The sequence below is a fragment of the Mycobacterium sp. ML4 genome (assembly GCF_054515735.1).
The window spans coordinates 1-115,343 of record NZ_JBTNSY010000016.1; the positions used below are offsets into that span (position 1 = coordinate 1).

The 115,343-nt window shown below is 65.3% G+C and carries 95 protein-coding genes and 5 pseudogenes (1 of these 100 running past the window's edge); 46 read left to right on the forward strand and 54 right to left on the reverse strand.

All coding sequences use genetic code 11. The annotated features are described in order from the left end of the window. Positions 1-102: 102 nt before the first annotated feature. Complete coding sequence (locus ACX9NE_RS18500; protein WP_459362655.1) at positions 103-714, reverse strand: hypothetical protein; 612 nt, start codon at positions 712-714, stop codon at positions 103-105. A gap of 130 nt (positions 715-844) precedes the next feature. After that, the gene (locus ACX9NE_RS18505; RefSeq protein ID WP_459362654.1) at positions 845-1,216 is read right to left on the reverse strand and encodes a hypothetical protein; all 372 of its coding nucleotides are present in this window, start codon (positions 1,214-1,216) and stop codon (positions 845-847) included. 708 nt (positions 1,217-1,924) lie between these two features. Here ACX9NE_RS18505 and ACX9NE_RS18510 point away from each other — a divergent pair. The 3 genes from ACX9NE_RS18510 to ACX9NE_RS18520 all read left to right on the forward strand — a co-directional run bounded on the left by ACX9NE_RS18510 (position 1,925) and on the right by ACX9NE_RS18520 (position 4,447). Next, positions 1,925-2,230, forward strand: a complete 306-nt coding sequence (locus tag ACX9NE_RS18510; RefSeq protein WP_459362653.1) for a hypothetical protein — start codon at positions 1,925-1,927, stop codon at positions 2,228-2,230. Between the two features lie 3 nt (positions 2,231-2,233). Then, entirely contained in the window at positions 2,234-2,932 is a 699-nt protein-coding gene (locus ACX9NE_RS18515; RefSeq protein ID WP_459377739.1) for a hypothetical protein, read from the forward strand. Between the two features lie 801 nt (positions 2,933-3,733). Next, positions 3,734-4,447 carry an LmeA family phospholipid-binding protein gene (locus tag ACX9NE_RS18520; protein ID WP_459362651.1) on the forward strand — a complete coding sequence of 238 codons (714 nt, stop codon included), beginning with the start codon at positions 3,734-3,736 and terminating at the stop codon, positions 4,445-4,447. A 37-nt stretch (positions 4,448-4,484) separates the two neighbouring features. On the opposite strand, the gene ACX9NE_RS18525 is transcribed toward ACX9NE_RS18520, so the two are convergent. From ACX9NE_RS18525 to ACX9NE_RS18540, 4 genes are all read right to left on the reverse strand, one after another. Then, a complete protein-coding gene (locus tag ACX9NE_RS18525; RefSeq protein ID WP_459362666.1) occupies positions 4,485-5,621 on the reverse strand; it encodes a 4-hydroxybenzoate 3-monooxygenase in 1,137 nt (378 codons plus the stop codon). A 138-nt stretch (positions 5,622-5,759) separates the two neighbouring features. Then, positions 5,760-6,317 (reverse strand): chorismate--pyruvate lyase family protein, encoded by a 558-nt coding sequence (locus tag ACX9NE_RS18530; protein WP_459362650.1) that lies wholly within the window; start codon positions 6,315-6,317, stop codon positions 5,760-5,762. Between the two features lie 393 nt (positions 6,318-6,710). Further along, a complete protein-coding gene (locus ACX9NE_RS18535) occupies positions 6,711-6,962 on the reverse strand; it encodes a hypothetical protein (protein ID WP_459362649.1) in 252 nt (83 codons plus the stop codon). A gap of 66 nt (positions 6,963-7,028) precedes the next feature. Beyond that, complete coding sequence (locus tag ACX9NE_RS18540) at positions 7,029-8,183, reverse strand: GGDEF domain-containing protein (protein ID WP_459362648.1); 1,155 nt, start codon at positions 8,181-8,183, stop codon at positions 7,029-7,031. Between the two features lie 175 nt (positions 8,184-8,358). Here ACX9NE_RS18540 and ACX9NE_RS18545 point away from each other — a divergent pair, with 175 nt between their 5' ends. The 8 genes from ACX9NE_RS18545 (at position 8,359) to ACX9NE_RS18580 (ending at position 15,672) form a co-directional block, all read left to right on the forward strand. Then, positions 8,359-9,537 carry a cation:proton antiporter gene (locus ACX9NE_RS18545; RefSeq protein ID WP_459362647.1) on the forward strand — a complete coding sequence of 393 codons (1,179 nt, stop codon included), beginning with the start codon at positions 8,359-8,361 and terminating at the stop codon, positions 9,535-9,537. 169 nt (positions 9,538-9,706) lie between these two features. Further along, entirely contained in the window at positions 9,707-9,991 is a 285-nt protein-coding gene (locus ACX9NE_RS18550; RefSeq protein WP_459362646.1) for a hypothetical protein, read from the forward strand. Positions 9,992-10,119: 128 nt separating this feature from the next. Continuing rightward, positions 10,120-11,121, forward strand: coding sequence for an Acg family FMN-binding oxidoreductase (locus tag ACX9NE_RS18555; protein ID WP_459362645.1), 1,002 nt, complete (start codon positions 10,120-10,122; stop codon positions 11,119-11,121). Between the two features lie 64 nt (positions 11,122-11,185). Continuing rightward, positions 11,186-12,310, forward strand: a complete 1,125-nt coding sequence (locus tag ACX9NE_RS18560; protein ID WP_459362644.1) for a 4Fe-4S dicluster domain-containing protein — start codon at positions 11,186-11,188, stop codon at positions 12,308-12,310. Then, positions 12,303-13,154 (forward strand): FAD/NAD(P)-binding protein, encoded by an 852-nt coding sequence (locus ACX9NE_RS18565; RefSeq protein WP_459362642.1) that lies wholly within the window; start codon positions 12,303-12,305, stop codon positions 13,152-13,154. The genes ACX9NE_RS18560 and ACX9NE_RS18565 overlap by 8 nt, the downstream gene beginning before the upstream one ends. After that, positions 13,155-13,913 carry an NADH-quinone oxidoreductase subunit B family protein gene (locus ACX9NE_RS18570; RefSeq protein ID WP_459362640.1) on the forward strand — a complete coding sequence of 253 codons (759 nt, stop codon included), beginning with the start codon at positions 13,155-13,157 and terminating at the stop codon, positions 13,911-13,913. It abuts the gene before it with no gap. Then, positions 13,910-15,202, forward strand: coding sequence for a Ni/Fe hydrogenase subunit alpha (locus ACX9NE_RS18575; RefSeq protein ID WP_459362638.1), 1,293 nt, complete (start codon positions 13,910-13,912; stop codon positions 15,200-15,202). The genes ACX9NE_RS18570 and ACX9NE_RS18575 overlap by 4 nt, the downstream gene beginning before the upstream one ends. Then, the gene (locus tag ACX9NE_RS18580) at positions 15,199-15,672 is read left to right on the forward strand and encodes a hydrogenase maturation protease (protein WP_459362637.1); all 474 of its coding nucleotides are present in this window, start codon (positions 15,199-15,201) and stop codon (positions 15,670-15,672) included. The genes ACX9NE_RS18575 and ACX9NE_RS18580 overlap by 4 nt, the downstream gene beginning before the upstream one ends. Here ACX9NE_RS18580 and ACX9NE_RS18585 read toward each other — a convergent pair. The 3 genes and pseudogenes from ACX9NE_RS18585 to ACX9NE_RS18595 all read right to left on the reverse strand — a co-directional run. Next, positions 15,641-16,306, reverse strand: a pseudogene (locus ACX9NE_RS18585) (dienelactone hydrolase family protein); the annotation flags it as partial. The gene ACX9NE_RS18580 and the pseudogene ACX9NE_RS18585 overlap by 32 nt on opposite strands. 89 nt (positions 16,307-16,395) lie before the next feature. Further along, complete coding sequence (locus tag ACX9NE_RS18590) at positions 16,396-17,523, reverse strand: Rv2629 family ribosome hibernation factor (protein WP_459362635.1); 1,128 nt, start codon at positions 17,521-17,523, stop codon at positions 16,396-16,398. Positions 17,524-17,622: 99 nt separating this feature from the next. Next, positions 17,623-19,497, reverse strand: coding sequence for an AMP-dependent synthetase/ligase (locus tag ACX9NE_RS18595; protein WP_459362633.1), 1,875 nt, complete (start codon positions 19,495-19,497; stop codon positions 17,623-17,625). A gap of 208 nt (positions 19,498-19,705) precedes the next feature. Here ACX9NE_RS18595 and ACX9NE_RS18600 point away from each other — a divergent pair, with 208 nt between their 5' ends. Beyond that, positions 19,706-20,956 carry an alpha/beta hydrolase family protein gene (locus ACX9NE_RS18600; RefSeq protein ID WP_459362632.1) on the forward strand — a complete coding sequence of 417 codons (1,251 nt, stop codon included), beginning with the start codon at positions 19,706-19,708 and terminating at the stop codon, positions 20,954-20,956. A 173-nt stretch (positions 20,957-21,129) separates the two neighbouring features. On the opposite strand, the gene ACX9NE_RS18605 is transcribed toward ACX9NE_RS18600, so the two are convergent. Both ACX9NE_RS18605 and ACX9NE_RS18610 read right to left on the reverse strand, forming a co-directional pair. Further along, on the reverse strand, positions 21,130-22,809 hold the full coding sequence (locus ACX9NE_RS18605) for an HAD hydrolase family protein (protein WP_459362631.1): 1,680 nt from the start codon (positions 22,807-22,809) through the stop codon (positions 21,130-21,132). Beyond that, on the reverse strand, positions 22,806-24,224 hold the full coding sequence (locus tag ACX9NE_RS18610; protein WP_459362630.1) for a wax ester/triacylglycerol synthase domain-containing protein: 1,419 nt from the start codon (positions 24,222-24,224) through the stop codon (positions 22,806-22,808). The genes ACX9NE_RS18605 and ACX9NE_RS18610 overlap by 4 nt, the downstream gene beginning before the upstream one ends. A gap of 202 nt (positions 24,225-24,426) precedes the next feature. Between ACX9NE_RS18610 and ACX9NE_RS18615 the strand changes: the two genes are divergently transcribed. From ACX9NE_RS18615 to ACX9NE_RS18645, 7 genes are all read left to right on the forward strand, one after another. Continuing rightward, on the forward strand, positions 24,427-25,047 hold the full coding sequence (locus tag ACX9NE_RS18615) for an SRPBCC family protein (RefSeq protein ID WP_459362629.1): 621 nt from the start codon (positions 24,427-24,429) through the stop codon (positions 25,045-25,047). Between the two features lie 39 nt (positions 25,048-25,086). Further along, entirely contained in the window at positions 25,087-26,250 is a 1,164-nt protein-coding gene (locus ACX9NE_RS18620) for a site-2 protease family protein (protein ID WP_459362628.1), read from the forward strand. 1 nt (position 26,251) lies between these two features. Continuing rightward, positions 26,252-27,034, forward strand: a complete 783-nt coding sequence (locus tag ACX9NE_RS18625) for a universal stress protein (protein WP_459362627.1) — start codon at positions 26,252-26,254, stop codon at positions 27,032-27,034. Positions 27,035-27,038: 4 nt separating this feature from the next. Next, complete coding sequence (locus ACX9NE_RS18630) at positions 27,039-27,893, forward strand: universal stress protein (RefSeq protein WP_459362626.1); 855 nt, start codon at positions 27,039-27,041, stop codon at positions 27,891-27,893. 177 nt (positions 27,894-28,070) lie between these two features. After that, positions 28,071-28,346 (forward strand): hypothetical protein, encoded by a 276-nt coding sequence (locus ACX9NE_RS18635; protein WP_459362625.1) that lies wholly within the window; start codon positions 28,071-28,073, stop codon positions 28,344-28,346. 154 nt (positions 28,347-28,500) lie between these two features. Next, entirely contained in the window at positions 28,501-29,157 is a 657-nt protein-coding gene (gene dosR, locus ACX9NE_RS18640) for a hypoxia response regulator transcription factor DosR/DevR (protein WP_459362624.1), read from the forward strand. A 251-nt stretch (positions 29,158-29,408) separates the two neighbouring features. After that, on the forward strand, positions 29,409-31,058 hold the full coding sequence (locus ACX9NE_RS18645) for a sensor histidine kinase (protein WP_459362665.1): 1,650 nt from the start codon (positions 29,409-29,411) through the stop codon (positions 31,056-31,058). Positions 31,059-31,071: 13 nt separating this feature from the next. Here ACX9NE_RS18645 and ACX9NE_RS18650 read toward each other — a convergent pair whose 3' ends face one another. Next, positions 31,072-31,884: a universal stress protein gene (locus ACX9NE_RS18650; protein ID WP_459362623.1), complete on the reverse strand. Its 813-nt coding sequence runs from the start codon at positions 31,882-31,884 to the stop codon at positions 31,072-31,074. 186 nt (positions 31,885-32,070) lie between these two features. Between ACX9NE_RS18650 and ACX9NE_RS18655 the strand changes: the two genes are divergently transcribed. Next, positions 32,071-32,949: a universal stress protein gene (locus ACX9NE_RS18655; RefSeq protein ID WP_459362622.1), complete on the forward strand. Its 879-nt coding sequence runs from the start codon at positions 32,071-32,073 to the stop codon at positions 32,947-32,949. Between the two features lie 15 nt (positions 32,950-32,964). On the opposite strand, the gene ACX9NE_RS18660 is transcribed toward ACX9NE_RS18655, so the two are convergent. Both ACX9NE_RS18660 and ACX9NE_RS18665 read right to left on the reverse strand, forming a co-directional pair. After that, complete coding sequence (locus ACX9NE_RS18660) at positions 32,965-33,513, reverse strand: thioredoxin family protein (protein ID WP_459362621.1); 549 nt, start codon at positions 33,511-33,513, stop codon at positions 32,965-32,967. A gap of 42 nt (positions 33,514-33,555) precedes the next feature. Further along, positions 33,556-33,897 carry a DUF3253 domain-containing protein gene (locus ACX9NE_RS18665; protein ID WP_459362620.1) on the reverse strand — a complete coding sequence of 114 codons (342 nt, stop codon included), beginning with the start codon at positions 33,895-33,897 and terminating at the stop codon, positions 33,556-33,558. A 243-nt stretch (positions 33,898-34,140) separates the two neighbouring features. Between ACX9NE_RS18665 and ACX9NE_RS18670 the strand changes: the two genes are divergently transcribed. Next, positions 34,141-34,923, forward strand: a complete 783-nt coding sequence (locus tag ACX9NE_RS18670; RefSeq protein ID WP_459362664.1) for a ParA family protein — start codon at positions 34,141-34,143, stop codon at positions 34,921-34,923. Positions 34,924-34,998: 75 nt separating this feature from the next. Here the strand turns inward: ACX9NE_RS18670 and ACX9NE_RS18675 are convergent, their stop codons facing one another. The 4 genes from ACX9NE_RS18675 to ACX9NE_RS18690 form a co-directional block, all read right to left on the reverse strand. Next, positions 34,999-35,682, reverse strand: coding sequence for a glycoside hydrolase (locus ACX9NE_RS18675; protein ID WP_459362619.1), 684 nt, complete (start codon positions 35,680-35,682; stop codon positions 34,999-35,001). Between the two features lie 66 nt (positions 35,683-35,748). Then, positions 35,749-37,305: a succinic semialdehyde dehydrogenase gene (locus ACX9NE_RS18680; protein WP_459362618.1), complete on the reverse strand. Its 1,557-nt coding sequence runs from the start codon at positions 37,303-37,305 to the stop codon at positions 35,749-35,751. A gap of 72 nt (positions 37,306-37,377) precedes the next feature. Then, positions 37,378-38,400: a TIGR03617 family F420-dependent LLM class oxidoreductase gene (locus tag ACX9NE_RS18685; RefSeq protein ID WP_459362617.1), complete on the reverse strand. Its 1,023-nt coding sequence runs from the start codon at positions 38,398-38,400 to the stop codon at positions 37,378-37,380. A gap of 183 nt (positions 38,401-38,583) precedes the next feature. Continuing rightward, positions 38,584-38,904, reverse strand: coding sequence for a transposase (locus tag ACX9NE_RS18690; RefSeq protein WP_459362616.1), 321 nt, complete (start codon positions 38,902-38,904; stop codon positions 38,584-38,586). A 338-nt stretch (positions 38,905-39,242) separates the two neighbouring features. On the opposite strand from ACX9NE_RS18690, the gene ACX9NE_RS18695 reads away from it, so the two are divergent. The 3 genes from ACX9NE_RS18695 to ACX9NE_RS18705 all read left to right on the forward strand — a co-directional run bounded on the left by ACX9NE_RS18695 (position 39,243) and on the right by ACX9NE_RS18705 (position 40,536). After that, positions 39,243-39,467 (forward strand): MbtH family protein, encoded by a 225-nt coding sequence (locus tag ACX9NE_RS18695; protein ID WP_459362615.1) that lies wholly within the window; start codon positions 39,243-39,245, stop codon positions 39,465-39,467. 137 nt (positions 39,468-39,604) lie between these two features. Then, on the forward strand, positions 39,605-40,012 hold the full coding sequence (locus tag ACX9NE_RS18700) for a hypothetical protein (RefSeq protein WP_459362614.1): 408 nt from the start codon (positions 39,605-39,607) through the stop codon (positions 40,010-40,012). Positions 40,013-40,158: 146 nt separating this feature from the next. Continuing rightward, positions 40,159-40,536 (forward strand): hypothetical protein, encoded by a 378-nt coding sequence (locus tag ACX9NE_RS18705; protein ID WP_459362613.1) that lies wholly within the window; start codon positions 40,159-40,161, stop codon positions 40,534-40,536. Positions 40,537-40,548: 12 nt separating this feature from the next. Here ACX9NE_RS18705 and ACX9NE_RS18710 read toward each other — a convergent pair whose 3' ends face one another. The 4 genes from ACX9NE_RS18710 to ACX9NE_RS18725 form a co-directional block, all read right to left on the reverse strand. After that, complete coding sequence (locus tag ACX9NE_RS18710) at positions 40,549-41,004, reverse strand: pyridoxamine 5'-phosphate oxidase family protein (RefSeq protein WP_459362612.1); 456 nt, start codon at positions 41,002-41,004, stop codon at positions 40,549-40,551. A gap of 76 nt (positions 41,005-41,080) precedes the next feature. Next, on the reverse strand, positions 41,081-41,740 hold the full coding sequence (locus ACX9NE_RS18715) for a VIT1/CCC1 transporter family protein (RefSeq protein WP_459362611.1): 660 nt from the start codon (positions 41,738-41,740) through the stop codon (positions 41,081-41,083). Between the two features lie 120 nt (positions 41,741-41,860). Further along, positions 41,861-43,126, reverse strand: coding sequence for an APC family permease (locus ACX9NE_RS18720; RefSeq protein ID WP_459362610.1), 1,266 nt, complete (start codon positions 43,124-43,126; stop codon positions 41,861-41,863). A 4-nt stretch (positions 43,127-43,130) separates the two neighbouring features. After that, positions 43,131-43,283 carry a WS/DGAT domain-containing protein gene (locus ACX9NE_RS18725; RefSeq protein WP_459362609.1) on the reverse strand — a complete coding sequence of 51 codons (153 nt, stop codon included), beginning with the start codon at positions 43,281-43,283 and terminating at the stop codon, positions 43,131-43,133. Positions 43,284-43,513: 230 nt separating this feature from the next. Here ACX9NE_RS18725 and ACX9NE_RS18730 point away from each other — a divergent pair, with 230 nt between their 5' ends. Beyond that, positions 43,514-45,691 carry a glutamine synthetase III family protein gene (locus tag ACX9NE_RS18730; RefSeq protein WP_459362608.1) on the forward strand — a complete coding sequence of 726 codons (2,178 nt, stop codon included), beginning with the start codon at positions 43,514-43,516 and terminating at the stop codon, positions 45,689-45,691. On the opposite strand, the pseudogene ACX9NE_RS18735 reads toward ACX9NE_RS18730, so the two are convergent. Continuing rightward, positions 45,679-45,849, reverse strand: a pseudogene (locus ACX9NE_RS18735) (hypothetical protein); the annotation flags it as partial. The gene ACX9NE_RS18730 and the pseudogene ACX9NE_RS18735 sit on opposite strands and share 13 nt — an antisense overlap. A 213-nt stretch (positions 45,850-46,062) precedes the next feature. Between ACX9NE_RS18735 and ACX9NE_RS18740 the strand changes: the two are divergent. Genes ACX9NE_RS18740 through ACX9NE_RS18755 form a run of 4 tightly spaced genes read left to right on the forward strand, consistent with a single transcriptional unit; the run spans position 46,063 to position 52,203 of the window. Then, the gene (locus ACX9NE_RS18740; RefSeq protein WP_459362607.1) at positions 46,063-47,898 is read left to right on the forward strand and encodes a serine/threonine protein kinase PknE; all 1,836 of its coding nucleotides are present in this window, start codon (positions 46,063-46,065) and stop codon (positions 47,896-47,898) included. Positions 47,899-47,917: 19 nt separating this feature from the next. Next, a complete protein-coding gene (locus ACX9NE_RS18745) occupies positions 47,918-48,403 on the forward strand; it encodes an SRPBCC family protein (RefSeq protein WP_459362606.1) in 486 nt (161 codons plus the stop codon). Between the two features lie 36 nt (positions 48,404-48,439). Further along, the gene (locus ACX9NE_RS18750; protein ID WP_459362605.1) at positions 48,440-50,815 is read left to right on the forward strand and encodes a Tex family protein; all 2,376 of its coding nucleotides are present in this window, start codon (positions 48,440-48,442) and stop codon (positions 50,813-50,815) included. Between the two features lie 56 nt (positions 50,816-50,871). Beyond that, positions 50,872-52,203: an acyltransferase family protein gene (locus tag ACX9NE_RS18755; protein WP_459362604.1), complete on the forward strand. Its 1,332-nt coding sequence runs from the start codon at positions 50,872-50,874 to the stop codon at positions 52,201-52,203. Here the strand turns inward: ACX9NE_RS18755 and ACX9NE_RS18760 are convergent. The 4 genes and pseudogenes from ACX9NE_RS18760 to ACX9NE_RS18775 all read right to left on the reverse strand — a co-directional run. Next, a complete protein-coding gene (locus ACX9NE_RS18760; protein ID WP_459362603.1) occupies positions 52,142-52,621 on the reverse strand; it encodes a nuclear transport factor 2 family protein in 480 nt (159 codons plus the stop codon). The two genes, ACX9NE_RS18755 and ACX9NE_RS18760, sit on opposite strands and share 62 nt — an antisense overlap. Continuing rightward, on the reverse strand, positions 52,599-53,723 hold the full coding sequence (locus ACX9NE_RS18765) for an FAD-dependent oxidoreductase (RefSeq protein ID WP_459362602.1): 1,125 nt from the start codon (positions 53,721-53,723) through the stop codon (positions 52,599-52,601). The genes ACX9NE_RS18760 and ACX9NE_RS18765 overlap by 23 nt, the downstream gene beginning before the upstream one ends. Continuing rightward, a complete protein-coding gene (locus ACX9NE_RS18770; RefSeq protein WP_459362663.1) occupies positions 53,720-54,613 on the reverse strand; it encodes a DUF1295 domain-containing protein in 894 nt (297 codons plus the stop codon). The genes ACX9NE_RS18765 and ACX9NE_RS18770 overlap by 4 nt, the downstream gene beginning before the upstream one ends. A gap of 142 nt (positions 54,614-54,755) precedes the next feature. Next, positions 54,756-54,851 (reverse strand): annotated as a pseudogene (locus ACX9NE_RS18775) (DUF4235 domain-containing protein); the annotation flags it as partial. 471 nt (positions 54,852-55,322) lie between these two features. Between ACX9NE_RS18775 and ACX9NE_RS18780 the strand changes: the two are divergent. Next, positions 55,323-59,321, forward strand: coding sequence for a PPE domain-containing protein (locus tag ACX9NE_RS18780; protein ID WP_459362601.1), 3,999 nt, complete (start codon positions 55,323-55,325; stop codon positions 59,319-59,321). Positions 59,322-59,328: 7 nt separating this feature from the next. On the opposite strand, the gene ACX9NE_RS18785 is transcribed toward ACX9NE_RS18780, so the two are convergent. Together ACX9NE_RS18785 and glgX are read right to left on the reverse strand one after the other, a co-directional pair. Further along, positions 59,329-60,090, reverse strand: coding sequence for a sensor domain-containing protein (locus tag ACX9NE_RS18785; protein ID WP_459362600.1), 762 nt, complete (start codon positions 60,088-60,090; stop codon positions 59,329-59,331). Positions 60,091-60,210: 120 nt separating this feature from the next. After that, positions 60,211-62,493 (reverse strand): glycogen debranching protein GlgX, encoded by a 2,283-nt coding sequence (glgX, locus tag ACX9NE_RS18790; RefSeq protein WP_459362599.1) that lies wholly within the window; start codon positions 62,491-62,493, stop codon positions 60,211-60,213. A gap of 195 nt (positions 62,494-62,688) precedes the next feature. Between glgX and ACX9NE_RS18795 the strand changes: the two genes are divergently transcribed. Beyond that, the gene (locus ACX9NE_RS18795) at positions 62,689-64,185 is read left to right on the forward strand and encodes a DUF4185 domain-containing protein (protein ID WP_459362598.1); all 1,497 of its coding nucleotides are present in this window, start codon (positions 62,689-62,691) and stop codon (positions 64,183-64,185) included. A gap of 1 nt (position 64,186) precedes the next feature. On the opposite strand, the gene ACX9NE_RS18800 is transcribed toward ACX9NE_RS18795, so the two are convergent. Beyond that, on the reverse strand, positions 64,187-65,014 hold the full coding sequence (locus ACX9NE_RS18800; protein WP_459362597.1) for an SDR family NAD(P)-dependent oxidoreductase: 828 nt from the start codon (positions 65,012-65,014) through the stop codon (positions 64,187-64,189). A gap of 37 nt (positions 65,015-65,051) precedes the next feature. Here ACX9NE_RS18800 and ACX9NE_RS18805 point away from each other — a divergent pair, with 37 nt between their 5' ends. Continuing rightward, entirely contained in the window at positions 65,052-66,662 is a 1,611-nt protein-coding gene (locus tag ACX9NE_RS18805; RefSeq protein ID WP_459362596.1) for a sulfatase-like hydrolase/transferase, read from the forward strand. A 4-nt stretch (positions 66,663-66,666) separates the two neighbouring features. On the opposite strand, the gene ACX9NE_RS18810 is transcribed toward ACX9NE_RS18805, so the two are convergent. Together ACX9NE_RS18810 and ACX9NE_RS18815 are read right to left on the reverse strand one after the other, a co-directional pair. Beyond that, entirely contained in the window at positions 66,667-68,070 is a 1,404-nt protein-coding gene (locus ACX9NE_RS18810; protein ID WP_459362594.1) for a fatty acid desaturase family protein, read from the reverse strand. Between the two features lie 15 nt (positions 68,071-68,085). Beyond that, positions 68,086-69,183 (reverse strand): ferredoxin reductase, encoded by a 1,098-nt coding sequence (locus ACX9NE_RS18815; RefSeq protein WP_459362593.1) that lies wholly within the window; start codon positions 69,181-69,183, stop codon positions 68,086-68,088. 317 nt (positions 69,184-69,500) lie between these two features. On the opposite strand from ACX9NE_RS18815, the gene ACX9NE_RS18820 reads away from it, so the two are divergent. The 3 genes from ACX9NE_RS18820 to ACX9NE_RS18830 all read left to right on the forward strand — a co-directional run bounded on the left by ACX9NE_RS18820 (position 69,501) and on the right by ACX9NE_RS18830 (position 71,519). Then, the gene (locus tag ACX9NE_RS18820; RefSeq protein ID WP_459362592.1) at positions 69,501-69,827 is read left to right on the forward strand and encodes an SDR family oxidoreductase; all 327 of its coding nucleotides are present in this window, start codon (positions 69,501-69,503) and stop codon (positions 69,825-69,827) included. Between the two features lie 180 nt (positions 69,828-70,007). Continuing rightward, complete coding sequence (locus ACX9NE_RS18825) at positions 70,008-70,715, forward strand: GAF and ANTAR domain-containing protein (protein ID WP_459362662.1); 708 nt, start codon at positions 70,008-70,010, stop codon at positions 70,713-70,715. 42 nt (positions 70,716-70,757) lie between these two features. Then, positions 70,758-71,519: a GAF and ANTAR domain-containing protein gene (locus ACX9NE_RS18830; RefSeq protein WP_459362591.1), complete on the forward strand. Its 762-nt coding sequence runs from the start codon at positions 70,758-70,760 to the stop codon at positions 71,517-71,519. 5 nt (positions 71,520-71,524) lie between these two features. On the opposite strand, the gene ACX9NE_RS18835 is transcribed toward ACX9NE_RS18830, so the two are convergent. From ACX9NE_RS18835 to ACX9NE_RS18845, 3 genes are all read right to left on the reverse strand, one after another. Beyond that, positions 71,525-72,328, reverse strand: coding sequence for a GAF and ANTAR domain-containing protein (locus ACX9NE_RS18835; RefSeq protein ID WP_459362590.1), 804 nt, complete (start codon positions 72,326-72,328; stop codon positions 71,525-71,527). Between the two features lie 62 nt (positions 72,329-72,390). Further along, positions 72,391-74,025 (reverse strand): fatty acyl-AMP ligase, encoded by a 1,635-nt coding sequence (locus ACX9NE_RS18840; protein ID WP_459362589.1) that lies wholly within the window; start codon positions 74,023-74,025, stop codon positions 72,391-72,393. A gap of 832 nt (positions 74,026-74,857) precedes the next feature. Continuing rightward, positions 74,858-77,833 carry an AMP-binding protein gene (locus ACX9NE_RS18845; protein ID WP_459362588.1) on the reverse strand — a complete coding sequence of 992 codons (2,976 nt, stop codon included), beginning with the start codon at positions 77,831-77,833 and terminating at the stop codon, positions 74,858-74,860. 526 nt (positions 77,834-78,359) lie between these two features. Here ACX9NE_RS18845 and ACX9NE_RS18850 point away from each other — a divergent pair. The 6 genes from ACX9NE_RS18850 to ACX9NE_RS18875 all read left to right on the forward strand — a co-directional run bounded on the left by ACX9NE_RS18850 (position 78,360) and on the right by ACX9NE_RS18875 (position 83,349). Further along, positions 78,360-78,485, forward strand: a complete 126-nt coding sequence (locus ACX9NE_RS18850) for a hypothetical protein (RefSeq protein ID WP_459362587.1) — start codon at positions 78,360-78,362, stop codon at positions 78,483-78,485. A 167-nt stretch (positions 78,486-78,652) separates the two neighbouring features. Further along, the gene (locus ACX9NE_RS18855; RefSeq protein WP_459362661.1) at positions 78,653-79,786 is read left to right on the forward strand and encodes a glycosyltransferase; all 1,134 of its coding nucleotides are present in this window, start codon (positions 78,653-78,655) and stop codon (positions 79,784-79,786) included. After that, positions 79,783-80,805, forward strand: a complete 1,023-nt coding sequence (locus tag ACX9NE_RS18860; RefSeq protein ID WP_459362586.1) for a glycosyltransferase — start codon at positions 79,783-79,785, stop codon at positions 80,803-80,805. The genes ACX9NE_RS18855 and ACX9NE_RS18860 overlap by 4 nt, the downstream gene beginning before the upstream one ends. After that, positions 80,802-82,346: a glycoside hydrolase family 130 protein gene (locus ACX9NE_RS18865; protein ID WP_459362585.1), complete on the forward strand. Its 1,545-nt coding sequence runs from the start codon at positions 80,802-80,804 to the stop codon at positions 82,344-82,346. Before ACX9NE_RS18860 ends, ACX9NE_RS18865 begins: the two co-directional genes overlap by 4 nt. A 179-nt stretch (positions 82,347-82,525) precedes the next feature. After that, positions 82,526-82,903 (forward strand): hypothetical protein, encoded by a 378-nt coding sequence (locus ACX9NE_RS18870; protein ID WP_459362584.1) that lies wholly within the window; start codon positions 82,526-82,528, stop codon positions 82,901-82,903. A 290-nt stretch (positions 82,904-83,193) separates the two neighbouring features. Next, entirely contained in the window at positions 83,194-83,349 is a 156-nt protein-coding gene (locus tag ACX9NE_RS18875) for a hypothetical protein (RefSeq protein ID WP_459362583.1), read from the forward strand. A 107-nt stretch (positions 83,350-83,456) separates the two neighbouring features. Here ACX9NE_RS18875 and ACX9NE_RS18880 read toward each other — a convergent pair whose 3' ends face one another. From ACX9NE_RS18880 to otsB, 10 genes and pseudogenes are all read right to left on the reverse strand, one after another. Further along, positions 83,457-83,948 (reverse strand): hypothetical protein, encoded by a 492-nt coding sequence (locus tag ACX9NE_RS18880; protein ID WP_459362582.1) that lies wholly within the window; start codon positions 83,946-83,948, stop codon positions 83,457-83,459. Positions 83,949-84,137: 189 nt separating this feature from the next. Beyond that, positions 84,138-84,818: a hypothetical protein gene (locus ACX9NE_RS18885; protein ID WP_459362581.1), complete on the reverse strand. Its 681-nt coding sequence runs from the start codon at positions 84,816-84,818 to the stop codon at positions 84,138-84,140. 161 nt (positions 84,819-84,979) lie between these two features. Beyond that, positions 84,980-85,514, reverse strand: a pseudogene (locus ACX9NE_RS18890) (transposase); the annotation flags it as partial. A gap of 164 nt (positions 85,515-85,678) precedes the next feature. Further along, a complete protein-coding gene (locus tag ACX9NE_RS18895) occupies positions 85,679-86,959 on the reverse strand; it encodes a fatty acid desaturase family protein (RefSeq protein ID WP_459362580.1) in 1,281 nt (426 codons plus the stop codon). A 343-nt stretch (positions 86,960-87,302) separates the two neighbouring features. Then, entirely contained in the window at positions 87,303-88,313 is a 1,011-nt protein-coding gene (locus ACX9NE_RS18900) for a dihydroorotate dehydrogenase-like protein (RefSeq protein ID WP_459362579.1), read from the reverse strand. Beyond that, a complete protein-coding gene (nifJ, locus tag ACX9NE_RS18905; RefSeq protein ID WP_459362578.1) occupies positions 88,313-91,885 on the reverse strand; it encodes a pyruvate:ferredoxin (flavodoxin) oxidoreductase in 3,573 nt (1,190 codons plus the stop codon). Before nifJ ends, ACX9NE_RS18900 begins: the two co-directional genes overlap by 1 nt. Beyond that, positions 91,882-93,549 (reverse strand): NAD(P)-binding protein, encoded by a 1,668-nt coding sequence (locus tag ACX9NE_RS18910; RefSeq protein WP_459362577.1) that lies wholly within the window; start codon positions 93,547-93,549, stop codon positions 91,882-91,884. The genes nifJ and ACX9NE_RS18910 overlap by 4 nt, the downstream gene beginning before the upstream one ends. Next, the gene (ppsA, locus tag ACX9NE_RS18915; RefSeq protein ID WP_459362576.1) at positions 93,546-95,942 is read right to left on the reverse strand and encodes a phosphoenolpyruvate synthase; all 2,397 of its coding nucleotides are present in this window, start codon (positions 95,940-95,942) and stop codon (positions 93,546-93,548) included. Before ppsA ends, ACX9NE_RS18910 begins: the two co-directional genes overlap by 4 nt. Before the next feature lie 366 nt (positions 95,943-96,308). Further along, a complete protein-coding gene (locus ACX9NE_RS18920; RefSeq protein WP_459362660.1) occupies positions 96,309-97,514 on the reverse strand; it encodes an MFS transporter in 1,206 nt (401 codons plus the stop codon). 90 nt (positions 97,515-97,604) lie between these two features. After that, positions 97,605-101,252, reverse strand: a complete 3,648-nt coding sequence (gene otsB / locus ACX9NE_RS18925) for a trehalose-phosphatase (protein WP_459362575.1) — start codon at positions 101,250-101,252, stop codon at positions 97,605-97,607. Positions 101,253-101,631: 379 nt separating this feature from the next. On the opposite strand from otsB, the gene gap reads away from it, so the two are divergent. Continuing rightward, positions 101,632-102,648, forward strand: coding sequence for a type I glyceraldehyde-3-phosphate dehydrogenase (gene gap, locus ACX9NE_RS18930; protein WP_459362574.1), 1,017 nt, complete (start codon positions 101,632-101,634; stop codon positions 102,646-102,648). Between the two features lie 96 nt (positions 102,649-102,744). Here the strand turns inward: gap and ACX9NE_RS18935 are convergent. Both ACX9NE_RS18935 and ACX9NE_RS18940 read right to left on the reverse strand, forming a co-directional pair. Beyond that, positions 102,745-103,098 (reverse strand): annotated as a pseudogene (locus ACX9NE_RS18935) (sensor histidine kinase); the annotation flags it as partial. A 781-nt stretch (positions 103,099-103,879) separates the two neighbouring features. Continuing rightward, on the reverse strand, positions 103,880-104,038 hold the full coding sequence (locus tag ACX9NE_RS18940) for a DUF6307 family protein (protein WP_459362659.1): 159 nt from the start codon (positions 104,036-104,038) through the stop codon (positions 103,880-103,882). Positions 104,039-104,491: 453 nt separating this feature from the next. On the opposite strand from ACX9NE_RS18940, the gene ACX9NE_RS18945 reads away from it, so the two are divergent. After that, positions 104,492-106,690, forward strand: a complete 2,199-nt coding sequence (locus ACX9NE_RS18945; protein ID WP_459362573.1) for a molybdopterin-dependent oxidoreductase — start codon at positions 104,492-104,494, stop codon at positions 106,688-106,690. A gap of 14 nt (positions 106,691-106,704) precedes the next feature. On the opposite strand, the gene ACX9NE_RS18950 is transcribed toward ACX9NE_RS18945, so the two are convergent. From ACX9NE_RS18950 to ACX9NE_RS18960, 3 genes are all read right to left on the reverse strand, one after another. Continuing rightward, positions 106,705-106,839, reverse strand: coding sequence for a hypothetical protein (locus ACX9NE_RS18950; RefSeq protein WP_459362572.1), 135 nt, complete (start codon positions 106,837-106,839; stop codon positions 106,705-106,707). A gap of 107 nt (positions 106,840-106,946) precedes the next feature. After that, positions 106,947-107,111, reverse strand: a complete 165-nt coding sequence (locus tag ACX9NE_RS18955) for a hypothetical protein (RefSeq protein ID WP_459362571.1) — start codon at positions 107,109-107,111, stop codon at positions 106,947-106,949. Between the two features lie 207 nt (positions 107,112-107,318). Continuing rightward, a complete protein-coding gene (locus tag ACX9NE_RS18960) occupies positions 107,319-107,537 on the reverse strand; it encodes a hypothetical protein (RefSeq protein WP_459362570.1) in 219 nt (72 codons plus the stop codon). 101 nt (positions 107,538-107,638) lie between these two features. Between ACX9NE_RS18960 and ACX9NE_RS18965 the strand changes: the two genes are divergently transcribed. After that, positions 107,639-109,021 carry a serine/threonine-protein kinase gene (locus ACX9NE_RS18965; RefSeq protein WP_459362569.1) on the forward strand — a complete coding sequence of 461 codons (1,383 nt, stop codon included), beginning with the start codon at positions 107,639-107,641 and terminating at the stop codon, positions 109,019-109,021. Positions 109,022-109,040: 19 nt separating this feature from the next. On the opposite strand, the gene ACX9NE_RS18970 is transcribed toward ACX9NE_RS18965, so the two are convergent. Together ACX9NE_RS18970 and ACX9NE_RS18975 are read right to left on the reverse strand one after the other, a co-directional pair. Further along, positions 109,041-109,346 (reverse strand): hypothetical protein, encoded by a 306-nt coding sequence (locus ACX9NE_RS18970; RefSeq protein ID WP_459362568.1) that lies wholly within the window; start codon positions 109,344-109,346, stop codon positions 109,041-109,043. Then, positions 109,279-110,127 carry a DUF1254 domain-containing protein gene (locus tag ACX9NE_RS18975; protein WP_459362567.1) on the reverse strand — a complete coding sequence of 283 codons (849 nt, stop codon included), beginning with the start codon at positions 110,125-110,127 and terminating at the stop codon, positions 109,279-109,281. Before ACX9NE_RS18975 ends, ACX9NE_RS18970 begins: the two co-directional genes overlap by 68 nt. A 176-nt stretch (positions 110,128-110,303) precedes the next feature. Here ACX9NE_RS18975 and ACX9NE_RS18980 point away from each other — a divergent pair, with 176 nt between their 5' ends. After that, on the forward strand, positions 110,304-112,889 hold the full coding sequence (locus ACX9NE_RS18980; RefSeq protein WP_459362566.1) for an FHA domain-containing protein: 2,586 nt from the start codon (positions 110,304-110,306) through the stop codon (positions 112,887-112,889). A 1-nt stretch (position 112,890) separates the two neighbouring features. On the opposite strand, the gene ACX9NE_RS18985 is transcribed toward ACX9NE_RS18980, so the two are convergent. Beyond that, the gene (locus ACX9NE_RS18985) at positions 112,891-113,133 is read right to left on the reverse strand and encodes a hypothetical protein (RefSeq protein ID WP_459362565.1); all 243 of its coding nucleotides are present in this window, start codon (positions 113,131-113,133) and stop codon (positions 112,891-112,893) included. Between the two features lie 11 nt (positions 113,134-113,144). Then, positions 113,145-114,050, reverse strand: a complete 906-nt coding sequence (locus ACX9NE_RS18990) for a M48 family metallopeptidase (protein WP_459362564.1) — start codon at positions 114,048-114,050, stop codon at positions 113,145-113,147. A gap of 165 nt (positions 114,051-114,215) precedes the next feature. On the opposite strand from ACX9NE_RS18990, the gene ACX9NE_RS18995 reads away from it, so the two are divergent. Continuing rightward, positions 114,216-115,343, forward strand: partial view of a class I adenylate-forming enzyme family protein gene (locus ACX9NE_RS18995; RefSeq protein WP_459362563.1) — the 5' portion only. It continues 492 nt past the right edge of the window; only the first 1,128 of its 1,620 coding nucleotides appear in the window; the start codon lies at positions 114,216-114,218; its stop codon lies beyond the right edge, outside the window.

The window sequence follows — 115,343 nt, forward strand, 5'->3', positions numbered from 1 at the left end:
TTGGTGCCTTGGGGGCTGACTCGTTACAGCGATTTGCTATGCCGTGCTTTGTCGTATCGGACGACATCGGCGGCATCTAGCGGCTCGATCAGGCGTGTGCGACTAGTGAGGGATTTCGTCGAGCCTGTTGGCGGCCAGCGTGGCGGTCATCGCCGCGATGACCCGTTCAGCGGGCCAGTCGTCGGGGGCTGAGATGAGGGTTCCTCTGCCCAGTGACGTCGTTGACAGCCCTTCGGCCACCTGTGTAATAAGTCCGACCTCATGATTCAGCCATAGGCGATAGCCGACACCGATCTTCCAGCCTCCGCGACGCGCGGCTTGGCGTAGGTGGGGGTCAGCCAGTTCCAGCATTGCCGGTTGCCAAGCCTGAACTACAGCCGAACACACTCGGTCACCGACTTCACCGGTCACGCCGCCTTCAGCTACCTCACGGAGCTGGATCGAAAGGTGATGGCGTGGAAGACGTCTGCCTGCGGTGAGCGCCCCAGCTGAGATACGTATGTGCAGTCCGACTCTAGGTCCGGCACCAGAGAGAACAACCGAGTAGCCGTCTTCGGGCAGTTGGTCACCTTCAGGATTGTCCGCGGTTGCCTTATCCCGTACAGCGCAACTGCGAACAATATTCGCCAGCACACCAATCGGGCCTGCCCATCGGTCACCCTTCCAGGTATCCCAGTGCACGATGTCGAACTGCGGACCCAATTGACTCAACATTGAATCCGTCCGTGCCGCAACCCATTCAGGCGATTCCCCGGCTGCAACCCAGAGGGCATACACGGATCCGTTTCGCGCCCAGACCGGCCTAGCTCCCGTCTCAAGATTCATATGCTTTCAGCCTAGTTGGTCAAGGCAACTTCGGCGTGTAGAACACACTCACATCGAAGATGCGGTTGTCGGCGAGCAACTGTCGAATCGCGGCTGCACCAAGAGGACTCGACACGTGAATTTCGAGAATGGCTCCGTCCGGTAATGCGGCAAGTTGGCGCTCCGTCGTGTCAAGAACGCTCCTTGCCTGTCCCTGTCCCCACGGCCTGTCAGCATGCGTCGCGATCGCTTCGTAGCCATCCTTGGCGTCAAGGTAGACAAGCTGCGGCCCGCGTTGCGTGCGTCCGTCGAAGTGGACCGGCGCGCCAGTTTCAGGATTTATCTCAACCCACTCGGGGATGCGGCCATCAGGAGTCATCTCTAATCCAGAGATCTGTCCCTGATAAGGCATGCCTTTTGCTCCACGCCCGATGTGGTCCCAACCGGGCACGGTATCACCGCGTTCCCAAGTCGCTGCGGGGGAGTGTGGAGGATACTCACCCGGAAAATGGGGGTCGCCGGATTGGTAGTGACTACCGATGCTTGGATCAAAAGTGTCTGGTTGCAGAGGCTGGTACAGCCCCGGCTCAGGTGGCAGGGTGTGCGGGAAAGGCTCCCCAGGCGGCGCTGATAAGGCCTCCGGCGGCGTGTGTCTTTGGTCGGGCGGCATCCCCCGGTGATCGCTACCTCCTCCGGGATGGTGTTCCCCTACGCCCGTGGGCGGGTGAACGCTGTTTTCCGAACCTGGATGAACTGGGGGCGTATTCCCGCCTGAGGCGGGCGCGTGCTGGGTTGCCGGAACATCAGTGGGAACGACCGATGGACTTGACCGAGGAAGCTCAGCCTCTGACGCAGGGGTTTGCGCACCAACACCCGTTTGCCGGTGCCCCGCAAGTTCACCTGCAGGCGCGGACGTATGAGCACTTACAACCGGTGGCGGATGCCCTGAGGAGCCATGGTCTACCCCAACCGGCGGCAGGTGTCCGTGACACTACGCAGCAAGGACAGCGGTCGCGAACGGGAAAGGACAAATACGGCGTCGCTTCACGTGTGGAGAAGATCCGGCAACGCGGATCCCGCAAGATCGGCACTGAACTTGCATAGTGAAAGGAAGCACAACATGAAGCGCGAAGTCTGCAAATTCTTCTCCGGATCATTTGCCGCGCTGGCCTACGCCCACGCCGCGTATGCCGTGGCGACAGATCGCGGCATCATCAACGAGCCCGTCTTCCTTGGCAGACGGTGGGGTGTCGGATACATGTGGACCGAGGCCGCCGTTTACTCTGTGGTCAGTCTGGCACTCGGGTACGTCGGGTGGATCTCCGAACCTCAAGAGCAGCAACAAAAGTCGGCAACGTTCGCGATGGATGGGCAAAGCAAGCCAGCGGTGGGCGCAGACAGCGAGTCCCCACTCGTGGTCCGCTGAGTCATGTCGAAAAGCCCGGCGGCAGCTCGGCAACTGCTCGACCAGCTACACGACGAACGCAGTCGCCGCGTCGTTTTCGTATCGCACTGCCTCCTGAATGAGAACACCCGTTACGCGGGCGGAGCTACGCGGCCCGGTGCCGTGGCCGAAATCATCGACGAATTGATGGCTGCAGGCTACGGCATCCATCAGCTGCCGTGCCCCGAGCGGCTGGCGTGGGGCGGCGTGCTCAAACGCCACAGCCTTCGGCTCTACCATTCCAAGGGCAAACCGCTGTATGCGGTGCGCGGGCCACTGCTCAGCGCATTCGTTTGGTGGACCAAGATCGTCTACCGCCTTCTCGCGCGGCAAGTCGCACGCGATGTGGCAGATTACGAGCACGCTGGCATCGCCGTCGTCGGCGTTGTCGGGATCGGCGCGTCTCCGTCCTGCGGGGTCATGACGACACTTGATCTGCGTGCGTCGCTGGAGGTGGTGGCAGCCTGCCCGGCGTCGGCTTTGACCCGAGATGTCATGAACGAGCAGGCCGTTTTGGGCTGCCGTCGTACAGGCGAGGGCTTATTCATCGAGGCACTCGACCGCGAGCTGAAACACCGCCGGATGAGCTTGCCCGCACTGGAGCATGACCTCGCTGCTGAGCTGCGCGGCGACCGCCAGGTGGTGCTTACGACCCCAGCACCCCGAACCTTGGGCACCTCCTGAGGGCACCCGCACAGCCCCATCCGAGCCGTTGCTGAAGCTGCATTGTTCGCACGCTAGACACAGCCCAAGTAAATGAAACTTCCCTCCCGGTTCACGCACGATATTCATGGTCACTTGGGTGGCGTCGGCGGTGGGGCCCACTGACCCAACTCGGTGCGGTGCCCTACAGCGTGACCTGGCATGCCGCCCTCGGGTTCGCCGAATAGCTTGCTATCAACTACGGCGCCAAGCGATTTGGGGTGCCCTATGGGCATGACACTGCACTGCTGCGCGACGTGGCCGACTCGCCGGACGCCGGCATGCGGATGGCCGCTGCCGCCGGTTCCCAGCACCTTCGCTCCGAATCGCCCATCGGCGGACAGCCCCAATAGCTGCGAGTCACCACGTCCGTCGCAGACGCGTTCACTCTGATAGGGCACTATTGCAGTGGTGACAACTCCGCAAGGGCCGTCCCGCGGGAACCCGCCGGAATGGAACCGCCCCACCCAGCCTGGCCCCAACCCCGCCCGCAGGCCGGCACCCCCGCCGCCTGCGCCACCCCCATCGGGATCACCGACCCAGCGGATTCCTCAGGGCGGTCGAGCATATCCGCCCCGGCCTTCGCCGAACCATCCGCAGCCCCCGGGCCGGCCGCCGAGTCCGCAGCCGCAACAGCCGGGCCCGCCTTATCCGCCGGCCCGCCCAACCACACCGGGACAGGATCAGATTGCGCCGCCAGAGCAGCCCACGACGCGCCTGCCCACTCAGCCCCCGCCGGAAACCACGTCGGCGAAAACACCACGCCGGCGGCGGAAGAAGTTTGTGGTTCTGGCTATCGTGCTGGCAGTCATCCTGGGCCTGGTGATCGGGGCTGAGCTACTCGTGCGCCACCTGGCCGGGAACAAGGTGGCAAGCGCGGTGGCGTGTGAGGTGCAGGACAGCGCCACGGTGTCGTTTGCCGCCATGCCGCCCATGCTGTGGCAGTACGTCAGCAGCAACTACCCGGACATCTCCGTACATACCGCCGGTAACCAGGTGCGGAGCGCCAAGGGCATGAAGGTCAGCATTGACATCAAGGATCTCCGGCTGAGCGACGCCGGCAGTTCCAAGGGCACCATCGGCGCATTGAACGGCACCATCACCTGGTCGTCCGATGGCATCAAACAGTCGATCCAGGACGCCGTTCCGGTACTGGGCAGTTTTGTGACCAGCAACGTCACCACCAATCCCGGCGATGGAACCATCGTGTTGAAGGGGATGCTCGACAGCGTCACCGTCAAGCCCCAGATTGCCAACAACGGGCTGTCGCTGCAGGTGGTCAACCTGACCGCGTTGGGCTCCAAGATGTCGACGGACACGGTGCAGAAGAACCTGGACAGTCTCACCTCCAAAGCGACCCAGAACTATCCGCTGGGCATTCACGCCGACACCGTGAAGGTCACCGACAGTGGCGTGGAAGCGACGTTCTCGACCGCTAACGCGACCATTCCGGCATCGTCGCAACAGTCCGGTCAGGACTGCTTCAGCGGATTCTGATTCAGCCCAACGAGCGCGGCCGGCTGGCTGGCTGCAATCAACCGAGGTTGAACGGCAGGCCGGTGTAGTTCTCCGCCAGCCCGATCGCCGCGGCCTCACTTGAGTACAGCCAGCGCAGCTGTGCCAGCTGCAACTGCTCATCGAAGGGATCCCCGCTGGTGTGCAACATGGTGGTCATCCACCAGGAGAAGTGCGTATACCGCCACACCCGGCTCAGGGCGGCGTCGGAGTAGGCGTCCGCCAGCGCGGGCGAATTCCGGTTCAGCCACGCGCCCAGAGCCGTCGCAAGCAGGGCCACATCGGCGATAGCCAGGTTCAGTCCTTTGGCTCCGGTCGGGGGCAGGATGTGCGCCGCATCGCCGGCGAGGAAGAGCCGGCCATATCGCATCGGGGTCTGCACGCGGCTGCGCATCGGCAACACGCTGCGCTCGGTGATGGGACCGCGCTGCAGTGACCAGCCGTCGATTCCGTCGCCCAGCCGACGCGCGAGCGCGTCCCAAATGCGGTCATCAGACCAGCAGTTGATGTCCGAGCCGTTGGGCACCTGAAAATAGAGTCTGCTGACGTCCTGCGAGCGCATGGAATGCAACGCGAATCCCTCAGAGTGTCGGGCGTAGATCAGCTGGTCGGTCGACGGCGTCACATCAGCCAACACGCCCAACCACGAGTAGGGGTACACGCGTTGCCACACCTGCTTGGCGCGATCAGGAATGGCAGCGCGGCTCAGCCCGAACGATCCGTCACACCCGACCACGGCGTCGGCGTCAATCCGATGCGGCGAACCGGCGCGATCGGCAAACGTGAGATGCGTTCTCACACTGTCGATTTCATGCACGGCCACGTCGGAAGCCTGGTAGAAGACGCATTGGAAATCGCCATCGCGGGCCTCGATCAGATCTCGTTGAAGTTCCGTCTGACCGTAGACCCACACGCTGCGACCGACGAGGTCTATGAAGTCCACATAGTGGCGTTCGCCCTCGGACTGCAGGTAGACGCCCCGATGTTGCATCCCGTCTCGCGTCAGACGCTGGCCGAGGCCTACCGACTGTAGAAGCTGGACCGAACAATGCTCCAGGATGCCGGCGCGGATGCGCCCCATAACATGTTCCTGAGACCGGGCCTCGACGATGACCGACTCGACGCCCTCGGCGGCCAGCAGATGCGATAAGAGCATGCCCGCCGGACCGGCTCCTATTATCGCGACCTGCGTGCGCACGCTCAGCTCAACGAGTCGTGCGGAGATACCACGTGACGGCCGTCTGACGAGGTTTTATGCTGCGCACCGATAAAAGAATCCACGGATGGAGGATATTCAGCACGCCGCGTCATGCAAACTCTGCCCGTGCATGACGCCTGGCAGAAAATGCTCGGTGAGAACAATGGCAGACTGCCCGTCGATAATCATGTGATACCGCCGCGAGACGACCGGATTGTGAAACTCGCAATGCGCCTTTGCCGGAACCCAGCCGGGCAGCTCGCCTATCCAGATTTCTGGTGTCTCTTTGAACATCTCGAGACCATGGGCCAGCATTAACTCCCCGAGCGAGTGAGCCGTCTCCGTGAGGGTCCACATGAGGGGGGCGGGGAGGAAATCGATCGCGATCAATGCTTCTGCGGCTAAGAAAGGTTTACCCGAACTGCGGCCGTTGAGGATGGTCTGACGTTGTAAAATTCGGCTCTCGGGCATTCGCTCGCCCTCAGGAATATCCGGCATGGTCTCATGAATCTGCTGATTGACGATCTGCACCACGATGTCGTCGTTCGTGACAATTTTGAGAATGCGCGTCAGCGTTCCGTTTGTTGCCAGAAGTATTTGTAGATCGCGGTTCAACTTACGAATATCCGCTTCCGAAAGAATTGTTCGGGTCATGCCTGCTTCCCTGCGTCCCACCCCGCCTGTTAGGACCACCGACGAACGTGATAAATCGAGTAAGCACAATTTACGACAAGGCCCGCTAATGTCTACATCGGCCACCGCGTTTGGATTTATGCGCAGAGCATACGCTGTTCGGAGCTGAACCTGCAAGGTGCGGGGTCCGCCCATTTATGGTGCGCTGCGAACTACTCGGTGGTCGCTTTAACAACGGCGGAAAATGGGTACGCCACTAACCTAACGTCAAACCTTATTGCTGCCACCGCTCAGATCGACGACGCGAGGCTGAGTTATCCGGCGAGAACGGACCGAGGCCGGCAGAAGCTACCTCCCGAGAAATCAGGGATCCGCCCGACGAACAGCTTTGCGGCGTTGGCGTAGCTGCCGGCGCTAGCAGGGGTCCCCGTTGGGCGTGTAATACGGCACGCCCTCCGCGGTGTAGCACGGTGGCTGGCCGTTGGCGGCCTGGCTGGCGGCCTCCACGTCCCCGGCCGTCGCCACCGTAGCGGCCGGATCAGTGCATCCACCGACGGAAACGTGCCGGCCCCCGACGTCGCCGCACACGTCTGCGTGCGCGGGCGGCGTCGGCGCGAGGGCAACGGATCCAACCGCCAGGAACGCCGCGAACAATAATCTCGTCATCGGACGATCGTACTGAGTGTTCGTCCGCCAATTCGCGTTTAGCCGGAATTGCGGGGAATTGCGTGGCTAGGTGCCCGGCCCGGTGAGCTCCGGCGTCAACAGAGACGTCGCGTCCGGATCGATCAATTCGGCAAGCCGCGCACTTATGCCGGCCTTCTTTTCGGCGTACATCAATTCGTCGGCACGTGCGAGCAGTTCGTCCACCGAGGCGGTATCGGCCGCTGGGGCCTGCACCAGCCCGATACTTGCCGACAGACGGTACGGACGATTGCTTGTCTCGTTGAAACCGCGGAATGCCTCGACGAGCCGCTCTTTGAGTCGTACCGGGTCGCCCTGGTTTTCGATGGTCAATACCAGGAACTCGTCGCCGCCGATTCGGGCCATGATGTCCGACTCGCGCAGGGTGGCGCGCAGCACCCGGGCCACATCCGCGATGAGCATGTCGCCGATGTCGTGGCCTTGTTCGTCGTTGACTCGCTTGAGCCCATCGAGATCGAGAAAGGCGAGCACGCAGTTGCGGCGGTGGCGGCGCGCTGCCCGCAGCGCCTGCGCGGCAAGCAGATAAAAGCCTCGGCGATTGTTCAGCCCGGTCAGTTCGTCGGTCACCGAAAGCCGGCGGATCTCCTCGTTCGCCTTCTCCAACTCAGCGGTTCGGTCGCGTACCCGTTGTTCCAGTTGGGCGGAGACGTGCACATTCTCCATGGCGATCGAGGTCGAGTCGGCCAGGGCCTGCAGCAGCCGGACTTCCTGCTCGGACGGTTGGTGTCGATGAGCCCAGTAATTGCCGATCGCGCCGATGGGGTCGATCCTGCGGATAGGCACCATTACCAGGCTCTTGACGAAGGTGGGTCGGTAGATACCGTGCGGGATCCGCGGATCGGCGTAGATATCGGGAATGACGGCAGCCTGCCGGTTCAGCATTGCCCAACCGCTGATACACGCGTCGATGGGAAATCGGTTGCCTTTCCACAGCGGGGCAATCGCCTCCTCATCGGCGTAATAGCACTTATCGTTTTCCCGCAGTACGAATGTGGCGCCGTCACAGCCCGTGAGCTCACGGGCCGAGGACCGGACGATTCGCTGGATATCCGGCAGGCTGCGGGCCAACGAGAGGTCTTGAACGGCCCGCAACAGGCGCTCCATACCGTCGACGTGGTTGGACACACCGGAGTTGCAGTCAGATAAGGCGGATGGCGCCGGGTCTGACAACTCGGCGTTCATACCCACCTCCGTACGAGCCTGGCCACCATTGACAACTTGGCCGCCAAGTCAGGGCAGTACATTACACCGATCGTCACAATATTGGCTCTCGATTTCGCTGCAGGCCGACTGCGGCTCAGACCGCGAGCCAAAATGACAACGTGCTCCACCGGGGGCAGTGCTGAGAGCAGGTGACGTGCACGGGTTTGGCTTTGCAACGCTGGCGCTGGTGACCGCCATCGGTTTCACCGGTCCATTGCTGGCCGCCGTGCCGCGGCTGAGAATCCCGGTGGTCATCGGCGAGTTGCTCGCGGGCCTTGTCGTGGGCGACTCGGGTTTCGGAGTCATCGAGGTCGACAACGTCACCCTGCAATTTCTGGCCAACACGGGCTTCGCGCTGGTGATGTTCGTGGTCGGAACTCAGATTCCGGTTCGCGGTGTCCAACTGCGCTCGACCCTGCCGATGGCCGGGGCGCGCGCAGGTCTGGTCAGCGTCGTTGCCGCGGTCCTTGGTCTGGTCCTGGCGTCCGACTTTCACAACGGTCATGCGGCGCTGTACGCCGTGCTGATGGCGTCCTCCTCCGCGGCACTGACATTGCCGGTGATCGAGTCCCTTCGCTTGCAAGGGCCGGCGGTGCTGGCCGTGACAGCGCAGATCGCGGTTGCCGATTGTGCGTGTATCCTTCTGTTGCCGTTGGCAATTGAACCAAGTCGCGCGCCGGTGGCGGCCCTGAGCGCCCTCGCGATCGCCGGTTGCGCGGTGGTGATCTTCGTCGTTTTGCGCGGATTCGACCGCAGAGGGTTGCTGCGACGCGTGCACCTCCACTCCAAGAAGGACCGGCTGGCACTGGAATTGCGGACCAGCCTGCTGCTGCTGTTCGCCCTCGCGGCAGTGGCGGCGGCCACTCGGGTTTCGATCATGCTGGCCGGCTTCGCGTTGGGGCTGGCGGTCGCCGCCGTCGGTGAACCGCGCCGGTTGGCGCGACAGCTGTTCGGGATCACCGAGGGATTCTTCAGCCCGCTGTTCTTCGTATGGCTGGGTGCCTCCTTGCAGGTGCGTGATCTCGTCGCGCATCCGAAATTCATGGCGGTCGGCATCGGGCTCGGAGTGGGCGCGGTGCTGGCGCATCTCGCTGCGAGAGCACTGGGCCAGTCCCTCACCCTTGCCGTGCTTTCGGCGGCACAACTCGGCGTGCCCGTCGCCGCAGCCACCATCGGTGCCGAGAAGAACCTTCTTGCGCCAGGAGAGTCCGCGGCGCTGATTCTCGGCGCCCTGGTCACCATCGCCGGCACCTCGATTGCGGCTCGGCTGGCGGCGCGCAGGCTTGCTGCGGCAGACGCGCAACCACCTGGTGACTCAGACAATTCCGGGTAGCTCCCAGGGGCAGTCGGGTCTGCGGTTCGGAGATGACCAAGTGCCCCCGGGTTTGGGACTTAGGCGAGCGAACCTGGTGACCGAAGCACTGCCGGAGGGTTCCGTTGTGCCCTATGTGGCGGTTGCGCCTTCCTGGTCGACTTGAGCAAGGCTGATCGAGGAGGCCACGATGACCAAGTTCTGGGCGTTAGCTGGGGGAGCGACCTCCGGTCGGTCGAGCCGGCCTGCCACGCCGTCCTTCCTGTACCACGTCACCGACCTGCTGCACGACGGACGTGTTGTCGACGTGCCGGGTCACCGGATCGCACCGACAGTGTCAGCATGGCTGGCCGAGCTGGGCGCCGAGAGCCCGTTGGTGGACGACCTGGCGCGGGCCGCGCAAGCGGGCGACTGGGCGGCCGTCCACGCCGTCGGCGAGCACCTCTGCGTCGACGTCCGGCTCGCCGCCGCCTGAGCCGATAAAGCAACGCGGCCGACCCAGGTAATGGCACAAAGTCCCGTCGACTAAGGACGCCGTGCCCTCGTATCGTCGCCGCAGCCGCGCGATTGTGAATCAAGGACTAGGAAAGGAACGCAAGGGAGATGAGCGCACAGTTCCCGGACGAGGGCACCATCCGGACAGTTCTCACGCTGGCGTCCCGCGCGCCATCGGTGCACAACACCCAACCGTGGCGTTGGCGCGTCGGCATGTCCAGTCTTCATCTCTACTCTGATGTCGGTCGGCAATTGCCCCACACCGATCCCGACGGCCGGGACCTCATCCTGAGTTGCGGGGCGGCGTTGAATCATTGCGTGATCGCGCTGGCCGCGATTGGCTGGCAGGCCAAGGTCGCTCGGCTGCCCAACCCGGCCGACCCCACTCACCTGGCCGCGCTGGAGCTGACCCCGCATCTGCCGACTCAACTTGACATCATGCTCGCCGCCGCCATGCCGCGGCGGCGAACAGACCGGCGGCACTACAGCTTCTGGCCGGTCCAGGTAGGCGATGTCGCGTTGATGGCAGCGCGCGCGGCCCGGATCGGCGTTGCCCTGCATCGCGTCGAGTCGATGGATATGTTGAATGCCGTTGTGGCGCAGTCGGTGTCAGAGCACGCGGCCGATCCCGAGTACCTTGCCGAACTCACCGCCTGGAGCGGTCGGCATGCAGCGGCGGCCGGAGTCCCGGCCCGCAATGCGCCGGCACCGGATCCCGCCGCGACGATACCCAGCCGACGATTCGCGGGGGCCGCACTGGCGATGCCACCCGACGTCTCGCCCGAAGACGACAACGCCGTCGTCCTGGCCCTCGGCACCCGCAATGATGACCGGCTGGCCCAGTTGCGCGCCGGCGAAGCCACCAGCGTCGTGCTGCTCACGGCGACGGCGATGGGACTGGCGAGTTGCCCGGTCACCGAACCTCTGGAAGTGGCCCAGACGCGCGCAGCCGTACGGTCCGGCGTCTTCGGCCACAGCAACTATCCCCAGATGCTGCTTCGGGTGGGCTGGGCACCAATCAACGCCGACCCACTGCCGGCCACGCCCCGGCGAGCGCTGGACGACTTCGTGGAGTGGCCCGCGGATGCCGACGTCGGCGGGGTTCGGTAGGTGTCGGTCTTCTGCGGCCGCCGGTGGTTGACATGCAACGCCGAAGTAGACGGATGATGGGGAAATGACCGGATGCGGGGGAGACGGCGAAGTCGGCTTGCTGGACCGGGCCGGACTGCAACGCCTCATCGACGTGCTCGCCGGGCACGGATATCGCGTCGTCGGTCCGACACTGCGCGACAACGCAATCGTGTTGGCCGAAGTGCAGTCGGTGGATGACCTGCCGCGCGGCTGGGGTGTCGACGTGAGTCCCGGACATTACCGGCTGCGCCAACGCGACGACGACGCGGCATTCGGTCATTCGGCCGGACCGCAATCATGGAAACAGTTTTTGCATCCGCCTCGCCAGCGGATATGGGCCGGCGCTCGCGACGGCAGCGTGGTCAGCGAACCCGAGGAGACTCCCCGGTATGCGTTTCTCGGGGTCCGTGGCTGCGACCTGGCCGCCATCGCCACCCTCGACCGGGTATTGGGCCGTGGCGCCTATCCGGACAACTCGTTTGTGACTCGTCGACGACAAACCTTTGTGATCGCGGTGAATTGCACCGAACCCGGGGGAGTGTGCTTCTGTGCGTCGATGGGGACCGGGCCGGCGGCGGGGCCGGGCTACGACCTGGTGCTGACCGAGCGTCTGAACGCCGGCGGCGAGCCCAGTTATGTCGTCGAGGTAGGCACTGCGGACGGCGCCGAGGTGCTGGCGGGGGTGCCGCACCGACCGGCGACCCGGGACGAACGCGATTGCGCGCGGGCAGATGTCGCGAACGCTGCACATAGCATGGGCCGTCAGATGCCCGAAGGCGACCTGCGTAACCTACTGCTCGACGCGCGCGAGTCGCCGCAGTGGGAGGAGGTGGCCGGCCGCTGCCTCACGTGCGGTAACTGCACGATGGTGTGTCCCACCTGCTTTTGCACCAGCACCGAAGACGTCAGCGACCTGACCGGCGACCACGCCGAACGCTGGCGGCAGTGGGCGTCATGTTTCGAGTTCGATTTCACTTTCATTCATGGGGGTGGCAGCGTCCGTCAATCCGGCGCGTCCCGCTACCGGCACTGGCTGACCCACAAGCTGGGCACCTGGCACGACCAGTTCGACATGTCGGGCTGCGTCGGCTGCGGGCGCTGCATTGCCTGGTGTCCCACCGGAATCGACATCACCGCGGAGATGAACAAGATGGCCGGCAATGAGTGAGTGGACGACCACCCCGCCCGCCTCGGCGATGGACCCCTTGCCCTACCGCGTCCGCAGTCGCGTTGTGGAGAGCCCGGATTCGGCCACGTTGTGCCTGGAGCCCGTCGACCGGGCGGTGCGGTCGCCCGAACCGGGCGAGTTCATGATGCTCTACGCGTTCGGCGTCGGTGAAGCGGCGATCTCGATCAGCGGCGACCCGACCGTCGAGGACGGATCCATCACGCACACCGTGCGTGCCGTCGGCGCGGTCAGCCGAGCCCTGCACGACGCCCAACCCGGCAGCGTCGTCGGAGTGCGGGGACCCTTCGGGACCAGTTGGGGATTGGCCGAGGCCGAGGGTCGCGATCTGGTGATGGTCGCCGGCGGGGTGGGACTGTGTCCGCTGCGTCCGGCGATCCTGGGCGCGCTGGCGCGCCGCGATCGGTACGGCAAGGTGATGTTGGTCGTCGGCGCCCGCTCCCGTGCCGATTTCGTCTTCGCGGACCAGCTGAAAACGTGGACCGATGATCCGCGGATCGAGCTGCACCTGATCGTCGACGCACCGGCGCAAGGTTGGGAGGGGGAGGTCGGACTCGTCACCGAACCGCTGCGCGGGTTGACCCTGGATGCCGACCGAACCAGTGCTTTTCTCTGTGGGCCCGAGCCGATGATGCGGTTCGGCGCCGCGGAGTTGATCGCGAAAGGTGTTGCGGCACATAATATTCGGGTGTCTCTGGAACGCAATATGCAGTGTGGGCTCGGCTGGTGCGGTCACTGCCAGCTCGGACCGTTGCTGTTGTGTCGCGACGGGCCCGTCGTCGGCTACGATGTGGCCGGGCCGCTGATGCACGTGAAGGAGCTGTAGGTGAGCCCAACGAAATTGGCGGTGTGGAAGTTCGCTTCCTGCGATGGCTGCCAGCTGACCCTGCTGGACTGCGAGGACGAACTGCTGACGCTCGCGGACCGCGTCGAGTTCGCCAATTTCGCGGAGGCATCGAGCGCGACAACGGCCGGACCCTACGACGTCTCGCTGGTCGAGGGCTCGATCACCACCCGCCACGACGAACAACGCATTCGCCAGATCCGCGAGCAGTCCCGGATATTGGTCACCATCGGCGCGTGCGCCACATCCGGGGGGGTGCAGGCGCTGCGCAACTTCGCCGATGTGGCGGAATTCGCGTCGGTCGTCTACGCCAAACCGGAGTACCTTGACACGCTGGCAACTTCGACGCCGGCAGCCGCCCACGTCAAGGTCGATTTTCAGCTGCAGGGCTGCCCCATCGACCGCGGCCAGTTGCTCGATACCCTGGCGGCGCTGCTGATCGGACGCAAGCCGCGGTTGCCGGACAAGACGGTGTGTACCGAGTGCAAGGTGCGGGGCGTGACCTGCCTCGTCGTCGCCGACGGCGTTCCCTGCCTGGGCCCGGTCACGCACGCGGGCTGCGGTGCGTTGTGTCCTCGCCACCATCGTGGGTGCTACGGCTGTTTCGGTCCGTCGGCCGCACCTCAGACCGCGACACTGATTCCGCTGCTGCGCCGCGACGGGCTGTCGGAGACCGGTGTGGACCAGGTGTTCTCGACGTTCAACGTCGCGCGATTCGCCGTACAGCGGAGCGAGCAGTGACCGCCTCCGACCGCAGCCTGCGGGTGGGAACGCTGACCCGTGTGGAAGGCGAAGGAGCACTGAACGTTACGCTCAAGGGCGGTGCGTTGGACAGCGTGGAGCTCAACATCTACGAGCCGCCAAGATTCTTCGAGGCGTTCCTGCGGGGGAGGGCTCACTACGAGCCACCTGATCTGACGGCGCGGATCTGCGGCATCTGCCCGGTGGCCTATCAGCTCAGCGCCTGCAACGCGATCGAAAATGCCTGCGGCGTGCAGGTCGACGACGAGCTCGTTGCGTTGCGACGGCTGCTGTACTGCGGCGAGTGGATCCACAGTCATGTGCTGCACATCTACCTGCTGCATGCACCGGACTTTCTCGGCTACCCCGACATCGTCTCGATGGCACGCGACCACCGCCAAACCGTCGAACGCGGTCTCAGGCTGAAGAAGGCGGGTAACCGGCTGATGGAGTTCGTCGGAGGGCGGGCAATACATCCGGTGAACCTGAAGCTGGGTGGGTTCTACTCTGTCCCAACGCGTTCAGAGCTCGGACCCATCACCGAGGTACTGCGCAGGGCGCTCGACGATGCGCTGGCGACCGTCCAGTGGGCGTCCGGGTTGGAGTTCCCCGACCTCGAACTCGACCACGAGCTGTTGGCCCTGACCGCCCCCGGCCGGTATGCGATCGAAAACGGCACCATCGCCCGCAGTGCCGGTCAGGCTTTTCCGGTCGCCGATTTCATGCAACACGTCGTCGAGTCGCAGGTGCCGCACTCCACGGCGTTGCACGCGACGCTGGACGGTCGTCGACATCTGACCGGTCCGCTGGCCCGGTATTCGCTGAACTCGGCCGCACTGTCACCGGTCGCAGCACAGGCCGCTCAGCTTGCGGGCCTGTCGGCGCAGTGCCGAAACCCGTTCCGCAGCATCGTCGTCCGCGCCGTCGAGGTGGTCTACGCCGTCGACGAGGCGTTACGGCTCATCGACGAGTACCAGCGTCCGGCACGCCCGTTCGTCGAGGTCCCGGCCCGCGCCGGCGTCGGGCACGGGGTCAGCGAAGCCCCGCGCGGCCTGCTCTATCACCGCTACGAGATCAGCGACGACGGCCGGGTATCTGCAGCGACGATCATCCCGCCCACCTCGCAGAATCAGGCGGCCATTGAAGCCGACCTCGCCCGGGTGATCTCAGCCAATCTGGACCTCGATGACACGGCGCTGACGACGTTGTGCGAAAAGGTGATTCGCAACTACGACCCCTGCATCTCGTGTTCCACCCACTTCCTCACGCTGACGGTTCGGCAGACGTGATCGACCGGGTCGTGGTTATCGGCCTCGGGAATCGCTACCGGCGAGACGACGCGGTGGGTATCGTCGCTGCCCGGGCGGTCGACGAATTGAGTCTTCCCGGCGTGGATGTGGCGGTGGACATCGCGGATCCGCTGGCGCTGCTCGATGTGTGGTCCGGGGCGCGGTTGGCCATCGTCGTCGATGCCGCGGTCGGGACCGACTCCACCGCGGGACGCGTTCGCTGCTGCGGCCTCGAGGATGTGGTAGCCGGCGAGGAGAGATTGAGCTCGCACCGCATCGATATGTGCCGCACTCATGCGCTCGGTCAAGCGCTGGAACGCAATCCCCGGGCGCTGCGAATCTTCACCGTCGACGTCGCCGATACCGGCCACGGGGTCGGCCTGACGCCGCGCGTCGAGCTGGCGGTGCCGCGGGTGGTCGCCCTGGCAGTGAACGAAATCAGTTGCCTAGCGGGGTATTCGACGGATTGAGGCGGCTGGTGAACCAGCCACGGGCAAGCATTGCGACTTGCTCTAGTGCACCGGGCTCCTCGAACAGATGCGTGGCACCGGGGACGATCGCGATCTTGCATTCGGCGGGGATCGCCGCTCGGGCCTGCCGGTTGAGGCTGAGAACCGCCTCGTCGCGGCCACCGACGATCAACAACGTCGGCGCCTGCACATCGCGTAACGACTCGCCCGCAAGGTCGGGGCGGCCGCCGCGGGACACGACAGCCGCGACCTTCACACCCGGGTGCGCGGCGGCGGCCAATGCCGCGCCCGCGCCGGTGCTGGCGCCGAAATAGCCGACGGGAAGTGGGGCGGTCTCGGGTTGCCCGGCCAGCCAGACGGTGATGTCGACCAGGCGGGAAGCGAGCAACGCGATGTCGAAGACGTTGGCGCGGTCACGTTCTTCTTGCGGCGTAAGGAGGTCGAAGAGCACAGTGCCTAAACCCGCATCGTTGAGAACCCGGGCCACGTATTGATTTCGCGGGCTGTGCCTGCTGCTTCCGCTGCCGTGTGCGAACACGACGACACCCGTCGGGTGCTGGGGGATCGTCAAATGGCCTGCCACCGAAACTTGTCCGACGGGCACCAGGATTTCCTCGTCGCGCACCGGAGGATCTTTGAACTGCGTCACACCTTGAGTGTCGATTGCGGGCCGGCTCAGCGGTATGGTCACAAGTCACTTAAGCCGGCGACGAAATCCCTCAATCATTCCGGGCTAGCGACTGCGAGCCGGTCGGCGGCAGCGTAACGCAGCACTGCCGCGACACCCTCGGTAAGCGTGACTCGGGCGTCGGCCCGAATTAGGTTCGCGCCTACCGCGATCGCGGTGTACGGCAATGCCTCATCGGCCCTGGCCACCCGCGCCACCGGTTCGCCGAAATCGGACAGAACGTCAGCGCTGGGCGCCACCGCGGTCAGCGCCGCCCCGGTAACCACCGTCGCGTCACCCATCTCACCGATGATCAGGGTCTCAACGTCGCCGTCACGCAGCGCCGCACACACCGCGGCAACGCCTTCGGCCGCCAACCCTGAGCCACGACCGATTTCGGCCTGCAATCGCCCGGTTATGTCGGTCAGCTCCGCCTCGTGGCGACGAGCGAACTCCGGGGCGGTCAGCCGGTAGATCTCCGCGTAGTTGACATCATCTCGGTGTCCTCCGGCGTGCAACTGTGATACTCGCTGTGCCACCCGCTTCGGTAGTTCGGCAAGCACATCCGCACGGGAACGGACCTCGCCGCTCAGGAAAACCACCGCCGGGTCCGCCTGATCCACCAGGTGAGTCAGGTGGTCAGCGATGGCGCGGCAGTTCATCCGGATGGCTTCCTCGGTGGTGTGCTGCTTGTCTCCGTAGCCGTTCCAGCCTGCGGTGGCAGGCTTGTGCACCGGGTATCCGCCACCCTCGACCGTGGTTGAGCTGGTCCTGGGTCCCTGATACACGGTCACATCGGCCCCGGTGTGATCGACCGCTGCGAACACGAAGGTCGGGCGCTGCATTTCCTGGTCGAGCAGTGGCAGCACATACGGGTACTCCGACAGCCGAACGACCGGGGCCGGTGGCGGGTTGATCAGCTGCTCGTTGACCAGGACCTCGTCGCGGGTGGCGATCAACGCGCGGCCGCGACGTCCCACTGCCGGCTGATGATTGAACACCGCCTTGCGGAGGGTCTCAAGAAGATCCGCGCCTGCACCCTGGTGCTCGAGAGCGGCACGGATGTCCCGCCACTTTGCGTCGAGTTGGTTGGCCGAATCAGCGGCGTCGTGCGAGTCGTCGAAGTACACCGACGCATATGGGCCTGTTGTCTTCGCCAGCCACTTGAGGTGTTCTGATCGCATAAGATCCCCTTCCACTATGACGGCCGCGCTTGGGTTCGCCGCCCACGTTATGAAAGGCGAACGGGCGGTGGCAGAGTCGTAAGCCCTCCGCTGAGGGTCTTAAGTCCCTGCCGTCTGCGATGTCGATGCCGAGACCGGCTCGTACAACTGGGAGAGGCGGTCGGCGGACTTGTCGATGACCACCTTGCGGCGCAGTTTCATGCTCGGCGTCAGGTCGCCGGCCTCAATCGAGAGCTCGCGATCGAGGATGGCGAACTTCTTGATCTGCTCCCAGCGATTCAACTCCGCGTTCAGGGCATCGATGTACCCCGCTATCAGCTCGCGAGTCTGCTCGTCGTGGGCTATCTCGGCAAAAGATTTGCCGGACAAGCCGTGCTTGGCCGCCCAGTCGGTGATCGCCTCACCGTCGAGAGTGACCAGCGCCACGCAGTAGGGCTTGGCTTCCCCGATCACGATAAACTCACCGGCGTAGGGGCACAGACCCTTGAACCTCACTTCAATCGCCGACGGAGCAACATACTTGCCCTGCGAGGTCTTGAACATGTCCTTTTTGCGATCAGTGATCCGCAGGTAGCCGTCGGCGTCGATCTCGCCAATGTCACCGGTGCGGAACCAGCCGTCGTCGTCGAGTGCCTCGGCGGTCGCGTCCGGCAGGTCGTGGTAAGAGGTCATCACGCCGGGTCCGCGCAGCAGTATTTCGCCGTCCGCGGCGATCTTCACCTCGGTGGCCGGGAACGGCCAGCCGACTGTCCCGAATCGATAAGCGTTGGGGCGGTTGATGAACGACGCAGCCGCCGTCTCGGTGAGCCCGTAGCCCTCGAGCACCACGATGCCGACCGCGTCGAACCACTGTGCGACGTTGGGATCGAGTTTGGCCGCAGCCGAGACGAAGAAGCGGACCCGGCCGCCGAACCGCTCCCGGATCGTGGAGAACACCAGCCGGTCGGCGAGCCGGTATGCCAGCGACGCTGTCCATGGGGGTTTCTGCCCGGCCTGCCGGGCCTGCGACACCTTGAGCCCGACGGAGATTGCCCAGTCGAAGATCTTCTTCGTGAGCCCACCCCGCTCGGCGACCATCCCCACGATCCGGGCGTGCGCCTTTTCGAAAATTCGTGGCGCCGCACCCATCACGGTGGGCCGCACCGCGGCGAGGTTGTCGACGATCCGCTCGACTCGGCCATCGATGGCGGTGGGGAAGCCGATCTGCAGCGGCAGGGCCAGCATCACCTTGCCGAACGAGTGCGCCAATGGCAGCCACAGGAAGTTGAGGTCATCGGGACCAAGCACATTCAGTGCATCGATGGCAGCGGCGGTATACGTCCAGGCTTCGTGGGTGAGCCTGACGCCCTTCGGCCGTCCGGTGGTGCCAGAGGTATAGATGAGGCTGGCCAACCGGTCCGGGCCGACGGCCGCGATCCGCTCGTTGACGGCATCGGGGTAGTCGGCGAGCTGCTGCTTGCCCCGCTGCTCGAGTTCGCCGAGAGTGATGATCCAGTCTCCGTCACCCTCGCCGTCGATGATCACGACCCGGCTGACCGCCGGCAGCGAAGTGCGATGCTGCAGCAGCTTGTCGACCTGGTCCTGATTTTCGGCAACCACAATCCGGCTTCCCGAGTTCGCGACGATGTAGGCGACGTCGCCTGCGTTCGTCGTCGGGTACACGGTGGTGGTCGCCGCCCCCGCGCACATCACCGCGAAATCGACGAGCACCCACTCGTAGCGAGTCGCCGAGGCCAGTGCCACGCGATCTTCCTGGCCGATCCCCAGCGAGATCAGCCCGGCTGCGATGCTCTCGACGCGCTCGCCAACTTGCTGCCAGGTCACGCTCTCCCAGCCTTCACCGCGCGGGTAGCGGAAAGCTTCCGCCTGCGGCGACGCGGCGACGCGGTCCCGGAACAGGTGCGCCACCGAGGGTGCACGATTGTCGATCTTGCTCAGGTCAGGCCTCTCCAATGAGGCGAGTGGTGCGTTCATGGTGGTGATCCGTGCTTTCCGAGCCGAATAGCGTCATTCGACGGTACGGTGCGGTCAACCTCGACACGAGTGCCTTAAGTCCTCTACGACCCGGGCAACTGACCCCATTTCAGCACGGATATCTGCGGTCGGGATTCAGGGACTTTGGCTGCCGCGGGCGGGCCATAGGTCCCTACGCACCGGGTTTGGCGGGTGTTAGCGTGCCGCCATGACGATGCCCCGCAGCAGCGACCGGCAGCGGTCGGCAGCTTTCGACTGGAGCGCACCCGCGGTCAACGGGCTGGCCGGGGCGGCCATGCCCTTCATGCATACCGGGCAATACCTGGCGCAGTCATGGCGCGACTATCTCGGGCCGGCGCCGGATGAACTTCCGGTCGCCCGACCGACCATAGCGTTGGCTGCGCAGGCTTTCCGCGACGAGGTCGTCTTGATGGGCTTGAAGGCGCGGCGTCCGGTCAGCCGGCCGGAGGTTTTCGAGCGCATCACCCGTGAGGTGCAGGCTGGACTCGAGTACTACGGAGACCGGGGATGGCTGGACAAGCCCGAGGGGTTTTTCGCGAGGCCGCCGGCGCTATCCGGCGTCGCCGTCCGAAAGGTGAAGGGGCGCAGGCGTTCCTATCACCGCTTGTACTTTGCCAGCGGGTACACGCCGCATCCGGGTGAACCCGGTGCACGACGATGGCAGAGTTACGCCGCCAACAATCGGGAGTACGCGCTGCTGTTGCGTCACCCGGAGCCACGGCCCTGGCTGGTGTGTGTACACGGCACTGAAATGGGCCGCGCTGGTTTGGATCTGGCCTTGTTTCGATCCTGGAAGCTGCACGACGAGTTGGGTCTGAATGTCGTGATGCCCGTGCTACCCATGCACGGGCCTCGGGCCCGCGGACTGCCGAAGGGCGCCGTCTTCCCGGGTGAGGACGTCCTGGACGATGTGCATGCGACCGCACAGGCGGTCTGGGACATCCGTCGCCTGCTGTCCTGGATCCGATCTCAGGAGCCCGAGTCCCGGATCGGATTGAACAGTCTTTCCCTAGGCGGCTACATCGCGTCGCTGGTCGCAAGCCTCGAAGACGGACTCACGTGCGCGATTCTCGGAGTCCCGGTGGCCGACCTGGTCGAGGTGCTGGGCCGGCACTCGGGCCTGAGCCACGACGACCCCCGTCGTCATACGATGAGCCTCGCCGAACCCATCGGCCGGATGATCTCACCCTTGTCGTTGACCCCCCGGGTGCCGATGCACGGGCGCTTCATCTATGCCGGCGTCGCTGACCGCCTGGTCCATCCGCGAGAGCAGGTGAATCGGCTCTGGAAGCACTGGGGTAAACCCGAAATCGTCTGGTACCCGGGCGGTCACACCGGATTCTTTCGCTCCCAACCGGTGCAGCGGTTCGTGTGGGAGGCGCTGCAACAGTCCGGTCTGCTGGAAGGACGCCCGACACTGCGTGCCCGTCCCGCCTGAATAGCGGGTCTCGATGAAGCTGCTCAGCCTGCTGGACACCGCGATGATGACCGCGGAACTGCTCTGCAGCCCGATGCATGTCCGCGTGCTGTTGATCCTGACCGCGCCACCGCACGCCGGTCGGGACTATGTGGACGACAACGGCCGTCGGTGCGTGCCCAAGCTAAACACTCTTACCTGCGCCCGCTTCGAGGTGAGCGAAAGTCGGTTGCCGGCAGATACCGCTCCTCGACGGCCTGGACGAGCTTGGAGCGGATCCGTTCCAGATCGGCGGCGCGGTGTGCCTCCAATTCGTCTTCCCATGCCGCCACCCGCGCGGCGAGATCCTTATCGGTGATCGTGCCACCGAGCCAGCGGGAGAAGTCACCCCGCTCCAGATGGTACTGAAGCGCGCGCTGGTCGAGATGCGCTACCGCAGTGCAGAAGTCGTGCAGCGTTGCGGCCGGCGCGACCTGCGTTCCCGCAATATTGTTGAAGTAGAACTGCCGCTCCCGGGGTAGGCGCACATCGGCGTACTTGTGGCCGTGTCGCACATGGGTGGTCAAGCGATCGGCGATTGTGAACAGACGCGCCGGGCCCGAGCCGAATTGGATGGTGGCTCGCCGACCGGAGTCGACGTCGGCCGGGCTCTGCGGCGGCATCAGCGTCAGCACGACATCGCTGTTGTCGATTTCCTTGGCGGGCAGCGCCGCTGGGGTGAACGACGACAATACGTAGCCGCCGCGCCTAGTCCAGTGCGCCTGTTCCTCCGCGCCCAGCAGATGGGCTTCGTCGTAGATCACCCAGTGCGGGAACCCGTGTTGTTCGCGATGCGCCTCAGCCGTCAGCCGCAGCCGGTGCATGTAGTCACCCTTGGTCGCCTCGGCGAGTCCGGACATGTCGACAACGATGCTCGATTGTGGGCGCAAGGTGTTGACCAGGTCGGCCGGCTCGGGCAGATGCTGGCCGGCATCCACCAGCTGTACCTGACTGAATTGCTGCAGATGTACGTGATCACCTTCGGGGTCGAGGAGCAGCACACAGTAGTCGGTCAGAATCCAGCGCTCGGCCAACAATCCGACCAGGTGGCTCTTTCCCGATGCCGCGGGTCCGGTGATGACCACACGTCCCTGGCTGCCCGGAATCCGCGTCGGTGTTGCGTCATCGAAGGTGCCGATGTCGACCCAGCGCCTCGGGGGGCACCACCGTTGCGCACCAGCCACATACGGGCCGCCCAGCAGTTCGGCAACGCCCGACCCGTTCGACTTGTCCAGAACCACGTCGGCGCGGCGCCGTACCGAGGCCACTGCGTTACTGACCGCGACGCCGATCTCCGCGACACCGAAGAGTGCCAGATCGTTTTCGGCGTCTCCCACCGCAACGGCGTTGTGCGGCGAGAGGTTCATCGCTGCGAGCATGGCGGCCAGCCCGGTGCCCTTGGTGATACCCGCCGGCAGCACCATGAGCGCCGAGCGGTTGCGGATGATCTGGTAGTCCAGCCCCGACTCGCCGATCAGGTCGACGACGACCGACGTGTGCTCGCCGTCGATCGCGAGTATCACCTCGCCACGGCGGCAGGGGACGCCCCGGTCGCTGAGTGCCTGCGCGAGACCGCCGTCCACCGGCGAAGCCAGGGCGTGGGTGTGTCCGTCGAGGACGGTGACCGCGCCGTTTTCCAGCACCATCGCGTCGACATAATCTGCAATCTGCGGGAACTCGCCTCGGAGTTCGGCGAAGATGCGCCCGGAGACGAGTAGCACGGCCAGCCCGTTGCGTCGTGCCTCCTCGATCGCTGTCAACGCTTCGGGCACCAGGTGTCCCGCCGAAGTCAGGGTGCCGTCCAGATCGAGCGCGACCACCTTGAAAAATGTCACGGCCGCCCGCCTGCGTGGCGGCTGCCCGTCGAGGCCGGCCGTCGAACACCCTTGCCGCGCGCGCGCCGGCGCGCCAGGGCGCGGGTGAGCAGGCGTGCGACCCCGAGTTCGATGCCGCGCGCGATGTCCTCGGCGTCGGGGGTCCCCCGGTGACCGTCGGTGATGCCGAGCACCATTTGATCCACATAGCTCAGCGTGCCCACGACCGTACCCAAGTGCGTGGCCGTGGGTGGTATCGGCAACAGCATCTCCACCGGCCGTCCCAGCACCTGCAACCGCTGGCGGGGACCCGGCACGTGCGCGGTGAGCGTAACGACGTCGCGCTGTGGGAGTTGCATTGCGAACCGAGTGCCCCACGCGCTCACCATGAATGGCAGTCGAGTTGCCAGCGCGGTGGGCTTGCGGTCGCCGTCACCGAGGAGCCGATTCTGCCGACTGTGCACAAGGCGCAGACGTTTTACCGGGTCTCGCTGTTCGAGCGGGAGGTAGGGGAGCGTCGCTGAGGCACGAATATCCATGCGGTCCAAAGGCTCCGGTGAACGCAGGGACACCGGAACCAGAGCGCGCAGTGAGTTGCGGCGGCGCTGCCCGCCGCGATGCAACAGCACAGCTCGGAAGCTGTCGGTGATGGCGGCCAGCGCCACGTCGTCGAGCGTCACGCCGAAGACATCGCAGACCGTCTGGACATCCTTGAGCGGCACCCGGACCGCGCTGTAGCCGCGCCGGTCGGCCACCGGGCCGGGCCGTTGCGGACTCAGCGAGGGTCGTAGCACACCGGCCACGAATTCGGTTGCGCGCCTTATTGTTTTTCCGGCCAGTTCACTGCCCATCCTCGACGCTTGCCAGGACGCTCTGGCCAGAGCCAACGGGTTGAACTGCAGCGCTTCCGTGTTGACCGATGGCATGTCACGCGCGATGTTCAGCTCGCCGGTCGCGTGCGCGCCGCCGGGCGAATCGGCGATAGCCGTCAGTATCCGGATCGCGGCGCGCTCGTCGGCCAGGCAGTGGTGAATCTTCAGCAGTGCCGCCCACCGCCGTTCCGCCAGACCTTCGATCACCCAGCACTCCCACAACGGGTGGTCGCGATCAAGCCTGCGCTCCATGAGATCGGCAACCGTCCCGAACAGCGCGGCGTCGTCCGCGGACTGGGGCACGGCGGCCCAGCGCACGTGGTGGGTGATGTCGAAGTTGTTGTCGTTGACCAGTTCCGGAGCGGCGACCTGCAACGGATGCTGCTGTACCAACTGGCTCAGCCGTGGCAGAACAGCCAGTCGCTCCGAAAGTGCCGCGAGGAGTTCGTCGCGGCCCGGGCTGGGTCCGTCGATGACGGCAACGGCCCCGATTGCCATACTGACGCGCCGGTCGGCATCCTCTGCTTCGAGGAAGCTTGCTTCCACGGTCGATAGACGGTCCATTTCCGCGCACCTCCGAGTCCGCTCACCGGGCATCACTATCCGCGGTGGGTGGTCCCGTCGATAGTGCCGTTGGTCCCCAACGGTGTCACCGGACTGCCGGCACCCGCTGGCGCCAGCCACCCGCCGACGCGGAGCATTTCGGCGTCACCGGCGAGGACCAATGACCCTCGCCGAGACCCGGTAACCGGCGCAGACTGACTTCATGACCAAGATCAGGCGGATCACCGAGGCGACCGCCGTGCTCGCCGCGCTCTATTGTGCGCGTCGGTATTACCGCAATTGGGGCTCCACCAAAGCGGAAGCCCAGATGCGGTTGCCCGGCGATGCCTTGGTGGGCGATCCGGTGATCCAGGTGACCGAGGCGGTCTACATCGATGCGACCGCGGCTGCGGTATGGCCACAACTGCAGCGCAATCCGGTCAGCTCCACCCCGGCCCCTGAGGCGCCGGGACGGCAGCTGGCGCCCGGTGACGAGCTGCGCCTCGCCCGCGCGGGGTGGATGGGGCTGCCCGACGGTGTGACGCTGACAGTCGAAGAGGTCCAGCCCGGGGAATACATCGTGTTTCGGGTCAGGCACACTCACCCGGACCTGGATGCGGTGTTGTCGTTCCACCTGCAGCCACACTGGGAGGACCGCGTCCGGCTACTGGCCCGGGCCAGGATCGCGCTGCGCCACCCCGGCGAAGTGTTCGCCGTAGAACTGGCCAGGCCACTGATCGCCCTGGGCGCCAGGGCCTGGCTGCTCGGAATCAAGCGCCGCGCCGAACGTGCTCCCGCAGCACCGGCCAGGGAGTGCCGTTCGCCCTCGGAAACGGGCTTTTGAACCGCTGCCGTTTTCGCGCTCGTCATTGGAGGTTCAACGGTGCGTGACACCATCCCGCTGGGACGTATCGCAGGATTCAAGGTGAACGTCCATTGGAGCGTCATCGTGATCCTGTGGTTGTTCACCTGGAGCCTCGCCACCACGTTGCCGAGCGATATCTCGGGTTATCCGCGGTTCGCGTACTGGGTTGCCGGAGCATGCGGGGCGCTGGTGTTGTCGGGGTCGCTGCTCGCGCATGAACTCGCGCATGCGGTCGTTGCGCGGCGTGTCGGGGTGAGGACCGAGAGCGTGACGCTATGGCTGTTCGGCGGCGTTACGACGCTCAAAGGCGAGGCGTCGAGTCCCAGAGCGGCTTTCCGGATCGCGCTGGCCGGTCCGGCCACCAGCCTGGCCCTGTCGGTGGCGTTTGCAGCACTGGCGGTGGCGCTGGAATGGGCGCACATCGCGGTGATTGCGGTCAGCGTCGTGTGGTGGCTTGCCGCCATCAATATGCTGCTCGGGTTGTTCAACCTGTTGCCGGGTGCCCCGCTAGACGGCGGCCGCCTGGTGCGCGCCTTGCTGTGGCAGCGCCACGGCGACAGAGTGCGTGCGGCTGTAGGCGCAGCGCACGCCGGAAGGATCGTCGCGATCGTGCTGATCGGTCTAGGGTTAGCCGAGTTCGTGTTGGGTGGCCTCATCAGCGGGGTGTGGCTGGCGTTCATCGGGTGGTTCATCCTCGCCGCCGCACGCGAGGAGGAAGTACAGGCGACGACCCAACAGATGTTCGGCGGCTTGACGGTGGCCGACGCCATGACCCCGGAACCGCACACCGCGCCGGACTGGATCTCCGTCGAGGATCTCATTCAGCGTTACGTGCTCGGGGATCGCCACTCCGCGTATCCGGTCGCCGATCACCATGGATCGACCGTCGGTCTGGTTACCCTGCGCCAGTTGCGCGATGTCGCTCCCGACCGGCGTGCGACGACGTTGGTGCGTGAGGTCGCGTTGCCCCTGCAGGCGGTACCGACTGCCGCGGCTGGTGAGCCGCTCAATACGTTGCTGCAGCGGATGACGCCGGTCGGTCCCCGCAGCCGCGCGCTGGTGATGGAGACCGACAAGGTCGTCGGCATCGTCACGTCGAGCGACATCGCACGCTTGATCGATGTCTACCGGCTGGCCGGACCCGGGACCCATTCCCCCAGCACTCGAGTCCAGGAGGTGTGACATGAAGCCTGTCATCGTGGGCATTGACGGTTCGCAGGCAGCGATCGCGGCCGCACTGTGGAGCGTCGACGAGGCGGTCGCCCGTGGGGTGCGCGTGCAGCTCGTCGCGGTGATCAAGCAGACGCACGCCGGCGCGGACGATTACGCCCGCGACCTCGCGCACGCCGAGACGTCGTTGAAGCAAGCACAGCTGGCGATCGAAGCCGGCGGCAAGCCCGTTGAGATCACGACGGACATTCAACGCGGGCCGGCCGCAACGGTTCTGGTGGAGGCGTCGCGCGATGCCGAGTTGGTCTGCGTGGGCTCGGTGGGCATCGGGCGCTACGCCCGGGCACTGTTGGGGTCGACGGCGGCCGATCTTGCCGAAACGGCGTATTGTCCGGTCGCGGTCGTGCGGACCGGCGTGGAGCAACCAATCTTCAATTGGATCGTCGTCCGGATGGCCCCCGGCAATGAGGCGGTCGTCGAATCCGCGGCATGGGAGGCCAAGCTGCGCAACGCACCTCTGCTCGCGCTGGGCGGCCGTCCCGAAGACCTTGCTGAGCACGCCGACGGCGACTTCGAACACCGAGTGCACGACTGGCGGCAGAGCCATCCCGAGGTGCGCGTCTATCCGATCACGACGAAGTCCGCGATCGCGAAGTTTCTGAGCACCAACGACGAGCGGGTGCAGCTTGCCGTGATCGGCGGCGATGAAGCCGACCAGCTCGCCGAACTCGTCGGTCCTTCGGGACACGCGCTGTTCGCGCATCCGCACTGCTCGGTGCTAGTGGTCCGCGGGTGACGGCATGTATGCACCAGCCGGACATCCCTCCGTCGTCGTCGGGATCGACGGTTCGCGGGCGGCGATAGATGCCGCGCTGTGGGCGGTCGATGAAGCGGTCGTGCGCGACATTCCGTTGCGCTTGCTGTACGCCATAGAACCGGATGACGTCACGCAAATGCCGCCCGACAGGGCGGCACGAAAACTGGCCATCGCAGAAAACGCGGTTCGCTACGCCTCCATGACCGCTGAGGCGGCCAAGAGACAGGTCCGCATCGAAGTTGAGATCGCCCAGGAGCTGCCGACCCTCGCATTGACGCGAGCCTCGGCATCGGCCGCCATGGTGTGCCTCGGCGCGGTGGGGCTACGCCATTTCCGCCCTGAGCGAGCGGGCTCGACGGCGACGGCGGTAGCGCTCTCGGCGCACTGTCCCGTGGCGGTGATCCGCCGCCACGGCGATCAGGCACAACGTGACGGGGACTGGATCGCCGTCGACTCGCAGGCGTCCGCCGATTCCGACGTCGTGATGAAGACCGCGATCGAGGAAGCCCGGCTCCGCGACTTGCCGCTTCGCGCCGTCAGCTATCGGCACCGGGTCGGCTGCGACCACCCATCCGACTTCGCCGGCACCGGCACGCTCGCCGGCGCGGACCGGCGCTTGGAGCGCTGGCGGCGGCACTACCCGGACGTCGACGTCTCGGCGATGGAATCGAAGGGCAGTCTGCTCGACTACCTCGCCGGACACGGGCGGAAGGTGCGGATGGTGATTGTCGGTCATCGCAATCACGATGTGGTGCAACAACTTCTGGGTCCGACCGGTAATGCGGTGTTGCACAAAGCAGACTGCTCGCTACTGATCGTCGACCGCCCGAATCTGTGAACGGCGGCTGCGGACGGCGGCCTGGAGTCCGTGTGCGGGGCCCGGGTGCCGGAATCGGCGAACCCAGACCTGTCGCCATGAGGGGACTTCAGACCCTATGCGAACGCTGAGGATTCCGAGACGATGGGGCTCGTCGGTCGCTATCGAGGGTTGTCGGGGCCTTTAAGGGGAGTACAAATGGCTGCCAGAATTGGGGACGCGTCGCTGTGGGCAGAGTCCGACGCGGACGAGCTTGCGCGGCAATTCTTGAAATCGTCGTACGCCGACAGTGCGTACATCGATTGGACCCTGGACCGGCGGCTCGAAGGGTTTCTGCACCGTCGCGGCCTGGATCACCTCATTGAAGACGGCGATGCTTACGACCTGGTTCTGGACCGGGTGATGGTGGAAATCGGTAGGGCGGCCGGCCTGCGTTTGGGTAAATCCCCGGGTCGGCGCAATGGCGCCAATTAGACCCGCCGACCATTGGAACCGGAGATCCTGCCCGATGCCGAACGCGCACCGAGCGCGCCCGGAAACCCGCAGGTAATGCGTTGGATTTAAACTGGCCTTGCGTAAGCCACGATGGGGTAGCTGATCTCATGTGGTCGGCCTGGGAGGAATCGCGATGGTCAAGGTTTTCTTGGTCGATGACCACGAAGTCGTCCGACGCGGTCTGGTCGAGCTGCTCGCCGGCGATCCCGAGCTCGAAGTCATCGGCGAAGCAGGTTCGGTATCCGAAGCGATGGCGAGGATTCCGGCCTCGCAGCCCGACGTCGCCGTCCTTGACGTGCGGCTTCCCGATGGCAACGGCATCGAATTGTGCCGCGATCTACTGTCTGCCGTGCCGGAGCTCCGATGCCTGATGCTGACCTCGTTCACCTCCGATGAGGCGATGCTCGAAGCGATCCTCGCCGGTGCGAGCGGCTACGTCGTCAAGGACATCAAGGGCTTGGAGCTGGCCCATGCCATCAAGGAGGTCGGCGCGGGCAGATCGCTGCTCGACAATCGGGCGGCGGCCGCCTTGATGGCCAGGCTCCGCGGCGGAGGGGAGAAGAAGGATCCCCTGGCCGCGCTCACCGACCAGGAGCGAACCTTGCTCGGACTACTCGGCGAGGGTCTGACCAACCGGCAGATCGCCGACCGAATGTTCCTCGCCGAAAAAACGGTGAAGAACTACGTATCCCGCTTGCTGGCCAAACTCGGCATGGAGCGACGGACGCAAGCAGCCGTTTTCGCCTCGAAACTGGGGACCCAGGCCGACTCGCGACGGATGCCGCGGTAGCGGAAGTTTCCCGGCTGGCAACGCGGATTTTCGGATATAGCTTTGCCGGGCCGTACCTAGCTGCGTCACCGCGAAGGCACAACTGTACGCGTAGTAGCTGTCGGCTTTCGATATGACTATGCTGAACGGCGGCATCGGGGGCGCGTCTTGGCACCTGAAGCCAAGAGGGGACGTGGAGGACAGTTCGGGTGGGTAATCAACAGCACGGTGCGGCCTTTGCTGGCCTCGGGCAACCCGGACTGGTGACGAGGATGCACGAGCAGCTCGACGAGTTGTTGGCCGCTCGCGATCAAATGGAGCAGTTGCTTCGGGTCATCGTCGAAATCGGTTCGGACCTCGACCTCGATGCCACATTGGGACGCATCATCCGGGCGGCCAGAGAACTGACATCGGCACCCTATGGGGCACTCGCGGTCCGTGATCCCGAGGGAACCCTGCTCAGGTTTGTGCACGCCGGAATCGACGACGACACGGCGGGCAGGATCGGGCATCTGCCGGTGGGCAAAGGGGTGCTCGGCGTCTCTCTCGTCGAAACGCCGGCGCTTCGTCTGGAAGACCTGACCACCCACCCGGCCGCCGTCGGATTTCCCGAGCATCACCCCCCGATGCGCGCTTTTCTCGGGGTACCGATCATGATCCGGGGCTCGGTGTTCGGCAGCCTGTACCTGACTCATGTGGAGCCAGATCGGGCGTTTACCGAATCCGATGAATTCGCTGCTCGCGCACTGGCTTTCGCTGCGGCGGTAGCCATCGACAACGCGCGGGTGTTCGAGCGCGAGCGTACATCGGTGAAGTGGATGGAGGCCAGTCGTGAGATCACCACGGCGCTGCTTGCCAGCGCCAAATCGCAGAGAAATCCACTACACCTGATCGCCGAACGCGCCTGCGTGCTGACCGAATCCGAACAGGCGATCGTGCTGGTTCCGATCGACTCGGATCTGCCCTTGGACGAAGCCGACACCCTGGTGGTGTCCGCCGCTGTGGGAAAGCACGCGGACGAGGTGATCGGTCAGCGGGTTCCGGTGGATGGATCCACCACCGGCACCGTTTTCCGTTCCGGCGAACCACTGATCACCGAGTCACTGAGCTATCCGATCCCAGCGTTCACCGATGTGGGGCAGCGCTGTGCGATTGTCATGCCGTTGCGCGCCCACGATCAGACGGCGGGAGTCCTCGCCCTTGCCCGCGATGCCTATCACCAGCCGTTCGACAGCGGGGATCTCGACTTGGTCGGCCAGTTCGCCACGCATGCCGCGATAGCACTGATGCTCGCATCCGCCCGGGAGAATGCCCGACAGCTGACCATCCTGGCCGAGCGGGAGCGGATCGCACACGACCTGCATGACCACGTAATCCAGCGCCTATTCGCCGCCGGGATGGATCTGCAGGGCACTTTGGCTCGTGCCCGCTCTCCGGAGGTCGCCGGCCGGCTCAACCGCACGCTCGATGACCTGCAAACCATCATCGAGGAGATTCGCAGCACGATCTTTCAGCTCAAGCTGCCGGTGGGCGCCGACGGCGGTTTCCGGCAACGCCTGCAGCAGATCGTCGCCGACCTCACCGAGAACCGGGACATCTTCACCACCGTCCACATGGAAGGCCCTATGAGTGCCGTTGACGGCGAGCTTGCCGAGCACGCCGAAGCGGTCGCCACCGAGGCCATCAGTAATGTCATCCGCCATTCCGGAGCCTCGAGGCTGACCGTCGAGGCGAGCGCCGCCGACCTTTTCACGCTCACCATCACCGACGACGGTCACGGCGTTCCGGCCGACAACCGCCGGCGCAGTGGCCTGGCCAACCTGGAGCACCGCGCTCAGCAACTCGGTGGCAGCTGTGAGATCACGAGTTCGCCGCAGGACGGTACCCGGGTGTGCTGGGCGGTGCCGTTACCTGACCAGTGATCAGTCGGTCCGGTCAGCGCGCCACGAGCACCGAGTGTCCGGCGTGCCCGAAGTGGGGATCGATGGATCCGACAATCCTGGCGACTTCGTCTGTGTCGGCATGACCGACCACCGCGAGTTGTACGAGTTCCTGTGTGCCGCTGAGGAATTCGGCGGCGCCATCCCTGGCGGCAGCCGGACGGACGTGCACCGCGGGATGTAACTGGGCCCACCGCCCCAGCCGGTGTTCCAGCTGAGCGTAGGGAATCTCACCGAAGCCCCAGCGCCAAACACCCAGCGCCAGAATCGACGCGGCACGCAGCTCCGCCTCGCGGAACCCATGCTCGAGCACGAGATCATTGTCCGCGGAATCGTCGACCACGACAGCGATCGACCCCGGGTCGGGCGCCGCAGCGCCCCGATTGGTACGGATGATCGCCGCGGGGCATGTCGCCCGCCGAGCAACATCTTCGGCAGTCGAGCCCAGGACTTTGCGGGCAAGGCGTCCGATGCCCACCGATCCGACGCAAACCATTGCCGCACCCCGTGATTCGTCGATCAGTACGCCACCGGGCGAGCCGGGCACCAGGTCGGTTTCGATCTTCACCGGTTGGCCCATCGCATGCACTGCGGCACAGGCCGCACGCAGCGAAGTCTCACCGTATTCCATGTCGAGGTCGGCGTCGCCGGGCGGCTCATCTGCCCGAGGTGGCGTAACGGCGTAGACCAGACGCAACGGGACGTGACGGTCAGCGGCTTCGGAGACCGCCCACCGAGCTGCGTTGATCGCCGCATCCGACCCGTCGATTCCCACCACTATGTGCTTCCGGGAATCTGAATGGTCCATAGCCGAACGCTATTACCTCCCACGGACCCGTCGGGAGAGTCGTTTGACACCGGGTGTCGCGACATTGGTCCCGCCAGATGTGCTTGCCGAACAGAAGGTCTCAGGACTGCGCGGCCGAGGACTTAAGGCCCGTGACGGGGGACCGTCTGCGCAATACCGTCATGGTAGGTACGGAAGGAGAACAAAATGTCTAGCACCGTGACGCGGTACGGCATCGTCGTCGGTGTCGACGGATCGGCCGCATCGAATGCCGCGATCTTCTGGGCAGCGCGCGAGGCGGCGATGCGACATGTCCCGCTGACATTGGTTCACATGCTCAATCCGGTCGTGCCGACGTATCCGCAGCCGCCGACGCCGTCGGGTGTTGCCGTGTGGCAGAAGGACGACGGGCGCCAGCTGCTCGAGCATGCGGTCAAAATCGCCGAGGACGCGCTGTCAGGCGATCGAACCATTCAAATCACCAGCGAAGTCAAGGCCTCAGCCCCGGTGCCGACGCTGGCCGAGATGTCGGCCGACGCGGAGATGGTGGTCGTCGGTTCCACCGGGCGCAGCGCGATCGAGCGCGTGCTGCTGGGGTCGGTGAGTTCGGGACTGTTGCACAACGCGAAATGCCCGGTCGCCGTCATCCGCGACGAAGCGTCGTGGATGCCGCGTTCCCGGAACGCGCCGGTGCTGGTCGGCATCGACTGTTCGCCGACGTCCGAACTCGCGCTGGCGATCGCGTTCGACGAAGCATCGCGGCGCGGCGTCGACCTTACCGCCGTGCACGCGTGGAGCGACATGGCCGTATATCAGCTCCCGTGGCTGGAGTGGCGATCTGAAGCCGAACGGAATCTGGCGGAATACCTGGCGGGCTGGCAGGAGCGCTATCCCGACGTCAAAGTCAACAGGGTGATCGTGCTCGATCACCCCGGTCGCGCCTTGATCGAAGAGTCCAAATCCGCGCAGCTCGTGGTCGTCGGCAGTCACGGCCGCGGCGGCTTGAGTGGCATGCTGCTCGGTTCGGTCAGCAACGGTGTGGTGCACGCGGTGCGGACACCGGTGATCGTGGCGCATTCGTCGTAGTGGCCGCGGGCGCTTTCAGCGCCACTTGATGCCGCATCCGATCGACGGGCGCTGGTTCGGGTCGACCGGGCGGCCCGCCAGAACCGCCGCGACCGCCGCCCGCACGTCGGCAGCGGTCACCGGGAGTCCGTTCTTCGGTCGGGAATCATCGAGCTGTCCCCGATAAACCAGGCGGCGATCGCCGTCGAACACGAAGGTGTCGGGGGTGCAGGCCGCGGAGAACGCGCGTGCGACGTCCTGGGTCTGGTCGTAGAGATACGGGAATGTCCAGCCGTGGCGTTTGGCTTCGGCGACCATCTCTTCCGGACCGTCCTGCGGGTAGGTGGCGACGTCGTTACTGGAAATGGCGACCATCGGCACGCCCTGGTCGGTGAGATCGCGGCCCAGTTCGGCAAGACTGGCCGCGACGTGCTGGACATATGGGCAGTGGTTGCAGATGAATGTGACGACAAGCGCTGGACCGCTGAGGTCGTCGAGGCTCACCGTGGCGCCGCTGGCGGGGTCGGGCAGGGTGAACTGCGGTGCCGAGGTGCCAAGGGCGAGCATTGTCGATTCGATGGCCATGTCCGCCAGCGTACGTCCGACCCTCGGACGGCGTGCGACCCCTCAACCCCCGGCAATTCTGATCCGGACGGGTCCGCGCCAGGCGCCGTCGGGATCGACGACCTCGCCGCGCTGGGTGATCTGGACGCGGCCGGATCTGGCCAGTGTGCGGGCGATCTCGCGAGCCTCATCCATCACCTCGCGCCAGTTCTCGCCACCGACTGCCCGAGCCGCGTCCGAGGGACAAGTGCTGCTCTGCGGCCCCCGGGAGGCGGCCAGAGCGAGGATCGCGGATTCCAGCCGATGCGTGACCGGCCCTTCTCGCAGTGCGATTTCTGCCGCCCGTGCCTGTGGTCCGCCGTGTTCGGCGGCTCGGCTCAGCTCAGCGCGCAGTCGTTCAGCCACGTGTCCAGTCAAGTGCAGTTCGGCCGTGCCGGCCAGTGCCGCATCGGGAAGAGTGTCAGCACGCTGACGGCAGGTCGCACGTTGGCGGGACGTCGCTATGCTTGCTGAACGCCGGCCACGGTCCTTGAGGTGAGGCTGTCACCGCGTTTGCATGCCTCTCGGCCCCCAGGCAGCGGCGGCCGGAATGACTGGCAGACGTTGCTAGCGAGAGACACCAGAAGGTGAGGCGAACAGTTGGCAGCCGTGTCAGCCGTGGTGCTCTCGGGAAAGGGCGGAACAGCCAAGACGTTGTGGCAGATGATGCTGGCGGGGGAGGCCTCACGGCTGGCGATCTCGACCTTGCTGGTCGACGCGGATCCCGAGCGCAACCTGTCCAATCACTTCGGGGTGTCACAGCACTCGACCGGTCTCGGCTCTGTCCTGGAGGAGGCCGGCATCAACTTCTGGGGTGATCCGGGCACCGCTGCCAAGCGGCTCGACGAGGAGATCATCGACACCAAGTGGCCCAACGTTGAGCTCCTACCAGCCGGTGCGTCGTTGAGCCGGGTGGCAGGTATCGGAGTTTCGGACACCGGCCTGTTGCGTGGCATCTTCACGGCAGCCGGCGTATTCGACCGTTATGAACTCGTTCTGATCGACACGGGTGGCCGCACGGGCTCGCTGGAAGCGCTCGCCATGCATCTGGCCGACGTGGCGTATGCGCCGATCGCACCAACCGGCGACGCGGTGCGTAAAGCGATAGAGGCCCGCAACAGGGTCGAGCGCATCCAGCGCACTCATCCGCTGAAGTGGTGCGGCGTCGTTTTGTCCGGCTTCGACAGCCGCAACGGCATCGAGCAGTCGATCCGGGAGACGGTGTACCGGGAGTTCGGCGATCAGGTTCGGGCCGAGGTTCCCCGGCGCGCCATCATCAATGAGGTCTTTCAACTCGGAGACCGGCTCGGCGACCGCCATGAATTGGTCGCCAGGCAGCTTGCCCCCATATTCCGCCGGTTCTTGGAAGAGGACTTATTGGGTCGGCGGTGACTGTTGAGGTCCTGTCGAGTCAGTTCCTTCTCGGCCAGCGTAAACGGCGTCAACTAGGCTGCACGGGAACCGGTTTCAGTTCGAAGGACCAGGCGTCATGGACCCGATGTAGTAGATTTCATGCCCGTTGGGGTAGCCGCCACCGTTGGTGGCGATGTGAACGTGGTCGTAATGGTTGGCGGTTTCGTTGCCCAGGTCGGCGGTCCAGCTTCCCGAGGCGGGTCCCAGGTAGATTTTCTGCCGCCAGATCACGTGGTCGATTCCCCAGCGCTTGGCATTGGCCAGAGCCAGACCGGCGATCTGGTTACCCAGCGCGATGCCTTCAGGGCTTTCGTGATTTGGGATCATCACGTCGATCGCCAGGCCGCTGGGATGCCATCTCAGGGCATCCTGGCGGAACCCGCCGATGGTCTTGATCTCAGGAAACAGCAGTTCGATGACGCGGGCTGCCCAGATGGTCTTCACCTGCAGCCCCTGCTCCGGGGCGATCCCGGCGGGCAGCGCCATCTGGAAGTCCTGGGCCATGGCAGGCGCGCCGCCGGCCAGCATTGCCGCCTCTGCCGCACTGGCGGTCTGCGGGGCGGCGACCGACGGCGTGCCCGTCAGGCTGGTGGGAGGCGCCGCCACCGAGGCGCTGTCAGCGCAACACGGGGCGGGATGTTTAGTGTCCTGGGCGTAGATCATCCCACCGGCGAGCACCAGCGACGCCGCGATTGCCAACCAGCGGCCCCAGCCCCTCGCTTCGGCGTTCGTGCCCACCTACAGCACTCTAGTGTCGGATGGGACGTATGTGACGCTCTTGGCCCGGGTTATCGGCGGTTCATGTCATTTCCGGCCCGGCAGCTTCATCACGGTGCGCACGATGGGCAACAGCGACTTCTGCCACAAGGTTGCCGGAAGGCCGAACGGCGGATCGAGATTGAACACTCGCGCGGTCGCGATCGTCTGCGATTCGGTGTACTTCAACAGGCCTTCGGGCCCGTGCCGGCGGCCTACCCCGGACTGGCCCATGCCGCCCATCGGTGCACTCAGGCTGCCCCAGGCGAACGCGTAACCCTCGTCGACGTTCACTGTCCCCGAGCGCAACCGGGCGGCGATCTGCTGACCCTCGGCGGGCGTGGCGGCCCAGACACTCGCGTTAAGGCCGTACTCGGTGTCGTTGGCCTTCTCGACGGCCTCATCGACATCGGCCACCGGGTAGATCGACACCAACGGCCCGAATGTCTCGTTGGCGGCGCACTCCATCTCGGCAGTGACGTCGGTCAGCACGGTCGGCTCATAGAACAGCGGGCCGATGTCGGGCCTGGCCTTTCCGCCCGCAATCACTTTGGCGCCTTTGGACGTTGCGTCGTTGACGTGCTCTGACACAGTCGTCAGCTGGCCCTCGGAGATCAGACTCCCCATGTCGACGGAGAAGTCGTAGGAGGTGCCGAGCTTCATATTGCGCACTGCTTCGCCGAACTTGCGGGTGAACTCGTCGGCGATGTCCTTTTCGACGTAGATGCGTTCGATGGAGATGCATAGCTGGCCGGCGTTGGAGAAGCATGCGCGGGTCGCCGCCTTAGCTGCCTTGTCCAGGTTGGCTCCGCGAGTGACGATCATGGCGTTCTTGCCACCGAGTTCGGCCGAGAAACCGATCAGCCGGCGGCCGGCCTGTTCGGCCAGATGCCGGCCGGTTTCCGACGACCCGGTGAACATCAGGTAGTCACAGTTGTCGATGATCGCCGTTCCGACCACCGAGCCGGGGCCGGGCACGATCGCATACAGCGCGCGCGGCAGGCCCGCCTGATACAGCAGTTCGGCGCAGGCCAGCGCGCAGTACGGTGTTTGGCTGTCCGGCTTGAGCACCACCGCATTGCCGGCCAGCAGCGCAGGCACGGAATCCGATGCGGTGAGGGTCATCGGGTAGTTCCACGGCGAGATCACCCCGACCACGCCCTTGGGCTGGTAATGCACGGTGGTCTTGCCGATCGCGGGCAGCAGCGCCTGCACTTTCTGCGGCTTGAGCAGCTGGGCGGTCACGCGCACGTAGTAGTTCGCGTTCGCCATCAGGTCGACGATCTCCTCCTGCGCCGCCCACCGGGCCTTGCCGGCTTCGGCCTGCAGCAGGTCCATCAGAAACTCGCGATTCTGGATCACCAGGTCGCGGTAGCGGCGGATGACGTCGATGCGTTCGGCGACGGGGCGCCCCGCCCACTCGACCTGCGCCGCCCGGGCCTCGGCGAACGCGGCAGCAACATCGTCGGCCGTGCCCACCGGGATCGTCGCCAGCGGTTCGCCGGTGAAGACCTCGACGATGGTCCTGGTCGGACGCTCGGCGACGTCCTTGATCGCGGCGAGCTGACGTAGGCGGTCGAAGACCTCGGCTGACGGTGCGGACATAGCACTACCTCTCGGCAAATCACGGCTGTCTATGTCCCCAGCCTATCCGCCTGTTTCCGTGACCTGGCGGCGTCACCCGCGGCCGGTCGAAATACGTTGCGCCACAGCCCCATAGCGTTCGAACCGCACCGGATCGCTGAGGGCGTTGTAGAGCACGATGCGGGTGGCGATTCTTTCGTACTTCTCGACGAGTGCGTCCGCCAAGCCGTCCCACGTCGACTCGGTGGCAAACACGGCGATGTGCTCGTCGGTGATCTGGGCCGCCATTCCTTTGGCGTCACCGGCCTTCTGCTTCTCCCGGATGCGGGCCGTGGTGCCCTCAAACCCGGCTTCGTCCATGATGAATGCGTAATTGGGTGTGCTGGCGTAGAAGCTGAGACCGGCTCGCACGAGTTCGCGTTCGTTGTCGCGCTCTTCATCGGTGTCACCGACGATCGTCATGACCGGCACGATCACCGCGACGTCCGACGCGCTGCGCCCCGCCTTCGACGCGCCGGCCGAGACCTGCGGCACGACGTGCCGCGTGAGGTACCCGGGTTCGCCGAGCGGATGAACGTGCACCCCGTCCGCGACTTCCCCCGCCATGCGCAACATCCAGGGGTTCACGGCCGCGACGTCGACTTTGGGATCGGGCGCGTCGATGGGTCCCGCGCTCCACTGAGGGGTGATGAAGTCCAAGTCGTAGAACTCGCCGTGGTAGTCGAGTTTTCCGGTCCGGAACGCACTGAAGCACGCCTTGACGGCGCGCACGTAGTCCCGCAGCCGCGGACCCGGACGTTCGAAGGGCATCCCGTAGCGCCGCACCACGTGGGTACGCACCTGGGTCCCCAGACCGAGGCGGAAGTTGCCGTTGGTCGCCTCCTGCAATTCCCACGCGGTTGCCGCGGTGACGAACGGGCTGCGTGGAAACGCCACGGCGACGCCGGTCGACAGTTCCAGACCCGGTGCGGCCTGGGACGCCACGGCGGCGTTCAGATAGGCCGTGCGTCCGGTTTCGGTGAACAACAGGCCGGCGAAGCCGGCTGCCTGGGTGCGTCGGGCGATGTCGCCGATCTGGGCAAGCGGCCGGGGAATCGTCATCGCGTCGACATGCACGGATTGACGCTACCTCCGTGCGTGCCGTGTGATGGCGGCGCATGCACACCGTGCTGGTCAGTCCGCTGCGCCGAAGGACAGCTGACCCCGGTCATTCACCGGGTTGTAGCGGATAGTGTGTCAGGTCGGTTGCGGGATAGCGCTGATGCGGGCGAAGACGGCGACGAGGTCATCGACCCAGGGCTAGGTGGCTGGGATGGGCAGGTGGCGGCGTAGGGCGCTGCGGGTCAGTCGGGCTGGGACGTGCAGTAGCCGGTGACGCAGGGCTTTAGGTTCGGCTTTGGCCAGCGGTCCGGTCAACGCGAGCAGCCGCAGCCAGGCGGTCAGGTCCGCGGCGATCGCCACGGCGCTGAGCCGGGCGGTGTTGGTGGCGGAGTCGCGCGACGGGAAGCGGCCCAGGTGAGCGTCTTTGGCGCGACGGATGCGGTCTTCGACGCGGGCATGGGCAACGAAGTCCTGCGCGATTTCATGGAAAACGGCATGGGGTCGTCCACACCCGAACAAGCCGCCGAAGCACAGTCGGAGGTGTTTGCCAGCAGGTAAACAAGCGACAGGTCTTGATCCCCATCGACTCCGCCGGGTCTGAGTCACTGGCCCTGGACGCCCGTTTGATGGGAAAGGATTGCCCGCGCATTGCCGCCTGCGTTCCCCCTTTGCGGCATTCCGCGTTCCCCGTGTTCCCGCGTGGCGTCGAACCCGCAGGTCCGGCACCGCAGCCGCCGGAAAGCCAGGAAAAGAAGGCCACCGGTGCTATGTTGACGACGCTGTCCGCGGCTTGCGCAACGGTTCTGCGCTCGCTGGTCTTGCCCTAGACCCATCTCTACTAGGCGTTAGGAGTACAAGTGAGTACCAACCCATTCGATGATGACAGTGGCCGCTTTTTCGTACTCGTCAACGACGAGGAGCAGCACAGCCTTTGGCCGGAATTCGCCGATGTGCCCGCCGGGTGGCGGGTGGTATACGGCCTGGCGGACCGCGCCGCGTGCCTGGAATACGTCGAACAGAACTGGCCCGATATACGACCGAAAAGCCTGCGCGACAGGCTGGCGCAGGACACGGACCGCTGAGTCCCCAGCCGTCTGGAATTCGGCGGCGCCATGACAACACTCGAGGGCGAACTTCAGCGCAACGATGCCGATGGAACCCCGGTCCCGAGCAACTGCGCTGAGAGCAGGTCGACGGACGCGCCGATCAAAATGTGCTGGTGTGCAGCGCATTTCATCTACCTACCGGCGCACCGCCATTCGACGATTCCAACTCGGCGGTGGTCATCAGCCAGCATGTCAATGCCCCGCCGCCCTCGCTGGAGTCCGCCTACCCGCAAATGGCGGCGCTGGAGTGGGTGTTCGCCAAGGCGATGGCAAAGGACTCGGCCCGGCGCTTCGCCACCTGTTCTCAGTTCGCCGACCAGCTGGCCCGGCCCCCGACCCTGGACTTCGCATACGCAGCCGAGATTTCCGGGGAGGCAGTGCCATACCCGCATACCTCGGTCAGCCGGACGCTGCTGGTCGTCCCGGTCTCCGCTAACCCGCGAGGCGTGCGCGGCCGCATCGTGCTGGGCGCCTTGCTGTGCACTGCGCTGCTGGTCGCCGGCGGTGTCTATGCGGGGTAGAAGCTGGCTACCACTCATCTGCGGTCGCCGCGAGGGCCTCGGGCGACACCGCGCAGAGCACGCCTGTCGCAGCACCCAGCACCGGTCCGTTCACCGGTGATGCCGACATCCGCAGCCTGCCTGATCCGGGCGCGCTGCCCCCGCGGGTGACGTCGCCGGCGGCGGCACTGCATGGCCGCTACCACCAATTGTCAATTCAGCCAAATGGTTTCAAAGACCAGCGCGATTATGCCGTCCGCACCAACTGCCTTCGTACCGGCGCCCGGTGCGCGAGCCTATTTCACACCGCCCCGGCCACCGCGATGGTGCTGCTCTACGCCGACGGAACCTGGAACTACGACCGGGAGTTCGACAGCAGCTGCGGCAAGGGTGGTGCGACACACGTGAGAATCGTTGTGCCTTTTGCCCTCCCGCAGCCGCTGCAAGACCCGATCACGGCGTTGAGCGGAAATGGCCACGAAGAACTCACCGGCGCCTGCCCGAGCACCGACGTCCAGGTGAACTTCACCCGCACCGGCGACTGAGCGACCGCCGGATCAGCGGGTTTCTGCCGACGCCGCGATCCGCTGTTGGCTTTTGGGACTGAACTGGAATCGCCGTCCCGAGACCGCCTCGGGGATCACCCGCACGTAGTGTGATTTCTCTGAGTCCGTCCACGGCAGCAGCTGGGCGCGCTCGGCCTCTGCGATATCTTCATCGCTGCGCACCGAACGTGCGGTGCCTCTGACAATTACGCTCCAGCCTTCGGCGACGTTGTGGTCGTCCACCTCGAATACCACGTTGTTGTTGATCGCGGTACTGACGAGTTTGGTGCCCTCGGCGGTCCGGAACAGGATGGTCTTGCGCTGCACCACGTAATTCACCGGGAAGATCTCCGGGCGTCCGTCGACGGCCGTCACCAGGCGGCCCAACGTCATGCCGGCCAACAGCTGCCAGCATTCAGGTACGGACAGAATGGTGGCGCCGACGTGGTCGTGGCTTTGATACGTCATGGCATCAGACTATTGAACGAGCCGGACGTTCGCGCGTGCCAAAGGTCCTCTGTGGCCGGGACCAAAGCCGTGTGTGTCAGGTGACGGCCGTGCCGAACAGGTGACCTACGCCGTAGGTGAACGCAAGTCCGGCCGCACCGCCGATGGTGACGCGCAACACCGCGCGGCGCACACTGCTACCTCCGATCCGGGCACTGAGCGCACCCGCCAGGCCCAGGGCGATCAGTACCGCGACGAATGTCACCGGCACTCGCCATTCAGCGGGCGGGAGCAGAATCGCCACGAGCGGAAGTAGCGCGCCGGCGATGAAGGAGGCGGCTGAGGCGGCGGCGGCATGCCACGGGTTGGTCAGCTCCTCGGGGTCGATCCTGAGTTCGGCCTCAGCATGCGCGGCGAACGCGTCATGGGCGGTCAGTTCTTTCGCGACCTGCGCGGCGGTCAGCGGCGTCAGACCTTTGGCTTGATAGATGGCGGTGAGCTCCGCCAGTTCGGTCTCTGGAGTGTCCCGCAATTCGTGACGCTCCTTGCGGAGCAGAGCCCGTTCACTGTCGCGCTGACTGGACACCGAGACGTATTCACCCAGTGCCATGGAGACAGCGCCGGCAACGAGACCCGCCAGGCCGGCGGTGAAGATGGGTCCCCGTGCCGCGGTGGCACCGGCAACACCTACGACGACGCCGGCGACCGAGACCACGCCGTCGTTAGCCCCCAGTACCGCCGCTCGCAGCCAGTTCAAGCGGCCGGACGCACCCTCGCGGTGGGGCTCGAAAGGATGAGGCCGGTGCCGGCTCCATTGATCGTCAACCACGAGGCACACCCAACCGCACCGACGGCCTGCGCGCCAGCAAGCGAAGCCTCACCAATCCCTGCGCACCAGGCGCCCTACCCAGAAAACCGATGCACCGATCGCCACGCACGCGGCGCCGGCGATCACCGACGTCGCCGGCAGGGCGAACGCCACGACGACGCAGCCCAACACCCCCAGCACAGGAATTATCTTGGGCGGCGCCCCTTCGTCGGGGCGCAAACTGTACGCGGACGCATTGGCGATTGCGTAGTACACCAGAACCGCGAACGACGAGAACCCGATCGCACCACGCAGGTCGACGGTGGCGGCCAGTACCGCGGCCACCGCTCCGACCGCAACTTCGGCGCGATGCGGCACGGAGAACCTCGGATGCACCGCGTCGAGGTGGCGCGGAAGATGGCGGTCGCGCGCCATCGCCAGCGTGGTCCGTGAGACCCCCAGCAACAGTGACAGCAGCGAACCCAGCGCCGCCAGCGCGGCACCGATCGCCACGATCGGCACCAACCAGCCGGCGTTCGCAACGCGTACCGCCTCCACCAGGGGCCTGCCAGTCGAGGCGGGCCGCTGCGGCCCGAGCACCGACAACACGGCGACCGCGACGGCGGCGTAGACGGCCAGCGTGATCGCCAGTGCAATTGGAATCGCCCGCGGAATCGTGCGGACCGGGTCGCGAACTTCCTCGCCCAGCGTCGCGAGGCGGGCATAGCCGGCGAACGCGAAAAACAGCAAGCCGGCCGCCTGCAATACACCACCCCACGAGATGCCCTGTAAGTCAGTCACATTCGCGACCACATCACCGGCTCCGAACCCAAAGGTGGCCACGATGACTGCGGCGAGCACCAGCAGCACTGTCGTCACGATGATGCGCGCCAGCCACGTTGACTTTTGCACGCCGAGGTAGTCGATAACGGTCAGACTCAGCACGGATGCCACCGCGACGGCGTGCGCGTGAGCAGGCCACGCGTACGCCCCGACGGTGAGGGCCATCGCCGCGCAAGAGGCGGTTTTCCCGATCACGAATCCCCAGCCCGCGAGAAATCCCCAGAACTCACCCAGGCGCTGTCGCCCGTAGACGTACGTGCCTCCGGACGCGGGATAGAGCGCAGCCAGCCGTGCCGAGGACGTGGCGTTGCAGTACGCGAGCACTCCCGCGACCGCCAATCCGATCAGCAGACCAGCCCCGGCCGCTCGCGCCGCCGGTGCCAGCGCCGCGAAGATACCGGCGCCGATCATGGAGCTGAGGCCGATCACCACCGCGTCGCCGGTGCCGAGTCGGCGCCGCAACTGACTTTGAGGCCGCTCCCCGGTCGTCACCCAGTCACGCTATCCGGCCCGCCGCGGCGAGCAAGCCCTGGAACGCGTTCTGCATGCACTGCGCATAACGGGCCGGATCGGGCAGAGCGTCACGATCGGCGGTTGCGCTGATCGACAGAATTCCGTTGTAGCTGGCCACGACATGACACAGGTTCAAGAGCGGTGTTGCCGGCCTTCAGCCCGCAGCATCATGTCGTCGCTCCAACTCAGCTGCTGCACGTCGAGCCCCTCCGTTTCCCTGCGTCGCACGTTTGCAACCAATGCTGCGCCAGCGTTGACGCCGGCGTAACAGGATTGGCATCGGACCTTCCTACGGTGAGGCGGTCTAGCGTCCGTCCGGCCACGAGCCACGGACCCCCCTCAACGAAGATAGCGATAGGAACTCAATTGAGCGGAAACGCGGTCCGTCTGCAGGCGATCAACAATGTCGAGGCATACGTACCCCCGGCGATCAGCTTCGTACCGGGTGAGGCGCCAGGGGAGATCTTCGGCTCGAACGTCTTCACCAAGGCCGAGATGCAGGCGCGGCTGCCGAAGACCGTCTTCAAGTCGATTGTGGCAACCATCGAGAAGGGTGCCCCGCTGGACCCCGCCGTCGCCGATACGGTCGCGGTGGCGATGAAGGACTGGGCGCTGGAGAAGGGCGCCACCCACTACGCCCACGTCTTCTACCCGATGACCGGCCTGACCGCCGAGAAGCACGACAGCTTCCTGGAGCCGGTGTCCGACGGGGCGACGCTTGCCGAGTTCGCGGGCAAGACACTGATCCAGGGCGAACCCGACGCCTCCAGCTTTCCGTCCGGCGGATTGCGCAGCACCTTTGAGGCCCGCGGTTACACGGGCTGGGACGTGACCAGCCCCGCGTACATCCTGGAGAACCCGAACGGCAACACGCTGTGCATCCCCACCGTGTTCGTCTCGATGACCGGGGAGGCGCTGGACTACAAGACCCCGCTGCTTCGTAGCCAGCAGGCCATGGGCATCCATGCCGAGCGCATCCTCAAACTGTTCGGCCACCAGGACCTCAACAAGGTCGTGTCGTTCTGCGGCCCCGAACAGGAGTACTTCCTGGTCGACCGGCACTTCTTCCTCGCGCGGCCGGACCTGATCAACGCCGGGCGTACGGTGTTCGGCGACAAGCCGCCCAAGGGTCAGGAGTTCGACGACCATTACTTCGGCGCGGTGCCCGAGCGTGTCCTGGGCTTCATGATGGACACCGAGCGGGAGCTGTTCAAACTCGGCATTCCGGCCAAGACCCGGCACAACGAGGTGGCCCCGGGCCAGTTCGAGGTGGCGCCCATGTTCGAGCGGGCCAACATCGCCTCCGACCATCAGCAGCTGCTGATGACGATTTTCAAGACCATCGCCAAAAAGCACGGCATGGAGTGCCTCTTCCACGAGAAGCCGTTCGCCGGGGTGAACGGTTCGGGCAAGCACGTCAACTTCTCGGTCGGCAACTCCGAGCTGGGGTCGCTATTAGTGCCGGGTGACACCCCGCACGAGAACGCGCAGTTCCTGGTGTTCTGCGCGGCGGTGATCCGAGCCGTGCACAAGTTCGCCGGTCTGCTGCGGGTGTCGGTCGCCTCCGCCACCAACGATCACCGGCTCGGTGCCAACGAGGCGCCGCCGGCGATCATCTCGATCTTCCTGGGCGAGCAACTCGCCGATGTGTTCGAGCAGATCGCCAAGGGTGCGGCGACGTCGTCAAAAGGCAAGGGCACCATGATCATCGGTGTCGACACCCTGCCGCCGCTGCCCACCGACGCCGGCGACCGCAACCGCACCAGCCCGTTCGCGTTCACCGGCAACCGATTCGAGTTCCGGGCACCGGGCTCCGGACAGACGGTCGCGGTGCCGATGATCATCCTGAACACGATCATGGCCGACTCCTTCGACCACATGGCCACGATTCTCGAGCAGGCCGTCGAGGACGGGGAGGATTTCGATGCCGCGGTGCAAAAACTACTCACCGATGTCATCACCGAGCACGGCGCCGTGGTGTTCAACGGTGACGGGTATTCGGAGAACTGGCAGACCGAGGCGGCCGAGCGCGGATTGCCGAACCTCAAGACGACGTTGGACGCCATCCCAGAGCTGATCAAGCCGGGAGCGGTGGCGGTCTTCGAGAAGTACGGCGTCTTCACCGAGCGTGAGCTGCACAGCCGTTATGAGGTGCGGTTGGAGCAGTACGCCCTGACGATCGCGGTGGAAGCGAAGCTGGCGCTGGAAATGGGTACGACAGTTATTCTGCCGGCGGCCGTCCGCTACCAAACCGAGCTCGCCCAGAACGTGGCGACCTTGAAGGCCGCCGGTATCGAACCCAATACCGTTGCGCTGGAAGCGGTCTCGGCTCCGCTGGCCGATCTCACCGCAGCGCTTTCGACACTGAAAGCCGCGTTGTCGCATCACTCGTCGGCTTCGGCGCTCGAAGAGGCGACCCACGCCCAGAAGGAGCTGCTGCCCGCGATGGAGGCGGTGCGGTCGGCGGCCGACGCGCTGGAAGGCGTTGTGGCCGATGACCTGTGGCCGCTGCCCACCTATCAGGAGATGCTCTACATCCTGTGAGAGACCGTCGTCGGGCGTGGGGGCCGGCCGCAACCGCGGACCTGGTGATTCCCGGCCCTCACGTCCGGCGACCCGGGTCGGTTGCGCCCGCAGGTCGGCATCATCGGGTCGACCGGTGTGCCGGTGAACGAGTCACCGGTGAGCGTCGTCAACCCGGTCGCATCTCCGACGTCGGATTAGGTGACCTGAGTTAAATTTCATCATGTCCCTACGTCCGGGGCCGCCTCGTCGGTAATCCCGCCTCGCGGTTGTCCGACCCATTAGCCTTATGCCTGGCACGCCACCGCGCACTCGTGTCCGGCGCGGGTCATGGCCGCGGGCGCAAGAGCGCTTCGGGTCGGCAGCTGCGGAAGGCGGGTGAAAAGTCGGCGATGGGTGACACGTCCGAGAGTTCGCGGGTCGGCACGCAATTCGGGCCTTACCGATTGCGGCGTCTGGTGGGGCGCGGCGGTATGGGCGACGTCTACGAGGCCGAGGACACGGTGCGGGAGCGGGTCGTCGCGCTGAAGCTGATGTCACCGTCGCTGTCGCAGGACCCGGTCTTCCGCATCCGCATGCAGCGTGAGGCCCGCACCGCCGGACGGTTACAGGAACCGCACGTCGTGCCGATCCACGACTACGGCGAGATCGACGGGCAGCTGTATGTGGACATGCGGCTGATCGACGGCCAGGACCTGGCCGGCATCTTGAAGCGCTACGGGCCGCTCACCCCGCCGCGCGCCGTCGCCATCATCCGGCAGATCGGTGCGGCACTGGATGCGGCACACGCCGCAGGGGTGACACATCGTGACGTCAAGCCGGAGAACATCCTGGTCAGCGCCGACGACTTCGCGTATCTCGTCGATTTCGGCATCGCCAGCGCCGGGTCGGATGAAAAGCTCACCCAGATCGGCAGCACGGTGGGCACGCTGTACTACATGGCGCCCGAGCGCTTCGGCGAGTCCGAGGTGACCTATCGCGCTGACATCTATGCCCTGGCCTGTGTGCTCTACGAATGCCTGGCCGGATCTCCGCCGTACCGGGGTGACCAGCTCAGCGTGATGGGATCACATCTCAACAAGCCGGTTCCGCGGCCCAGCATGGCGCGCCCGGGCATACCGGCGGCATTCGATCAGGTGATCGCCCGCGGTATGGCCAAGGATCCGGCGGACCGCTATCCCACTTGCGGAGATTTGTCCGCGGCAGCGTACGCCGCACTGGCCACGCCCGATCAGGACCGCGCCGCCGACATTCTCGAACGCAGTCAGGTCGGAAAGCTGCCGTCACCGCCGGCTGGGCAGACCCCGGGAACTCTTGCGGCGACGCCGCCGCCTGCGATGCCACAAGCCGGTCCCGGCATGCAGTCCTGGCCGGTACCCGCCCTGCCGGGCACCCAACCGGCGGCAGGGGGCCAGGGCATACCGGCGGCGCCGCAGTGGGCCGGATCGCCCGGCTGGGGAACCGCAACCCCCGGCGCCGGCGGAGCGCAGCCGTGGGGTCAGCCGCCGCCGCGTCCGACGAGCCTGCTGCGTAAGCCCTGGTTGTGGGCGGGGTTTGCAATCGCCGTGATCGTAGCGGTCGCAGGAGGCCTGATCATCGGTTTCTCCCAGCCGAAGCGTTCCACGGGACCGATGAAGGCCCCGACGCCAACGCCGGCCGCGGACGCGGTCAAACTCAACGTTCTCAATGACGGTGTGTTCATCGGCAGCTCTGCGGCAACCGCAACCATCGACGTCTTCAACGAGCCGATCTGCCCGCCGTGCGGCGCGTTCATCAGGTCCTACGCCACCGACATCGATACCGCGGTGAACAACAAGAAGCTTGCGGTGCGGTACCACCTGCTGAACTTCCTCGACGAACAGTCGCATACCAAGAATTACTCGACCCGAGCCGTCGCTGCGTCGTACTGTGTTGCCGCACAGAATGATCCGAGGGTTTACATGAGCTTCTATGCAGCGCTGTTCGGCAGCGATTTCCAGCCGCAGGAGAGCGCCGCCTCCGACCGAACCGACGCCGAGCTGGCGCATCTGGCGCAAACCATCGGGGCCAACAGCACGGCGACCAACTGCATCAAGTCGGGAGCCGACCTCGGTACGGCCCAGACGAAATCCTCCAATGCCAGCGTGTCGCTGGCCGGATTCAACGCCAACGGCACGCCCTTCGTGTGGGACGGCAGCAGCGGCGTGGACCTACAGAACCCGAACTGGCTGACGAAGTTGATCGGCTGACCTGCCAGACTGGGAACCGATGTCAGAACGCATTGAAACCGAACGCACCATCGCGGCGCCCGCGGCCGTGATCTTTGGGCTGCTCTGTGACCCGCGGGGGCACGTCGCGATCGATTCGTCGGGGATGCTGCAGGATGCCGAAGGCGATCCGGTGACGGCGGTCGGTGACAGTTTCGTGGTTCACATGGACCGAGAGTCACTGAACGACTTCCCGCAGTTGGGCAAGTACGACGTCACCGTGCAGATCACCGAGTTCGAGCAGGATAGGTTGATCGCCTGGACCATCCTCGGCCAGATCCGGCCGCAGATCGGCCACGTTTACGGTTATCGCCTGCAACCCACTGACGACGGGACCGCCACCGTGGTGACGTCGTTTTACGACTGGTCGGACATCGACCAGCAGTGGCGCGACGCCGGGATCTTCCCGGTAATCTCCGAAGGCGCGCTGCGGGCGACGCTGGGCATCCTGGACCGGACCGTGCGGGGGCGCGCCGGAACCGGTTGACTCGCGCTGTCGGAGACGTTCGGTAGGGTCCTGCCGGTGACTCCGACCGCCACCACGAAATCCGTAAACGCCCGTCTCGCTGAGGAACTGGCGATCGAGCTACCGCAGGTGACAGCCGCGGTCAAGCTGCTCGACGACGGCGCCACCGTGCCGTTCATCGCCCGCTACCGCAAAGAGGTCACCGGCAGCCTCGACGATGGTCAGCTGCGCAGCCTCGGGGAGCGATTGAGGTACCTGCGTGAGCTCGACGAACGGCGCAACACCGTAGTGGCGTCCATCGCAGAACAGGGCAAGCTGACCGACGCGTTGACGGCGGCTCTGCTGGCCGCGGACACCAAAGCGCGGGTGGAAGACATCTACCTGCCCTATAAACCCAAGCGACGCACCAAGGCGCAGGTTGCGCGCGAAGCCGGTCTCGAGCCGCTGGCGGAGCGCCTGGTTGCCGACCCGACGCTGGTCCCCGAGACCGAAGCGACGGAGTTCGTCGGTGACGACGTTCCTGATGCCGCGGCCGCATTGGAGGGCGCGCGGCACATCCTCATCGAACGGGCGGCCGAGGACGCGGAACTTGTCGGTGGGATTCGTGCGACCTTCTGGGGCAGAGCTGCGCTGCGGACCGCACCGCATTCCGAACAAACCGCCAAAAGTGCTGCAGCACAGAAGTTTCGCGACTACTTCGATTTCACCGAGCCGCTGGATAGCATGCCGTCGCACCGGGTGCTCGCCGTGCTGCGGGGGGAGAAGGAGAAGGCGCTGGCGGTGAACTTCGACGCTGGTCCGGACGAGGTCTACGAAGCGATGATCGCCGGCACCCTCCGCATCGACCTGTCGGTCAAGGCCGCAGGGCGACCGTCCCAGGCGTGGCTGGCCACCACTGTGAGTCTGGCTTGGCGGGCCCGGCTGATGTTCTCCGCGGCGGTCGATGCCCGCATGCGATTGCGGCAGCGAGCGGAAGGGGAAGCGGTGGCGGTGTTCGCCCGTAACCTCAAGGACCTGCTGCTCGCGGCTCCGGCCGGGACCCGCACCACGCTGGGCCTGGATCCTGGTTTCCGCACGGGTGTGAAGGTCGCTGTCGTCGACGGCACCGGCAAGGTGCTCGACACCTGCGCCATCTATCCACACCAACCGCAGCGTCAGTGGGACGTCGCCAAGGCGACCCTGGCCGCGCTGGTCGCCCGCCACGGAGTCGAGTTGATAGCGGTGGGCAATGGCACGGCCTCGCGTGAGACCGACGCCCTGGCAACCGAATTGATCGCCGACATCCGGGCGGCCGGCGGTCCCTTGGTCCGCGTCCCGGCGAAAGCGATGGTGAGTGAAGCCGGCGCGTCGGTGTACTCCGCTTCGGCGTATGCCGCGCACGAGTTGCCCGATCTGGACGTGACTCTGCGCGGCGCGGTGTCGATAGCCCGCCGCCTGCAGGACCCGCTCGCCGAACTGGTCAAGATCGACCCGAAATCCATCGGAGTGGGCCAATACCAGCATGACGTGACACCCGGGATCCTCGCCCGGAGTTTGGATGCGGTGGTCGAGGACGCGGTGAATGCGGTGGGAGTCGACCTGAACACCGCGTCGGTCCCGTTGCTGGCTCGCGTTTCGGGTATCACCGAATCGCTGGCTGAAGCCATCGTCGCCCACCGGGACAATGCCGGTCCATTCCACAACCGCCGTGCCCTGCTGGATGTTCCGCGGCTGGGCCCTAAAGCCTTCGAACAATGCGCTGGTTTCCTGCGCATCCGTGACGGTGACAACCCGCTCGATGCGTCCGGCGTCCACCCGGAAGCATATCCGGTGGTGCGGCGAATCCTGCACCGTGCGGGTGTCACGCTCGCCGAGATCATCGGTGACGAACGTGCGTTACGGAAGCTGCGCCCCGCCGACTTCGCTGACGACAGGTTCGGCATTCCCACCGTGACCGACATTCTCGCCGAACTGGAAAAGCCGGGGCGCGACCCGCGGCCGGCCTTCACCTCCGCGACGTTCGCAGCCGGAGTGGAAAAGGTCGCGGACCTCAAACCGGGCATGGTCCTGGAAGGTGTGGTCACCAACGTGGCCGCATTCGGGGCCTTCGTCGACGTCGGAGTGCACCAGGACGGCTTGGTGCACATCTCCGCAATGGCTGAGCGGTATGTATCGGATCCGCACGAGATCGTCAGTTCCGGTCAGGTGGTGCACGTCAAGGTCATGGAGGTCGACGTCGAGCGCCAGCGCATCGCGCTGAGCCTGCGCCTTGATGACCAGCCCCAGCGCGACAAGAGATCGGATCGCCCGCCGGTGGCCCGAGCCGGTCGTCAGCCCAAAGCCGATGCCGGGCAGGGCAATCCGCAACGTGCCGGTAATGCCGGCCGCCGAGAACCCCGTCCGGGCGGAAATTCGATGGCGCAGGCGTTGCGCGATGCGGGCTTCGGGCGGTGAGCGAGGACGGTAGTACTACTCATCCGCCAATTCACCCGGGTGGGCATGCTGGACGAATGCCTCTCGCTACTTTCATGCACGACCCGTCGGTGCTTGCCCGCGACCGCCGCCGCGACCGTGCCGTCGACGTCGCGCGACTGGCTGCGCTGATCGTGGTGATGTTCGGCCACTGCGCGCTGCTGCTCGCCACGATCGACGCGAGCGGCGTGCGGATCGGCAATCTCCTGGGTGAAATTCCCGTCCTCGCGCCGGTGACCTGGGTGGTGCAGGTGATGCCGCTGTTCTTCCTCGCCGGCGGCGCCGCCGGTGCGTACGGCTGGCATCCAGGCAACGGCTGGGGTTCCTGGCTGTTCGTCAGGGCGCAGCGGCTGTGCCGGCCGGTGTTCTGGTATCTCGCTGCGTGGACGGCGGCTCTGCTGGTGGTACGCGCGACGTTGGGCGCGGAATCCGCGGACGGTCTCGGTCGCGAATGTGTGGCGCTGCTGTGGTTTCTCGGCGTCTACCTGTTGGCGCTGGCCTTTGTGCCCGCGATGGCCCGGCTGCGCAGCGGGCGTGCGGTCGCCCTGACGGTCGGGGGTCTGCTCGCCGCCGCCGCCGCCGTCGACGGGATACGTTTTGCGGCGGGGACGCCCGAATCGGGTGTGGCGAACTTCGTGATCGTGTGGTTGATCCCGGTGGCGATCGGCGTTGCCTATGCCCGCCGACTGGTCAGTGGGCGCGCCGCGCTGATTGCCGCGGCGGCGGCGTTCGCCGCGCAGGTGGCGCTCGCGCTGGGCGGAATTTACGAGATATCGCTCGTGGTCACCGGGGCGGAACGGATGTCGAACGTCTCGCCGCCCACGCTGTTGCTGGCGCTGCACTGCGCGTGGATGTCGTGCGCGTTCGTGGCCGCTGCTGGCCCCATCCGGCGCTGGGCCCGACGTCCGCGAGTCTGGCGTGTGGTGGCGGTGGGCAACGGGGGAGCGATGACGTTGTACCTCTGGCACATTCCGGCGATCGCCCTTGCCGCATTCGGTCTCAATGCCGTCGGTCTGGACGCCTACGACGTGCGTGCGCCGGGATTCTGGGCCTTGCTGGCGCTGCGGGCGGTCGTATTCGCCGCCGTCATGGCGGTGATGTTCCGGCTGCTTTCGCCGCTCGAGCACCGGCGGCTACCGTGGTGGGACGGGCCGGTATCCGGCGCGGGAGCCTGGTCCACCACGGCCGGTGCGCTGATCTGCCTCGCGGGTGTGGCGCTGGTTCTGATGGCCAAGAACGGCCTGTCCGGTATCGACGGATGGGCGGCGCTCAGCGGGTTCCTTGCCGCGGCGGCGGCAGCGCGGCTGTTCAGCCGTGGGCCAGCTGTGAATCCGGGGCTATCCAATCGGTCGACACGGTCCGGTGCTTGATCAGCCACCGGCCGTTGTCATCGGGAACCAGAACGTCGCGGTAGCGACCGAAGTGGTCAAGTCCGATGCGGGTGAGCACGGTGAAGTACGACGAGACGTGGGCGCGGTCCGCGGTGACGTCGGTGAACAGCACGTTGGTAACGACGTGGCGCACGACGGGCTTGATGTGCCCGCCGGCGGACGCTGCCAAAACCGGTCGTGATGCCGCCGAGAAAACCCGCGATCTCGGAGCGGCCGCGCAGGTCCGGGTACCGCGTATCTCCAGCTCGCCGTCCGGGCAGAAGGTCGCGGCGAGATCCTCGGTCCGGCCCGCGTCACCCGCCCAGTTGTAGCGGGCCAGCGTGTCGCGAATCTTTTCGCGCGCCACGAGCTCACACGGCTGCATGGCGGTGGGCTCAGCCGAACGGGCAATTTTCACGCACGCCCCCGTACATGCCGCGGCGCACGAGCAACGGCATCACCAGGTGCTCGACCGACCAGAGTGGAAATCGAACGGCGTGCCCGGTGGGGAAGAACACCTCCAACCCGTTGCGCTGGATACCGACCAATGAGCCCCACCGGCGCCGCGGGGCCTTGAAGGTGCTCAACGGCCGGTCAGCGAACGCGGCACGAATATTGCGCGCCACCAGCACATATCCCCGATTGCGGGCCGAGCTGCGCAGCGGGTCCGTCGCCGCTACATCTCCGACGGCGAACACCTCCGGGTGGCCGGGCACCTGAAGCTGTTGTGTCACACGGACAAACGCGCGCTCGTCGAGCAGTTCCGGTGGCAGCCAACCGGTGTTGGGGCTGACCCGGCCGATCGCCCACAACACCGCATCCGCCGTCGCCGGAGTTTGCCCGGTGCTCCAGCGCACCGGTTCGCTGGTGATCTCCTCGCCGGTGAAGTCGTCGGTGGTGACGGCTCGATGCCCCGCATGTAACCCCACCCCAAGTTCGGCCAAGCGGTTTGCGACACGCTTCCAGGTCCGCGGGTGGTATTCACTCAACGGTCGTTCGCCGGGAAAGTAGAGGTCGATCTGCCTGCCCGGCCAGGTGGTGGCGACGTTGACGGCGCTGCTCACCGCGGCTGCGCCGCCGCCGATGATGATCACCGATCGGGCCGTTGCGAGTCGTTCGTGAGCGGCGTACAAAGCGGCACCGATTTCGGCGGAGGACTGCAAGTAGGGCTGGCGCCAGAAGCCGTTGCGGACGCCGGTGGAGATGACCAGAGCGTCGTAGTCCTCGGTGAGGGTCGTGCCATCTTCGCGGCGCCCGAAGACCGTCCGCGCGTCAAGGTCGACTCCGGTGAGTTCGGCCTGCAGCGTCTTGACCCCGTCCAACTTGCGGAATCTGTCGAAGGGGATCCAGTAATCCCGTGCCCACTCCTCCGGTCGGGCAAGCCGGACACCCAGTTCCTGGCCACTGACCAATCCGGGCTTCGCGGAGATGCCGACCACGTCGAAGTGTTGGGCCAGGTGAATCGCAACCAGCACGCCGACGTCGCCCAGGCCGGCGATCACCACCCGCTTACGGCTCATGCCGAGATTTTCCGGGGTGGCCGCGGCACGAAGCGCGACACCCGGTCGATGACGCCCTGGTACTCCGGGCGGCGTTGCAGGCTGCGGGTTTCCATCATCGGAATGCTGGCGCCAAGGAACATCGCCAGCATCGCCGCCGCGCCGATGAACATCCACCACGCATCCCCCGGCGCGGCAGCCACGCCGAACAACGCGAGCGCGAACCAGAAACCGAACTCACCGAAATAATTCGGGTGCCGCGACCAACTCCACAACCCCAGGTCCATCGCCGCACCGGTAGGGGCATTCCGGGCGAACCGGTGCATCTGCACGTCAGCGATGAGCTCGACGGTGACCGCGGCCAACCCGACAGCGAACGCGAGGACCGCCAGCCAGCGCAGTCCGGCTCCGGGACGGGTCAGGCAGACGTACACCGGCAGCATGCCGGCGAAGACCTGCAAGGTCGGGATGAGGTGGATGGCGAAGAAGTCGACCACGAATTCCCAGCGCCCGGCACGCTCCTTGAACATCGGGTAGCGCCAGTCCTCGTGGTGCAGGCCGGGAAAACCGTACACCCAGTTCGCGGTCAACCGAATCGCCCACACCGTGATCAGCAACGCGACCAGCCGGCAACGCAGCGGATCGACGCCCGGCCCGGCCTGACTCCACCAATAGAACGCCAGCAGTGGTGGAATGACGCTCCAGTACGCGTCGTAGAAGCTGGAGTTGCGATATACGCGGCTGAACACGAACACCACCAGGGTGGCCAGCACGTCGGCGATGAAGGTATCCAGCCACAGCCAGCCGGTATCGGGACCCCAGACCAGCCAGAGAGCGGCGACACCGATCGCGACCAGGTACGCGAGGGTGACGAGCGCCAATGATCGCGCTTTGCTGACCGCTGCCGTCATGACGACGAATTCAATTCCGCCACTGCGCTTGACGGCGGGCACTGGTCATCCGGCTCTCCTTCAGCGCATCGGCCGGTTCGCCCGGAGCCTCGGCCGCGGTGGGCAGACTGTAACACGTTCTACCCAGCGGCCGTCGACTGCGTCAGGGGGACTCGTGGGTCACGCCTCGGCAACCGCGGGCGCCGGCCCGGTCGACCGCGGCCTTGACCACGCCGAATATCAGCCCCTGCAATCCCGCCCCCGGGGTTCCCGGATTCGTCGGATCTTCAACGCGTGGGTTGGGGACGTTTACCCGGTGCGCCGGCCATGCAGTGCGCACCCTCGATGTAGGGGGCTCGGCGACGGGGGTCGGGCACGTTCCACAGCAACCATCGTCACTCCCCGGGTCGGCCCGCCCCGGCAGCGGCGTCACGCGCCTGCACGGGGCTGTGTCAACAGGCAGAGCGGGACCGGGCATTTTGCCTGACTTCATTTCGCGAAATACGAACACGATTCCGGTTTGCCAGCTATGTTTTTGCTGCCAGCTGCTCAGTTCTGACCGGTAACTATTCGATCTCGTTGGCGGGAGGCGCGTCGATGGTACATAACGCGCTGGGCGACGGATCAGGTGCACGGGTGCGCGGCTGGTGGGGGGTGTCGTGTTTGGCGGTCGCCGCAACCGGAGGGGCGGTCGACCGGTTGAGCCCACCATCTGAGAGCGGACAGGTTGATGAATTTCTCAGTGCTGCCACCCGAGATCAATTCGCTGCTGATGCATGCCGGTGCCGGCCCAGGGCCGATGTTGGAAGCGGCGACGGCCTGGCAGGGCCTGGCCAGTGAGTTACAGTCCGCCGCATCGTCGTTCAGCTCGGTCACCGAGGGCCTGGCCGGCGGACCCTGGCAGGGCCCGGCATCGGCGGCAATGGCGGCCGCGGCCGCCCCTTACGCAAATTACCTGAGCGCCGCGGCAGTTCAGGCCGCGGGTACGGCCGGACAAGCCGCCGCCGCGGCTGCCATCTTCGAGGCGGCCCAGGCCGCGATCGTGCATCCCGCGCTGATCGCGGCAAATCGCAATGAGCTTGTGGCGCTGATTATTTCGAATCTGTTCGGCCAGAATGCGCCGGCGATCGCCGCCACCGAGGCCGTCTACGAGCAGCTGTGGGCGCAGGACGTGGCGGTGATGGCGGGCTACCATGCCGGGGCTTCCGCGGTCGCCGCAGCGCTCGCACCGTGGCAGCAGGCTTTGGGACTGCCCGGCGCCGGGGCGGATTTCAGCATCTCGATCTTCGGTCTGCAGCTGCTGCAGACGGGCACCGCCCACGCCAACACCACTTTCGGTGGATTGGCGGTTGCGACCGGCGCGAACAGTTCGGCAAGCGCCGATCTGGCCGATATCGCGTTTGCTTTCGGCGGTGGCAGCAATGCGGCGGCGACGGGCGGGATTCTCAACATCGCCGGCGTCATCGGCAGCAACTCGACGGCGAACGCGACCGGCGCGGTGAACATCGGCACCGGGGCCCTGGCGTTCGGCAACAACAACACCGTGTTGGCCAACGCGGTGGGCGTAGGAAACATTGGGACCGTCGCGGCGGCCTTCGGTAACGACAACACGGTCTCGGCCACCGCCGAAGGTGTGGAGAACAATGCGACCGTGGCTGCCGCCTTCGGCAACAACAACACCGGCGTGGCGGCCAGGGTGATCGGCGTCGAGAACACCGGAATCGTCTCCGCGGTGTTCGGCAGTAACAACAGCGGGGCTACGGCCAGCGCGTTCGGCGTCGAGAACAACGCCATCGTCGCCGCGGTCGCGGGCAGCGGCAACACCAACGTGTTGGCCGATGCCGGCGGGGTGGGCGCCAACGAAGGTGTGGTTGCGGCCGCACTCGGCAACAACAACTCCGTCGCGGCGACGGCAACGGGAGTGGGCGGCAACCTCGGCACGGTCGCCGCCTCGGTCATCGGAAACAACAACACGATCAGTGCCGCCGCGACCGGTGGTGGTCACATCGCCACCGCGGCCACCGCCTTATTCGGCTCCAATAACGGCGTCAGGGCCAGCTCGTTCGGTCTGGACAACATCGCCACCCTCGCGACTGTCGGCGGCAGCGGCAACACCACCGTCTCCGCCGACGCGAGCGGTGCCGAGAATATCGGCACGGTGGCTACCGCTTTCGGTGCGAACAATCCCGTCGTCACGGCAAGCGCTCTGGGCGCGGGCAACCTCGGCAACGTGGCCACCTCCTTCGGCAACGGCAGCACTGTCACCTCGAAGGTGATCGGAGCCGGCAACATCGCGACCGTGGCGACCTCAGGCGGGGACAACAACGGCGTGGGAGCCAGTGCCATCGGCGTCGGCGCCAACACCGCCCAGATCGCCACCGCGTTCGGCAACAACAACACCCAGGTGTCCGCGGACGCCGGCGGCGCGGGCGGCAACATCGCCACCGTCGCCACCTCGCTCGGTAACGACAACACCGCCAAGGCCAGCGCGTTCGGTGGCGGCAACATCGCCAGCGTGTCGACCGTCCTATTCAGCAACAACAATAATTCCGGGGCCGAAACCGTGGGCGTCGGGAACATCGCCACGCTGGCCACCTCCTATGGAGACAACAACAACGTCACTGCCGAAGCCAAGGGCCTGGGCGGCAACACCGCCACCATCGCGACGGCGATCGGCCAGGGCAACTCCAAAGTCGATGCCGACGCCGGCATCGCGGGGGGCAATATTGCCTCGCTGGCCACCGTCTTCGGCGACAACAACACCGCCCAGGCCAGCGCGCTGGGCGCGGGCAACATCGCCACCCTGTCCACCGTGCTGTTCAGCAACAACAACACCTCCTCGGCCAGCGCGCTCGGCGTGGAAAACATTGCCACCGTCGCCACCTCGTACGGCGACAACAACAACGTCTCGGCCAGCACCCCGGGTGTAGGCCTCAACACCGCGACATTCGCCACCGCAATCGGACAGGGCAACACCCAGGTGCACGCCGAAGCGGGCGCCGGCGGTGGCAACACCGCGACACTGGCAACCGTGATCGGGGACGGCAATTCGGCGTCGGTGGTTTCGACCGGGCTGGGCAACACCGCCAACATCGGCACCCTGATCGGTGACAAGAACACCCTCAACATCAACGCGTTCGGAGTCGAGAACATCGCCACCGTAGCCACCGCCATCGGTGACAACAACGGCGTCGCTGCCAGCGCGCCGGGCGTGGGCGCCAACATCGCGACGTTCGCCACCGCGATTGGGGACGGCAACAGCCAGGTGTCCGCCGAGGCCGGCGGCGGTGGCAGCAACATCGCCACACTGGCCAGCGTCTTCGGCAATAACAGCACCGCCAAGGTCAGTGCGACGGGTCTGGGAAACATCGCCACCATCGCCACCGGCATCGGCGACAACAGCGGTCTATCCGCCAGCGCGTTCGGCGTGGACAACATCGCCACCGTGGCCACTTCGTACGGCGACGGGAATACCACGGTGGCAGCCGAGGCCGGCGGTGCCGGCGGCAACATCGCCACTCTGGCCACGGTCTTCGGCAGCGGCAACACCACCACCGGCGCACACGCGATCGGTGTCGGCGGCAACATCGTCACGCTGGGCACCGTGATCGGCGACAACAACGAAGCAGTGTCCGCGAGCGCCACCGGGTCGGGCAACATCGTCACGGTCGCCACGGCCATCGGCGACCAGAACACGGCCACGGTGGACCTCACCGGGGTCGGATGCGTGCCGACCGCTTCGACGGTGATCGGTGACGGCAACTCGATGAAGGTGTCGTCTTTCGGGTTGGAGAACATCGCCACCCTGGGCACGGTGTACGGCGACGGAAATACCGGGGGGGTGGTCGAGGCCGGCGGCGCGGGCGGCAACATCGCCACGCTGGCCACGGTGTTCGGCAGCAACAACACCGCGGCCGTGGCAAGGGCTGTCGGAATCGGCGGCAATATCGCCACCCTCAGCACCGCCATCACCGATGGCAACGCCGTATCAGCCACCGCCAACGGGGCGGGCAACATTGCGACCGTCGCCACCGCCTTCATCGGCGGCGAGAACTCTGCGACCGCATCGGCGACCGGTTTGCAGAACTACGCGACCCTGGCCACGGCGGCCGGAGCCGGCAACTCGGTGTCGGCTACCGCGTCCGGCGTCGGTGGCAACATCGCCACTCTCGGCACCGCGATCGGAGATGGGAACGGCGGGGTATTCGCGACTGCGGGCGGTGTCGGCGGCAACATCGCCATCGCCGCCACCGCGGTCGGCGACAACAACACGGTGGCGGCAAGTGTCGCCGGCCTGAGCGTGGGGGGTGTTGCCACCGCCGTCGGTGACGGCAACACCGGCGTCTCGGCCCGCGGCAATCAACCGGCCGCCTTCGGCATCGTGTCGACCGCGGTCGGCGCGGGCAACAATATCGTGGATGCATTCGGCGCCGGCCCGCTCAACTTCGCCAACGTCGCCACGGCCGTCGGCGACGGCAACCACGATGTCATCGCCGGCGCCGCGGGCTTCCTGAATATCGCCGTGACGGCCGGTGGCGACAACTTCGCGCTGGCCGGGGATCAGTCCGGTGGACTGGCGGCCGGCAACTTCGCCATTGTCACCGCCAGCGGCGCCGGTGCCAAAGCATTCAACGGCTTCATCAACGTTGCGGTCGCCGCCAGCGACGGCTTGCAGGCGATTGCCGGCCCCGGCAGCTTCCGCATCTCCATCCGGCCGTTGTTCGGCTAGCGGGTAGTTACTGCTTGTCGACCTTCCCGGCGATCTGATTGGCCAGCTTGACGCCGGCGTCGCCGGGGTCCTTGGGACCGCACCCACTGACGTCGATCACCACGTTGTTGCGCACGGTCAGCGCCCGCTGGCAGGTGCCGCCGATGGTGGTGCTGCCGTCGGTCATGCTCAGGGCAATAGTGGTGGTCAGGACACCATTCGACGAATTAACTTGTCCCACTTTCCAGTTGGCTTCCGGGCTGTTGGCATCACCCGGGGTGACGATGGCGCGATCTGCACACGCCTGCCAGGCCTTCGACGAGGCGTCGAAGAAGGCTTTCGCATCAGTGGCCGACGGGAACAACACCAGATACTGCACGGCCTCGGGATCCATGTCCTTGGATCCAGGGGTGGCCGGCGCCGCGGTGTCGTCCCGCCCCATCGCGGCAGTGAACCCGCTGCCGGCGTAGACCGGGTTCTCGCCCGGTCCGTAGGCATACATGCACTCGGCGGGCCACTTCCAGCCCTGCGGCCATTGTTTGTTGCTGTCGTCCGCCAGCTTGTCGGCCTTGTCCTTGGTCGACATTCCGGTGGTGCCCATGGCGGTGTCGATCTCGGCGGGAGTGAGTAGCAGATTCGCTAATGCCGCTTGCGCGACTGGCGGCTTGGACGCCGTCGAGCTGGCTGACGAACTCGACGACGACGTCGTGCCGGTCTCGTTGTCGCCGCCGCAAGCGGCGACCAACAGTCCGGCGGCGGCAATGGTGAAAGCTGCGGTGAGCGAGCGCATGACATGTCCTCTGTGCTTGTCGTTGATCGGCAAGCAATCCGCGACTCCCCGGCGCGTCTGCTGCATTGGGCGGCATGAGCATACTGCCCGTTCGCGCCGGTGGGAATTGCCGGCCCGCCCCTATTGCTCGCGCTGGGTCTGCTGCAGGAGCACCACAGCTCGGCCTTCGACCGTGACCTTGCCCTCCGGGGGGAGCGCTTCGGCGTGCTCGACGTGTCCGGTGGCGGTGGCGGTGTCCAGCACCGCCACCCAGCCCGGCCCGAATTCATCAGGCGGAAGGACGAATTCGATGGGTTCGTGGTGAGCGTTGAAGCACAACACGAATGAGTCATCGGTGATGCGCTGGCCGCGCGAATCGGTACCCGGAATGCCCAGGCCGTTCAGGAAAACCGCCACTGACTTGCCGAAGCCGGAGTCCCAGTCCTCGTCGTTCATCTCCGAACCGTCCGGCCGGAACCATGAGATGTCCGGCAGACCTTCGGAGCCGCGATGACGCATCGGGGCTCCGGTGAAGAAGCGGCGCCTGCGGAATACAGGGTGTTCTGCCCGGATGGCCACCACCGCACGGGTGAACTCGATGAGGTCCTTGTCGGCGTTGTCCCAGTTGATCCAGGTCAGCTCGCTGTCCTGGCAGAATCCGTTGTTGTTGCCGTTCTGGGTGCGGCCGAGTTCGTCACCGTGGCAGATCATCGGAACCCCTTGCGACAGAACGGTTGTCGCAAGGAAGTTGCGTTGTTGTCGGGCCCGTAGGGCGTTGATCTCCGGGTCGTCGGTCGGGCCTTCGGCACCACAGTTCCAGGATCGGTTGTGCGACTCGCCGTCGTTGTTGTCCTCGCCGTTGGCTTCGTTGTGCTTCTCGTTGTAGGACACCAGGTCCCGCAGCGTGAATCCGTCGTGTGCGGTGACGAAGTTGATCGAGGCCACCGGCCGCCTCGCGGTGTGCTCGTAGAGATCGGCCGATCCGCTGATCCGGGAGGCGAACTCGCTGAGAATGGCGTCCTCGCCGCGCCAGAAGTCGCGGATGGTGTCACGGAACTTTCCGTTCCATTCGGTCCACTGCGGCGGGAAGTTTCCCACTTGGTATCCACCGGGTCCGACGTCCCAGGGTTCGGCGATCAGCTTGACCTGGCTGACAATCGGATCCTGTTGCACGAGTTCGAAAAACGCCGACAGCCGGTCGACGTCGTAGAATTCCCGCGCCAGCGTGGACGCCAGGTCGAAACGGAATCCGTCCACGTGCATCTCGGTGACCCAATAGCGCAGTGAGTCCATGATCAGCTGCAGGGTATGCGGGTGTCCGACATTGAGGCTGTTGCCCGTGCCGGTGTAGTCCATGTAGTACTTCTTGTCGTCGTCGACGAGCCGGTAGTAGGCGGCATTGTCGATGCCGCGCATCGACAACGTGGGGCCCATGTGGTTGCCCTCGGCGGTGTGGTTGTAGACGACGTCGAGGATCACCTCGATGTTTGCCTCGTGCAACGCGCGCACCATTGCTTTGAATTCCTGCACCTGGCCGCCCGGAGTGTTGCTGGCGGTGTACTTGAAATCGGGAGCGAAGAACCCGATTGTGTTGTAGCCCCAGTAATTGGACAACCCTTTGTCGATCAGCGTCGAGTCGTTGGCGAAGTGGTGCACTGGCATCAGTTCGATCGCGGTCACACCCAGAGTGGTCAAATGCTCGATGATCGCCGGATGCGCGATCGCCGAATACGTGCCGCGGATGCGCTCGGGGATGGCCGGATGGGTTTGGGTGAGGCCTTTGACATGGGCCTCGTAGATGACACTGTCGGCGTATTCGTGACCCGGCGGGCGGTCGACGCCCCAGTCGAAGTAGGGATTGATCACCACCGACTTGGGCATGTTGGCCGCGGAGTCGTCGTCATTGCGGCTGTCGGGATCGCCGAAGTTATAGCTGAACAGCGACTGGTCCCACTGGAACGACCCGTCGATGGCCTTCGAGTATGGGTCGACCAGGAGCTTGTTGGGGTTGCACCGCTGGCCGTTGGCCGGATCGTAGGGACCGTAGACGCGAAACCCGTATCGCTGGCCCGGCTGAACGCTGGGCAGGAAGGCATGCCAGACGAACCCGTCGACCTCCGGAAGCGCAATGCGGGTTTCCACACCGTCGTCGTCGAACAGACACAGTTCGACCCGCTCGGCCACTTCGCTGAAGACTGCGAAGTTCGTCCCGGACCCGTCGTAGGTCGACCCCAGCGGGTAGGCCTTGCCGGGCCACACTTCCGGCCGATCAGTCGCCTGCCCGCTACCGGCGGCCACCGGCACTGCGGTCTGCTCTGCGCTGACATTGGTAACCACCGTGCCTCCTGACGTTGACGGACTCGCCCGAACTGTGAACACCGGCGGTCGCGCACTGTATATCCGCTGCCTCGCCGGGTTAAGCATGAGATCGCTGTCAATCTGCGGCGCGCGACCAAAACATCCTCAGGGGAAGCGGCTTTGGGGCTGAGCGAGGGTTGCGACACGGTCACGGACGCATACCTATTAACCGCTCACAGGTCACAGAGACCTCATTGCTCACTATCGTCACATCAACCCATGCGGACGTCAATTGGCGTCCGGCGTATGGAAAGGTGTGACATGCCGGCGATTCCTCGCTTCGTTTCGGTATCGCTGGCAACGACGGCTGCTGTCGGGCTCATTTTTCCGACCGCCCTCGCGCCACAGGCGCATGCGCTGCCGTGCAGCGCCCCCGAAGCGAACGTCCCGCCCCCGGCGAATGCAGTCGTGACCAATCCTGGGGGCAAGGTGCTCGGCCCGATGAACAAGCGGCCCCGCGGTGCTAATGACCGCGCACCCTTACCCAGGTTGGGTCCGTTGCAGCGCGTACCTCAGCAGGGTCAGCGCTACTCCGCGCCGATGCAACAGCAAGCACTTGTCCCGGGCGCCAACCCGGCGCCTCCTGTTCCCGCTCCGCCCGCGGCGGGCCAGCAACCCCAGGCCGCGCAACTTGCCCCGGCTCCCGACGCGGCCGTGGTTCCACCGAACCCGGCTCCTGCGCAGGCACCACCGGCGGGAGCACCGGATGCCGAAGGCGCGCTGGGGGGCTCCAACACCTCACTGGTGGAGTGGGTGACCGGCCCGGACGGTCCGAACAAGACCCTCGAACGCTTCGGCATCTCCGGGACCGACCTCGGAATCCTTTGGGACAACGGCGATCCCGCCAACCACCAGGTGCTCATGGCCTTCGGCGACACCTTCGGCTACTGCGCGGTCAAGGGTGACCAGTGGCGGTACAACGTACTGTTCCGCAGCAACGACCACGACCTGTCCCACGGACTGCACGTGGACGCCGGCGACCCCTCCAACCGGTACGCCGGCTCGCCGACACAGCAACCCGGCTTCTCCCGGCAGGTCATCAACAGCATCAAATACGCCAGGGAAGAGACTGGAATCATCCCGACAGCTGCGATCTCCATCGGCAAGACCCAGTACATCAACTTCATGTCCATCAAGGACTGGGGTCGCGACGGAGAATGGTGGACGAACTATTCGGGCATCGCGATGTCCAACGACAACGGCCAGACCTGGTCGGTATACCCCGGCACCATCCGCGCGAACGGGCCCGACGCCGCGCGGGTCCCGTATGTCGAGGGCAACGAGAACTTCCAGATGGGAGCCTACGTCAAGGGCGGCGACGGCTACCTCTACTCCTTCGGCACTCCGAACGGGCGCGGCGGCGCGGCGCACCTGTCGCGGGTGCAGCCGCGATTCATCCCGGATCTCACCAAATACGAGTACTGGAACGGTGATTCGAACTCCTGGGTGCCGAACAAGCCGTCGGCCGCGACTCCGGTCATCCCCGGCCCGGTGGCCGAGATGTCGGCCCAGTACAACACCTATCTCAAGCAGTATCTGGTGATGTACACCAACGGCGCCAACGACGTCGTGGCCCGCACCGCGCCGACCCCGCAGGGGCCCTACAGCCCGGAGCATCTGCTGGTGTCGAGCTTCTCGATGCCCGGCGGCGTCTACGCGCCGATGATGCACCCGTGGACGACGGGCAAGGACGTCTACTTCAACCTGTCGCTGTGGTCGGCATACGACGTGATGCTGATGCACACCACGCTCGGCTGAGTTACGGAGCGATCGGGCGATTCGTCCATTCCCGGCCGGCCCGGCGCGAGGAGCGGAACCATCCGCCCGCCGCGCCGGTCCCGCCGTCGGTGGGAATGGTGTGGCCGGTGACGAACCCCGAGAGGTCCGACGCCAGGAACAGGATCACCCGGGCCTGGTCCTCGGGCCGGCCCATGCGCCCGACCGGTACCCACTGGGGCCATTGGTCGTGTTCCTCGGGGGAGAGCCATTGCGAGTAGGGCACCTGCAGAGACTCGGTGACGTCGGGTCCGATCGCGTTGACCCTGATCCCGTCGCACCCCACCTGGACCGCCAGGCTGCGGGTGAACTGGATGACCGCCGCTTTGAAGGCGGCATAGACCGGATCCTCGGGGTAGCCGCGCAGCCCTTCGACGGACGAGACGTTGACGATCGCACCGGCCCGCTGCTCGAGCATCATCGGCAGAAAAGCCCGGGTGACGAGGAAGACGTGGTGCAGGTTCACCCGGTACAGCTCGTCCCAGAGGTGGGGGTCCGTGCCGGCGAAGCTGCCGGGATGGCGCACCCAGTGCCCGACGTTGTTCACCAGCACGTCGATCCCGCCGTAACCGTCCCGGACGCTTTCCGTGAGCGCGGCGACCTGATCCGCCTCCCGGACGTCGGTGACGACCGCCAGCGCGGAGTCACCGATCTCGTCGGCGGTCCGGTGCGCGCGCTGGCCGTCGATGTCGACGATGACGACCCGGGCGCCGTGCTCGGCGAACAGCCGCGCGGTTGCGGCGCCGATCCCGCCGCCGCCGCCGGTGATCACCGCAACGCGATCCGTCAGCAACCCGTGTGCGTGCGCCATGCTCGTATCCTCTGCCGAAGCTGACAGGATGCTCCAGGTGAAGCGACCCAACTTTCTGGTGATTGTGGCCGACGATCTCGGCTTCTCCGACATCGGCGCCTTCGGCGGTGAAATCGAGACCCCCAACTTGGACCGGCTGGCCTATCGGGGGGTCCGGTTCACCGACTTCCATTCGGCGCCGGCCTGCTCGCCCACCCGGGCGATGCTGCTGACCGGCACCGACCACCACGTCGCCGGCATCGGCACCATGCTGGAGGTGGCCGTCCCGGGCTTCCAGGGCGCCCCGGGCTACGAGGGCTACTTGAACGACCGGGTGGTCGCGTTGCCGGAGTTGCTGCGCGAGGCCGGTTACCTGACCTTGATGTCGGGCAAATGGCATCTGGGCGCGACCATCGAAAGATCCCCCTGGGCCCGCGGTTTCGACCGCTCGTTCGCGCTGCTACCGGCCGGCGCCAGCCACTACGGCGTCGGCGGTACCGGATTCCTTTCCGTGCCAACGCTTTACACCGAGGACGACCAGTTCGTCTCGGTCGGCGAGGATTTCTACTCGTCGGATTACTATGCCGACACCTTGTTGCGCTATCTGCGCGAACGTTCTCCCGATGATGAGCGGCCGTTCTTCGCCTATCTTCCGTTCCAGGCGCCGCACTGGCCGCTGCAGGCACCCGATGAATCCGTCGCGGCCTATCGAGGCCGCTATGACGAGGGACCGGACGCGTTGCGTGAGGCGCGATTGACCGCGCTGAAGCAGCTTGGCCTGTGCCCGCCGGATGTGCAGGCGCATCCCGTGGTGGCCGACGGCGCCGCGGAGTGGGCCGACATGACGGAGCGCGAGCGGGCGCGATCGGCGCGCAGCATGGAGGTTTACGCCGGGATGGTGGACCGGATGGACTGGAACATCGGCCGGGTGATCGACTACCTGACCGAGACGGGCGAGTTGGACGACACGGTGGTGATCTTCCTGTCCGACAACGGCGCTGAGGGTGCGATCGTGGAGGCGATGCCGCTGCGCGGCCCGCAGATCGCCGCGCAGATCGAGAAGTACTGCGACAACAGTTTGGACAACCTCGGCCGGCCCAGCTCCTACATCTGGTACGGCCCGCGCTGGGCGCAGGCCGCGACCGCGCCGTCGCGGTTGCACAAGGCCTTCACCACCGAGGGCGGGATCCGGGTGGTCGGCTTCCTGACCTGGCCGGGTTTCGAGCGGCAAGCCGAGATCGGCACCGCCTTCACGACGGTGATGGACATCGCGCCTACCGTGCTGGAGCTGGCCGGCGTCGAGCACCCCGGCACCAGCTGGCGCGGTCGCGAGGTGGAGCCGATGCGGGGCCGCTCACTGGTGACGTATTTGTCGGGCGGGGCGGACAGCGTGCACGACGCCGAGACCGGCACCGGGTGGGAGTTGTTCGGCCGCCGTGCGATTCGGCGGGGCGACTGGAAGGCCCTGTACCTGCCCGTGCCGCACGGTAACGGGGCATGGCAACTCTACGACCTGTCCGCCGACCCGGGCGAGATCCACGATCTTGCCGCCGCACATCCTGACACGCTTGCCGAACTCGTCGAGTTGTGGGATCGCTATGTCGAGGACAACGGCGTGATCGTCGAGCCGATATCGGTGTTCGACGCCGACCCGTCGCTGTTCGGCTAAGAGCTCAGTCCTTGCCGCGCGGTGGCGGCTGCACCTCGACCCCGCCGGACGCATGTTCGGGGCCGGCGTCGGGGTGTTCGGCCGGAACCCGCTCGCGGTATTTGTCAGCTTCGCTGGACCGGTTGGTGTCGGTGGACCGCTCCGCGCTCCGGTAGGGACCGGGCTTCGGCCGGGGCTTCCCGCCGGGGAAGGCCAACCGGAATATGGTGCGGTGCACCATGAACCACTGTTGGGAAAAGCGTCCCGAGTTGTACGGCAGCTCGTAGCGCTCGCAGATGTCCTTGATCTTCGGCGCGATCTCGGAGTACCGACTGCTCGGCATATCCGGGTACAAGTGATGCTCGACCTGATAACCGAGGTTGCCGCTGATCACGTGGAACAGGGGGCTGCCCTCGATGTTGGCCGCGCCGACCAACTGACGCAGATACCATTCGCCGCGGGTTTCGTTCTCAACCTCGTCCTGGCTGAAGGTGTAGGTCTGGTCGGGGAAGTGGCCGCAGAAGATGATGGCGTGCGCCCACACGTTGCGGATGACGTTGGCCAGCGCATCGGCGGCCAGAGTGCGCAGGTAGGTGCTTTCCACGCCGGGCAGGAAGCTGTCGAGGAACGTTGCCGTGGCGCCGAGGCGTCCTTTGTTCGAGATCTTGCGAAGCCGCCGTCCGAGGCGGGATTCCGCGGGCTGATCGAGCCGTCCACGTAGGGCCAGCTGTGTCAGCGCAAACGCCCCGGCACTGATCAGCGGCCAACCGAGGTAGTCCTTGTTGATTTGCGAGCGCGCCTTGACGCCAATGTCTTTGAGATCCTTGCGAACATCCGACCACGGCTTCTCGCCGGCCCGGATGGCGTCGATGTCCATGTCGTGCACGGCCACGCCCCATTCGAACAGCACGGTGAGCAGCGCGTTGTAGAAGAACTGCCCCAAGTACCGCGGGCGCCACCTCTGATTAGGGTCGATCCGCATGATCTCGTAGCCGAGATCCTTATCCTTGCCCCTGATGTTGGTGTAGGTGTGGTGGATGAAGTTGTGCGAATGCTTCCACGACTCGGCGGTGGAGGCAGTGTCCCAGTCCCACACCGAGGAATGAATATCGGGATCGTTCATCCAATCCCATTGGCCGTGCATCACGTTGTGGCCGATCTCCATGTTCTCCAGGATTTTGGCCATCCCCAGGCACGCGGTCCCGAGCACCCACGCGGTCCGTGACCTGGACGCGAGCAGCAACACCCGCCCGGCCACGACGATCTGCCGCTGGGTGGCAATGACGGTCTTGATGTAGCGGCGGTCCCGCTCGCCGAGATCGGCGAACACCTCGTCATGGATGGCGTCCAACTCTTTCCCGATTTTCTCCCGTTCTTGTTCCCCCAGGTGGGCGAACGGGTTCTCCGGGCGTTGCAGAGTAGAAGTCACTGTTGTTCCTCTCGGTCAAAGTTCGAGTTCGACGTCGCCTTCGGCGCTGTTGATGCAGATCCGGACGTCCTGTCCCACCGGCTCACTGACGTCGCCCGAGCGCAGATCGCGCAGCTTGCCCGATTTCAGCGTGCCGACACAGGTGTGGCAGATGCCGATCCGGCACCCGAAGGCAAGCTCCAGCCCGGCGTTCTCACCGGCTTCCAAAATGGATGTGCCACCGTCACATTCGGCGGTCTTGTCGCTCTTGAGAAAGCTAACCTCGCCGCCTTCGCCCGCTCCGGCGTCACCGCCGATCTTCGGCTGAAACCGTTCGTAGTGCAGGCGGTCCGGATCGCCGTTGTTCTCCCAGTGCTCGATCAGCGCATCGAGCATTTCCTCCGGCCCCGAGCAGAACGCCTCGCGCTCCCGCCAGTCGGGACACACGTCGTCCAGATCATCCGGCTTGAGCCGGCCGCGATCGGAGGTGAGGCGTAGGTCGAGTCGCATGCCGTCGTGGCGGTTGTCGAGATCCTCCAAGACGTCCAGAAACATGACCTGCTCGCGGGTGCGAGCCGAATGGATCACCAGCACGTCACCCAGCTCGTCGCGACTGTCGAGGCTGCGCAGCATGCTCATGATGGGCGTGATGCCGCTGCCGGCACTGATGAACAGCATCTTGGCGGGCAACGGCTCGGGGAGGGTGAACACACCTTCGATTTCGCCGAGGCGGACCAGCTCTCCGGGCTGAATTTTTTCGACCAGATACGGCGAGACGACGCCGCTGTCGACCTTCTTGGGCGTCACGCTGATCAGGCCGTCGGCGGGTTCGGGATCCGAGGTCAACGAGTAGGCGCGCCAGTGGTACGCGCCGTCGATAACCAAGCCGAGCCGGACATACTGCCCGGGCTTGTGACCAGGCCATTGGTACCCGGGACGAATCAGCACACTCACCGCTTCCGAACCCTGCGGCTCGACGCGCTCGACCTTGCCCCGGAGCTCTTTCGTCGTCCAGAGCGGGTTGATCATCTCGATGTAGTCGTCGGGCTGCAAGGGCTTGAACAACTGTCGCACCGCGCGGAGAAACCATTTGCGGCCACGGGGGACTTGGGGTTGAGCACCACGTTCGGCCATGTCAATTACAGTACACACTTGTACACTGAACTAAACATTGCGTCGCTGAATTGAGCTGCCTAAGCGTGTATTTACGGCTGGCAATAACCACAGGCCGAAATGAACATACGTTCACCGAAAAAGAATCGACTGGACCCCGCCGCGCGGCGACTGTGACGAGGATTACCCGACGGTGGCGGTTTAAACCGCCGAATTGGTGACTCGCCGAGTGTGAACCCTGCGACGTAAGTGCCGCGTGTCGTGTCGTCAGATTCGCATTCGGCGGCTAGAAGCAGCGAATGCTGACGACGCGACCAATCCGGCTCGAAGGTTCTGCCGTGGCGATCACCCGCGGCGCACGCGGCATCGGACTGGCATCCGCAAAAGCGTTCGCAGCGCAGGGATCTCGCGTCTTCAGCGGTGACCTCGACGCTGACCTGGCCGCGGCGGCTGCCACCGGGATCGGTGGGCACGCTATGGCGCTGGACGTCCGCTCCCGGCAATCCTTCGCGACGTTTCTCGATGCCGTCGAGGCGGCCGGTGCCCCACTGGCGGGTTGGTCGACAAATCCGGCATCATGCCGGCCGGCAGATTCGCCGACGAGGACGACGCAATCACCGACGCGATCCTCGACATCAACACCCGGGGGAGTGCTGATCGGCTGAAATCTCGCATTGCCCTGCATGCTTGCCCGCGGTAAAGGCTGATGCATGGTGATTCGTTGCGGCCGCAGTGACTGACGATGGTGATGCGGCCCGCCGCGATCGCGTCGCGCTCGTCAAATCCCCCAACTAGTGAAAGGGTGGAAGTATGACGCCACCGTCGCGACCCCCATCCGGCTAGACGTGGCGATCTACGAGGAACTCCTCGCGGCCGTCGACGGCCGGCAAGGAGTGGCGGCAGCGGACCGCCTGTGTGAGGCATGCGTGATTCTGCTTGATGTTGACGCAGCCGCCATATCACTGGTCTTCGACGGCGCGAGCAGCGCAACACTCGGCTCCAGTGGCGGGCGCGCTCGCACCTACGACGAACTGCAGTTCACCCTTGGCGAGGGGCCGTGCCTGGACTCGGTTGCACGACGTTCGCCGGTTCTGGTCTGCGACCTCGCCGACCCGCAGGAGGCTCGCTGGCCCGCATACGGACCTGCCATGCTGGCTCACCAGATCAGAGGTGTACATGCGTTACCCGTCGTCGTGGCAGGCGAATATGTCGGTGCTCTCGACCTTTTCCGCATGCGACCAGGCCACCTGCTGAGCCACGACTTGGCCGGCGCAACGGCCGCCGCGGAACTCGCCGGCGTCCCCGTGCTGGATTTGCTGGACGGCGACATGCAGGCCAGCGTGGCCGACCCGACCAGCAACGCGTGGGCCGAATTGAACTCCCTGAGCCGCGCAGAGGTCAGCCAGGCCACCGGCATGCTCGTCGCTCAGCTGGGTATCGATCCTGCCGAGGCTCTGGTCCGGCTGCGTGCTCACGCTTATGCCGTCGGCCGCAGCGCTACCGATGTCGCTCGCGACATTCTCGACCGCCGATTGAAGCTCGAGGCCGACTGATGCGGGGAGTGCGGCCACCAAGAATTCAGGAAGAAGGCAATCGTGACTGATCCCCCCACTCGGGAAACAGGTGTGCTGGGCGCCGTCGTCTCGCTAGTCGACAGTTTGCTCGATGACTTCGATGTGGTCGATCTGTTAACCGACCTCACCGAACGCTGTGCCGCGCTGCTCGACGTCGAGGCGGCGGGAATCCTGCTCGCTGACCCTCTGCGTCAGCTTCGCCTATTGGCAGCCACCTCGGAGGAGGCCCGAGAGCTCGAGCTGTTCCAGCTACTGGCCGACGATGGCCCATGCCTGGATTGCTACGCCACCGGTCGACAAGTCTCGGTAGCCGACCTTTCACAGCAAGGCGACCGGTGGCCGCGATTCGTTCCCGCCGCGATCGAGGTTGGCTTCGCCGCGGTGCACGCCGTCCCGATGCATGCGGCTGGAACCATTCTGGGCGCGCTCGGCTTGTTCGGTACTCGACCCGGCGAGCTCACCGAGGCCGACCTGCTCGTCGGCCAGACCCTGACGCACATCGCGTGTGTCGCGATCCTCCAAGAGCATCCGCCCACCCCGGTGACCGTGGCACCGCAGCTGCGCTCTGCGCTGACCAACCGCGTCGTCGTCGAGCAGGCCAAAGGCCTACTCCGGGAGATGCTCGATGTATCCCTGGAAGAGGCGTTCGCACTGTTGCGGACCTACGCGCGGGCCAGCGGTGAGCACCTGACCAGCGTGGCACGCAGGTTGATGACAGATCGGTATTCCCGCATGCTGCTCATCGCGGAGTTAGCCGAACTCCTCTCCGCACCAACGCAGTAACCGGTTCACGTCCGCCGTGCGCGGGCGCGCCGCGCGGCCTCCTCGACCAGCCGCTCGGCCACGGTGTGCAGCTTGACGTTGTGAGATTGGCTCAGCTGGGTGAGTCGGTCGAACGCCTCATCCGTGGTGCCGCCCGACCGGCTGCGGATGATCCCGATCGCCTGATCGATCACCGATCGACTGTCCAACGCGCGTTGCAGTCGCAACGTCCGTTCGTGCGCTTTGGCCAACAATTGAGCGTTGTACACCGACACGGCAGCGGGTACGGCGAACCGCGACCCCAACTCCACGGCGTGCTCGCCGAAGGCATCGCGGCGCCTGGCATAGGCATTGATCGAGCCGATCACCTCGTCGCCGACGATCAATGGCAGCGCCAGCGCGGAATGCACTCGCAGCCGGGCCACCCGGCCACCGAAACGCGGCCAACGGTCATCGCTCCCCAGGGATCCACTGACCACTGGCCGCCGCGACTGCATACAGCTGATGCACGGCCCCTCGTTCAATTCACCGTATTGAATGTTGTCTATTTCGTGGACCAGCATCTCGGTGGCCGCCCAGGTCTGAATCCGGGATAACGCCTGCCGCTGGTCAGCCAGGGCCACGCAGACGCCATCGGCACCTGGAATCGCCTGAGCGGCGAACTCCGCTACCTCCCGGAGAAGTTCGGTCACCCCACGGGCGTTGGCCACAATCCCGGCCACGCCGCGCAGACCGGCATACAGCTCGGCCTCGTCTGCTTCCAATTGGGCAGGGGAGAACTCGGACTGGGGCAGTGTTTCGCGACCGGGCTGGGCGTCGAAGTCGGCCAAAGGTCCCCCCTTTCGTCCGCCTCCGCTCGGCAACGAATTTACTACCGCGGAAATCCGCGATATCAGGTGATGAGCGCCAATGCATTTGCCCGCCGAAGCTTGCCCGAAGGAGTTTTCGGGATGACTCCAGGCGCGAGCACCACCACGTTGCGCGGCCGGACGTCGACCTCGGCAATGACCTCGTGTGCTACCTGCTGCTCGATGCGGCGTACCTGAATCGGGTCCTGCCAGCACTTGGATTCGACAGCTACAGCGAACGTCTCTCGAGTGAGGCCTTTGTCCAGACGCACCGCCACCGCGCACCCCGGTCGCACCCCGGAAACACGACTCGCGGCGCGTTCGATATCGGTGGGGTAGATATTTCGCCCGGCCATGATGATCACATCCTTGACCCGGCCACAGATGACGATGTGTCCGTTTTCGGTGAGATACCCGAGGTCACCGGTGTCGTACCAGCCTTGGTGGTCCTGGGCGGCCTCCATTCCAGCCACCGTCGAATATCCCAGGCTTACCGGCTCGCCTCGCAACTGCAGGACTCCGACAGCCCGGTCGGGAAGAAAATCGCCGAAGTCGTCGACGACGCGCGCCTCAATCCCCGCCAGCGGACGCCCGAGTGTGGCGAACCGTCGAGTGTTGCCCTTGGTTGCCGGAACAGCCAAGTTCAACACCGCGAACAGGTCCGCGTCGACCTCGTCGACCAGCAGCCCGGTGTCGCACTCGGTGAACGACACCGCTACCGTTGCTTCGGCCATCCCATAGGCAGGCAACATGGCCTCCGGCCGCAAACCGAACGGCCTGCCCGCCTCGCAGAAGTCTTCGACGTCGGCCGGCTCGACCTGTTCGGCGCCCGACAGTGCCCATCGCATGCTGGACAGGTCGAGCTGGCCGGGCGTGGCCTGCATGCGAAGCTTCCTGGCGAGCATCTTGTATGCGAAGTTCGGCGCCGCCGTCATCGTGCCCCGGTACTTGTCGATGAGCTTGGCCCACAGCAGGTTGTCGTTGAGAAAGTCCATCGGCGTGAACTTGACCAGTTCGGCACCGAAAAGCATTGGCACGGTTAAGAAACCAACCATGCCCATGTCATGAAACAGTGGCAGCCAGCTCACGATCACGTCGGTGTCGAGGTTCATGCGTGCACCGGTGAACATCGCCTCAGCGTTGGACACGACGTTGCGGTGGCTGATTCGGACGGCCTTGGGTGAGCCGGTGGATCCCGAGGTCAGCTGTAGCAGCGCGAGGTCCTCCTCGCCGGCCTCCACCGGATCGGTCGGGTTACTCTCGAGGAGCTGCGGGATCGCCAGCACCGGCAAACCCAGCTCGGAAAGTAATGGTGCGGCGGCCAGGAACGGGTCAGAGATCACCACCGCTTCGGCACCGATCACTTCGAGGACGGAGGTGGTTTCGGTGGCCCAGCGTCGCAGGTCGGTGCGGGTGGTGGGTTGGTGCAACATGGTCAGACAGGCGCCGCGCATCCAGATGCCCTGCGCGGTCGGCGCAATCTCGGCCGGGGATCCGGCCAGCACCGCGACCGCGTCACCGTGGCCGATTCCTGCGGTGGCCAAGCCACCGGCGATTCGGCGCGCCCGCTCGTGCACCTCGCTCCAGCTATGCCGGACCGGGTTCTCCGGCTCTCCGGTGACTATGCCGTTCGAACTGTATTGCGCGTTGGCATACATCGTTTCGGTGAATCTGCTCATGATCGTTCCTTCAGCTTCGGCGCGACTGCGCCAATCGTTATTCCACCGGTCGGCGGCGCGCTCACCGGCCGAACTGGAGGTGCGTGTGGGTCGTCGAACCCGCGGCGTCGTACTGCATGCCTCGACGAAAGTGTTTCTGCATCAGCGTAATTGGGCTGATCGTCCGGCCAGGACAGCTGACGTGGCGCGCGGCCGGCGGCGTCTGGCGAAGAGCGTCCACCCGTCAGGCGTAACTTAGCCGGGCAGTCGATTTCCCTGAAACGGTGTGTCGGACACCGCAGACGGACCGATGATGCACTTACGCGAGCAATGTGGCACCGGCGCGCGCTGATATCGCCGTCAGATGCGGCGATCATCCTGATGCTCTCAGCACGGGACCTGTCGTGCCGGTCCGGGCCAGTGCGACGGCACAAACCGGTGTTTTCGGCTATCCGGAGAGGGCGGACACGCAACGGCAGGGACCTCTGAAGGTCGCCGCCGGACATCTCCGGGAGGCTGGTGAATCAACCGGTTCGAAGAATACCGCATGGCGAGCCGCCGCCGGGAGCATACCGGAATTTCTGCGCTCTGACACTACGCCTACGAGTGTTTATGCGCGTTCGGCGCAGGGGACTCGGCAAACCAATCAGATTTCGTGAGACATCCTACGTTCCAACATATTTAGGACAAGTCCAGCATTGAGTCAATCTGCCCAAGAGGCGGGTTCATCCAGAATTCGCGGCATGTCCTGTCCACCAACCGAATACGAGGTCGGCCCAGGTCAGCTCGTAGTCGGCGCGGGCAACGGCGTCGTGACGTCCGGGATCGGGCAGGCGTGCAAAAGGCGGAATGGCTAGGGCCGGACTTGGTCGTCTGCGGCGGTGCGGTCGGCCAGTCGGGGAGTTGCCGGCGATTGTTGATATCGGCCAACAGTGGGGTCGTAGTACCAGGTCTTTTCCCCCGCCTTGGGCAGTCCGGACGCGCGCAATGCGTTCGACAGGGGGCGGTACGAAGGCGTCAATGGTATGCGGTCGACAATGTGGACAACGGCGGGACGCTGATCTTGGGGGAGGCCCCTCAGTGCCGTGGTCAGCATCTCGGCGGTGACGATACCGCCGCTGCCGACTGTCACTGCCGCGACGGCCACATCATGTGTATCCGTGGCTACGGGGTATACCACAGCCAGATCGATCACTGTGATGTTGCCGAGCGCGTCGCAGATCGGCTGGCCGAAGACTGGTCCGTACGCCGACCGGATCACGGTGTTCCGATTGTCGACAAACCAGTAGTCGCCGTCGCCGTCGCGGCGAAACAGGTGGTCCGTACTGATCCAGGTGTCTCCGTGACCGAATACCGAGCGCATCGACACGCGTGCGGCATCGAGTCCGGAGCGCGGCTTCGTCAGCAGCACGCCTATCTCATCGTCCCCGCAGGGGCGTACGAAACCGTCGACATCCTGTATGAACAGGCCGCTGGCCGGATCGTAGGCCGCGAGCCGAATCTCGCTGCTACCAGGCAGCGGCCGTCCCTTGGCCCCGACTTTCGTACCGGCGACATTGGCCAACACGGCGTCACCCTCGGTGGAGGCATAGAACTCCAGCACCACCGCCGGGAAGAATCGGTCGGTGACTTTGTGCCACAACCCGATTGGCATTCCGGAGCCGATGAACAGGCGGATCGGGTGATGTGCGGCGAGCTCGGGCGACGCCGCCGCCACCAGTTCGAGCAGGATGGTCCAGGTGTAGGTCACCACCGTGACGCCGTAACGGTGGACTTCGTCAGCGAAGCGCGTCGGGTCGACGCCACGAGTCAAGGCAATGCGCGACCCTCCCGCGACCGCGCCGCCCAGACCAACCATCAGTCCCGAGGGATGGTGCAGCGGGGTCAGACAATAGATCGTGTCGCCGCGGCCGAGCGCGGCGGCAGTAGCTGTGCCGTAGGCCGACAGCGCCCACCGATGATTGGTGACCTCCTTAACCATGGCGCGCCCCCCGGTGGTGCTGAAGAACACGAAGGCGAGATCGCTGGCCTTACCCGGGTTCGGCCGAAACCACTTGGGCAACCCTGCTCCGGGCAGATCGAGACCGTCCAGCTCGATTACCCGCTTCGACTCGTTGCGCCTGAGGTCCGTGGTGCGTGCGCGACCGAGGACCAGCACCCGGGCGCCGGTAGCGACGGCCGTCGCCAGATGGCCCGGGTCCGTCACGATATCCGTCACCTCGCACAAACGGACGGCGGCAGCAAGGTCGTCATCCGGGGGTAGCAGTACCGCCACCGCGCCCAGCCGCGACAGTGCCGCGATCGCGGTCAACGCACTGGGGCTGGTGTCCATCAACACCCCGATGTGGGCTCCCTGGCGGATACCGGCGGCGATGAGGCCCCGGACCGCGTCGTCGATGCGTCGTTGAACCGTGCTGTTGGTGTGGACTCGATCCTCGAACAGGAAGCATTCTTCCTCGGGTGCCTTATTCGCCTGTTCGTCCATTAGGGCGCCCAGCGACACTCGGGTATGGGGTTGGAGCCGGCCTAGGCGCGCGAGCTGGGGCAGTGTACGCACGGCAGCCCCGGCGATTTCGCGGCCGCTGCGTGCCGCCCCTACCACGGCGTCGGCCAAGCCCACGCTCACGCCGATGCCCAGTTCGGCCAGTGCACCCGCCGAGTGACCGATGCGGGACGCAAGACCGGCTGCGCCATCGATTCCAGCACCTGGGTTCGACTCCATCGCGTGCACGCCGTCCGGCTTGGGACCTCGACCGTCCTGCCAGAGCACCCACCCGCCGACGGTCGGCCAGGTCTGGGTGGCGGCGGTCGTTCCGACAACAAGCCCGAAATGACCTGCCCGCAACAGCACCTCGGACACCTCGGCGCGAGGTGCGGCCCGGCGGATTCCCCGCACCGACGCAGGCTGGCCGATGTCGTCGATCTCACCGATGAAAGCAACCACCGGACAGGTGATTTCGGCGAGCGTGATCAAAGTGCCATCGATCACGGCACCGCCGGCCATCATGCGGTTATGGACCACGAACTGTCGCAGCAGCTCGGCGACCGCCGGACCCGACCATGCCACCCAACCCTCCGCCTCGAGGAAGCGACGCTGTTGTTCCCTGGGCAGTAACGCTTCTCGGTCGTGCAGTTGCCGGAGAAAGTCCCACCGCGCACGGACCGTCTTAATGGGGTCCAGAAGTTGAAACCCGGTGCGCGCCATCCAACCGGATACGGAGAGGCGGTTGAAGACGTGGTCGGCAACCAACTGTGCGCCGCGGCCCGCCAGAGCTGCGGGAATTCCGAACGGTAGACCGGTCAACGAATCGACCGCGCTTCCGAAGGTGATGACGCTTGCCAAGCCCTCGGAACGGCGGTAAGCCGCGGTCTGATAACAGAACATGCCGCCCTGCGAGTAGCCTGCCAAGTGCACCGTGCGGCCGGTGTGGGATTGCACCGAGTCGATGATCGCGCTCAGGGCCACCACATGGTCGCTCAGCGTGCGTTCGAGTCCGCCCGTTTCCAGGTCTGGCGAGCCGAAATCCACCACCCACGGGTCCACACCCAGGTCGTGCAGTACTCCGACTGCGCCTTCGTCTCGGGTAACGTCAAACACATTGGCCGACATCATCATCGGTGGCACCAGGACCACCGGCGGTCGTGCCGCGTCGTTCGTGTCTGCGGGAAAGTATCGTCGTAGGCGGTACATGTCGCGGCGTTCCACGATCTCAAACGGTGACGGAACGGCTCCAGTCTTAAAGCCCCCGAACCGCAGTATCTCACTGCCGTTTTGCAGGGTCGCGATCATCCGGTTCGCGGGGGCTGCTATCAGCCTGCTACCCCACATCACCGATACCACGTGTCACACGAGGCTCCGGCGCGGTCGCCAGAGGTCTGTATTGGACTCCGCCGACGGGGGTTTCCAGTGCCGCACGGGCGGTTTTCAGCAGCCGAGATGCGCTTGCGCTCAGGCACCAGTGCCCAATCTATTCCAACGCCGTTGCGGTTCAACGAAATTTTATCCAGCGCGGTGAATCCCGCGGCGCCCACGAATTCCAGGCGGGTCATGTCGCGCTTCCTACGCGACCCGGTGAACATGATGTGGCCGGATAGAACTGAACCTTGTAACAGTTTGTCGGTCATAATGATCCAGTCATATGGGCGATCACCGGTGTGTCGGGTGCGGAGCGAAGGCCCTACGATCGAGCGGCGTGCGGCTGAACCTGTCCCGACCAGCTGAAATTCTCAGGCAATATGAGAGTACACCGGTAATGGCGGTAAGCGCGGTGGTCAGACGTTTTGCGGTTAGGGCGGGCCGGTCGATCCGCCTTCGGATAGGAGTCGACTCGCGCCGGTTGTGCCGGGTTGGATGCATGGTCACCGAGATGCCGGACGCGCAGCAGGACACTAGGCCGGTACCGCCGATGGTGGACTACACCGAGGACCCGCCACCGGGTCGCGCCCAGTCTGCGAGCGCCGCTGATCGGGATCGGGTGTAACGTCGCAAGAGGTTGGTAAGCCAGCCCGTCCGGAATCAAGTCAGGCGCCCGCCGCTGACCTGTCAGAGCGTCCGCTCACGCCGGAGCTCCGCTGACAGCCTGCCGCAGGGATCACCTTGACCGCCGTATCTTTTTCCGACCTTGAACCGAATGATGCCCTTGTCCGAATTGGCCCTTCCGGCCCAACACGTTTCAGCATTCTCAGTACTTATCCTCCGACACCGTGCGGTCTGGCGACGTTCAGCGCATCATTGGCGGACGGGTTGTGCGCGAATGGATCTGACGTCACCGTAGTGCGTGTGGCCGACGGCTTCCGATCTTCTGACGCGCGGGTGATCGCCGAGTTGAGCAACGGTTCCGTCACATCGGTGGCTGCCGCCTCACAAATGCTGAATGAGAGCGACATCGCCGTCGTGCAGCATGAGTACGGCATCTACGGCGGTGTCGACGGAAGCGAGGTGGTGGACATCATCGCCGCGCTCCACGTGCCGGTGATCGTCGTTGCTCATACCGTCCTGAAAGACCCGACGCCGAATCAGCGTTGGGTGCTGGAATCGATCGCGGCGATGGCCGCCCAGGTGGTTGTCATGTCCGGGGCGGCAAGGCAACGCCTGTGCCTCGGCTTCACCGTCGACCCCGACAAAGTCATCACGATTGCCCACGGCGCTACCGTGCCGAGACATTTCGCGCGCCCGGCGCGGTCGGACCGCCCGACATTGTTGACGTGGGGCCTGCTCGGGCCGGGAAAGGGCATCGAGCGGGTCATCGAGGCGATGGGTTCGCTGCGTGGGCTCCCAAGCCGACCCCGCTACCTGATTGCCGGCCGGACCCACCCGAAGGTTCTGGCAGCCGACGGCGAGGCCTACCGTGACGCCCGTGCCGAACAGGCGCGGCTTGGCGGTTTATCTGACTCGGTGTCATTCGACGCCAGCTACCGTGATGTGTTCTCGCTGACGAAACTTGTCCAGTCCTCCGCCGTGGTCGTGCTGCCCTACGACTCCACCGATCAGGTCACTTCCGGCGTGCTGGTGGACGCCGTCGCGAGCGGTCGCCCGGTCGTAGCCACCGCCTTTCCTCACGCGGTCGAGCTACTGGCGAGCGGGGCGGGCATGGTCGTCGACCACGACGACCCGGATGCGCTGGTGGCGGCGTTGTTCCGGCTGCTGACCGAGCCGAAGCTAGCCGCGCAGATGGCCGCCGAGGCCACGCGATTGGCCCCACGGATGGCGTGGCCCATTGTGGCGACCGCCTATCGGGATCTCGCGCACCACCTTCTCGGCAAACGTCCGGAGCTGGTATGACCACCACGGCGCCGGAGCCGAGGTTCAACCACCTGCTGCGATTGACAGACCGTCGCGGCACGTTCGAGCATGCTTGTTTTGCCGAACCCCGGCGCGAACACGGCTACTGCGCCGACGATATGGCCCGGGTGCTCGTCGTCAGCTCCCGAGAACCCAACTCTAGTGGGGAGATCAACGGCCTTTCGCGGGTAGCCGTGCAGTTCCTGAACGACGCACAGTCCTTCGCCGGCCCCTGCCGAAACCGAATGGACACGATGGGCCGTTGGCAGGATGAGCCCTCCCTGGAGGACTGCTGGGGGCGCTGCATCTGGGGGTTGGGAACTGCCGCCGCGCATAGTGATGTGAATCTGGTTCGTCGGTTGTCCGTCATTCAGTTCGAGAGGGCCGCAAAGGTGCGATCGCCATGGCCTCGCGCCATGGCGTTCGCCGCGTTGGGCGCCGCCGAGCTTCTCTCTGTCGATCCCGGGCACCAGGCCGCGCACGAACTCCTCACGGACTATGCCAAGACCGTGGCGCAGCCAAAGGGCGACGTGACCTGGCAATGGCCTGAGCCACGACTGACCTACGCGAACGCGGTTCTCCCCGAGGCGATGATTGCGGCGGGCGTTGCGCTCGACGATTCGACACTGCGTCATCAGGGTTTGGAGCTGCTGGGTTGGCTGGTCAGGCAGGAGACGGCAGAGGGCCACCTCTCGCCCACCCCCGCAGCGGGCAGAGGCCCGGATGATCTTCGGCCCGGGTTCGATCAGCAGCCGATCGAGGTGTCCACCCTCGCCGACGCGTGCGCGCGTGCTGCTGCCATTGACGCCGCGTCCATCTGGGTCGACGGGGTCATGGCGGCTGCTGCCTGGTTCGAGGGCGTCAACGACGCGCGACTGCGCATGTGGGACCCGGAGACCGGCGGCGGATACGACGGACTGCGCGCCGACGGGGTCAATCGCAACCAGGGTGCGGAGTCGACGTTGGCAGTGCTTTCGACGATGCAGCATGCTCGGCGCTTTTCCTCGGTGCGGCAATGACTTCCGGGCAGCCTGGGCTCGTCACGCGCAGCCCCCAGCGGCTGGCGGCCAACCCGTCGCGGGTCATCACCCGACTCTTCGTGCCGGGCCAGGAGGGATTCGAGCACCAAGAGTCCCGAGCGGCAGCGGTGTTGGCACGAATCCTGGCTCTCGGCGAAGAGCAGGTCCGGTCGTCGCTGGACGATATCGTCGTGCGATTCGACACGCGTCACCGCGACCTTGCTGCCACCTTCCGTCGACACGGCGAAGAACTCGCCGATCGGCTCGATCCCGGAGTGGAATGCTCCGAAGCACGAAAACTGTTGATAGGTGCGGCATTCACCAGCGAATACGCCATCGAAGGCGCTGCGTTATGCAACCCCAGTATCGTTGCACACCCCGATCAGGCCGGAATCGCGGCGGGCGGATTGCGATTCGTGATGAGCGTCCGTGGCATCGGTGAGGGGCACCATTCGTCCATCGGGTTCCGGACCGGCGTCCTCGACGCGGCTGGCCATTGCTCCATTGATGATCCGGGCCCATTCGTCGTGGTCGGGGCAGCAGAGCCTGCCTTGCTCGACGCAGCCGTCTTCCGCAGTGAACTCGCCAGGCTCGAGCACGCCGGGGAGGCGGCCGACTACGTACTCGCTAGGCTTGGCCAGAGCTTCACCCGAGCCGCGCTCGATCAACAACTCGCGCAACTCGAGGCTCACCTGAGGACCCGCGGACATGCCGAGGAGACGATTTCCTCATTCCACGGCATCGCAGAGCGCACGTACGCGGTCGAATTCCACAGCCCGGTAGCACTTTCCGAGCGTGTTCTGATGCCCTCGATGAGCGCGGAACAGGGCGGCATGGAGGATGCACGGTTCGTCCGGTTTATCGACGACGATGGCTCCGTCGCTTTTCATGCGACCTATACGGCCTACAGCGGGTCCCGCATCAGCCAGCAACTCCTGACAACCACTGATTTTCAGTCGTTTACCTCTGAGCCGATCGTCGGACCCGCGGCCGCCAACAAGGGCCTGGCGCTGTTTCCACGCCGAATCCGCGGTCGTTTCGCTGCGATGTCGAGATCAGATCGCGAGTCGAATACCGTTGCCTATTCCGATCACCTGTCCGTTTGGGGGAGTGCACTTCCCTGCCAGAGCCCTACCCGAACCTGGGAGGCGTTGCAACTCGGGAACTGCGGTCCGCCCATCGAGACCGACGCCGGGTGGCTGGTGCTCACCCACGGAGTCGGACCGATGCGGACCTATTGCATCGGGGCGATTCTGCTCGATCTCGACGATCCGACAAGGGTTGTCGGCTACCTCCGGGAACCGCTACTGAGTCCGGCTCACGATGAGCGGGACGGCTACGTACCCAATGTTGTTTATAGCTGCGGTGCACTGGTCCACGCTGACACCCTCGTACTGCCATACGGCATCGCTGACGCCGCAATCGGTATCGCCACCGTGCCACTACCCGAACTCCTCGCGGTTCTGAGCCGCACAGAGGGCATTTCGAGTGGGACCCGCGAACATGCGCCGCTGGTGCGCAATGTTGACAGTGATCGCTGATGGGCGTTTACTGAAGACAACTTGAGCATTCAGCTATCGCTGGATTCGATCTCAAAACCCCGGCTAATCAATGGTTTCCATTGTTGCCACGGAATCGGATCCGTTACCGTCCGACAGTGACGTGCACGGGGACAACCACGGGCGCCGTTGCGCCCACTCTTCAGGCCAAGGAGGAGACCATGGTGGATTCTGCCGACGAACAGCGAGATACATTCGGAGAAAACGTGCTTCACGTTGGCACTGGGTTCAAAGCGAAAGAGCGCCCACACGTAGTGGCGACGCTGTCGACGCTCGGTCCGCACCTCTTGGGACGATGGGATGCCGGGGACATCGATGTGGAAGTCTCGTTGCAGGATCGCGGCGGCAAAGAACAACGCGTCACTTTGCGCACGAGCCTGCCGGGGCGTCCACCGCTAATCGCGGTCGCCGAGAATCCGGATATCACCCATGCTTTGAGTGAGGCAAAGCGGGAGTTGATCCGGCAGCTTGAACATCAGAAATCGGGGGACAACCCCATGAGCGGCCGGAGGCGCAGCAGCGCGACGATCCGCCATTAGGCCACTTCGCCTTCCATGGAATTCGATTTGATAGGCGCAGCTAATCAACAGCTCGCTTCGGCGCGCAGACAGGCCCGATCATTTCGCACATCATCGAACCGAGAGTCGTCATCGAACCGAGAGTCGCCGACAGCCATGCGACCAGGGGTGCCGGTAAGAATCGTGTCACCAGCCGCAAACGAGCGGGGTTAGGCAGATAGCGGGGACTGGTCCTTCGTGGACGTGAGGTAGTGGTGGAGCGATGTCTTCGGGATGCCTGTCTTGGTGGTGATTTCGGCGAGGCTCTTTCCTTGTTCGCGGAGCAGCCGGGCGTAGTCAATCTTGTCGTCGGGCCAGGCGGTTGGTCGGCCGATGCGACGTCCTTTGGTTTCGGCGACGGCGCGGGCGTGGGCGGCCCGTTCGGCGGTGAAGGCACCACAAGACCCGACGGGAATCTCGGCATCTGATCAAAGCGGCGCCAGACCGCCGCGGGTATTGCGAAGAATCGCGATCTGCCCAACGGGTTCGGCTTTGCGTAGTCGCTCCATGATCGGCTCGGGTAAGAATTCTTTTGCTACCGTGAGCATCTCGGCCAAGTCGGCTGGTGGCCGGCCCGCGCAGTGGAACGGCCGATTGCCAGCATCCAAGTGTCGTGCTCGCAGGCCATCAACAGGCCCCGGTGCCTGTCGATCCTTTGATTGAACAGTGCCAGCCGTTCGACGATGCACCCTTCGGGGATGCTCAACGGTTGGCTCGGATAGCCCACATTGACCACGGACCGCTCCTCAGGTGGGCGGCCATATCCCAGGTCTTCCAGAAACGCCGGGGTGCGCGCGTTCCTGCCCGTGGTGTCGACCACCAGATCGGCATTCACGGCGGTGACAACACCGTTGTCGCGGTTGACGACTCGCACCTCAATGATGGCGTCGCCTTCAGCGATCGGTTCAGCGACATCGTGCCCGTCAAGAAACCTCACGTTGATCAGAGCCGCGACACTTCGGCGGACGTGGAACTCCAGGAACGGTCGGCTGGCCAGATACACCGCCAACGCCCCCGGATCGGTCAAGTCCAGGGACGTGGTGTACGACGTCGTCGTGTGATTCTTCGATGATGGTTCAGGCGGTCAGTGCCGCTGGGGTTACCTCCTGTTCGCTGGATGCGCTTTGGTCTGCGCGTGATTTGCTGAGGACTGCTGGTGTCGTCTGAAAATTGACCCTGTGTCGACGAAACTCACGATGTCGTTGACGACAAGTTGCTATCTCCGGCGCCAATCGAGACGCCCACGGGCAGTGCTCAACAATCCCAGGGCATCTGCGGATGGCAATCCCTGCAGTTTCTCCGCGCGCCTGCGGTGCTTGCGGCAAAACCACCACGTGATACGCCAATAATCAAACAGCTGATCCTTTTCGGTGAATTGAACCGAGCCGACTACGCGGTGACGGCAGCCGCCGACCCCACATGGCGGCAACATGACCCCGCCCCGGCCAATGGTCGCCCCGGTGCTCAGCTGGCGGAGGATCTCGGTGGCCGGCAGTTCTCGCATTTTTTCTGCCCGGTAGAAGTGCTCCGCACAAAGCCGGGTGGGGCGACGTGGCCGACTGTAACGGCCCTCCCACGGCACGTTCCACAGCGCACGAAATTCGGAATCGAACGAAGCGTCGCGGCCACAGCCGCCGACCGCACACGGGAATGGCATGGCCTTCAGTCGACCGACGGCCTCCAAGGCGGGCAGTCCACTGAGTTGTTCCGCCGCTTGCAGGTGCTCACTGCAGAAACACCCAACGCCGGGAGGCTGCTCCAGCCCGATGTCATTGGTCGGATAGTGCCAGCCGTCGGTAATCGGTTTCCAACTCGGGTCGTAGTCAGCGAAGTTCACCCAGCCAGCAATGGGCTCGCCCCCGTTGCCGCACGCCGGGCAGAACATACGCATCGCCATCGCATCTCCGATCGCTCGCTGAAGTCTGCCGCATGCGCCGGGCAGTCGCAACCGTACCGAAGCCTTGCCCCGGGAATCACGCCGAATACCCGAGCGAGTGGCAAGGGTCAAGTCCAGGGACGTCATCTACGACGTCGTCGTGTGATCTTCGGCTTGATGGTTTAGGCGGTCAAAGCCGCGGGGGTGGCCTCCTGTTCTGTGGGGGTGTCGGTGGTGAGTCGAGATTTGCTGAGGACGTCGAGGCCGAGGTAGCGGCGTGATTCGGCCCATTCGTCGTGTTGTTCGGCCAGGACGGCGCCGACTAGGCGGATCAGTGCATCGCGGTCGGGAAAGATGTCCGCAACGTCGGTGCGACGCCGTATCTCTTTATTGAGGCGCTCCTGGGGATTATTGCTCCACAGCTGACGCCAGATCTGTTTGGGAAAGCGGTGAACGCCAACAGGTCCGGGCGAGCGGCGTCGAGGTGGGCAGCGACTTTGGGCAGCTTGTCCGATAGCGCGTCGATGATCCGGTCGTATTGGGCGGCGACCGAGTGCGCGTCAGGTTGGTCGAACACCGAGTGCAGCAGGGTCTTGACCCACGGCCACGAGCTCTTGGGTGTGATGGCCATCAGGTGGTGTAGTGGGTACGACACCGTTGCCAGGAAGCACCGGGCAGAGTGGCACCGATCGCCGAGAGCAGCCCGGCGTGGGCATTTCGACGCCAGCATGTGTGAACCGTCCTTAGTTGACCTGCCGCGAAGTGATCCTCGAAGGCGTGCGCCGCGACGCGGGGCGCAAGGCGAAGGACGCAGCAGAGTCGAATTGGGACTCCGAAGGCGGGGCCATCGACCCGGGAAACTAGCGAGGCGACCACCCAACTCAGCCGGTCGATTCGGCCCCTTGCCAACGACTCGCGGCGCCCCGACGCGGCTGACTTTCTCTGCGTCGTTGCGCGAGGCCATTTTTGCGATTGCCGATCGCGGTGGCCAGTCCGTGCCTGCCGTCGGCTGAGTTGGTGCGGAGACCGGGCACGAGATTGCGAAACCTGTTTTCGGAAGCGGTTTCCGGCGCATCGTCAGATGTGGCGCGCAGGAATCGATCTGGCAGGGCGAGTTTGGCGATTGTGCGCAGGGTCAGTAGGTACTGGCGGGCAAGCGAGCCAGTGGTGTACGGCAGGTCGTAGCTGGCGCAGACCGCCTGTACCCGCTGCGCGATCTGCGCGTAGCGGTTACTGGGCAGGTCCGGGTAGAGGTGGTGCTCGATCTGGTAACAAAGGTTGCCGCTCATGAACGCCATCACCGGGCCGGCACGAAAGTTCGCGCTTCCCAGCATCTGTCGCAGATACCACTGCGGCTTGGTCTCATCGTTCAGCGCTTCCGCGGTAAATTTCTCGGCCCCGTCCGCGAAGTGGCCGCAACAGATGACGGCATAGGCCCACGCATTTCGCAGTAGATTGGCGGCCGCATTGGCGAACAGGATTCGGCGCCAACGTCTTCCGCCAAGAATGGGCAACAGCAGGTAATCCTTGGCCGCCTGGCGCGCTATTTTGCGGAGCAGACCGCCGGCCTGTGCCGACTTTGCGGCGGCGGTTTCGCAGCGGTCCTGTTCCGAATACAGGTCGTGCAGCGCTATACCCCACTCGAAAGTGACCGCCAGCAACAGATGTCGCAACGGCTGCAGCAGATTGCCGGGCTTCCATTGCTGATCACGGGTGACCCGCAGCACGCCGTAACCGAGATCGTCGTCGACTCCGACGACGTTGGTGAAGATGTGATGTCGGTAGTTGTGCGAGTAACGCCATTGCGCAGAGGGACCGACCATGTCCCATTCCCAGGTAGTGGAATGGATTTCGGGGTCGTTCATCCAATCCCACTGCCCGTGGCCGATGTTGTGTGCCAGTTCCATGTTCTCGATGCTTTTCGCCATGGCCAGTCCGACCGTCCCCAGCGCCCATCCGGTGGTGGTGTGGGTGCCGGCAATCACCGCGCGGGCGGCGAGGTCGAGGCACCGTTGAAAGGTGATCGCGCGGTGGATGTAGGCCGCGTCACTCGCACCGCGGGAAGCTTCGATGTCGCGGCGTATTGCATCCAATTCCGCGGCGAGTGCCTCAAGGTCCGCGGCCTTCAAATGCGCGTAGGCCGCTACATCTGTGATGGCCATCAGCGGGTCACCTCCGCGGACGACAGTGCGCCCGAGTGCAGCGGGACGAGCATCCGCGCCGTTGCTCTGCAGTGCCCCATGCCCCAGTCGTGACAGCCGGATCTACGGTATGCAAATTTGAACTTTCTGCACGCAGAGCACTCAGATGCCCGGTGACGAGCGATTGCTCTCACGCTGTCGCCGAAGGGACAGGGTGTTCCGGACCGGCTGGACTGTCAACCGCACTCAACTTTACGCGTCCTGCGGCGCCCGGCAGGGTGGGTGAGAGTTTGTTCTCAACCGGGTTGGGATTGTCAGACGGTGGGTACGGCGCTTCGCTGCGCGAGGGCAACCTCGCGATCAGTCACCAGGGTCCGTAGACGGCATCGTTGGCCTGACGCAATGCGCTGACGTAATCCCAGCGTTCGCGGGTGGTCTCATCAGCACCGACGGGTGTGGCGAGCAGTCCGCGCAGTTCGTCGACGCTGCGGTACCCCTTGCGCCGCATCCACTCAGACAAACCGTCGAGCAGCACGGCGGCGTGATCCGGGCCGTGGCGCAGCAATGCTGACGCCGTCATCACCACGTCCGCGCCGGCCAGCAGGTACTTGATCAGCTCCACAGCGGTCTCAACGCCGGTCGTCGCGGCCAGGGAAGCGCCAACCCGTCCGCGCAGCAATGCAATCCAGGTCAGCGGTAATCGAATCTCCGCCGCGGTGGACAACGACACCGACCGCACCACGGTGAGGGTCTCCGGGTCGATATCGGGCTGCAGGAATCGGTTGAACAGCACCAGTCCGTCTGCACCGGCCTGGTCCAGCCGGCGCGCCATGTCACCCGCCGCGCTGAAGTACGGGCTGAGCTTCACCGCAACCGGCACCGTCACGGCCTCCTTGACTCCCGCAAGGATGTCCAGATGGCGCTCTTCGACATCGCGGCCGCCGATATTCGGGCCACCGGGCACGTAGTAGATGTTCAATTCGATTGCGGCCGCACCGCATTCCTGCATCGCCCGGGCATAGCGGGCCCATCTGCCAGGAGTGCTGCTGTTGAGGCTGCCGATCACCGGAACCGAGACCGCGCCTGCCGCGCGCTCCAGGAGGTTCAGGTAGCGGCGCGGGCCATGATCCTGACCTGCTGCCGGTGGGAGGTAGGTCAACGACTCGGCGAAGCTCTCGGTGCCCGCCTCGGCCAGGCGTGTGTTCTGGTCGGCCTCGCGGCGCAGTTGCTCTTCGAACAGCGAACAGAACACGACAGCGCCGACTCCGGCATCCGCGAGGCGCCGGACACCGTCGACGGTCTGCGGCAGCGGGGATGCCGCCGCGACCAGAGGGTTGAGCAACCTGAGATTCAAGTAGGTGGTCGACAGGTCCATCAGCGTCCTCTGCGGGCGTCGGCGTCGAAGTGTTCGGGACCGCGGGATGCCATCTCCTGATAGACGTTCCAGCGCCGCGAGTTGGCTTGTTCGGCGAGGCCGAGCAGCCGGTCGTATTCGGCCGGATCGGCATTGGCCAGCGCGCGGTACCGCAGTTCCCGGGTGCGGTAGTCGGCCAGCGGTATCCGTGGCTGATGTGAATCGAGCAGGAACGGGTTCTCACCGGCCGTGCGCAGCACCGGGTCATAGCGGATCAGCGGCCAGTGCCCGCTGGCCACGGCGCGGTACTGCTGGTCCAGCCCGTGCCGCATGTCGATGCCATGCGCAATGCATTGGCTGTAGGCGATGACCAACGAAGGGCCGTCATAGGCCTCTGCCTCGCGGAACGCCTGCAAAGTCTGTTGCGGGTCGGCGCCCAGGGCGACCCTGGCCACGTAGACGTTTCCGTAAGAGATCGCTTGCAGCGCGAGGTCCTTTAACGGCACTGTCTTTCCGGCGGCGGCGAACTTGGCCACCGCGCCCAGCGGGGTCGCCTTCGACATCTGACCGCCGGTGTTGGAGTACACCTCGGTGTCGAGCACCAGCACGTTGACGTTGTGCCCGCTGGCCAGGACATGGTCGAGGCCGCCGGAGCCGATGTCGTACGCCCAGCCGTCGCCGCCGACGATCCACACACTGCGCCGGACCAGGTGGTCCACCACGCTGCGGAGGTCACCGGTGATGGCGGGATCGAGCTCGTCGATATGTCGCCGCAGCTCGGCCAACCGCTGCCGCTGAGCGTTGAGCTCAGACTCCCGCAGCTGCGGCGCCGCCAGAATGGCGTCGACGAGGTCGGCGCCGAGCGCGTCGCGTAACTCCCACAGGTGCCGGCGGGCCAGCTGGGCGTGCGTGTCGGCGGCCAACCGGAAGCCGAGCCCGAACTCCGCGTTGTCCTCGAACAGCGAGTTGGACCACGCAGGACCGCGCCCGTCGGCGTTGGTGGTCCACGGCGTGGTCGGCAGGTTGCCGCCGTAGATCGACGAGCACCCGGTCGCGTTGGCGATCATCAGCCGGTCTCCGAAGAGCTGCGAGAGCAGCTTGAGGTAAGGCGTCTCGCCGCACCCCGCGCACGCGCCGGAGAACTCGAACAGTGGCTCCAGGAATTGCGAGCCGCGCACGGTGCCGAAGTCCACCTGGGACCGGTCACTGACCGGCAGGGTCTCGAAGAAGGTGATGTTGTCGCGCTCGGTGGCCAGCCGCGGCTCGCCGGGAGCGAGATTGATCGCCTTGGTCACGGTGGTGCCGGGAACCACGACCGGGCAGGCCTCGACACAGAGGCCGCAGCCGGTGCAATCCTCGAGGTATACCTGCAACGAGTACCGGGCGTTCGGTAGCCCGACGGCATCCAGCGGCGCCGACTCGAACGTCTCCGGCGCACCGTCCAATCGGGACTGGTCGTAGTATTTGGACCTGATCACGCTGTGCGGGCACACGAAGCTGCAGTTGCCGCACTGAATACAGCTGCCCGGATCCCAGACCGCCACCAGTTCGGAGATGTTGCGCTTCTCATAGGCGGTGGTGCCACTGGGGTAGGTGCCGTCCACCGGAAGTGCGCTGACCGGCAACGCATCTCCGCGCCCGGCCATCATCTCCGCGGTCACGGTCCGCACGAACTCCGGCGCGTCGGCGGGCACCGTCGGTACCGGCATACGCAAAGAGGTGGCCTCGCTCGGCAGCTCGACGCGGTGCAACCCGTCCAGCGCGGCGTCGACCGCGGCCAGTTCGCGCCGCAGCACGTCGGCGCCGCGGTCGCCGTACATTCTTGCCACGGAGTCCTTGACGCGAGCGGTCGCCTGCTCCCTGGGCAGGACGGCGGAGACCGCGAAGAAACACGTCTGAAGCACGATGTTGATCCGTCCGGCAAGTCCGACTTCGCGGGCAATCCGGCCGGCGTCCACCACGTACAGCGTGATCCGCTTGTCCAAGAGCTGTTGTTGAACGGCGCGCGGCAGCGCATCCCACACCTTGTCCGGCTGATGCCTGCAGTTCAGCAGCAGCGTTGCCCCCGGGGCGGCCCGGCCGAGCACGTCGACATGATCGAGGAACCGGAACTGATGGCAGCCAATGACATTGGCCTGACTCACCAGATACGGTGCCCGGATCGGATCAGGTCCGAAGCGCAGATGCGACTCGGTCTGCGAACCCGACTTCTTCGAGTCGTAGACGAAGTACCCCTGGGCGTGCAGACCCTGCAGTGACCCGAGGATCTTGATCGTGTTCTTGTTCGCGCTGACCGTTCCGTCCGAGCCCAGCCCGAAAAAAATCGCTCGTACCGTATCGGGCGACTCGATGTCGAAAGACGGGTCGTAGGGGACGCTGGTACCGGAAACGTCGTCGTCGATACCGATGGTGAATCGTCGCCGCGGATGCTCACGAGCGAGTTCGGCGAACACACCGGCGACCATCGCGGGCGTGAATTCCTTGGAGGACAGCCCATAGCGTCCACCGGTGACACGAGGCATGGTGGCCCGCTCCGCGGCGGCATGCGACTCGGCCAGCGCCGCAACGACATCCAGGTACAACGGCTCGCCGAGCGAACCGGGCTCCTTGGTGCGGTCCAGAACACCGACCGTGCGCACCGTTGTCGGCAGGGCGTCGAGGAGCGCTCTGGTGGGAAATGGGCGGTACAACCGGATCTGCACCACCCCGACCCGCTCGCCGCGTTCGGTGAGGGCAGCGACGGTTTGCACCGCCGTCTGGCCGCCCGAGCCCATCAGCACCAGCACCCGCTCCGCCTGCGGATGCCCGGTGTATTCGACACTGTGCATCGTGCGGCCGGTGCGTTCGCCCAGCCGGGCCATCAGGTCGTCGACAACACCGGGAACCTTGGCGTAGAACGGGTTTACCGTCTCCCGTGCCTGGAAGTAGACGTCCGGGTTCTGCGCGGTGCCGCGAATGAAGGGGCGCTCGGGAGACAGCGCCCGTCCGCGATGCGCCCAGACCAACTCCTCGGGCACCAGCGCCCGCAGGTCGTCGTCCGACAGCGTCTCAATAGTGTTGAGCTCGTGCGAGGTTCGGAATCCGTCGAAGAAATGTACAAACGGCACCCGGGTCATCAGCGTGGCCGCCTGTGCGACGAGCGCCAGGTCGTGTGCTTCCTGCACCGAGGCCGCCGCGAGCAGGGCGAACCCCGTCTGCCGTACCGCCATCACGTCGGAATGGTCGCCGAATATCGATAACCCCTGCGCTGCAACAGATCTGGCCGCCACATTGATGACGGCCGAGGTGAGTTCGCCGGCGATCTTGTACATATTCGGGATCATCAATAACAGGCCCTGCGACGAGGTGAAGGTCGTGGTCAGCGCGCCGCTCTGCAGCGCGCCGTGCAGAGCGCCGGCCGCTCCGCCCTCGCTCTGCATTTCGACCACCGTCGGGACACTGCCCCACACATTGGGCCGTCCCGCGCTGGACCATTCGTCGGCCAACTCGGCCATCGGCGATGACGGCGTGATCGGGTAGATGCAGCACACCTCGTTGAGCCGGTACGCGACCGAAACGGCAGCCTCGTTGCCGTCGATCGTGGCACGCGTCATGTCGGTTCCGGGAACATGTCGATGGCGTGTACCGGGCACTGATCGAAGCAGACCGCGCAGCCTGTGCACTTGTCGTAGTCGAACTTGTACCGGTGCCCCACACCGAGTTTGATCACCGCGTCCTCCGGGCACGAGCCGAGGCAGCCGTCGCACTCGAAACAGTTGCCGCATGAGAGGCAACGCCCCGCCTCGTAGGTCGCCTGCTGCGCCGACAACCCGCCGACGACCTCCGCGAAACTCTCGACGCGCTTGTCCGCCTCGAGTTCGGGCTGCTCGCGTCGCGTGGCATCACCGAAGTACCAGAGGTGCAGCAAGTCGAACGTCGCCGTCGGATGTTTCGCCGGACGGTCTGCTGTCGTGTTGCCCAGCCACGCATGGATGTGGTGGGCGGCCTTTTTCCCGTGCCCGACGCCGACGGTCACGGTGCGCTCGCTGGGGACCATATCGCCGCCGGCGAATACACCCGGACAGCCGGTCATCAATGATTCCGAGACGCGCACGCTGCCGTCGCGCTCGAATTCGACGCCGGGCAGTGTCCGCATGAATGCCGACTCCGTCTCCTGGCCGAGCGCCATGATCACGGTGTCGGCGGCCAGCGTCTCAAAGCGTCCGGTCGGGCGGGGATAGCCGGAGTGGTCGAGTTGCATGACCTCGACCTGCACTTCCGGACCATCGAAAGCGCTGATCGTCCGCAGCCAGTTGATCCGCACGCCCTCCCGTTCGGCATCCTGCGCTTCCGCCGGGTGGGCGGGCATCTGTTCGCGAGTTCGGCGGTACACGATGACGGTGTCTTCAGCGCCGAGGCGACGGGCGACCCGGGCGGCGTCCATCGCGGTGTTGCCGCCGCCGTAGACGGCCACGTGGCGCCCGATCGCCGGTTTCTCGCCGGAGGCGACATCGCGCAGAAAGGACACCGCGTCCATCATCGTTCCGGCATCGCGAGCGGGGATATCCACACGTTTGGCCAGGTGCGCACCGACCGCGACGAACACCGCGTCGAAGCCGCCCTCGTCCCGCTCGGCGGCGAGATCCTCAACGCGATGATCGCAGGTTATCCGCACGCCCAGGACCGCGATCCGGTTCAGCTCCGCATCCAGCACGTCGCGGGGGAGCCGGTAGCTCGGGATGCCGTACCGCATCATCCCGCCGGGGATCGCGCCCGCGTCGCGGATCTCGACCTCGTGCCCCAACCGCGCCAAATGGTAGGCGGCCGACAGGCCGCTCGGCCCAGCGCCGATGACCAGGACCCGCTTGCCGCTGCGAGCAGACGGTGGTTCGAACATCCAACCCTGCTTCCACGCCAGGTCGCCGAGGAACCGCTCCACCGCGTGAATCGACACGGAGCTGTCGAGTTGGGCACGGTTACAGAGGTTTTCACACGGGTGGTAGCACACCCGACCGTGGATCGCAGCGAACGGGTTGTCGGCGACGAGTTGGCGCCAGGCTTGTTCGTGCCGGCCGGCGGTGGCATGGGCAAGCCAGGCCTGGATGTTCTCTCCGGCGGGGCAGCCGGCATTGCAGGGCGGCAACAGATCGACGTAGACGGGCCGGCGCACGCGTACCGGCCCGGTCCGGGATCGGCCGTGCAGCAGATCCGGAAGCGGCGTCAGATCCCGATCCCGTGCCGATCCGGTTGCGGGCCCATCGGGCGCGTCACCGCTCATTGAGCCGGCACGAGCTGACCCTCCACCTCCAGGACGTGGCGGGTGGTCTTGATCACCGTGTCGGGATTCAGGCTCATCGACTCGATACCGAGCCGGACCAGGAATTCGGCCATGTCTGGGTAATCCGAGGGCGCTTGCCCGCACAGCCCCGAGTGAATCCCATTGCGACGGCAGCCCTCAACCGCCAGGCGGATCATCTGCTTGACGCCCTCGTCGCGTTCGTCATAGTCGAATGCCACAATTTCGCTGTCACGGTCGACGCCGAGAGTGAGCTGAGTCAGGTCGTTGGAGCCGATGGAGAAACCGTCGAACCGCTTTGCGAATTCATCGATGAGGATCACATTGTTCGGGATCTCGCACATCGCGTAAACCTTGAGCCCGTTCTCGCCCCTGCGCAGTCCGAGGTCGGCCATCGTCTTGAGAACGAGGTCCGCCTCGGCGAGTCGGCGCACGAAGGGAAGCATCAGAATCACGTTGGTCAGGCCCATCTCCTCACGCACGCGCCGCATGGCGCGGCACTCGAGCGCGAAGCCCTCGGCATAGGCGGGATGCGCGTAGCGCGACGCCCCACGGAACCCGATCATCGGATTGCTCTCCGGCGGCTCGAAAGCGGCTCCGCCGACGAGGCTGGCGTACTCGTTGCTCTTGAAATCCGACATCCGCACCACGACCGGCTTGGGCCAGAACGCGGCCGCAATGGTGCCGATTCCTTCAGAAAGGCGTTCCACGAAGAACGCGCTGCCGTCTGGGTAGGCCTGCGTGAGCCGATCGATCATCCGGCGCGCCTCGGGGTCGTCGACCTTCTCGGGGTACAACAGGGCCAGCGGGTGTACGCGGATGTACTCGCTGATGATGAACTCCATCCGAGCAAGTCCCACACCGTCGTTCGGCAAGAACGACGTCTTGAACGCGAGGTCGGGGTTCCCGAGGTTGAGCATGATCTGAGTCCGGGGCCGTCTCAGATCTGCCACTTCGGTGCGGTCCACGTGGAAACCCACCTGACCCCGGTACACGCGACCGGTGTCGCCCTCAGCGCAGGACACCGTCACAACTTCGCCGTCGGGGACACGGGTGGTCGCGTCACCGGTGCCGACCACTGCGGGAATGCCCAGTTCGCGAGCGATGATCGACGCGTGGCAGGTGCGACCGCCGCGGTTGGTGACGATGGCCGCGGCGGTCTTCATCACCGGCTCCCAGTCGGGTGTCGTGGTGTCTGCGACCAATACTTGGCCCGGCTCGAATTCCTCGAGCTGGGTTAGGTTGTCGATCCGTTTCACGGCACCCGAGGCGATCCGTTCGCCAACCGATCGGCCCTCGGCGAGTATCTCGCCCTTGCCCTCGAGCGAATAGGACTCCAGCGCCGTCGCACTGTGCTGGGACGCCACCGTCTCCGGGCGGGCCTGCACGATATAGAGCTTGCCGTCCAGACCGTCCTTGGCCCATTCCATGTCCATCGGCCGCCCGTAGTGCTGTTCGATCGTGCACGCGTAACCGGCCAGCTCCAGCACGTCTTCATCGCTGAGGCAGAACCTGGCCCGGTCGGCCTTCGGGGTGGGAATGTTTCGTGTGGTGTTCTTCGTTTCGCCCTCGACGAGAATCATCTTCACGGCTTTGTCGCCGATCAGGCGGCGCAGAACGGTACGGTGCCCGGCGAGATAGGTCGGCTTGTGGACGTAGAACTCGTCCGGGTCGACGGCACCCTGGACCACGTTCTCGCCGAGGCCGTACGCGCCCGTCACGAAAACTGCGTCCCGAAAGCCAGACTCGGTGTCGATGGAGAACATGACGCCCGACGAAGAGATATCGGAGCGGACCATTTTCATCACGCCGATCGACAGCGAGACCTTGAACTGGTCGAAACCCTGGTCGATTCGATAATGAATGGCGCGGTCGGTGAACAGGCTGGCGAAGCAGCGGCGACACGTATCGAGCAGGCTTTCTTCACCTTTGATGTTGAGATACGAATCCTGCTGGCCGGCGAAGCTGGCCGTCGGCAGGTCCTCGGCGGTAGCCGAGCTGCGCACCGCGAGGCTCACGTCCTCGCCGTACTCCTGCTGAAGCTTGTGGTAGGCGTCCAAAATCTCGGTTGCCAGATCGTTTGGAAGGCCGGCGCCGTAGACAATCTCACGGGCGCGCTTGCCTTTACGCGCCAGCGCGGCGACGTCGGCGGGATCGAGTTCATCGAGTTCGGCATGCAGCCGGTCCCACGCGCCGGCCTCGTCGAGCATGTAGCGGTAGGCCTGGGCGGTGATCGCGAAGCCGTGCGGGACGCGGACGCCCTGGCTGGAGAGCTTCTGGAACATCTCGCCCAAGGAGGCGTTCTTGCCGCCCACGAGCGGAACATCCTCAATGCCGAAGTCCTCGAAGAAGCGTACGTAGGTGGATGTGCTCATGGCCTGTCCTTTCTAGCGTGGGAAAGCAATCGGTGGCGTCGAGTCGACTCCCGTGCGATGCATCCTTCGAATTCGCCACGCGCCCGACACCGCATCCCGCCAGGGGTGCCCGGCGTGGGGAGGTAGATTCCCGTCCGGCCGGTCGGGTATCCCGCAGTAGCCGCGGTCACCTGCGATCACCATGCCAACCTCCCACGGCGTCATGTGCGGTGCCAGGGCCGAAGGTCACTCGTCGGCGACGACGTCGTGCCTCCGGGGCACGATCTTCGGGGCCCGTCCCGGGAGGTCGGCGCGAAATGTGTTGTGTCGGTAGTCATCATCGCGAACGGTTCCGGCGGAGATCGGTGCCGCCTTCGGACGTGCCCGTCAGGGCGTCTGCGCGGCGCGTGACCTGCCGCGAATCCAGGCGCAGCCGGTGAGAGTGAGCACGAGTGCCGCAAAGAACCCTCCGGCGATTCCTGAAATGAGTAGTGGCAGTTGCCCTGTTGGCCCCCATAACAGACCGGCCCACAGGCCGGCCGCCAGTACAGCGAAGCCCGTCACGCCCTGGAATACGCCTTGCGCGCTCGACTGCAGCTCTGCGGGAACAAGGCCGGAGATCCAGGCTTTTCCGACGCCGTCCGTGCATGCCGTGAACAGTCCATACAACCCGAGGATGAGCCATGCAGCGACTTTGTCCGTGGTCAGTCCGAGCCCGGTATAGCCGACCGCGAAAAAGACCATGCCCATTCCGAACACGGCAGGTCTCGGCAAGCGGTCGGCGAGCGAGCCGGCCGGGTAGCTGCACAACGCATAGACCATGTTGTATCCGACGTAGGCCAGAATGACTTCGGCCACCGAGAATCCGATCTGTTTGAGGCGCAGCAGAATAAGGGCATCCGGGAAGTTCACGACACCGAATGCGGCCAGCAGCCCGATCGTCCGCCAGTACCGGCCGGGCAGTTGCCGGAAGGTCGCCGAAATCGGTGGCCGTCGTGCATGCTCGACCGATCGACGGCGCTCCCGAACCCATGCGACCATCACCACACTCAGCACGGCCGGAATGACCGCGATGTAGAGCAGCGGCGCGATCTGATGGTCGAAGAACTCATACCCGGCAAGGCCGATCAGCGGTCCGACAACGGCGCCGAGGGTGTCCATCGTGCGGTGAAACCCGAACACGCGACCGCGGCTGCCTTCGTCGATTCCGTCCACCAGCAGCGCATCACGCGGTGCGCCGCGGACACCTTTGCCGATGCGGTCGACCACGCGTCCCGTCAGCACCCCGGGCCATGCACCTGCCATCGCCACGATGACCTTGCCCAGCGCGGCCAATCCGTAGCCCACCGCGATCAGCGGACGCCGGGCAAACCGGTCTCCGAGCGGTCCGGCCGTCAGCTTGGTCAGCGACGCTGCTCCCTCCGCCGCGCCTTCGACGGCGCCTACGACGGCCGGAGGTGCACCCAGCACCGCGGTGAGGTAGATCGGTAACAGTGGGTACAGCAGCTCGCTGGCGGCATCTTGCAGGAATGAGACGGCCGACAACACCCGTACGTTGCGAGTGAGCCAGCTGGTGCCGGCTGCGTGATCCATCATGGCGCCGGGCGGCCGGTGCTGATTGTCTGGCGAGTCTCGGCGAGGCACGAAGTGCGATCGTAGCGCCCGGGCACGCGCCGGAGTTGCTCAACCGGGGAAGCTGACGGTGGTCCCGGGCATCAGCTGCACGACTCGACCGTGGCATTCCACTTCGACTCCGGCCGCGGCATCGCGTGGATCCACACTGATGATCACGCCCTTTCCGCTGACCCGCAGGTGTAGGTGCAAACCGCGGTAGCGGATCGGGAATGCCAGCACACCAAGGTTTTCCGGCCAGTACGGGGACAAAATGATGCGGTTGGACCGGGTCTCCATACCCGTGAAGCATCGTTGCATGAGGTCGACGCTGCCCGCCATGGCGGCCAGGTGTACGCCTTCGGATGTGGTGCCGCCCTGGATGTCGGAAACGTCGGACTTCAGCGCCTGCTGGAAAAATTCCATCGCCCGATCTCGGTTGGCCCGGGCGAGCACCCAGGTATGGACCACACCGCTAAGCGTCGACCCGTGTGACGTGCGGGCCAGATAATAGTCGACCATGTCGGGGACCTTGTCGGGTAGCAACCGGTAGCCGAGACGATCGAGCAGCTCACACAACTCGGGTACCGACATCAGGTAGAGCAGCATCAGCGCGTCTGCCTGCTTGGAGGCCTTGTAGCGGTTCACGTCGTCGTTCTCGGCCTCCAGGATGCGGTCCAGGCGTTGAATATTGCCGTACCGCCGTCGGTAGCCGTCCCAGTCCAGCTCCTGCAGATCACCGTATCCTTCGAACTGACTGATGATGCCATCGTGGAACGGGACGTACATGCGCCGGCTCACGTCATCCCAGTGCGCGAGTTCGTCCCCTTGCAGGCCCAGTGTTTCCAGCAGGTCGAGTCGGTTGGGCAGCGGCAGCAGCTTCAGTGCGTCGAAGGCCCGCATGATCACCCAGACGGCCATTACGTTGGTGTACGCGTTGTTGTCGATGCCGTCGTAGGGCGCGTCGGGGTAGCCCGAGTGGAATTCGTCGGGCCCGATGACACCGCGGATGCTGTAGCGATCGCGTTCGCGGTCGTAGGTGGCCCTGCTCACCCAGAAGCGTGCGATCTCCGTCAGCAACTCGGCACCGTAGTCGATCAGGTAGGCGAGATCGCCGGTCACTTGATAGAACTTCCATGCGCTGTAGGCGACGGCGATGCCGATGTGGTGCGCCCGGGCGCTGGAGTCGGGGTTCCACCGGCCGCTGCGCGGATTGAGGTGCAGGCGTTGACTTTCCTCGCGTCCATCGCTGCCGGATTGCCACGGGAACATCGCACCGGAATAGCCTGCCGCCTTGGCGGCTTCGCGGGCTTCGGGCAGGCGCCGGTAGCGGTATCCGAGAAGTGACCGGGTGATCATCGGCAACCGCAAGTTCAGTACCGGGAAGATGAACAGCTCGTCCCAGAAAATGTGCCCGCGATATGCCTCACCGTGCAGTCCGCGGGCCGGTAGCCCCACGTCGAGGTCAGAACTGTTGGGGGAGACCGTCTGCAGCAGATGCAGCAGATGCAGCCGCAGGATGCGCAATTCGTCGGTGAAGTCTTCGAACTCGATGGACAGGCGCTCCCACAGGTGTACCCAGCTGGTCCGGTGCCCGTCGAGCAACTCGGCGAACCGGCCTAGCCGGTGCAGGCAGCGCTCGGCGTCGACGGCGGGTTCAGACGTCGCGACATCACGACCGGTGAACAGGGTCACGATCTTCTCCACGGTCAACGCGTCGCCGGCTGACACTTCGACAGCCATCTCGTGACCGATTTCCGACGCGTCATCGACCAGGCGGTAGGTAGCCGGGACCGGGCTCCCGTCGCGCCACACCACGTTTCGGGCCGCCATGGCGATCGGCACACGTGACTGACTCGTCTGAACCGTCAGCAGCACGGCGTTGTCGGACAGCTCCCGTTTCTCGAGCAACACGAGATGATCCTTGGCCAAGTCCCGGTAGCGCTCCACCAGCGAGTTCGTGACGTTGCCGTCCAACATCGAGCGTATCTCGAGTTTGCCCGACCAATCCTCGGCGACGATGGTCGTCTGCAGGGCAGCGACGTGCGGCATGTGCATCGCGACGAAACGTTGCTGCTTCAGCGAACTGGTGCGTCCCGCGTCGTCGCAGAAGCGCACCTCCCTGGTCAGTACGGCACCGCGGAGGTCGAGGGTTTGCCGATAAGACAGCACCCGGACCGTGTCGATGTCGAACCAGCTACCGCCATCGACCCGGAAGGTCAGTGCGAGCCAGTTGGGCAGGTTGACCAAGCTCTCGTTGTCGACTTCGGTGCCCGATACGTCGTCGACGAGACGGTTGTAGATCCCACCTGCGTAGGTTCCCGGGTAATGCACTTGACCGGCTTTGGACTCGGGTGCGGCGCCCCGGGTAGCGAAGTAGCCGTTTCCCAGCGTGCACAGTGACTCTCGAAGTTTCTCGGCCTGCGGATCATACCCCTCGTAGGTGAAATCCCAAGCCTTGGTGGATGACTCATGCTTGTTGATGAGCCAGTTCGAACCGCGCCGGACGAACTCCCGCACCTGGTCGGGACTCTGCAGACTGAAACGGGCGGCTGTCTTGCGGTCGCCGTCCTCGTCATGGCGCACCACAATTCCGATACCGTCGAATTCGACTGCCTCGAAGGCGTCTTCGTCGGTGAGGTCGTCACCGATGTAGATGGGCAGCAGGGAACCTGTAGGGTCGATGCGGTCACGAATCCAGGCGAGCGTCGTCCCTTTGTCCCAGTCGATGTCAGGACGCAATTCGACCAGCATCCGCCCGTTGGTGACACGTAAGTCATCGCGTTGTCCGAGTTTATGCGTGGCAGAGACGATCTCACCGATATGCTCCGGCGCGACCTCTCGGTAGTGGACCGCGACGGCGAAGCGCTTGTGTTCCACCCGCACCCCGGGAATCTGTGCCAGCGCTTCGCTCAACTCGGCCGCCGCCCGCTCGAGGAGCCCCACGGCCGCAGCGGCCGCTTGGTTTCGGTGGCTGGTGCCGTCCGGCTCGGTGAGCTCGAAACCGTGACTGCCCGCAAACCAGATGCCCGGGATCGGCACCCTGGCGCGGATATCGGCGAGGTCGCGACCGCTGAGTATGGCAACGGGGCATTGTGATGCCAAGGTCTGTAACGCCTCGGCGGCTCCCTCGACCAGAGTGGCGGCGCCGGGATCGGCAACGATGGGGGACAGGGTTCCGTCATAGTCGAGGAACAACACCGGGTCTCGGGCGTCCAGAACACCGATCAGCTGACCGTATGACGTCACCGCATCCGCGAGTTCCGACATCCGCCGGTCACCCCGACGGACGCTGACCTCCTCCAGATCCGCAACGACGACGTCGGCGCCGCGCGACCGTAGTTCGTCGGCATTGCCGGCGCGGTCGACGCCGATGACGAGTGCGAAGCCGCCGTCGTGCGCCGCAGCCACCCCCGCACCGCCGTCGTCGACGACGATAGAACGTTCCGCGCGCACACCGAGTTCGCCGATGAGGTCGGCGAGGACCGATCCGAGTCCGCCCTCGGCGCAGACACCGAAAAGGTCGTCGATCCCCGCGGCTTTCAAGAGTTGCTGACCGCCCGGGCGCAACGCATAGACCGCGCTGACGACCCCGGCGTCAAGCAGTCTGCGCACCAGCCTGACCGTCGCGTCGACCACGGCGACACCGTCCACGACGGCGTCGAGGTTGAAGATCACAGCGTCGTGGTAGCGCGGGTCGACAGTGACGGGCGACGTCACGGCAATATCTTTGTCTGAGAAACGGATTGTGCTCGCCCGCTCGCCAGGAGCGGGAAGAGGCCGGATGTGATGGCCGCGGTATTCGTTTCCCGCGTCGCGGGCGGCGTCATTGCCATGGGTTCTGCTCTCCGGGGACGTTGTGAGCGCTGAGTGAATCCGACCAGTTGACCCGGGGGCGGCGGTAGGGACGGAAGTCCCGCGCCGAAGGGTCGTTTGTCGGCTCCGAACCCCAGACCGTGCGAAGCCGGGTCTCGAATCGTCCGAACGTACCCAGGCTGCAAGGACCTTGTCCTCTGCCGCTGCGCCTCACAGGGCGGGCAGACTCGAGTGGCCGGCAACCGATGCCGCGCCAAGACCTTAGAGTCGCGAGGAGATCGCCATGGCCATCCGGGTGGGTGTGAACGGCTTCGGCCGGGTCGGTCGAAACTTCTTCCGTGCGGTGGATGTGCAACGCGCGGCGGGCACCACCGACATCGAGATCGTCGCGGTAAACGACCTGACCGACAACAAGACTTTGGCGCATCTGCTGAAGTACGACTCTGTCCTGGGACGCTTGCCGCACGAGGTGTCGGCCGACGGTGACGACCTCATAGTGGGTGAGCAGCGGATCAAGGCATGGTCGGTCCCCGACGGGCCCGCCGCGCTGCCGTGGGGGGATCTCGGCGTGGACGTCGTCATCGAGTCGACCGGCCGGTTCACCGCCGCGGAGCAGGCGCGCGGTCACCTCCATGCCGGAGCCAAAAAGGTGGTGGTGTCCGCGACGTCGAAGGGCGCGGACCTGACCGTTGTCATGGGCGTCAACCACCGCGACTACGACGGCACCCAGAGCGTCGTGTCCAACGCATCCTGCACGACGAACTGCCTGGCGCCGATGGCCAAGGTGCTGGATGAGGAGTTCGGGATCGAACGGGGCCTGATGACCACCATCCACGCATACACCCCGGACCAGAATCTGCAGGACGGTCCGCACCGAGACCTGCGCCGGGCCCGGGCCGCGGCCATCAACGTGGTACCTACCTCAACCGGGGCCGCCCGCGCGATCAGCGTGGTGTTGCCACAGCTCAAGGGGCGGCTCGACGGGTATGCATTGCGGGTGCCGACGCCCACTGGCTCCGCCACCGATCTGACCGTCACCGTTCGAGAGCCGGCCACCGCCGAGGCCGTCAACGCCGCCTTTGCGGCCGCCGCCGACGGTGAGCTGAAGGGCTTCCTGACCTACACCGAGGACCCCATCGTCTCTTCGGACATCGTGACAGACCCGTCGTCGTGCATCTTCGACGCAGGGCTCACCAAAGTCACCGGCGACCTGGTGAAGATCGTCGGCTGGTACGACAACGAATGGGGATACTCCCACCGCCTCGCCGACCTGACCCGCTTGGTGGCATCCACTCTGTAAGACCCTCGCTCAGGGCCGGCGGCTTATCGGCTTCGTGATCCACGAAACGCTATCCGGCCGAGTCATTCTGACAAACACCGTGTAGACGGTGAGTGATCATGAAGCCAGTGGTGCTCTCCAGCGCAGCACCGTCCCTCCGCCGGGATCGTCCCTGACGGTGAACGCGCCGCCAGCCTGCTGCGCATGATGTTGCAAACTGGTCAGGCCACTGCCGGTCATGTCGGCTGGGTCGCCCCGACCGTTGTCTACAACCTCGATGCACACGTCGTCCTCGACCTTGACGGTCACCGCCAGAGTAGTGGCACCCGCGTGCCGGACAGCGTTGCTGAGGGCTTCGCGCACAACGGCTTCAACATGAACGGCCAGTGCATCATCGACAACCGACAAGGGGCCCACGAACTGAACCGTGCTACCTGGTTCGGATCCGCAGAACTGCGCGGTGTGAAAGTCATTGCTGCACCGGCTGTTTCCACGAAAATCATGTCTGTCGCGCCCGATGTGGGTTCGTCATCGGTGGTCGCGATGGCGACCAGTGCGATGTCCGCCATGGTTAGTTTCAGCGCTTGCCGGGCGATGGGCCGATACACGGTGGGAGGTATCGGAGAGTAGTTCAGTGCCGCCTCCCGGCGCTTCACCGCTTTGACAACAGACATTGGAAACTCCTTCCAATCCAAATGCAGACGGCAACGATCGGCGCGTTCGCGATGATCCTGAGGGGTGCCCCGCTCGGCGCGCCGGCGGTGGCGGCACGCGTGGCGGGCGCGGCTGTCATCACTGCGGAATTTCGCGACCCCGCCGCAACGGGTTCGGGCCGGGGTCTATCTGTCGAACGCGGGCGTTCGCGAAGAAATAATGTGCGTGACGTGGTCATGGTCACCTGACGCGAATTCGATCACCGGCGTGTCCGGGTCGGGAGCCGATGTTCAATGAGCTAAGCGGCGTACAGCTGAACTCATCCCGGACGGGCTGCATTCTCAGCACCCATGACGTTACACCGCTGACGACAGCGGGTAGCCGTCGGTCAGCCCATTTTCGGGGACGCGGTGGAACGCGGCCGCGACACTCAGCGGCTGCCCGCTGGATCAGCGCCTCAGCGTGCCTGGGTCGCAGCCCCCGGAAGGGTATTACTTCTGGCGACGGCGCTACCCCAACAGCGGCGCCGACTGCACCGGCAGACGTCTTACCTGTCGACTGGTCTCGCTGAACGATCGACCCGGTCGGTCAGCGAAAATCAGCGCACCGTCTCGGGGATCGAATTCAGCGCATGAAGTACATGTACCGCAAGTTCGCGGGCCGCGGCCTCGTCAAGGGAGGAATTCGCTTTCAATGTCTCTTCGACGAGTTCTAGGCGAATTTCGTAGGGCGAGCGAAGTCGTTCTTTAGTTGGCATGATTTTTCCTATTCCGCCGAGTGCAGTCACTCACAGAAAATCGCTCGACAACAGCCATCCTACTGCTTGGACATTCGGCGCATCCGCCGGCATAGCCGCTTCGCCGATCGGCTCGCGCGTGCGAGTGATCTGTAACGGGGATCCGGTTCAGTCTCCGGGATTTTCGCGTTTGATCCCCGGTCGCGGGTTTCTCCGCTGCGCATCGACCGCTGCATCCGCGAATACCGAATATGCGAACCACCCAATGTGCGCTGATTCGAGGTTGTACACCCCCTTCTGATCCGCCGAAGGTATCGGCCCGTTAGGGCTCGAATTCGTTGGTAGGAGCGGCACTTGACGGCAAGCGACATCGGGTCCACGCTTGGGCGGCCGACGTGGACGGCCGCATCGCTGCACCGGATATCGTCGCCTACTACACTTCCGATACATGGCGTAGCGTAATAGGGTTGATGAGTGATCAGCCCCGAAGACGGCCGGTATGTACATACCTGCCCCTTGTGTGAAGCCATGTGCGGCTTGGATATTCGAGTCCAGGACGGCAAAGTCGCCGGCATCCGCGGCAATCGCCATGATGTGTGGAGCCGCGGGCACATCTGCCCGAAGGGTGCCACGCTGGGAGCCCTGCACGAAGACCCGGACCGGATACGTCAACCGCATATCAAGGTCGCCGGGCAATGGCAGCAGGTCAGCTGGGACGCAGCGTTTCGTCGTTGTACCGAATTGCTCACGCCGGTGATCCGCGAGTACGGCATCGGCGCTGTCACGGCGTACACGGGCAACCCACTGGCCCACTCATTCTCTCTGGCTCGCTACGCGGGCGTACTGCTGGGCATGTCGGGCATACCAGTCACCTATTCGCCCGGCACAGTCGACCAGTGGCCCAAGAACCTGTCATCGCACCTGATGTACGGCTGCTGGTGGAACTTCCCGGTACCCGATATCGAACACACCGACCTGCTGGTGATCATGGGCGCCAACCCGGCGGCATCCCAGGGGTCGCTGCTGGCGGCGCCGAACGTGATGGGGCTGATCGACGGAATTCGTCAGCGCGGCAAGGTGATTGTGATCGATCCGGTGCGCACCCGCACCGCCGACCACGCCGACGAGTGGCTGCCGATCGTACCGGGCACCGACGCGGCGCTGCTGCTGGCCGTCACGCACACACTGTTCGCCGAGCACCTGGTGGCCCCCGGACCGTACGTCAGCGGCGTGGACACGATGCGCCGCGTCGCGCAGGACTGGCCGCCGGGCCGGGTGAGCGCCGTCACCGGCATCGAAGAAGAACGTATTCGAACGCTGGCTCGTGAACTGGCCGGCACCGAGAAATCGGTCGTATACGGCCGCATCGGGTTGTGCAATCAGGAATTCGGAAGCCTGGCCAGCTGGCTGGTCGACGTCGTCAACATCCTCATCGGGCATTTCGACATACCGGGCGGCGCGATGTTCCCGCGGCCGGCGGCCTGGTCCATCACTACCCAGCCGTTGCCCGGCCTGGAGGATGGTGCGCCCGGGTTCGGCCGGTGGCACACGCGGGTGCGCGGGGCGAAGGAAGTGCTGGGCCAGGTTCCGGTGTCGTGCATGGTCGAGGAGATCGCAACTCCGGGGGAGGGGCAGCTCAAGGCGCTGATCACGATCGCCGGGAACCCGGTGTTGTCCTCACCGGGCGGTGACAAGCTCGACGAAGCCTTACCCATGCTGGAAGCGATGATCTCCGTTGACAATTGGGTGAACGAGACCACGCGCCACGCCGATGTGATCCTGCCCGGCCTGTCACCTCTCGAGCAGCCGCACCACGATGACCTGGTGCTGCAGTTCGCAATTCGCAGCTTCGCCAACTACTCGGCACCGCTGTTCGACCCGGGTCAGCGGCCACATGAGTGGGAGATCCTGATCCGCCTCACCGGGCTGTGCACCGGCACGCCCGCCGAGGACGTCGACGTCGGCGCGATCGACGACGGCTTCTTCGATTATCTGGCATTCACGCAGGGATTCGACGGGGCCACCCTCCGCCGGCACTACGAGCACGGCGGTCCGGAGCGAATTCTGGACCTCACCCTGCGCACGGGCCCCTTCGGCGATCGCTACGGCGACAACCCGGGCGGCCTGACCCTGGACCTACTCAAGGCCAATCCGAACGGAATCGATTTCGGTCCGATGGTTTCGCAACTGCCGGACATTCTCGGCACCGCGGACAGGAAGATCCGGCTCGCACCGCAGTACCTGCTTGACGACCTTCCGCGGCTGGCCGCCCGATTGGAACGCCCCGCTGATCCGCTGGTCCTGGTGAACCGCCGGCATCTGCGGTCCAACAACTCGTGGCTGCACAACGTGCCCGCGTTGATGAAGGGCAAAAACCGCTGCACGCTGCTGATGCATCCGGCGGACGCCGCCCGTTGCCGTGTCACCGACCGAGACGTCGTCACGGTGAAATCCGAGTCGGGCGAAATCCAGGTGCCGGTTGAGATCACCGACGCAATCAAGCCCGGCGTAGTGTCGATGCCGCACGGCTGGGGTCACGACAAGCCGGGGACCCGGTTGTCGGTAGCCAATGGCTCGCCGGGCGCCAACACCAACGTGCTGTCACCGCCGACCCTGATCGACGAGCCATCCGGCAATGGAGTGCTCAACGGAATCCCGGTGTCGGTCAGCTGAGGCCGCAGTGTCGTTCACGCGCCGGCCACCGGTGCCGCCGCGAGGTCGAGGTGTTTGACACGCCCATCCAGACGGCGTGCGAAGGTCGGCAACGCCACGTTGACGATGGTGGCGTCGCCGCCGGCCACGAAAATGCTGAAGTACAGCACGCCGACGGCGATTTTCGGGCGTACGCGAGTATTCGTGTCGGGCGGAAGCTCATAAATCTGCAAAACTTGAGCGCGCCCGGAAGGCGTACAAGGACTGGCAGGCCGCGCTAAGGCCCGTTAGCGATCAGCTGATCTGCCGTGGCGCGCATCTTGTCGGACAGCCGCAGCAAGTCGTGCTCGCCCACCCCGTTCGGAAGCGCGTAGGCCACTTGACGCAACTCGACGGCGTAGTTGCGCAACTGCTGGCGGAGTCGCGTCTCAACTGTCTGCATGACGCCTCCTATCGACGGGATCGGCGAATTCCTGATCGACCGGACATTTTGAATCTATGCCGTGTGCCCAGGGGTCCGCGACGCAGGCAGCTGGTTTTTACGAGAGATTGACGAGGCATTCACAGTCTGGATCCTTCGGCCGCATCTCGGATACACCCGCTCGTCACCAGCGACACCCTGGCGGACCGTCGTCGGTGGCCGTGCGGCCTAGCCGGAATCCCCGAATCCGGGTTCCTCGTATCCGTCATCGATGATGACCGTTTCCTGCTGTTCCTGCCAATCCGCCGGGCTCGCCTCGAGCGGTACCTCACCGGACACCCGGGCCCCATCATCGTCGTCGTCAGGCGTATCGGCTGCCGAACGCAACTGCTCGGCCGCATCGGCGGTGGGCACGTCGTCGGGAAACGGACTGTCAGGTTCGGGCATGGACGCCAAGTTACCCGGTGCGAGCCGATGGCAACGCCGCCGGTGCGCTGCACCGGCCCATCCTCGGTTTCCGCCGGTGTCCTGCGGGCTACTATGCCGCCATGGCGCTCGACGAAGGATCCACGTTCGCTGGATACACCATCATCAAGCGGCTGGGATCCGGTGGGATGGGTGAGGTCTACCTGGCCAGGCACCCGCGACTGCCCCGCCAGGATGCGCTGAAAGTCCTCAAGGCGGACGTATCGGCCGACCGCGAATACCGGGAGCGGTTTGACCGCGAAGCCGACACCGCGGCGACGTTGTGGCACCCGCACATCGTCGCGGTGCATGACCGCGGCGAGTCCGAAGGCCAGCTGTGGATCGACATGGACTACGTCGACGGCATCGACGCGGGGGAGCTGCTCGAGCAGCGGTATCCCAACGGCATGCCCGGTCCGGAAGTCGTCGAAATCATCACCGCGGTCGCCGATGCGCTCGATTATGCCCACCTCAACAAGCTGCTGCACCGCGACGTCAAACCGGCGAATATCCTTATCGCTCAACCGGATTCGCCGGATCGACGGATCCTTCTGGCCGACTTCGGGATCGCCGGTCTGGTCGGCGAATCCACCGGGTTGACCGCAACCAACATGACGGTCGGCACCGTGGCCTACGCGGCGCCCGAACAGCTGATGGGCGGCGACCTGGACGGGCGGGCCGACCAGTACGCGCTTGCCGCCTCGGCGTTCCAGCTGCTCACCGGAGCTCCGCCGTTCCAGCATTCGAACCCGGCGGTCGTGATCAGTCAACACCTCAGCGCTTCGCCCCCGGCCATCGGCGAGCGCAGCCCTGAATTGTCGAATCTGGATCCGGTCTTCGCCAAAGCGCTGGCCAAAGATCCCAAGGATCGCTACCTGCGGTGCATCGACTTCGCGCGGGCGCTGAGCCACAACTTGGGCGGCACCGGCGAACCCGATGAAACGAGTCTGTCGCTGCCCGCTGTCGCTGCATCGGCACACAAACGCTCGCTGGTAAGACCCGCCGTCATCATTCCGGCGTTATTGGCCGCCCTGCTGGTCGTCGCAGTTGTTTTCGCATTGCGGGAATATCTGCGTGCCGACAAGGAAGAGCATGCCGCGCACGGCCCACCGGCGACATCGTCGGCGACTGCGCCGATACCGGGGGCGGGGGGCCCACCGATTGTCACGCCCGAACCCGAGATCCCGGTCGTCGCGATAGGGGCCGATTGTTTTCCGCTGGGCAGCCTCGGGACCACGAAGACCGGTGCGACCGCTTACTGCTCGACCATCCAGGGCACCGACAAGAGCATTTGGTCCTTGACCGAGGGCACCGCGGCCAGCCCGACCGTCAGCTCAGCGCCGGAACCGAACGAAACGCCGCCTCCCGGCGAGCAGGAGACACCCATACGGGTCTGCATGCAGCAGACCGGGCAAACCAGGTTGCAATGCCTGCAGGAAATCCGCCGGAGCAACGGCAGGCCGTAAGAGTCGAGTGGCTCGGCTGTCAGACGCAGCCGCTGACGCTGACGCGCCGCCCGACGTTCGCGCACACGTTGACGTTGGGAGCCGGCGGCGGGGGCGGCGGGTAATCCTCCGGCAACGGCGCGTAGTCCGTCGGCGGCGGGGCGTACGGGGCGACGGCGTCGGCGATGTTGGTGCAACCGCTAACTGAGATGCGTCGTCCGGCGTTGACGCACACGTCGGCCATCGCCCTCCCGGTTGGCTGTACGAGGTCGAACACCTCAGGTGCGGCGAGGAATGCCAGCGCCGCAACGGCAACCACAGCGCCGCCCCGCGTCCAGGAACCCATGCAGATCTCCTTTCGGTGAGCGTCTCATCATATTCGCGCGCGCCGCGTCAGACCCGGCGAACCGGGGGCGCGGACCAGTCACCGGTGATGATCTCCGGCCGGGGGAGAAGTCGGTTGCGTGGGGCGGATTGACCCGCAGCAGGTCGGCGGCACAGGAGAAGTAGTCGAGGGCTGTCATGCCGTCGACGACCTTGAGCGGTTCGGTCGTGATGTCGGCGTTTGGATCGGGTGTGACGTCGATTTTCGGTCCGAGCTCGGTCAGGCGGAATCCGTCCTGCACTTTGTGCACCGCCGCATAGTCGTCGGGTCCGTTCGTCTGGGTCCGGCCGATAATCCAGACATGGGGCGTCGGCGCGGGGACAACGGTTGACTCTGCCGGCGGATGCCCGGAGTATCCGGGGCCGGTGATCACCAGATCCAGCGGCCCCGTCCCCGTGGTCCGTTTGCCGGGATTGGCGAAAACATCGGTCCACATGTCGATCATCGGCAGCATGTAGAAGCGATCGTCGGTGTCGCCGGCTTGCAGACGGACCGGTCCGTGGCTCAAATCGAGCCAGGCGATCGAGTAGAGCGTGTCGAAGTTGGGCCGTACCACCGAACGGAACGCGGCAGGCGGGAACTGCCGCACATGAGAGAACTGGTTGGGTGGGCCGAACCCGGGCCGCGAGCCGGGTGCCGCGGAGAACGCTTGAAGCCGTGTGACGTTCATGGTGACCAGCGGATAGAAGTAAACGAACGCTTCGTAGCTCAGCGTGCGCAGATCGTCGGATAAGGTGGTCAAGTTCTCTCTCCCAGGGCCGATACGCCAGCGGCCTGCAGGATAGAGCCCGCTAGATCGAATGTCAGCGAACGCAGCGGCTTCGGGGCCACCACGTACGTCTGACCAGGCCCGCCGGTTACACATATATTCGACGTCCTGCTCTTCAGTTGGCGTCCATGCCGATAAAGTTGGTTGCGATGACCCAAACAGCCGCCCCACCTGTGTTGACCGTGCGGTATGACGGAGCCGAACGCACCTTCGCAGCAGGCCACGATGTAGTCATAGGCCGCGACCTGCGTGCGGATGTCCGCGTCGCACATCCGCTGATATCCCGCGTGCACCTGTTACTGCGGTTCGACCAGGGTCGATGGGTCGCCATCGACAACGGCAGCCTCAACGGGCTGTACGTCAACAACCGCCGGGTGCCGGTCGTCGACATTCAGGACGGTCAGCGCGTCAATATCGGTAACCCCGACGGGCCCGCGCTGGATTTCGAAGTCGGCCGGCGCAACCAGGGTTCGGTGGGACGTCCACCCGCCACGACGGCCATGGCGATCCCGTCCCGTCCCAGCGGACCCATCCCGGCCCAGGGCGGCCAGCAGCCGAGCGGCGCCAACTGGGGTACGGCGCCGCCACAACATCCGTCGACCGCCCGGATGCCCGCGGCGCCTCCGGGTCAGCCGTCGGGCCCGCAGCCGCGTTATCCGTCCGGGCCCCAGCCGATGCAGCCACAACCGGCCCCGCAGATTTACCGGTCTTCAGCGCAGCAACAACCGCCGCCCGTGATCGGCCGCACCGCGGAAGCGGGCAGCAGGACCTCCATGATGAAGATCCTGCGGGCGGGCCGGGCAGGGGACGTGCCCCCCGGTGCCATCAAGATCGGTCGCGCCGATGACAACGACATCGTCATTCCCGAGGTGCTGGCGTCACGCCACCACGCCACCCTGATCCCGACTCCCGGTGGCACCGAGATCCGCGACAACCGCAGCATCAATGGCACATTCGTCAACGGCACCCGGGTCGAGTCGGCGATGCTGCGCGACGGCGATGTGGTCACGATCGGCAACATCGACCTCGTTTTCGCCAACGGCAACCTGTCCCGCCGCGAGGAAAGCCTGCTGGAAACCCGCACGGGCGGTCTCGACGTGCGCGGGGTGACCTGGACGATCGAGGGCAACAAGACGCTGCTCGACAACATCTCGCTCACCGCACGCCCGGGCATGCTCACCGCCGTCATCGGTCCGTCCGGCGCGGGAAAGTCGACCTTTGCCAAGCTAGTCGCCGGATACACCCACCCGACCAGCGGCACGGTGTCGTTCGAAGGGCACAACGTGCACTCCGAATACGCCTCGCTGCGCAGCAGGATCGGCATGGTCCCGCAGGACGACGTCGTGCACGGGCAGCTGACGGTGAAGCAGGCGCTGATGTACGCCGCCGAACTGCGGCTGCCGCCCGACACCACCAAAGACGACCGCGAGCAGGTGGTGGCACGGGTCCTCGAAGAACTCGAGATGACCAAGCATCTCGAGACCCGGGTCGACAAGCTGTCCGGTGGGCAGCGCAAGCGCGCCTCGGTCGCACTCGAATTGCTCACCGGTCCCTCGTTGCTGATCCTCGACGAGCCCACCTCCGGATTAGACCCGGCGCTGGACCGCCAGGTCATGACCATGTTGCGCCAACTCGCCGACGCCGGTCGCGTGGTGCTGGTGGTCACTCACTCGCTGACCTACCTGGACGTGTGTGACCAGGTGCTGTTGCTGGCGCCGGGCGGCAAGACCGCGTTCTGTGGGCCGCCCAACCAGATCGGCCCGTCCATGGGCACCACCAACTGGGCCGACATTTTCAGCACGGTGGCCGATGACCCGGACGGCGCCAAAGCCCGCTACCTGGCTCAGACCGGACCGCCGCCGCCGGTACCTCCGACGGAGAAACCCGCCGAGCTTGGCGAGGCGGCGCATACCAGCCTGGTCCGCCAGTTCTCCACGATTGCCCGCAGACAATTGCGGTTGATCATCTCCGACCGCGGCTACTTCATCTTCCTGGCCATCCTGCCGTTCATCATGGGTTCGTTGTCGATGTCGGTACCCGGCGACGTCGGTTTCAACGCACCGCCCCTGACAAGCGACGCACCGACCGAGCCCGCGCAGATCCTGGTGCTGCTCAATGTCGGCGCGGTCTTCATGGGGACGGCCCTGACCATCCGGGACCTGATCGGCGAGCGTGCGATCTTCCTGCGCGAACAGGCAGTCGGGCTGTCCACCACCGCGTACCTATTGGCCAAGGTGTGTGTCTACACCATTCTGGCGCTCGTCCAGTCGGCGATCGTGACCGTGATCGCGCTGCTGGGCAAGCCTGGACCCAAGGCCAGCGCGGTGGTGCTGGGGAGTCCCGCTCTCGAGCTGTACGTGGACATCGCAGCGACGACCGTCGCCTCAGCCATGCTCGGCCTGGTCCTGTCATCACTGGCCAAGACCAGCGAGCAGATCATGCCGCTGCTGGTGGTGGCGGTCATGTCGCAGCTGGTGTTCTCCGGCGGCATGATCCCCGTGACCAACCGCTTGGGGCTGGACCAGATGTCCTGGGCCACCCCGGCGAGATGGGGTTTCGCAACGTCGGCATCCACGATCGACCTGACCAGATTGTGTCCGGTTCCCCAGGTTCCCAAGGACTCACATTGGAAACACACGGCAGGGGCGTGGACATTCGACATGGCGATGCTGGTCGTGCTCAGCATCTTCTACCTCGGCTTCGTCCGATGGAAGATCCGCCTCAGGAGCGGGTGATTCAGCCGCTCCGTTGACCTCGGGACTTGGGCAGGCGCTGCCGGCGTTCGGCAGTCTTGGTCTCCCAGCCGGCCCCGACGTTCGCCAGCAGCAGCGCGAACAGCACACCGGCGGCGGTGACCGGCAGCCCGAGGTAAAGCATCCAGGCCACCGGCAGACCGGCGCGGGTCAGCACCACGTAGTGCAGCAGCAGGACCACAGCAACAGCCCACCCGGTCAGCAGTACCAGGATCTTGGTCTTCATGGCGCGCGTGTCTACCGTGGCCAGGGCGCGTTGGCCGGGGCCGCCCACTGCGGCGCAGCAAGCGGGGCGGACTGCCTGGGCCGGAAGAACAGGGCGCCGGCGACCGTACGATTGCGCAGCGCCGAGGCTCGCCAGGTGTTCACCGGGTGTGACGCCACCATGTTGGACAGCCAGACGAAGAATCCGGTCTCTGTACCGGCCCGGTCGGCCATTTCGTCGAAGTCCACCCAGCGCAGCAGGTACTTGCCGGCACTGAGCACGCCGATAGCACGACGGGCGCCTTCGGGGCGGAACGCGTAGCCGTAGTTGTCGGCCGTGTACTCCATCGACCGCGACAGCGCCTGCCCGAGGAACGGGATCTTCATTGCCAGCTGGCTGAGTTGACGCCAGTAGGACGCGTGGCCGGCCGCGATGTGGCCGACTTCGTGACCGATCACGAAGGCCAGCGCCTCGGGATCACGAGCCCGGCCGCCGATCTCGAAGAGATCGCTGTAAACCACTACGAAGCGGCGGAACCCGTGCCCGCTCGCGAAGGCGTTGATCTGACCATTGCCCAGCACGACGTATGCGTCCGGCACCTCGGCCAAGCCGAACCGTTGCGCCGCCTCGACGACCAGCCAATAGCCGTCGGGAAACTGGGTGGGCGACATTTTGACGCCGTTCGTCCGCTGCCGCCCGTAGTTCAGCCCGCGGGCCAGAAACAGCGCGAGCGGAGTGGCCAGGACCGACAGCCACAGCAGACCGGCCTTGCCGGACAGCACCACTGCGGCCGCGATCAGATACAGAACCACACTCGAGGCGATGACAAGGACAAGCAGCCCGATCTCCCATGGGTGCCGCCGCGGCGGCTCGTGGCATGACGCTCCGGCAAAGTGCGGGTGCGGGTGCTGATGGACCGGCGAATCGACGATGGCCATTTCGGTTCTCGGGCTCCTGCGCGATTTCGGGACCGGGTCGGTCTCCGGGTGATCTCAGGCTGCTCGGCCCGCCTTGGAATCTTCTCCAGGGATTCTTGGAATGCAGGTCAGCGGGCGGTGCCGAGTCGTGATCCAGGGCATACGCCGCTTTCCTATCATGTGGTGATGTCCGCCGGCGCGCTCACCATCGTGCAATCGCCGGCTTTCGCGGCTCAGGACGCGGAGCGTTTCCGCGCGGCGGGTTGGTGGTCGCACTCGACGCTGTCTGACGCGGTCCGCCGCAATGCCGCCCAGTCGCCCGATCGGGTGGCGTACGTCGATCATCCCGACTCCACGCTGACCTGGCGTGCTTTCGACGCCGCGGCAACCGCTCTGGCCGAACGCCTGGCCGGCTGCGGCGTCACCCCGGGTGACCGGATTGCGGTGTGGCACGGCGATTCGGCCGCAGTCCACGTGCTGTTCGTCGCCGTGGAGCGCTGCGGCGCCGCGGTGGTCGGTGTCGGTGCACGCGCCGGAACCCGCGAGGTTGCCCACCTGCTGCGTGTCACCGAGCCGAAGGTCCTGATCAGCGATCAGCAGCGCAGCGCCGCAGCCACCTCGGTCGCCGCCGGGCTCCCGGTGCATGTGCTCAGCCACGACGGTGCCGCCCTGCGACTGGACATCGACTCAGTTCCCGAACCGCTGAGCGTCGAGTCACAGCTGGGTCCCGACGACGTCTTCCTGATCAACTCCACATCGGGTACCACCGGGCTGCCCAAGTGCGTCGTGCACACCCAGAACCGATGGCGCTATCTCCACCAGAAGGCGGCGGCTAATGGGCTGTTGACTTCCGACGACGTATTTCTACCCGTGATACCGATGCCGTTCGGCTTCGGACTCTGGACCAGCCACACCACCCCGATCTATCTCGGCGCAACCGCGGTGCTGTTGCAACGGTTCTCCACCAGGGCGGCGTGTGAGGCGATAGCCCGGCATAAGGCGACGGTATTGTGTTGTGTCAGTACGCAGTTGACCATGCTGATGGCCGACCCGATGGTGCGTGAGAGTGACTTGAGCTCACTTCGGGTGGTGTTCACCGGCGGCGAGACGCTGCCGTACCGGCCGGCCGCGGCGTTCGAGGAACTCACCGGCGCCCGGATCCTGCAGTTTTACGGGTCCAACGAGACCGGTCTGCTCAGCGGCACCACGCTGGACGACCCACTTCAGCAACGACTGCGCACCGGCGGCCGGATCGTGCCCGAGATGCAGGTTCGCCTGTATGACGGCGATCGCGACGTCACCGCGACCGGTCGC

Bases quoted from the DNA above. Each gene is read 5' to 3' on its own strand.
- ACX9NE_RS18655 (WP_459362622.1), top strand. From the start codon at position 32,071: ATGTCTAGCACCGTGACGCGGTACGGCATCGTCGTCGGTGTCGACGGA.
- ACX9NE_RS18560 (WP_459362644.1), top strand. From the start codon at position 11,186: ATGACCGGATGCGGGGGAGACGGCGAAGTCGGCTTGCTGGACCGGGCC.
- dosR (WP_459362624.1), top strand. From the start codon at position 28,501: ATGGTCAAGGTTTTCTTGGTCGATGACCACGAAGTCGTCCGACGCGGT.
- ACX9NE_RS18565 (WP_459362642.1), top strand. From the start codon at position 12,303: ATGAGTGAGTGGACGACCACCCCGCCCGCCTCGGCGATGGACCCCTTG.
- ACX9NE_RS18740 (WP_459362607.1), top strand. From the start codon at position 46,063: ATGGGTGACACGTCCGAGAGTTCGCGGGTCGGCACGCAATTCGGGCCT.
- ACX9NE_RS18770 (WP_459362663.1), bottom strand. From the start codon at position 54,613: ATGACGGCAGCGGTCAGCAAAGCGCGATCATTGGCGCTCGTCACCCTC.
- ACX9NE_RS18535 (WP_459362649.1), bottom strand. From the start codon at position 6,962: ATGACGAGATTATTGTTCGCGGCGTTCCTGGCGGTTGGATCCGTTGCC.
- ACX9NE_RS18745 (WP_459362606.1), top strand. From the start codon at position 47,918: ATGTCAGAACGCATTGAAACCGAACGCACCATCGCGGCGCCCGCGGCC.
- ACX9NE_RS18845 (WP_459362588.1), bottom strand. From the start codon at position 77,833: ATGTGGGGTAGCAGGCTGATAGCAGCCCCCGCGAACCGGATGATCGCG.
- ACX9NE_RS18780 (WP_459362601.1), top strand. From the start codon at position 55,323: ATGAATTTCTCAGTGCTGCCACCCGAGATCAATTCGCTGCTGATGCAT.
- ACX9NE_RS18985 (WP_459362565.1), bottom strand. From the start codon at position 113,133: ATGAAGACCAAGATCCTGGTACTGCTGACCGGGTGGGCTGTTGCTGTG.
- ACX9NE_RS18955 (WP_459362571.1), bottom strand. From the start codon at position 107,111: ATGCAGACAGTTGAGACGCGACTCCGCCAGCAGTTGCGCAACTACGCC.
- ACX9NE_RS18540 (WP_459362648.1), bottom strand. From the start codon at position 8,183: ATGAACGCCGAGTTGTCAGACCCGGCGCCATCCGCCTTATCTGACTGC.
- ACX9NE_RS18970 (WP_459362568.1), bottom strand. From the start codon at position 109,346: ATGGGTTCCTGGACGCGGGGCGGCGCTGTGGTTGCCGTTGCGGCGCTG.
- ACX9NE_RS18965 (WP_459362569.1), top strand. From the start codon at position 107,639: ATGGCGCTCGACGAAGGATCCACGTTCGCTGGATACACCATCATCAAG.
- ACX9NE_RS18990 (WP_459362564.1), bottom strand. From the start codon at position 114,050: ATGGCCATCGTCGATTCGCCGGTCCATCAGCACCCGCACCCGCACTTT.
- ppsA (WP_459362576.1), bottom strand. From the start codon at position 95,942: ATGAGCACATCCACCTACGTACGCTTCTTCGAGGACTTCGGCATTGAG.
- ACX9NE_RS18530 (WP_459362650.1), bottom strand. From the start codon at position 6,317: ATGACCCGAACAATTCTTTCGGAAGCGGATATTCGTAAGTTGAACCGC.
- gap (WP_459362574.1), top strand. From the start codon at position 101,632: ATGGCCATCCGGGTGGGTGTGAACGGCTTCGGCCGGGTCGGTCGAAAC.
- ACX9NE_RS18645 (WP_459362665.1), top strand. From the start codon at position 29,409: ATGCACGAGCAGCTCGACGAGTTGTTGGCCGCTCGCGATCAAATGGAG.
- ACX9NE_RS18850 (WP_459362587.1), top strand. From the start codon at position 78,360: ATGGTCACCGAGATGCCGGACGCGCAGCAGGACACTAGGCCGGTACCG.
- ACX9NE_RS18860 (WP_459362586.1), top strand. From the start codon at position 79,783: ATGACCACCACGGCGCCGGAGCCGAGGTTCAACCACCTGCTGCGATTG.
- ACX9NE_RS18895 (WP_459362580.1), bottom strand. From the start codon at position 86,959: ATGGCCATCACAGATGTAGCGGCCTACGCGCATTTGAAGGCCGCGGAC.
- ACX9NE_RS18510 (WP_459362653.1), top strand. From the start codon at position 1,925: ATGAAGCGCGAAGTCTGCAAATTCTTCTCCGGATCATTTGCCGCGCTG.
- ACX9NE_RS18595 (WP_459362633.1), bottom strand. From the start codon at position 19,497: ATGAACGCACCACTCGCCTCATTGGAGAGGCCTGACCTGAGCAAGATC.
- ACX9NE_RS18870 (WP_459362584.1), top strand. From the start codon at position 82,526: ATGGTGGATTCTGCCGACGAACAGCGAGATACATTCGGAGAAAACGTG.
- ACX9NE_RS18980 (WP_459362566.1), top strand. From the start codon at position 110,304: ATGACCCAAACAGCCGCCCCACCTGTGTTGACCGTGCGGTATGACGGA.
- ACX9NE_RS18795 (WP_459362598.1), top strand. From the start codon at position 62,689: ATGCCGGCGATTCCTCGCTTCGTTTCGGTATCGCTGGCAACGACGGCT.
- ACX9NE_RS18600 (WP_459362632.1), top strand. From the start codon at position 19,706: ATGACGATGCCCCGCAGCAGCGACCGGCAGCGGTCGGCAGCTTTCGAC.
- ACX9NE_RS18590 (WP_459362635.1), bottom strand. From the start codon at position 17,523: ATGCGATCAGAACACCTCAAGTGGCTGGCGAAGACAACAGGCCCATAT.
- ACX9NE_RS18785 (WP_459362600.1), bottom strand. From the start codon at position 60,090: ATGCGCTCGCTCACCGCAGCTTTCACCATTGCCGCCGCCGGACTGTTG.
- ACX9NE_RS18610 (WP_459362630.1), bottom strand. From the start codon at position 24,224: ATGGACCGTCTATCGACCGTGGAAGCAAGCTTCCTCGAAGCAGAGGAT.
- ACX9NE_RS18660 (WP_459362621.1), bottom strand. From the start codon at position 33,513: ATGGCCATCGAATCGACAATGCTCGCCCTTGGCACCTCGGCACCGCAG.
- ACX9NE_RS18840 (WP_459362589.1), bottom strand. From the start codon at position 74,025: ATGAGCAGATTCACCGAAACGATGTATGCCAACGCGCAATACAGTTCG.
- ACX9NE_RS18815 (WP_459362593.1), bottom strand. From the start codon at position 69,183: ATGGCCGAACGTGGTGCTCAACCCCAAGTCCCCCGTGGCCGCAAATGG.
- ACX9NE_RS18940 (WP_459362659.1), bottom strand. From the start codon at position 104,038: ATGCCAACTAAAGAACGACTTCGCTCGCCCTACGAAATTCGCCTAGAA.
- ACX9NE_RS18525 (WP_459362666.1), bottom strand. From the start codon at position 5,621: ATGCTCTTATCGCATCTGCTGGCCGCCGAGGGCGTCGAGTCGGTCATC.
- ACX9NE_RS18800 (WP_459362597.1), bottom strand. From the start codon at position 65,014: ATGGCGCACGCACACGGGTTGCTGACGGATCGCGTTGCGGTGATCACC.
- ACX9NE_RS18765 (WP_459362602.1), bottom strand. From the start codon at position 53,723: ATGAGCCGTAAGCGGGTGGTGATCGCCGGCCTGGGCGACGTCGGCGTG.
- ACX9NE_RS18680 (WP_459362618.1), bottom strand. From the start codon at position 37,305: ATGTCCGCACCGTCAGCCGAGGTCTTCGACCGCCTACGTCAGCTCGCC.
- ACX9NE_RS18910 (WP_459362577.1), bottom strand. From the start codon at position 93,549: ATGAGCGGTGACGCGCCCGATGGGCCCGCAACCGGATCGGCACGGGAT.
- ACX9NE_RS18500 (WP_459362655.1), bottom strand. From the start codon at position 714: ATGTTGAGTCAATTGGGTCCGCAGTTCGACATCGTGCACTGGGATACC.
- ACX9NE_RS18505 (WP_459362654.1), bottom strand. From the start codon at position 1,216: ATGCCTTATCAGGGACAGATCTCTGGATTAGAGATGACTCCTGATGGC.
- ACX9NE_RS18755 (WP_459362604.1), top strand. From the start codon at position 50,872: ATGCCTCTCGCTACTTTCATGCACGACCCGTCGGTGCTTGCCCGCGAC.
- nifJ (WP_459362578.1), bottom strand. From the start codon at position 91,885: ATGACGCGTGCCACGATCGACGGCAACGAGGCTGCCGTTTCGGTCGCG.
- ACX9NE_RS18630 (WP_459362626.1), top strand. From the start codon at position 27,039: ATGTATGCACCAGCCGGACATCCCTCCGTCGTCGTCGGGATCGACGGT.
- ACX9NE_RS18865 (WP_459362585.1), top strand. From the start codon at position 80,802: ATGACTTCCGGGCAGCCTGGGCTCGTCACGCGCAGCCCCCAGCGGCTG.
- ACX9NE_RS18900 (WP_459362579.1), bottom strand. From the start codon at position 88,313: ATGGACCTGTCGACCACCTACTTGAATCTCAGGTTGCTCAACCCTCTG.
- ACX9NE_RS18885 (WP_459362581.1), bottom strand. From the start codon at position 84,818: ATGGCGATGCGTATGTTCTGCCCGGCGTGCGGCAACGGGGGCGAGCCC.
- ACX9NE_RS18635 (WP_459362625.1), top strand. From the start codon at position 28,071: ATGGCTGCCAGAATTGGGGACGCGTCGCTGTGGGCAGAGTCCGACGCG.
- ACX9NE_RS18625 (WP_459362627.1), top strand. From the start codon at position 26,252: ATGAAGCCTGTCATCGTGGGCATTGACGGTTCGCAGGCAGCGATCGCG.
- ACX9NE_RS18555 (WP_459362645.1), top strand. From the start codon at position 10,120: ATGAGCGCACAGTTCCCGGACGAGGGCACCATCCGGACAGTTCTCACG.
- ACX9NE_RS18615 (WP_459362629.1), top strand. From the start codon at position 24,427: ATGACCAAGATCAGGCGGATCACCGAGGCGACCGCCGTGCTCGCCGCG.
- ACX9NE_RS18710 (WP_459362612.1), bottom strand. From the start codon at position 41,004: ATGACGTATCAAAGCCACGACCACGTCGGCGCCACCATTCTGTCCGTA.
- ACX9NE_RS18920 (WP_459362660.1), bottom strand. From the start codon at position 97,514: ATGGATCACGCAGCCGGCACCAGCTGGCTCACTCGCAACGTACGGGTG.
- ACX9NE_RS18960 (WP_459362570.1), bottom strand. From the start codon at position 107,537: ATGCCCGAACCTGACAGTCCGTTTCCCGACGACGTGCCCACCGCCGAT.
- ACX9NE_RS18515 (WP_459377739.1), top strand. From the start codon at position 2,234: ATGTCGAAAAGCCCGGCGGCAGCTCGGCAACTGCTCGACCAGCTACAC.
- ACX9NE_RS18650 (WP_459362623.1), bottom strand. From the start codon at position 31,884: ATGGACCATTCAGATTCCCGGAAGCACATAGTGGTGGGAATCGACGGG.
- ACX9NE_RS18550 (WP_459362646.1), top strand. From the start codon at position 9,707: ATGACCAAGTTCTGGGCGTTAGCTGGGGGAGCGACCTCCGGTCGGTCG.
- glgX (WP_459362599.1), bottom strand. From the start codon at position 62,493: ATGCTTAACCCGGCGAGGCAGCGGATATACAGTGCGCGACCGCCGGTG.